Raw genomic sequence first — 111,246 nt, 5'->3', positions numbered from 1 at the left:
GCCCCGTGCACCGCCTGCTCGGGGCTTTTTGCTGTGGGCGTACTATGCCCGCGGGGTATCAGCAATAAAAAAGCCGCTCGTTAGGAGCGGCTAAGATAGGTTGCTAAACGATTAGCGGTGGTACTGTTTCTCGCGTTCAGGCTGCCAGAGAATGGCGTCTACCCGTAAACGAGTTGTCTGCTGGTTGGGCAGTGGCCAATCGATAGTATCGCCTACCTTTAGGCCTAACAGGCTAGCTCCAATGGGCGCCATAATAGAAATGGCGTCTTGGGTGTTACCCAGAGAGTGCGGGTAAACCAGTGTACGTATCATCTGCTGATTACGCGTGAGATCGGTAAACTGAATTTGGCTATTCATACTCACAACGTTATCAGGGATTTCTTCGGGATCGACGACTTCCCCGCGACTAAGCTCATCTTGCAGTAGCTCAGCCACCATTTGATCCTTTTCAGTCGCTGCATCAATCAGGCGCTGCAGACGGTCTGCATCAAGCCGGTTGATTATGAGGGGAGGTCGCTGCCCCATGATGCTCTCCTTGGCAAACGCAGTAGCAAAAGGCTGGCTGCGTTGTTATACAAATGGTGTTGAATGGCATAAAAAAAGCCCTCTCCATAAAGAAAGGACTATTCAGATAGTGTACGCCACTTCTCAGTAAAAGACGACGCACGCTTAGAGCGAGGCACATAGAAAGTGCTATGATGCATGCCGCAACGCGAGCAAAGCTTTTAAGTACGTTCGTGTCTATTGGTGGCATATTATGTTTGAGGTGAAAGGTGAGTGACACGGTACCCACGTCATGGCTAGTTTACTGTCGGCCGGGCTTTGAAAGCGATGCGTTGGCAGAAATGCAGCACCATGCGAAGCAGCAGGAGATTATCTGCGAGCCTACGCAAGGAGAGGGCTGGGTAAGTTTAACGCGCCATGATGGCGAAGCGATTAATGATTTACACCGTCAGGCAGCCTTTCAACGGCTCATATTTGCAAGGCAAAGTTTAGCAGCGCTGCCCGCGTTGACCCTGTCTCGAGATGATCGGCTTACGGCGATTTTAGATCAGGTCACAGCAAGGCGCTGGAGCTTTGAAGAAATTTGGCACGAAACGCCGGATACTAATGATGGCAAAGCGCTAGCCGGATTAATTAAAGCGCTGACAAAACCGCTTCAGAGTATGTTGAAAAAGCGTGGTGCATTACGGGGTAAGGCGGGTGCTCGCCGCTTGCATATTTTTTGGACAGACGGTGATCGTGTGCAGCTAGGCATGAGCTTTCCCGATAACCGCAGTGAGTTAATTAACGGAATTCGTCGCCTGCGTTTTCCATCCAGAGCACCTAGCCGTTCAACGTTGAAGCTCGAAGAAGCCTGGCACGAGTTTAGCCGCCGGGAAGAGTGGGACGAGCGCCTAGCTACGCATATGCAGGCGGCTGATTTAGGCGCAGCGCCAGGTGGCTGGACATGGCAGCTTGTGCAGCGCGGTATGTATGTCTATGCCATCGATAACGGCCCAATGGACAAACAGCTCATGGCCACCGGGCAGATCGATCACCTACGTGAAGATGGCTTTACCTGGGAGCCGCCCCAGCGTTTGGACTGGCTGGTGTGTGACATCGTCGACAAGCCAGTACGGGTCTTGGCCATGGTTGAGCGCTGGCTGACGCGCAAGTGGTGCCGGGAGGCCATTTTTAACCTCAAGCTGCCGATGAAAAAGCGCTGGGATGAAGTAACTCGCTGTTTGGCAACGCTAGAAGAAGCGTTAGCGACAGCGGGCGTAGGAGCCACTATTCGTTGTCGCCACCTCTACCATGATCGGGAAGAGGTGACGGTATACGTTAGGCTGGCTCACTAACCTGGGCAGGTATCCGCCGCTGGGCTAGTAGCCTGGCTCATAAATGCGGATGGTTTCGTCTTCGGTAAGTAGCGGTAAAATACGCTGCATTGCCATGGCGCGCTCTTCACTGGCGTGCCACTCTTTCCAAGCGCGCAAGTCGCGCCATTTGGTAATCATTAAACGGCGGTCTGTGTGGCCAAGCTCAACCAAGGTTTCACCACCAACGAAGCCTCTAACTCCCAGTGACACACGCATTGCTTCGCGCGCTGCTTGTTCATATTCGTCCTCTAAACCGGGCATAATGCGTCGTTCAATGATGATTTTTATCATAGTGTCTGTTTCCTAACCGAGAGAGTCGATGACTGATAATACCCATGACCACAACGCGTTTGACGCTGAACTAGATACCACCGGGCTATATTGCCCTGAGCCTATTATGCTGATGCATAATAAAGTCCGTGATATGACGGCAGGCCAAGTATTGAAGGTCGTGGCAACCGACCCTGCGACTACGCGCGACGTGCCCAAGTTTTGTCAATTTTTAGGGCCATGAGCTAATCGATAAAAATATCGCAGATGATCAGTACATCTACTTTATCCGCTTGGCATGATCTTGTGGAGCCAAGGCAAGGCACTCACCGACTAATGGTGTAGTGCCTTGCTTGTTAGCAATTATATGTTGTCGCTGCTAGGCACTACCATCATGGCTAATGCCTCAAGCGTTGCGGGATCCTCCTCCAAAATGCGATTGGCAATATGGCGTTGGAAGAAATAGACGGTTTGATGTCGGGAATGCGCGTCGTATAGACACTTGTCGCCCAGCAGAATGGGTGTCATGGTGGCTTTTTGCTCGTCTGCCACCATCGCTTCTATGCTGCCATTACTATATAAGCGCCATCCGTAAACAGGCTTCATATGCCAAGGCGCATTAGGATGGTTCATGCAGAGTGCATGTGTGCCCAAAGTATCAGGAAGCTGCTGAATCAGCGTAATTTCGCTAGAAGCCTCATACTCAAAATAGCTGGCAGCGGCGTTTAGCTCATCGTACTTATGGTCAGGGGGAAGCTCGAAAATTTCGTCGGTTTCAGGGTCTCGGTAGCCGACGAAGAAACCACTTTCATGGCTATCTAATTCATGACACGCCGCCAGCGACTCCATCCAAGGAACAAGCCCCCCAACGTTGCCATCTTCCCTAAGCCCCCAGGCAAGAATGGGCAGGCCGTAGTAGGTGTCGGGACTCGCAGCGAGCTGGTAGACCAGCTCTAAGCCATCTAGCTCTGGTGCTAAACGAACTAAACACTTTCGCGCCTGCTGACGCTGACGCACGGTTTCCAGGTCGATGACCTGGGCAGAGCGAGTTGACAGGGGTGCGCCCATGGTGTCCCTCCTTGTACTGCGTGGTCACGACATTGGCAGACAGTGAACACCGCCTGCCGCTACCTTCACCAATAGCACAGCTTGAGCGCGAGGTTAAGCGTAAACGTCATTTTTAATCAGAAGTGCAGTATTTAAACGAGGCTTTTAACTGCTTATGTGCCTCCCATTCCTTCTGAAACTGCTGCCAAGGAGCCTCCGGGTTGCTCATAGAAAGCCATGCACTTTGATACTCGTTAACCGCTTCAGGAGGAGAGACCGGGTGGATATCAATTAACCGGTTAATGCTGGTAAGCCACTGCTGGGAGTGTTGTGCCAATGTGGTTAGCCACGCAGGTTCATCCACCGACAAGCACGTCTCAGAGCCTGTAGCGCGCTTTAGTAGTTGGTTAGCTTCGCTAAGGCGCTGTTCGGCGAGGAGCAGGGCACGCAACACCTCTGCGGTTAGTGGACGCTCCTGCAGCGTTTTGAGATGCCCTTCAAGGGTCGAGGAGTCTTGTTCCCAAGACTGGCTGAATTGCTGAGCAACCATCTGCTCCAAGTACTCGGTAGCGTCTAGCTGTCCGCTTAAGTCGACTTGTGTTAGAGCGGGCAGTGGGCTACTGGCTCTGGAAAAGCTTTTTACCCACTCTTCGGAATCAAAAATGGCATTCCAACTGACGGCGGGTAACTGCTCGGTTTTTAACTCGGTTAGATGTGCGAGGCGTGCTTTGTCATCTTCACTTTAACTATCTGGCACATCACTATTCCAGCAGGCATCCAGCCGCTGCCAAAGGGTGCGCTCATAAAGCCAGTGCTGGCTGGGTGGCGCAACTCGGCCAAGCTGGTTATTACGAGCGGCAATCAGGGAAGTGATTTGGCACTCACGAAGTGCATAGATGTTGAGCATGCCATCACGGGTTTCAGGCAGCTCAATTAAGCGTTGCTGGCGTTCAGGAAAGGCACCAATGTTACGAGGCTCCATCCGCTCAGGTGGAGGGGCGTTGAGCGCATCCGCCAACTGTTGATGGTAGCTAGACCAAGCTTGATCGGCGCTGTGATCACCGCATGCCATAAGAAATAGGCTAGCCGAAGCGGCTAGCCACTTGCCGTAACGTTGCTTGGGAAGCATGGATTACTCCTGTTGGCTGATCGTTTTTAATCGCCAAGCCAGCAATACAGCAGCTGTGCTGAGACCAGCAATCAGCCCAATCCAGTATCCGTGTACGCCCATTGGGTCAGACACACCTCCCAAACCATAGGTTCCTAACCAGTGGCCACCTCCTAAGCCCACAATCCAATAAGAGAGCACGGTGATAACCATGACGATGCGCGTGTCTTTATAACCGCGTAGTGCCCCTGCCAAATTCACCTGCAATGAATCCGATAGCTGAAAAACAACCGCTAACGTGATAATAGTTAATGCTAGTGCCTGGATCTCAGTATTGGATGTGTAGAGTGAAATCACCGGAGCGGCCGTAAACCATAATAGCGTGCTGTTGATAGCCGCGACGATAATGCTAATCGTAATGCCATTCCAAGCGACTTTGCGTGCCATCGCTAAACGTTGCTGGCCCAGCGTATTACCTACTCGAACGGTCAACGCCATGCTTAACGACATGGGCAGCATAAACAGAATGGTGGTGTAACTGAGGGCGATTTGGTGCGCACCTACAGTGACTTCTCCAAAGCTGGCTATAAACAGCGCGATCAGAGTAAATAGAGTGACTTCAACAAAAATCGCGACGCCGATAGGCACACCCACCACCACAAGTTCACGAATGCCCGCCAATTGTGGCGGCGTAAGCTGCTCCCAAAGTGAAAAGCTGCGGTAGGTGTTTCCGCGCCTTGTATAAAGCGCCATCGCGATTGCCATTGTCCACATCGAAATAGCGGTGGCAATACCGCAGCCAAAAGCCCCCAGCGCCGGTAGCTGTTGCAAGCTATTAGGGATGCCAGCACCCAATAGATTGACTAGGCCATCACCACCGTAAATGAGCAAATAGTTAAAGGGGATGTTAACGGCAAGGCCCACAAGGCTGATCCAGAGAGCAGGGCGAGTATGATTCATGCCATCTGAAAAGGCGCGTAACGCTTGAAAAAGCGCGGTCCCAGGCATTCCAAAAGCAACGGCGCTTAGATAAGCCGCCGACTCCTGTGCAACACCAGGAGGAACGTTCATCAGTTCAAAAATAGGTGTAACGGCGACCCATAATAAACCTGCGGCAATGATGCCTAATGCCAACGCCACCCAAAGGGCTTGATGTACGGCCGGGCGTATATCGTTATTGCGCTGGCCGCCCAGTAAGTGCGCCACGATCGGCGTTAGCCCCATCAGCGTGCCGGTCATAAACAGCATCAGCGGCATCCATAAGCTTGAGCCTACTGATACGGCGGCTAAGTCCGTTGCGTTGTGTCTACCTGTCATCATGACATCGACAACGCTCATGCCCGCCCGGGCTAGCTGAGCGCCGCAAATAGGCAAGGCCAGCGCAACAAGTGTGCGAGTTTCTGGCCAATAGATGGATTTGATATCGCTAGTAAAGCCGCCCAAGGTATGGCTCCCCTTTAGCAAAGAGACCTAAGAAAGGCCGATAGAGTAGCAGGAGTCGCTGCGCTTTGCTGTCTCCTCTTTAGCTGGTTAAGCCGCAGCGGGTATACTGCGCGAAATGCATGGGAAAAGTGGCAATATGGTGATTGAAGAGCAAGAGCGTTGGACCCTGGGCGATATTATGGCGCTGTTTGATGGCGTCTTTGCGGCGCATTGCCAGACGCGTTTGATAAAAGGAGGCGATGAGCCGCTGTATCGTCCGGCAACCGAACAAACACCCTATCATCAGGTCATTTTTGCGCGTGGTTACTTTGCCAGCGCGCTACATGAAATCAGCCATTGGTGTATTGCGGGTAAAGAAAGGCGACTGTTAGAAGATTATGGCTATTGGTACTTGCCCGATGGCCGTAACGCCCAAGAGCAGCAGGCATTCGAAAATGCTGAAATTGCTCCTCAGGCGCTGGAACAGCTATTCACAAAGGCCTGCGGGCGTACCTTTCACGTTAGTGTGGATAACCTAGGGGGCGAAGTAGAGGTAGATCGAGATGCCTTTGCGCAGAGAGTCGCTGCCCGGGCGCAGCGCTATTTAGCAGAAGGGTTGCCGCAACGCGCCAATGCGTTCTACTTAGCCTTGACGCGCTACTATCAGCAGGGCGATACGTTGGAACAGGCAATAGCCGCAGGCAGAGCGCTGCTAGCAGCCACTGAAGTTAGCGCTTAATCTTTTTCATTAAGCTGTTGGTGCAACGTGAGCATCACCTCAACTTCGTGCTCCGGACGCATTGGCTCTAAGCCCAGGTCGTTAAACATCTCGCTACGCAGGCGGTGCCATTCACTAGAGCTGAGCTGATCGTAAAGTACCTCTGCGGGTGCCAGCTCTACAAAGGGGTCCAGGCCGTAGGTATCAAACAAACGCGCCAGCGCGGCCTCATCTTCGCCGTTATCGCTGGTGTATAGCGTGGCAGAGAAGTGGTCGTTCTCTAATTCACGAATCACATCTAGAGGGCTGACGCCTAAGCTCTCTAACTCCTCAATGCTATAAGCACCCATCACATTGCTATCTTCGGTGATCCAGCTGTCGTCCGGCTGGATCAGCGTTTGTTTGATTCGCCCGTCGGGTAACGACCACGCAATAGAGAGCGGCAAGCCATTATCTTCGCCTATTTCAATGGCAATAAATCCAGGATAGTCAGCCACGCAGTTGCTCCTTTTAAGCGTCCGCTTCAATTCGGAAAAAACGCTGGGCGGTGCGAGTGGTCGCCGCGCCAAGCTCGGTATCACTCACGTCATGCCAGCGGGCTATTTCTTTAACAATCCAGGGCAGTAGCGCTGGTTCGTGGCGGCGTCCCTTCAATTTAGCAGGCAAATTGCGGGGCAGTAGGTAAGGGCAGTCGGTTTCCACCATCAGGCGGTCTAGCGGTATATCGCGCACCATGTCGCGCAGGTGATGGCCTCTGCGCTCATCGCATATCCAGCCCGTCAAACCAATGTGCAGATCTAAATCAAGATAGCCATGCAGCGTCTCTTGGTCCGCCGTAAAGCAGTGTATAACCGCCTGGCTAATATCATTTCGCCAACTGCGCAGTATGTCTTGCATCCGCTTGCCAGCATCCCGCTCATGCAAAAACAGCGGCAGGCCGCTTTCTGCTGACAGAGCCAACTGCGCCTCGAACGCATGCTCCTGCTGCTCTGGGGTTGAAAAGTTGCGATTAAAATCTACCCCGCCCCCGCCAACCGCCACGACCTCCGGCATACGGTAAAGCTGCCGCTTTTCTGGGGCGACCGTGTCATTCCCCCCACGGGCATCATGGGGATGAACGCCCGCCGTTGCGTAGACCCCCGTGTACTGCTGCGCCATCTGCACGGCCTGCTTTGCATGGGCGACATCGGTTCCGGTCACGATAAGCGTCGTGACATTGGCCGCTTTGGCCCGCGCCAGCACGTCACCCAGGTCGCGCTGAAAACTTTCATGGGTCAAATTCGCGCCAATATCCACCAAAGGCGTCGAAGAGCGAAATTGCAGTGCTTCGGGTACAAACGTATCGGCCTCAGTGCTTGCCAAACTGTATTCCTCCGCCATGTGTCATTAACGCTATTGTAACGCTGGCGGCCCACAACCACTAATGCTCCTACCGTTCACACACAGTACGAATGGCACGAATTGCAAAAAAACTGGCTTGTTAGGTAAACAGAAGCCGAGTGTTTACTTTTACTATGCAGGTGGTTCATCGCATAAATGCACAGTAAATACTGGCTTAATAACAACAATAGACAGGTATATATCATGCAGCTATCACGTCGCTTCGCAATGACAGCACTATCCGCAGCGGTGCTTACAGCGGTCTACGCGCCTCAAGTAACGGCCAATGAAGGCATCTCTGATAATGAGATTCGGATTGGCTATTTGGCTGATATGTCAGGCGTTTAACGTGACCCCATCGGCCCGCTTGGCGAAGATGCCATTCATATGGCGATAGAAGATGTTGGCGGTAGCGTGCAGGGTGCCAATATCGTTGTCTTTAGTGCCGATGACCGAAATAGTCCCGATGTCGGCTCTAGCGTCGTACGTGAATGGATCGATGAGCGCAACGTCGACATGGTCACAGGCTTGGTGGCGTCATCGGTCACATTAGCGGCAGTAAGTTTGTTGCAAGAGGCCGATAAGCTGGGCCTAGTGAATGGCGCGGTTTCATCCGGTGTTACCAATGAGCACTGCTCGCCTAATCATATCCACTGGGTTTACGACACCTGGGCAATGTCCAATGGTACCGCCAAAGCGATTACGCAAGAGGGCTATAAAAACTGGTACCTACTCAGCGCTGACTACTCTTTTGGGCATGCGCTAGAAGCGGACGTTGAACGTGTAGTGACTGAAAATGGCGGAACCATTGTAGGCCGCGCTCGCCATCCATTCCCCAATAACGATTTCTCATCGTTCATGTTACAAGCGCAAGCCTCTGGCGCGGATGTCATTGCCTTAAACAATGCCGGTGGCGACACCATTAACGCCGTACAAACAGCGGGTGAGTTTGGTATTACGCAGGCCGGTCAGGTGCTGGCAGGTATGGTGCTGTTTAGTACCGATATCCGCAGTATTGGTCTTGAGAATGCGCAAGGGCTTCAGTTTACCAAGGCGCGGTATACGACCTTAACGAAGAGACGCGGGCCTGGGCAGAACGGTTTCGTGAGCGCACAGGCAGCATGCCGACCATGGTTCACGCCGGGATTTATTCCAGCACGCGCCACTATCTAGAGGCCATTGCAGCGGTGGGTACCGACGATACACAGACGGTGCGACAGCAGATGGCCGATACGCCGATTAACGATATTTTTGCCAAAAATGGCTATATCCGTGAAGACGGCCGTATGGTGCATGATATGTATCTCGTCGAAGTGAAAACGCCAGAAGAGTCGGCCGATGCAGACGACCTTTTCCGCGTCGTGCGCACTATCCCAGCAGAGGAAGCGTTCCGGCCGCTGTCTGAAAGTGTCTGCCCACTGGTAACGGGTTAATTCATCGCTGAAGCCTTTTAGACCATAACAACAAGGACTTAGCATGACGCTTACCAACTCAATCCACCGTAATACCATTGGCGCTGCGCTTAACCGCAGCGCTCGCAAATACCCCCAGCAGCTTGCGCTTCGCTTTGCTGACCGTTCATGGAGCTATCAAGCCCTCAACGTGGCCGCTAACCAAGTGGCTAACGCTCTTTTAGAGGCGGGGCTTGTCCCAGGAGACCGACTAGCGGTATATGGAAAAAACTCAGATGCCTATGTGATTGCCTGGCTGGCAGCGGTTAAGGCTGGGCTTGTGCATGTCCCGGTCAACTTTGCCCTGAGCAGTGAAGAGCTTGGCTACATTTTGCAGCAGTCAGGCGCCAAGGGAGTGCTGAGTGATGCCTCACTTGCGGACAAAGTGCGCGAGGCCACTCAGGCAATCACGCTGACGGTGAATGGCACCTTGCATGCTGTGGAGCCTGGCGGCTTCGACGTATTAGCCTGCGTCGGGTCGTCCCACTCAAGTAATGAGCCCGACGTGGCGCTAGAGGGGAGTAGCCTTGCCCAGCTGCTCTACACCTCGGGTACGACCGCCGCGCCCAAGGCCGCGATGATGAGCCATCAGGCGTTAATGGCAGAGTATATGGCGTGCATGGTAGAGCTGGATATTAAAGGCAGTGAGGCGATGTTGGCCGCGTTGCCGCTTTACCACTCGGCACAAATGCACGTGTTTTTGATGCCCGCGTTACTGCTTGGTGCCCCGGTTATTCTCCTGGAAGCGCCAATGCCAGACAGCTGCTTAGCCGCCATTGCTCAGCACCAGATTACCTCATTTTTTGCACCGCCGACGGTATGGATTAGCCTCTTACGCCATCCGCAGTTCGGCCAGCACGACCTCTCTACCCTGAAAAAAGCCTATTACGGTGCCTCTATTATGCCGGTACCGGTACTGGAAGAGATGCAGCAGCGCTTTCCTGGCGTGGGCTTATACAACTGCTACGGCCAGAGCGAAATAGCCCCATTAGCGACTGTTTTACGACCTGAAGAGCATGCGGAGCGCCCGGCATCGGCGGGCCGCCCGATCCTTACGGTAGAAACGCGCATCGTCGATTTAGAAGGGAACGACGTTGCCCCTGGTGAACATGGTGAAATTGTGCATCGCTCGCCGCAGCTAATGGTGGGTTACTGGGATAAGCCCGCGATGACCGCTGAAGCGTTTCAAGGCGGCTGGTTTCACTCAGGAGATGTCGGCTATATCGACGAGGCGGGTTACCTATATATCGTAGATCGTATTAAAGACGCATTAATACCGGCGGTGTGTTGGTGGCTAGCCGAGAGGTGGAAGAGGCACTCTTTAAGCACGCGGCGATTGCTGAGGTCGCCGTGATAGGCCTTCCGGATGAGAAGTGGATTGAAGCGATTACGGCAGTGGTGGTGCTGAAAGAGGGGCAGGAGGCGAGCGAGCAGGAGCTGATTCATCACACCAAAAGCATTGTGGCGCCCTATAAAGTGCCTAAACGGATTGTCTTTACTGACGCGCTCCGAAAAGCACGGCAGGGAAAATTTTAAAGCGCCACCTGCGCCAAGAGTTTAAGGAGTCATGATGGACGAGCAGACACACGCGCTTTTTCACACCATGATTACCCGCTGCTTAGCACAGGAAGTGGCGCCGTTTTACCCGCAGTGGGAAGACGCAGGAGAAATACCGCGCTCTTTATGGAAGGCGCTGGGCGCCGCTGGACTGTTAGGCATTGATCTAGAGGAAGCGTATGGCGGTTCGGGGGCCGATATTCGGTGACTCAACTGGCACTGGAGGAGATGTCTCGCCAAGGTTTTGGTGGCCTTGCCAGTGCCTACAACATTCACGCCAATATCGTCATGCCCTATGTGCAGAACCTGGGGTCGCCTGCACAGAAAGAGACATGGCTGCCGCGTATGGCTCAAGGTGAGTGCTTAGGAGCGATTGCCATGAGCGAACCCCACGCAGGCAGTGATTTAGCGGCGATGAAAACCCGAGCCACGCGTATAGACGATGGTTGGCTGCTCAACGGTAGCAAACTGTTCATCACCAATGGTCAGGTAGCCGACCTGGTTATCGTGTGCGCGAAAACAGACCCCTACGCTGGCGCAAAAGGGGTCTCACTGTTTTTGGTGGACACCGCGTTGCCCGGATTTTCTCGTGGTAAGCCGATCAAAAAAATTGGCCAGCACGCTAGTGATACGGCGGAGCTGGCCTTTGATCAACTGAAACTGCCTGCTAATGCGCTATTAGGTGAAGAGGGCGAAGGGTTTAGCTACCTCATGCAAGAGCTGCCCCGGGAGCGTTTGGGCGTGGGTGCCCAAGCTTTGGGGGCGATAGAAGGTGCGCTAGCGCTAACGCTTGAGTACGTCACCCAGCGGGAAGCCTTTGGCCAGCGAATCGCCGACTTTCAAAATACCCGCTTTACGCTGGCGCAGATTAAAGCCCAGCTTGAAATGGCAAGAGCCTATTTTGAACAGTGCGTCGAACGGTACCGACAAGGCACCATGAGTAGCACCGATGCGGCTATTCTCAAGTTACAGCTGAGCGAACTGCAGTGCCATGCGATTGATCGCTGCTTGCAGCTGTTTGGTGGCTACGGCTACACCCAGGAGTACCCCATTTCACGCTTTTATCTGGATGCACGGGTTCAAACGATTTACGCCGGCAGCTCCGAGATCATGAAAGAGGTGATCGCGCGTTCGCTGCTGGGCAAGGCCCCGTGATGCAAGGGGCTGAGTATTGTTAACAAGGAGCATGTATGCAGCTGGATAGCGTAGTCATTGTGGGCGGTGCGCGCGCCGCCATCGGCGCTTTTGGTGGGGCGCTGTCATCCTTTGCCCCGCATGAGCTTGGTACCCTTACGGCCATAGAAGCGCTGCGCCGAGCAGGGGTGGAAGGCAATGACATTGATCACTCTGTGTACGGTCATATTATTACCACCGGCCCGAAAGAGCCTATTTGGCCCGCCATATTGCGCTCAATGCAGGCGTCCCAAAAGAAGCCGGTGCCTTTAATGTCAATCGCCTATGCGGCTCCGGTGTGCAAGCGGTGGTGTCAGCTGCGCAGCAAATTGCCTTAGGCGACAGCCGACTTGCTTTAGCAGGCGGTGCCGAAACCATGTCCCGTGGTGCCTATGTGTTAGCCCCCCAGGCGCGTAATGGCATCCGTATGGGGGATTGCTCCATTCAAGATTTAACCCTCGGCGTGCTTAGCGACCCGTTCGGCAGTGGCCATATGGGGATTACCGCTGAAAATATTGCTCAGCAGTACGGGCTGAGTCGTGAGCAGTTGGATCAGTTCGCGCTTGATAGCCATCAAAAAGCAGCGCGGGCTATATCAGAAGGGCATTTTGATACTCAAATCGTTCCAGTTGAGGTGACGAAAGGGAAGCAAACGCTGACCTTTGCCCGTGATGAGCATGTCCGTGAGGGCGTTGAACTTGGTGATTTAGCGCGTCTAAAACCTGCGTTCAAACGCGATGGCGTGGTCACGGCTGGCAACGCCTCGGGTATTAATGATGGCGCGGCAACGCTGGTCTTGGCTCATGCTGAAGAGGCTCAGGCGCGGGGGCTGACGGTACGTGCTCGGCTGCGGGTGGCCACCACGGCGGGGGTCGAACCATCGCTAATGGGTTTGGGGCCTATTCCAGCAGTCAAGCGCTGCCTTCAGCAGGCAGGGCTTACGATCAACGATATCGATGTGATTGAATCCAATGAAGCGTTTGCGGCCCAAGCGATGGCGGTGGCATCGACGCTTGGTTTTCCATTGGAAAAGTTAAATCCCAATGGCGGGGCGGTTGCCCTTGGCCATCCCGTGGGGGCGACAGGCGCTATCTTAATCTTGAAAGCGCTGCATGAGCTGGAGCGCATTCAGGGGCGCTATGGGCTCATTACGCTCTGCATTGGCGGTGGGCAAGGTATCGCGCTATTGATCGAGCGCTAAGCCGCCCCGGGTATCTAACAACAATCAAAGGTATGTTTTATGTCGACGATAACGCCAAAACTGCTTCCTCCTACGTCTTCTGCCACCAACCCTCCCATGCTGATCAAGGATCTGCTGGAGTCCGGTGTGCGCATGGCGGGCAACAACCAAATTGTGTATCGCGATCAAAGCCGCCACGACTACCGCCGATTTCAAGAGCGGGTCCATCAATTGGCCCACCTTCTGACCTCACAAGGCGTTCAGGCTGGAGACGTGGTGGCCGTACTGGATTGGGACAGCCACCGTTATTTGGAGTGCTTTTTCGCCATCCCCATGATCGGTGCGGTACTGCATACGGTGAACGTACGTTTAGCACCCGAACAGATTCTTTACACCATGGAGCACGCAGAAGATGTCTTTGTGCTGGTGCATGAAGACTTTGTACCCCTGCTGGAGCCGCTGGCGCACCAACTACCCAACATTCGCGGCTACTTACTCTGCCAGGAGGCACCAAAAGAGGTGGCTACGTCGCTACCCCTGGTGGGGGAATTTGAAGCGCTGCTGGCTGAGCAACCAAGCCATTACGACTTCCCCTCTTTTGATGAAAATGGCGTGGCCACGCTGTTCTACACCACCGGCACAACGGGTAATCCTAAAGGGGTGTTTTTCACACACCGCCAGCTTGTGTTGCACACGTTAGGCGAGGCCAGCTCGTTTCAAGCCCCCGGTTTTGAGCTGCTGAACCGAGATAAAGTGTATATGCCCATTACGCCGATGTTTCACGTTCACGCCTGGGGGGTCCCTTACACGGCCACGCTGTTAGGGGCGACCCAGGTGTATCCGGGCAAATACGAGCCTGAGATGCTGGTGAAGCTGCTGGTCAGCGAAAAGGTCGACTTTTCTCACTGCGTGCCGACGCTGCTTAATATGGTGGTCAGTGCCGATGCGATTGCATCGAAGAAGGTGGATTTAACCGGCTGGAAAGTCTTGGTAGGCGGCAGCGCCTTAACTCAGGCACTGGCAAGTCGTGCCTGGGCGTTGGGGATCGATACCCGCAGTGCCTATGGTATGTCGGAAACGTGCCCGCTGCTCACGGCCGATATTTTACCCAAAGAGGTCGCCGAGGCTGACTTTGAAAGCCAGTTGCCGTGGCGCTGTAAAGCAGGGCTTCCGGTGCCGTTTGTAAGGCTGCAGGTGGTCGATGTTGACGGCCAGCCGCTCCCCCATGATGGCAAAAGCGTCGGGGAAGTGCGTGTCCAAGCCCCGTGGCTAACCCAGGCTTACTATAAAGAAGAAAAGCGTAGCGAGGAGCTGTGGCAAGATGGCTGGTTGCATACCGGAGATGTGGGTTCTCTGGATGAGCACGGTTTCCTAGCGATTAGCGACCGTATTAAAGATGTCATTAAAACCGGCGGCGAGTGGCTGTCCTCATTGGAGCTGGAAAGTTATATCAGCCAGTGTCCGGGTGTTGCCGAAGTGGCGGTGATAGGCGTGGCAGATGATAAGTGGGGAGAGCGCCCGGCCGCGCTGGTGGTGCCCAGTGATCTCAAACAGCCGCCTACCGTAGAGGCTATTCAGGGCTTTATGGAACAGTTTGTGGCGCAAGGCAAACTCAACCGTTGGGGTGTTCCCTCTCTGATTCGTATCGTCGATGAAATCCCTAAAACCAGCGTCGGCAAGCTAGATAAAAAGCGCATTCGTACCGAGATATAAGCGCGAACCTCTCACCTTGTCGCCTGTGCTTTACGGTAGGCGGCAGGGGAGTTACCTGTCCACTGCTTAAAGGCGCGGCTAAAGCAGGCTAAGTCCTCAAAGCCAAGCGTTTCTGCAATGGAAGATAGCGTACGCTGGCTTCGGGTCAGCGCTTGAATAGCGTAGTCACGCCGGTACTCATCCTTAACGGCTTGAAAGCGCGTACCCTCTAGTTGTAAATGCCTCGAGAGCGTCCGTACGGAGACATGCAGCGCCTCGGCAACCTCTGAACAGTACACGCCTCCGGCAAGTGACGACTGTGGTGCTCTCTCACCCGGTGGGTGGCTAAGCGGTATTCAAACGAGACATAAAACCAATCCGCCGGTGCGCGTTGTAAAAAAGCCTCCAAATGCTGCTTTGTTTGCCGAATAGGCTGTTCTAAGAGCGACTTGTCGAAGTAAACAGCCGTTTGTGGCTGGTCGAACTTCACTTTTCCCGGATAAAAATAGAGGTAGTCGGCGCTGTGGGCGGGCTGCGGGTAGCTGCACTCCATTAAAACGGGCGGTATCTTGCGAGCAATCATCCAGGAAGCGATGCCGTGGAAAAGTTTTATCATCAGCTCATGGACTAAAATGCGGCTGCCTTGCAGCGGCGCATGCTCTTCCAGCGCCAGACGAGCTAAGTCGTCTTCAATCGTAAAGCTGTAGCCAAAATCATCCAGAAGTATGCGAAAAAACTGGGTATAGCGATGCAGGGCGACCTGCAGGGTAGGCGCTTCCAGCATACTTAAGCACAGCAGCTTGAGGGTTCCACAGCGTAAAGGGCGTGAGAAAAAACGCGGTGTTTCATCGTCTAGCTCAACGGCCAGCAGGCGGTAGAGCTCAGCAAATTGCTCAACGGTGACGCGCCCATTAGGAGCACTGAGTAAAAAGGGTGAAATGCCTGCTTGTTCTAAATAGCGGGTGGGTGGTTGCCCCGCAGCGGTTAGGCCACGAAATAACTCATTAACAAAATGCATGGAGACAGTCACTGTCACGGTGATTTCACCTTACCAGCGTTTTTCAACACCGCTTTATTGTTGTTAATTAGCCTATGACGTTAGCACGTTGTTTGGCTTGGCTCTACAAGGGTGCATCGTAATTCGGATGCATGCGTTACACTGTGCGCCTCACGACGAAGGAGGACACTGCGTGACCCTGTTACGACTCGAACAGCTGCAACTCGCTTACGGCACCCAAGTACTGCTTAACCGCGCCGACCTAACGGTTGAAAGAGGCGAGCGGCTGGCGCTGGTCGGGCGCAACGGCACCGGTAAATCCACGCTACTAAAGCTGGTGGCGGGCGATATTCAGGCCGACGACGGCTCCATCTGGCGTGCCCCGGGCTTGAAAATCGGCGTGCTGGCCCAGGAACTGCCTGAATCATCGGGCATGACGATTTTTGATATGGTCGCTCAAGGCCTACCGGAAGCGGGCGAGCTGCTCTCTGAATATCAGCATCTCATCAATGACCCCGACCCGGATATGAACCGCATGGCGACGCTGCAAACGCGTCTTGAAGCCATTGACGGCTGGTCGTTCCATCAGCGTATCGACGTAGTGTTAACCCGGTTGGGTCTGCCGCCAGAAGCCGAGATGAGCGCGCTTTCCGGTGGCTGGCGTCGTCGTGTGGCGCTGGCGCGCGCATTAGTCTCCGAGCCCGATTTACTGCTGCTCGATGAGCCGACTAACCACCTGGACCTGGACACCATTGCGTGGCTGGAAGAGCAACTGCTGGCTTTTAACGGCGCGGTACTGCTGATCACCCACGACCGGGCGTTCCTGTCAAAGCTTGCCACCAATATCCTGGAGCTGGATCGCGGTAAGCTGGGCCGTTATCCAGGTGCTTACGCCGAGTACCAAGAGCGCAAGCAGCACGAGCTGGGAAGTGGAGTCGCGTGAAAATGCGCTCTTTGATAAAAAATTGGCGCAAGAAGAAGTCTGGATTCGCCAGGGCGTGAAGGCTCGGCGTACTCGTAATGAAGGCCGGGTGCGTGAGCTTGAACAAATGCGCGTGGAGCGAAGCCAGCGCCGCGAACGCCAGGGCACCGCCAATCTCACCGTGGACAGCGGCGAGCGTACCGGTAAGCGGGTTGTCGAGCTGAAGGGCGTTACGCAGCGCTTCGGGGATGATGTCATCCTAGGCAATGTGAACCTAGAAGTGATGCGCGGTGATCGTATTGGCTTCCTTGGCCGTAACGGTGCGGGTAAAACCACGCTACTGAAGATTTTACTCGGCGAGCTGGCACCTACCGAAGGCAGCGTGCAGTTAGGCACTAACCTGAAAGTGGCCTATTTCGACCAGTTACGTGCCGGGCTTGAGCTGGAAAAAACGGTTTACGATAACGTCGCCCAAGGTAGCGACCGAGTCAGCGTGGGTGGTAAAGACCGCCACGTCATGAGCTATCTGCAGGACTTCTTGTTCACCCCAGATCGCGTGCGTCAGCCGGTGAAAGCGCTATCCGGGGGCGAGTCCAACCGCCTGCTGTTAGCCAAGCTGTTTACTCAGCCCGCTAACGTGCTGGTGCTTGATGAGCCCACCAACGACCTAGATATGGAAACGTTGGAGCTGCTTGAAGAGCTGCTGTTAGATTTTGATGGCACTCTGCTGCTGGTTTCCCACGACCGAACGTTCATGGATAACGTGGTCACCAGCATGCTGGCATTCGAAGGCGAAGGGCGCGTGCGTGAATACGTGGGCGGCTATACCGACTGGATTCGCCAGGGCGGTAAGTTGCCCCCTGCACCGTGGGAAGGCGCGGCGCGTCAGCAAACCGAGCCCACCAGCGAGGCCGTTAAGAAAGCCACTCCAGCCCCAGCGGCGGAACCGGCTAAAAAAGCCGTTAAGCTCTCTTACAAACTACAGCGTGAGCTAGATGCGCTGCCCGCTGAGATTGAACGCTTAGAGGGTGACGTAGAGACGCTTGAGCAGGAGATTGGCGACCCGGCGTTTTATCAGCAGGAGGCCACCGCTGTGACGGCTAAACTGCAAGCGCTAGAGAATGTTCAGCAGGCACTGGAAGGGGCGATGGAGCGTTGGATGGAGCTTGAAGCAATGGCCAATGGCGAATAGCTAGCGCTGTTATATGCTAAAGGCCCCGGATGGGGCCTTTACCGTTAAAAAAGCTATTCGTCGCTTTTTTCACCTTTTTTGCCCACACGAACGGCTAAAACGTCGCACTGAGCGCCGTGTAATACGCCAGTAGAGGTGGAGCCAAGCAGCAAAGCAAAGCCGTGACGGCCATGGGAGCCAACCACGATGAGGTCAACGTCGTGCTCTTCGGCAAAGCGATGAATCTCAGTGTCCGGCATACCTACCACCACATGCTGGTCAGCGGCCTCGACGTGAGGTGCGGCGATCTCCGCTAAGCGCTTCTTGGCATGCTCATCTAGCTGGTCCTGGATGCTGGTAAGATCCATAGGAATATCGCCGCCGTAAGCGAATCCCAGTGGCTCAAGAGTATGCATAATAGAGATTTTGGCGCCGTTGTTGCGCTCAGCAATCGCCACCGCACGCTCGAGAATTTTGTGAGAATCTTTGGTTAAGTCAACGGCAACCAGAATATGGCGATAGCTCATGGCGTATCTCCTTGATGGTGTTTAACAAAGAAAGGCTTTGTTAGATACCCTTTACTTTAGGCTGGGTGCTTTATCTTAACAACGACCTGGATCATGGTTTTTGTAAAACGCTAATTCAGTTTGGCGAAATAGGGTGGATAGTGCAATGGAATGGTTAATCATCGTCTCGATTCTGATGTTTGTGATCGCGCCGGTCATGTGGTTAAAGCCAAGCCCGCGACAAAAGCGTCAAATGGCGCTGCGCGTCAGCGCAGCCCAGCATGGAGTAGCCGTTAAAGTGGCCAAACCACCTCTACATCATTTTAGAGGCACGATGCCCGCGTATCGCTGGCACTACCCGCAACAGGCGCCTGGGCCTGATTTTGTACTGGTACGTGATTCCAACGCTAGTGACGCTTTGGAGCCTTTTCACGCGGGTTGGCGCTGGCGCATTGCGCCACTACGGCCACTATCTGAAACGGCTCGTGTGCACCTGCAAACACTGCTGGAGCGTCTACCACAAGATGCGTTGGTATTGGAGTCTAATGCGCATGCGCTGACTCTATGGTGGTGGGAGTCACAAACTGCCGAACGCTTTATAACGTATCTGGCTGATATCGAGCCGCTAAAAGCCGCGCTCAGTGGATTATCCGACCGCCCACCTGCAAAGCCGCTAGAGGCAGGTGGCGCGGTAGAAGATAGGGTAGAAGGTAATTAGTTTTTAGGGCCTTCCAGGTCCCTAGCTTGCATCGCTAAGCCATTTGATTCAATGAGCGCTAGCCACTGCTCAAGCTGTGTCAGGTCGCTATCGCTAAGGCCTGCTAGCATCTCCTGGCGCGCTGCGAGAACGACGTCATCAATCTTCTCAAGTAACGGCATAGCCGCTGGGGTAAGGTAGATGCGCTTGCTGCGACGGTCGTTGTCGCAAGCGCGCCGCTCTACTAAGCCCTGTTCTTCAAGCTGGCCCAAGGTGCGCACTAAGGATGGCGCTTCGACGCCAATGGCTCGCGCTAAATCACCCTGAGGGTTGCCTTCGCCCAACTTCCACAGATGATACAGCGTTACCCAGCGGGTTTGGGTTAAGCCCAACGGTGCCAATCTGCGGTCTAGAATTGAGCGCCACAGGTGGGGCAAGCGAGCAATACGAAAACCAATTGTTGTTGAAGCCATAGTTAACTAACTACCGAAAAATGTAAGTGGGCGAATTGTCATAAGCTGCGTCGCTGAATGCAAGGTGTTCTGCTACTCCGGCTCTGATGAATCGCTTTGGATGCCGCCCTTACCAGGAATAAAACGGCGTAAATTAAGAGCACTCAGCCCGCTAGGCTGAATGGTGCTATCAGCCATCGTCGCCTGATCAGGGTCCTCTGAAACAGTAAACCGAATCAGCCCCAGCCGCTGGCCACTGTCCGTCATAATATCAATGCGCCACTCCCCTGAAGGGTCTTGCGGGAAATTCTGTTTGTGGCTCCATGCTCGGTAACCCTGTTCGCGTCCGCCGTTAATCGCCAGCTCTACGGTGTCCATCTCTGCACCGTTATGATGCCAGGTATGGTAGATAGTTTCGCTTAATCCGCGAGGCGCACGAATAGCGGTATACACATACAGCCCATTACTGCGGATAGCATCAGGCGTCAATGCCATGGTGCCTTGAGGTGTGCGCTGCTGTGTATCAAACGCTGGGGATAGCGCTGTGCTGGTCATCCAGAGGCTAGCGGGCGGTACCCACACGCGACCAAGCCATGCCCCATAAGCCAGCACCACGGTTAGTGCAAAAAAGCCTAGCCAGCGCGCGAGGGAGCGCTTTTTCAATAAATGCCAAAAGCTAGGTAGAGCCACTAAAACAGTTAATACCAATGCTAACAGTAGGCTCTGTCCCGTGGTGAGGTGCACCATGATGGGCAGAATGACCAGTAGTACCAAGAACACACACTGGGCATGAAACATAAAATAGAGACTACGCCAGCGCCCAGCGAGCTTGTAGTAGAGCGGATCGATAATCGACCACACGGCCATGCCAATCACCAACAGCGCGAACAGCGCTTGGCCGCTGTTCCACACGGTGGTCACCAGAATAAACGGCAAGGTAAAAAACAGCGTCTCCTGGTGAATCATTTGAGCGATAAAAGCGGTAATGCCTTTCGGTAGCGTCGGATGACTGCGATGGGCCAGCCAGCGGCCAATCAAACTTTCAGATAGTAGCAGTAGCCAAGCAAACAGCAGCCCCAGCGCCAGAGCAGCCCCCAGCCACTGTTGGCGATCAACGAGGAAAAAGCTGCCTAATCCGGCCGCAAACGCCATGGGCGGCCAGAGCCAACTCCAGGGCTTTAGGCGCTCTACGATCCTTTCGACGCGCTCTTGCAGTGCTTCCATGCGGGCGGGAGTTAAGAGTGTCCCCATAGCGTTAAAAACTCGTCAATGAAACGTATATGATCGTTGGGATAGCGGGTAAAGTCGATGTGATACGCCATTATGCGCTAAAAAAGCGTAAGAAATGTGTGCATTTGGAAAGGTGTCTATCAAGCAAGCGGATTAGCCAAAAGTCAGGGCTTGACGTACTGGTGTAACTCAACCAAGCTAAGGCAATCAAACGACCGTATGAAATGCGTGGCGGGCTCGTCAACGGCGTGCCAGCCCGAACTTGTGGAGAGAGCGCGCATGATCTATCAAGGCAATGCCATCACGGTGGAGCGTCGTGACACCCTGGGTGGCAATGACATCGCAATGCTCACTTTCGATTTGAAAGATGAGTCCGTCAACAAGCTATCCAGCGCCGTTATGGCAGAGCTGGGCGATGCGGTAAAAGCGATTCAGGCCGAAAGCGGTTTGAAAGGGCTGATGATCCGCAGTGGCAAAGATGCCTTTATCGTCGGTGCTGATATCACCGAATTCCACAGCCTGTTCGACAAGGGCGAAGAGTATCTGGTGGAGATGAACCTCAAGGTTCATGATATCTTCAATGCGATTGAAGACCTGCCTTTCCCTACCGTGACGGCGATCAATGGCTTGGCGCTCGGCGGCGGTTGCGAAGTGCTGCTGACCACCGATTTCCGCGTGATGAGCGAGAAGGCCAAGATTGGCCTGCCGGAAACCAAGCTGGGCATTCTGCCGGGTTGGGGTGGCTGCGTGCGCCTGCCGCGCCTGATTGGTGCCGATAACGCCGTTGAGTGGATTGCGGGTGGCACTGAAAACCGCGCAGATGCAGCACTTAAAGTGGGTGCTGTGGATGCGGCTGTTGCCCATGAGCTGTTGGAAGAGGCGGCGCTGGATATTCTTGACCGCGCCAATGCAGGCGAGCTGGATTACCAGGCCCGTCGGGAAGAGAAAAAGTCACCGCTTAAGCTCAATGCCATTGAGCAGATGATGGCGTTTGAGACCGCCAAAGGGTTTGTGGCTGGCAAAGCGGGTCCTCACTACCCAGCGCCGGTTGAAGCCATCAAAGTGATTCAAAAAGGCGCAGGCAGACCCGCGCCCGTGCGCAGGCCATCGAGGCAAAATCCTTCGCCAAGCTGGCGCTGAGCAGCGTTGCCTTCAACTTGGTGGGCCTGTTCATTAACGACCAAGTCGTTAAAAAGAAAGGCAGCAAATACGAGAAGCAGGCGCAGCCGGTGAAGCAAACCGCCGTACTGGGCGCTGGTATTATGGGCGGCGGTATTGCCTACCAGAGCGCCAGCAAAGGCACGCCCATACTGATGAAAGACATTAAGGATGACGCCATCGAGCTTGGCCTGAAAGAGGCGCGCAAGCTGTTCTCTAAACAGGTAGAGCGTAAAAAGCTCACCACCGAGCAGATGGCCGAGAAACTCTCCAACATCCGTCCAACGCTCTCTTACGGCGATTTCGGTAATGTAGATTTGGTCGTCGAGGCCGTGGTAGAGAACCCCAACGTCAAAGACGCCGTGTTGACTGAAGTAGAAGGCATGGTAGGGGAGAACACGATTCTGACCTCCAACACCTCGACCATTTCGATCAACCGTCTGGCTAAGAACTTAAAACGCCCTGAAAACTTCTGCGGTATGCACTTCTTTAACCCGGTGCACCGTATGCCGCTGGTGGAAGTCATTCGTGGCGAGAAGACCTCCGAGGCGGCCGTGGCAGCCACGGTGGCTTACGCCCGCGCCATGGGTAAAACGCCGATTGTTGTTAACGATTGCCCAGGGTTTCTGGTTAACCGCGTACTGTTCCCTTACTTCGGTGGCTTTAGCTTCCTGGTCGAGCAGGGCGCCGACTTCCAGCGCGTTGATAAAGTCATGGAGAAGTTTGGCTGGCCCATGGGCCCGGCGTACCTGTTGGATGTGGTCGGCATGGATACCGCCGTGCACGCCAACGAGGTGATGGCTGAAGGTTTCCCGGATCGTATGGCTCGTGAAGGCAAAACGGCGATTCAAGTGATGAACGACAACAAGCGCCTGGGCCAGAAGAACGATAAAGGCTTTTACGCCTACGAAGAAGATAAGAAGGGTAAGCCGAAGAAAGTCAGCGACGAGCAGGCTTACGCGTTAGTGAAAGAAGTGGTGAAAGAGCAGAAAGAGTTTTCGGATGAAGACATCATTGCTCGCATGATGGTCCCGCTGTGCCTGGAAACCGTGCGCTGCCTGGAGGATGGCATTGTCGATACGCCAGCAGAAGCCGATATGGCGCTGATTTACGGTATTGGTTTCCCTCCCTTCCGTGGCGGTGCGCTGCGCTACATCGACGCGCTGGGCGTATCTGAGTTTGTTGCGCTGGCCGACCGTTTAGCCGCAGAGCTGGGGCCGCTTTACGCACCCACCGAGAAGCTGCGTGCCATGGCACAGAATAACGAGCAGTTCTACGCTGGCACCACTGCAAACGCTCAGGCCTAAGTCACCACCCACAGGAGAAATAAGATGAGTTTGAATCCGAGAGATATCGTGGTGGTTGACGGTGTTCGTACCGCCATGGCAAAAGCGAAAAATGGCGCCTTCCGCAATGTGCGTGCCGAAAACCTTTCCGCTGCCGTGATGCAGGCGCTGTTTACTCGTAACCCCAACCTAGACCCGTCGGAAGTGGACGATGTGATCTGGGGATGCGTTAACCAGACGCTGGAACAGTCCATGAACATCGCCCGCAACGCGGCGATCATGACCGGCATTCCGCGCTCTGTGCCTGCACAAACGGTCAACCGCCTGTGCGGCTCTTCAATGACCGCGCTGCATATTGCCGCTGCGAACATCAAGGCCGGTATGGGCGACTTCTACGTGATTGGCGGTGTGGAGCACATGGAGCACGTCCCCATGGCGCATGGGGTCGATGTAAACCCTGCAGCGAGCAAGTACGCAGCCAAAGCCGCCATGATGATGGGCCTGACGGCCGAGCTGCTGGGTAAAATGCACGGCATCTCCCGTGAAGATCAGGATAAGTTTGGCGTGCGCTCGCATCAGCGCGCACAAGCGGCCATGGAGAAAGGCTACTTCGATAACGAGATTATCGGTGTAGAAGGCCATGACCAGCGCGGCTTCAAAGTGATGTTCAAAAACGACGAAGTCATCCGCGCCGACGCCAGCCTTGAATCCATGGCGAACTTAAAGCCAGTGTTTGACCCTCGGAACGGTACCGTTACCGCAGGCACTTCCTCGGCGCTGTCGGTGGGTGCATCTGCCATGGCGGTCATGAGCTACGAGCGCGCCCAGGCGCTGGGGCTAGAGCCGATTGCCAAAGTGCTCTCGACCGGTGTAGCGGGTTGTGATGCCTCCATTATGGGTTATGGGCCGGTGCCTGCGTCTAAAAAAGCACTAAAAGCGGCAGGCTTGTCCGCTGCAGATATTCAAACCGTTGAGCTGAACGAGGCGTTTGCCGCTCAAGGCCTGCCGGTGCTGAAGGATCTTGGCTTCCTGGATGCCATGGACGAAAAAGTGAACCTGAACGGCGGCGCGATTGCCCTTGGCCACCCGCTGGGCTGCTCCGGTTCGCGTATCTGCACCACGCTTTTAAACGTGATGCAGCAGCGCGATACCACGCTGGGCTTAGCCACCATGTGTATTGGTATGGGGCAGGGCGTTGCAACGGTGTTTGAGCGTCTAAAGTAATACGCTCGACCTGCTTTGCAAAAGCAACAAAAACGGCACCTTCGCGGTGCCGTTTTTCGTTTTAAAGTGCTTTAAAACAGACCTTTAAAATAGCCCGTTATCCAGCCCGGCGGCCATGGTCATGCCCAGCTCTTCGGCTTGGCGGGTGAAAGCCTCCTGCCACTCGCCGCGAAAAATAAGCGGGTCCTGTACCCAGCGCCAACGTAGCCCGGTGATGATGCTTTCCACCGCCCGTTGGGTGCCCGTGCCGTCATGGCCCGCGCGAATATAGAGCGCGCAGGGCAGGCCCTGCTTCTCTTCTAGTACGCTGTAGTAGCTGCGGTCAAAAAAGTCTTTCAGCGCGCCGCTCATGTACCCAAGGTTTTCGGTGGTGCCCAGCACAATGCCATCGCAGGCGAGAATATCCGCTGGGCCCGCCTCGAAAGGCGTTTTGACAATGCACTCCACAGCCTCGATGTCCTGGTGTTCAGCGCCATGCTGAACGGCACGGCACAATGCTTGGGTATTGACGGAGGGAGAGTGAGCGACGATTAATAAGCGTTTCATGAGGATGTCTTCAGGCAATTGGCGGTGTGTTCAAGAGGTGCCACACTGTCAGCACTTAATGACACAGCCTAGAGGCCTTAGGGCAAACCAATCAAACGCTTTCAAACCGCGTATGGGATAGGGTGTTCCGTGTTGAACGATCAAAAAGGGAATCGCGTCATGCGTCAGCAGGCCAAAACGATAGGGATCGCCAGTCTTTGTTCATTAACTCTGTTGTTGGCAGGGTGTGCGGGTCAATCAAGTGCCCCTGCCCGTAACGACAGCCGTTCAGCTCCTACCGCGAGCAGTGAAGAGATAGCTCCTGCTGCGCCCGCATCGAACTATCAACCCGTCAGAACGGCGCAGGCGGAAGATTGGACCCCCCCGCTGCAGGCGAGCCCGGAAGAGGACGCCGCTTACTATGTGAGCCGGTTATCCGACCGCCGTTTTGTCAGCCAGTATGGCGGGCCCGATAACCCAAGACCCTGGTATATCGCAGCCGAGCGTCTGGGCGAAATAGGTATGCCTGCCGTTCCGCTGCTGTTTGCCCGCCTCAATACCGAGGACCAGTACGAACTCATGCTGGTGCTCTACGCATTGCAGTTAGCCACACAAGACCCGCTCGTGACCTTCCAAACCGGCGGCGAAGCCGTTCAACTGCCGACGGTACTGGACCCAAGCGCCAATGGGGAAAATCGGCGCATTGCTCAGCAGTGGTGGGAGCGCCATGCGGCACAGTTGGAGTTGCGCTAACACATTCGCTACATTGACCCTTGCCACTTATTTCGTTGATTAGGAGAGTTCTATGGCATTTGCACTATCTAGCATGCAAGTCACCAGCGCGGCTTTTGGCAACCACCAAGCGATTCCTGCCAAGCATACAGGTGAAGGCGAAGATGTTTCCCCTGCGCTCGCTTGGCAAGGCGTACCGGAAGGCACCAAAGGGTTTGCGGTGATCTGCCACGACCCTGATGCCCCGCTGGTGAAAGAGGGCAGCTATGGGTTTGTGCACTGGGTGCTTTACAACCTGCCCGGGGATATCACCTCGCTGGATGAAAACACCACGCTAGGCACGCTGGGTATGGCTGATTTTGGCAAACCTGGCTACGGCGGCCCAATGCCCCCAGAAGGCCACGGCAGCCACCTTTACTATTTCTGGGTGCTGGCGCTGGATGAACAAACAACGCTGCCGGAAGGACTTACGTTGCCTGAACTATTGAGCGCCGTTGAGCCTCACTTGTTAGGCATGAACCGTCTCGTCGGCACCTACGAGCGCGCCTGATTTACCTCCCCAGGCTGGAGCATTCTGCTCAAGCCGTGTAGGCTCCATCGCTTTCTACGCCCTGCGTATTTGTCTGCTGCGATGGAGCCTTTATGAGTGACCTGCCTAATTGTCCTGCCTGTGCCTCTGAGTTTACCTACGATGATGGCATTCAATACGTCTGCCCAGAGTGCGGTAATGAGTGGTCGAAGAGCGGTGAGTCTGGTGATGCAGAGGCGGAGTCAGGCATTCGCGATGCCAACGGCAATATGCTCGCTGATGGCGATACAGTGACGGTGATCAAAGACCTAAAAGTTAAAGGTAGCTCATTGGTCGTGAAGGTAGGCACCAAAGTGAAGAACATCCGCTTGGTAGATGGTGATCATGATATCGACTGCAAAGTCGACGGCATTGGTCCTATGAAGTTGAAATCGATATTCGTCAAAAAAGCTTAATCCAAACGCCTGCGATTCGTTCGCGGGCGTTTTTTTGCCTAGCAGCTAGCGTCATAGCTTTCCTAAATGATAATGATTGGCTTTTTTGATGTTATCAGCTGCGAACGTGCTAGGAAATTGAGCTATTTGATAAGGATTTTGCAGAAGGGCTTCACATCAAATTTATACAGGACTAAAATGGTACCCAATTAACGGGTAAGCCAACGGCTCGCCCTAACGTGATGGAAAACGGGAGTGACTATGCTCAAGCTTTCTCGGCTGACAGATTATGCCGCTGTGGTGATGGCGCAAATTGCCCGTCACCACCAGGCGTCGCATACAACGGCTGATTTAGCGGAAGCGGTTCAATTGCCACATCCCACGGTGAGCAAAACGCTTAAAATGTTGGTGAAAGCGGGGCTTTTGGAATCTCAGCGTGGTGTCCAAGGCGGTTACCGTTTGGCTCGGCCAGCCTCCCAGATTACCGCCGCCGACATTATCAGTGCGATTGAAGGACCAGTAGCCATGACCGAGTGCAGCCAAGCGGAGGGCGAGTGTGAACTTGCCGCCACCTGTGGGGTGGCCGATAACTGGCAGCGTGTCTCGCTGGCCATTCGCACGCTGCTTGAAAGCGTGACGCTTGCTCACTTGGCGGACACCGCGCCCATCAAGCTACCCGTACAGTTACCGATTCAAAGTATCAGCCTATCGGCGGCATCGGCTTAAACCGTTAGGCAATTTAACCCTATTCACGGCGAGCTAACCTCGCCACCCAACTGCCCGGAGGGTATCACCATGGCAAGCGAAGAAATGGAACAGTTGGTTCGTCGCGAGTACAAAGATGGCTTTGTAACCGATATTGAAAGCGACACACTGCCACCTGGCCTGGATGAAAACACTATCGCCTTCATCTCCAAGAAGAAAGGCGAGCCGGAGTGGATGCTGGAGTGGCGCCTGGACGCTTACCGTCAGTGGTTAAAGATGGAAGAGCCGTCCTGGGCACACCTGAACTATCCGCCCATCGATTACCAAGAGATCTCCTATTTCAGTGCGCCCAAACGTCCTGAAGATCGCCCTCAGAGCTTGGATGAAGTCGACCCTAAACTGCTGGAAACCTACGAAAAACTGGGTATTCCTTTGCATGAGCGCGCAGCTCTGGCGGGTGTAGCCGTCGATGCGGTTTTCGACTCCGTCTCTGTCGCGACGACCTTCAAGAAAGAGCTGGCCGAAGCAGGCGTGATTTTTTGCTCCATTTCCGAAGCGATTCGCGACTACCCGGATCTGATCAAGCAGTACCTCGGCACCGTCGTGCCCGTAGCGGATAACTACTTCGCTGCCCTGAACTCTGCCGTGTTCACCGATGGTTCGTTCGTCTTCGTACCGGAAGGCGTAAAGTGCCCGATGGAGCTCTCGACTTACTTCCGCATCAACGCGGCTAACACCGGTCAGTTTGAGCGTACGCTGATCATCTGTGAAGATCGCGCCCAGGTCTCCTACCTGGAAGGCTGCACCGCGCCGATGCGCGACGAGAATCAGCTGCACGCGGCGGTTGTCGAGCTGGTGGCGCTGGATGACGCCTACATCAAATACTCCACCGTTCAGAACTGGTACCCCGGTGATGAAGAGGGTAAAGGCGGTATTTACAACTTCGTGACCAAGCGTGGCGACTGCCGCGGTGAGCGTTCACGCATCAGCTGGACGCAGGTAGAAACCGGCTCTGCGATTACTTGGAAATACCCCTCTTGCGTGCTGCGCGGTAAAGACAGCATCGGTGAATTCTATTCTGTTGCAGTAACGAACGGTCGCCAGCAGGCAGATACCGGTACCAAAATGATTCACATTGGTGAAGGCACGCGCTCCTATATCGTTGCCAAAGGTATTCAGCAGGTAAGAGCGATCAGTCCTACCGTGGCCTAGTCAAAATTGGGCCGCGTGCCAAGGGCGCGCGTAACTTTACCCAGTGCGATTCGCTGCTGATTGGCGACAAGTGCGGGGCGCACACCTTCCCGTACCAAGAGATCGGTAACAGCACGGCGACCATTGAGCACGAAGCAACGACTTCCAAGATCGGTGAAGATCAGCTCTTCTACTGCCAGAGCCGCGGTATCTCAGAAGAAGATGCGGTCAGCATGATTGTAAACGGCTTCTGTAAAGATGTTTTCCAAGAACTGCCGATGGAGTTCGCGGTGGAAGCGGAAGCACTGCTCAATGTCACTCTGGAAGGCGCGGTGGGCTAACCGCTCCGGCACCCAACTTATTTTTAGGGCGTCGCGCTCGCGACCCGCAAGTATTTAAAAGGCGATCACTATGTTGCAAGTTAACGATTTACACGTCACCGTCGAAGGCAAAGAGATTCTGAAAGGCCTGACGCTCACCATTAATGCCGGTGAAGTGCACGCCATCATGGGCCCCAACGGCGCGGGTAAATCCACGTTGTCAGCGGTTATTGCTGGTAAAGATGGCTACGAAGTGACCCAAGGCAGCATCACGTTTGAAGGCAAGGACGTGCTGGAAATGGAAATCGAAGAGCGCGCCCAAGCGGGCCTGCTGCTAGGTTTCCAGTACCCGGTGGAAATCCCAGGGGTAAAAAACATTTACCTGCTGAAGTCTGCGCTTAACGCTCAGCGCGCTGCGCGTGGTGAAGGCGAAATGCCTGCGCCGGAATTCATGAAGCTGGTCAAAGAGAAGCTCGGCTTTATGAAAATGGATGCCAGCTTCCTGCAGCGTGCAGTGAACGAAGGCTTCTCCGGCGGCGAGAAAAAGCGTAACGAAATCCTGCAGATGTTGGTACTACAGCCGAAGCTGGCCATGCTGGATGAAATCGACTCTGGCCTCGATATCGACGCCATGAAAGTCGTCGCGGACGGTGTGAACAGCCTGCGTGCCGAAGAGCGCGCCATTCTGTTGGTCACCCACTACCAGCGCCTGCTGGACTACATCGTGCCGGACAAAGTCCACGTTCTGGTCGATGGCCGTATTGTCAAAACCGGCGATGCCGAGCTTGCCAAAGAGCTTGAGGCCAATGGTTACGAAGGCATTGAGGAGTCTGTGGCATGAGCGATACGCAAACGTTTTTGGACACGCTAGCCACGCGTAGCCAACAGCGCGCTGGTGAGCCTACCTGGATTGCTGCCCGCCGCCAGGCGGGGGCCGCTCGTTTTGATGCGATGGGCTTCCCCACCCGCCGCGACGAAGAGTGGAAGTACACCGACGTGCGCGCCATCGCCAAGGGCAATTTTGCCCTGGCAGATAACGCGGAGTTCTCCCAAGCCCAGGCGGCTGCCATCACGCTGCCGCTGGACGCTTACCGGCTGACGTTCGTGGATGGCGTTTTTTCTGCGGCGCTGTCTGATTTGGATGCCCTGCCGGATAGCGTGCAGGTGATGCCGCTCTCTAAAGCACTGGCCGAGAACCATGAAGCCGTGGGCGGCCCGCTGGGGCGTTTAACCGGGGTCGATTTCTCCACGTTCGCCGCGTTAAATACCGCCTTTATGGAAGAGGGCGCAGTGGTGCGCATCGCGCCGGGCACCGTCGTCGAAAAGCCCATTTTGCTGCAGTTCCTGTCTCGTGCGGGAACGCCGGTGATGAGCCATCCGCGCATTTTGGTCGAAGCCGCTGGGCGTAGCGAAGCTACCCTCATTGAGCACTACGTGGGTGAGGCGGATGCCGCCAACTTTACCAACGTCGTGGCAGAGCTAATGCTGGACCGTGGGGCAATTTTGAACCACTACAAGCTCCAGGAAGCACCCATTGGTGACCTGCACGTAGCGAGCATTCACGTCGAGCAGAACCGCGACAGCCGCTACACCTCGTACAACCTGAATTTGGGTGGCGCGCTGGTGCGCAACGACCTGATCAGTGACTTGAACGGTCAGGGTGCTGAGACGAACTTCTACGGCCTGTTCTTTGGCCAGGGTCGCCAGCACGTGGATAACCACACTAAGGTGAACCACAACGCGCCGCTGACGTTCTCGAACGAGAATTACAAAGGTATTCTGGATGACCGCGCTCACGGTGTCTTTAACGGCAAAGTGTACGTGAAGCGCGATAGTCAGAAGATTGAAGGCTTCCAGAGCAACCAGAACCTGCTGCTGTCGGATCGCGCGCAGATCGACGCAAAACCCGAGCTTGAAATCTACGCCGACGACGTGAAGTGCTCCCACGGCACTACCACAGGGCAGCTGGATGCAGACGCGATCTATGCGCTGCGTACCCGGGGTATCGACGAAGCTACTGCTCGTGGCCTGTTAACCCTCGCCTTCGCCGGTGAAGTGCTTGAGAAAGTGGCGCTGGATGCCATTGCCGAGCGCGTTGAGCTGGCGGTAGCCGGTAAGCTGCCTGAGCGTTTCAATCTCGCCGGACTGGTTGAAGCGGCGGCTGCGCTCAACGATTAATCAAGGAGTCATCAATGCCCCATAGCGTGATTGAGAAGCCTACCGAGCGCAGCGTTGCGGCCTATGACGTTGAAGCGCTGCGCCGCGACTTCCCGATTTTGAATCGTGAGGTTCACGGCAAGCCGCTGGTGTATTTGGATAATGCCGCCACCAGCCAAACACCGCAGCAGGTGATTGAGGTATTTAGCGATTACTACTCGCGCTACAACGCCAACATTCACCGCGGCTTGCATACGCTCGCCGATGAAGCGACGGCAGCTTTTGAGGCTACGCGTCATCGTGTTAAAGCGTTTCTCAATGCCGAAGATGCCCGCCAAATCATCTTCACGCGGGGCACCACTGAAGCGATCAATTTAGTGGCCCAAAGCTGGGGCCGCAGCCAGCTGAACGCCGGGGACGAAGTGCTGATCTCGATGTTGGAGCACCACTCCAATATCGTGCCCTGGCAACTGCTGGCGGCGGAGCGCGGCTTCACCATCAAGGTCATCCCAGTGGATGCGCACGGGGCGCTCGATATGCAGGCGTATCGAGAGCTCTTGAGTGAGCGCACGAAACTGGTGGCGGTGAATCACGTCTCTAACGCGCTGGGTACGATTAACCCCGTGAAAGAGATGGCAGCGCTGGCGCATCAACATGGGGCGCTCATCTTGGTGGATGGCGCCCAAGCGACGGCGCATCAGCAGGTGGACGTTCAATCCATCGATGCGGATTTCTATGCGTTTTCAGGCCATAAAGTGTACGGCCCAACGGGTGTTGGCGTGCTATATGGCAAGCAGGCGTTGTTAGAGGCCATGCCGCCTTGGCAGGGTGGCGGTGAAATGATCAAAACCGTTTCCTTTGATGCAGGTACCCCCTTTGCGGATATGACGCATAAATTGGAAGCGGGTACCCCCGCCATTGCCGAAGTGATTGCGCTTGGCCGTGCGCTTGAGTGGATGGAAGGCGTTGGCGTTGAGGCGATTGGCGCGTGGGAAGCCGTGCTGCTTAACCGTGCGACTCAGGCGTTGAGTGGCATTGAGGGCCTGCGGATATTAGGCACTGCGCCGCATAAAGCGGGCGTGCTCTCCTTCGTTGTTGAAGGCGCTCACTCGCAGGATATTGGTCTGCTGATTGACCAGCTGGGTGTAGCAATTCGTACCGGGCACCACTGCGCCCAGCCGCTGCTGCATCACTTTGGCGTTGAGGCGACCTGTCGTGCATCGTTTGCTGCGTACAATACCCTCGATGAAGTAGACACGTTTGTGGCAGCGCTCAACCGTGTGATTGGAATGGTACGCTAAGGACATCTATGGATATCGAGCAAATTGCGAGTCTTGAGCGCGGTCAAAAACTCCCGCTCCAGCGGGATGTAGAGGCTATCGCGATTCCGTTCGGCAAAACGGACACGCTGGCGGAAGACAGTATTGTCAGCGTAATGCAAGCCAAAGGTAGCTCGGTGAGTGTTGGTTTTGAAGGCCGCTTGTATCTCATTGAAGGGCGTAACCTTGATGCGCTGGGGCTTGAGTCGCTGCCACGTCCGACACTGTCAGAAAGTGCTACCGATGAAGAGATTGAGCAGTTTGTCTGGGATCAGCTGCGCACCTGCTTTGACCCGGAAATTCCGGTGAATATTGTCGATCTAGGGCTGGTGTACGGCTGTCGGATCGAGCGCTTGATTAGTGGCGAGCGGATGGTCACTATCCGTATGACGCTGACCGCGCCAGGCTGTGGTATGGGCGATGTGATTGCGGCCGATGCGCGCAATAAAATTTTGGGGGCACCGCAAATCAATAAGGTGCATACCGAAATTGTCTTTAGCCCACCCTGGAGTCGTGACATGATGAGCGACGAAGCCAAGCTTGAGCTCGGCATGTTCTAACTCCTGCTGGGGAGCTGGATGCACAGCCTGTTTTTACGTTGGATAAAGCGTTTTCTAATGTCGCTAGGAGCCTTGCTGCTGCTGGCGACATTGCTGTTTATAGCCGGTAATTTATGGGTACTTGCAAGTACCGCACGCTATATCGACGGTCATTTAGAGCAGTGCCAACCCACAGACGTGGCGATTGTCTTTGGCACCTCCCACTGGACTCGTAGTGGGCTACGTAACCCGCATTTTCATGCCCGCATGCGAACGTATGCACGCCTTATCGCTGACCAGCGTGTTCAGCACCTGCTCATCTCTGGCGATAATCGCACCCAAGCCTATAATGAGCCGCGTGCCATGTGGCGCGATCTGTATCGCCGAGGGGTGCCTGCGGAGCAACTGACAATGGATTTCGCTGGCTTCAGCACCTATGACACGATGGTGCGGGCGCGGGATGTGTTTCAGCTTAAAGAGGCGCTGCTGGTTACCCAAAGCTGGCATTTGCATCGGGCGATTTTTATTGGTCGGGGGCTGGGGATGAACGTGACAGGTTGTATTGCGGAAGAGCAGCCTGCGGCAGATGAGTGGCGGTTAAAAATGCGGGAATGGGTAGCGCGAATTGCTACTCTGGGAGATCTCTACTTATGGCAGAGGGGGGCCTACTTTTTCGGCCCCGCAGAGCCTATCGAGCTTCATCGCCAGGAGGGTGGCGATAAAAGTAGAGAAGAGAGTAGGGAAAACACGCCTGAGGCGACCGTCAATATCAACGCCGCTCTCTTTTTTCAGCAGTCGCTGCAGGCTGATACAGTCCCTGAGCATTAAAGCCGAGTTAACGCCGCAAAGTTAGCGGCGAGTATTACGTTTTTGCAGGTTGTATAGCTCGCGAATCAGCTTACGGCATCCCCGCATGCACTCATCCACTACCGGCTCGATAGGGTCGGGTAGGGGGTGGGTAAACAAGGTTGAGAGGGCCTGCATCAGTACACGCTCTTGTTCCAACAGCTCATTGATCAAGACTTGGCTATCGTTGCCAACGAAGCTCTTTAAACGGCTCCAGAGCCATAAAAAGTCATCACGCTCAACGTCAGCATCCCGAGGCAGCATTTTTAAGTGCGCGCGGGCAAGTTCCTGCAGCTTACGCATCTGCTTGAGTCGCTCAGTATAGTGCGGCTTCAGTGCATCGCGCAGCGAGGGGCGCAGGCGTTCGATATTGTCCTGGAAATAATCAATGCTATCGGCCAGCGCTTCCAGCACGCTGTCCATCGCCACTTGGCGATTGTCGAGAAACATGAGCGTCTACCTCCTTCGGTGACGCAGATTGTGGGGGTGACAGCGTTGATTTGCCACCCCTAATGCGGATTATTTTTGTATTTACCCGTTAGCCTTTAGGCTTGGGCGGCGCTTTACGCGCAGGCACGGCGTTCTTTTCAATATGCTCAATGATCATGCCAGCGATATCTTTACCGGTAGCGCTCTCGATGCCCTGCAAACCTGGTGAAGAGTTGACCTCCATAATCACCGGGCCGTGGTTAGAGCGCAGCAAGTCCACCCCTGCTACCCGTAGTCCCATGGATTTGGCGGCGCGAATCGCGGTTGAGCGCTCTTCCGGGGTGATGCGGATCACACTGGCAGCGCCGCCACGGTGAAGATTGGAGCGGAACTCGCCGTCGGCGGCCTGACGTTTCATGGAGGCCACGACCTTATCGCCAATCACGACACTGCCGATATCTGCACCGCGCGCTTCTTTGATGTACTACTGAACCATGATGTTGGCCTTCATGCCCATAAAGGCTTGAATCACAGACTCTGCGGCTTGGTTGGTTTCAGCCAATACCACACCAATACCCTAGGTGCCTTCTAGCAGTTTAATCACCAGTGGTGCGCCTTTCACCATGGTGATCAGGTCGGGAATATCGTCCGGCGAGTGGGCAAAGCCGGTAATCGGCAGGCCTAATCCCTTGCGCGACAGCAGCTGCAGCGAGCGCAGCTTATCCCGAGAGCGGGTAATCGCGACCGAATCGTTAATCACGTAGGTGCCCATCATTTCAAACTGGCGCAGTACCGCACAGCCGTAGAAAGTCACCGAGGCGCCAATACGCGGAATCACCGCATCAAACGGCTCAATCTCTGCGCCTTTATAGTGAATAGAAGGGTGGTGCGAGGCGATGCTCATGTAGCAGCGCAGGGTATCGACCACGCGGGCGGTATGGCCGCGCTGTTCGGCGGCTTCCACCAGTCGGCGCGTAGAGTAAAGGTTACGGTTACGGGAAAGCAGGGCAATATGCATGCAGGGCTCCGGGCCAAAAAGGGTCGTTGTTTAGATGTGTTTAAGGCTCGCCGTGCAAAAATGCAGCGCCGGGGGCTACCAGTAGGCGGCGCATAGCGCGCCTGCCAAGCAGCATCGCGTGGCGCATATTGCTACGGTCAGTCAGGGTTAATTCAACCGGAAAGTTCAGTTCACCCAGTTGCATTGGGGTGCGAATGACATAACGCCACTCGCTGTGCCCATTTGAGCTGGTGACGCGACGACGGTCGTGCAAATGCAGGCGGTAGCGGTGAGCAGGTGTCTCTGGCCCACCACTATGGGTAATAAAGCTTACCCATAACTGTCCATCAGCATCTTCATGGGTTTCAATTTCTTCGGCGTGCAGCGCCGACGTGCGTGCGCCTGTATCGGCTTTGCAGCAAAGGTGAAGCCCTAGTTCAGGTAACGTCACCATTTCACGGCGGCCGATGACCGCTTTGGCCTGATAGGGTAATTCCTTCACAGCGCACTCCTGACGATATAAGAGAAACAAGACATAGTGATGACGCTTCCTGCTAGCCTTTTTGGGAAGACTGCATGGCCGACAAGCGCGATTGGATCGCTGAGCCGACAGGGGCGTCGCGCAAGGTCAGCATAACGGGCAAACGCAATCGAGGAATCAGGGCAATATCCTTTACAACGGCCGCAAAGTGGCTGCGCTCATCTTCTGCTAAACGCTGTAAGAATAGCGGTAAGCGCTTGGCATCTTCCAGTAATGGCCAACCGCGACCGGCGATGGCGGCCACTAGATCGGGCCCGCAGGCGGCACTATCGCTCAATAGGCTGGTATACCAGTCTCCCGCATAAGCAGGTGTTGAGCTGCCCACGCTACGTACGCAGGCGCAGAGCGTTTCTAGGTCGCCGCTGCTGGCGGCCTGCTCGCCCTGGTTACGTAATGCTTCTACCAGAGCTTGAGGAAGCGCTTGGTGCTCAAGGCAGTAGCAGAGCGAGTGAAGAACGCTGGTCGGCAGGTCAGCAATGCGCAGTGCCAGCGCGTCGGCTGTCGGTGTGTCCAAACGCACGACGTAATCCGCAATGCCTTGTAAGCCTAATGCTTGCCAGTCAATTGCCTGCTGGCCGCTTAAATAGGCTTCTACAGGCTCTAGGTGCTGGCTGGCAGGTAGGGCGCTGGCATAGGTGGCCCGGGCATTGAGCATAGCCTGAAAGGTGATATCAGGCGTAAAGGCCAGGGGATTATCCTTCATTAAATGGTCTACGTCTGCTGATTCTGCAGCGTCGAGCACATTCGGGTCAGAAGCAGCGGCATTGCGACCCAGGGTTTCCAGCAGGCGGTTAATAAAGCCATCGCGCTGAGCGGGCGACAACATACCCTGTTCATCTAGCGGCAGCGCTAGAAACCAGATAGCAGGCTCCTCCATCGCTCCTAGGCGAAAGACAATGGCCAAGCGCGCCTGACCCTGCCAAGGCTCTGGCCAAGCTTGCTCAGCATTTTCAAACGCGCGCAGGGTTTCCCTGGAGCAGGTAGTCACTCTGCGCCCCATATGGTAAAGCGACACCTCAGCGCCACTGCGTGTAAAAAATTCATCAAGGGTGTTAATTGGCTGCATGACATCCTTCCGCATTTCAAGCCTGCACTCTACCTTGCTGCCTTGCCACTGTCGGCCGCAAACGCTGATTAATCCGTGCTTTATTGTCTAAGTGGTTAAAAATTGAGCAACTTTGCGTAAGCCGCGTGAGACTAGCGGTGGCGACACCTTTCCATAGTTTATCCACAGCCTCTTGCAGGTTTTCTGTGAATCGGTGAATAACTCCATTGAGCACGCCTTTGAGTGGCAACTTACCCACAGAGTTGGGATAATGAACGCTAAATATGACCAACCCATAAGGTGTTTATGAGCGTCCATCAACAGCTTCAAACCGCGCTTCTTGAGCTTGAAGCCGCCATGAAGGCCGCTAATCTGTGGCGCACGCCCACCCCAGATGCGGCCGCTTTTGCCAGTCAGCAGCCTTTTTGTATTGATACCATGTCGCTGCCCCAGTGGGTGCGCTATGTCTTTGTTGCCCGCTTAAATGCGCTCATTGATGCCGGGGCTGCCATGCCCGCCAAGTGTGAAGTCGCTCCAGCAGTGGCGGCGTATTTAATGCAGGAGAAGGAAAGAGCAAGCGATCAGCTATTGGTAGTGAAAGCGGAGGAGCGTGTCGACAAGCTGGTCACAGAGAGTTAACCACGCGAGTAAGCCAGACCAAATAGCAATGCCCAGAGCGCAAAGCTATGGGCATTTTCTACGTGTTAGCGAAGGTGGGAGCTAGAAGCTAGAAGCGGTAGCTCAAGCCTGCCATGACCACCATGGGATCAATCTCGACGGTGCCCGCACCTGCGCCATTAATAGAGGCGTCGGTGTCGATGTCTAAGTACCAGGCAGCAGCGTTGAGTGCCCAGTGGTCATCAATGAGCAGATCAACACCCACTTGAGCGGCCGCGCCCCATGAGTCGTCTAGCTCAAGCTCGCCAATGGCGAGGCTCTCATCGGAGAAGCGCGTGTAGTTAATACCCGCACCCACGTAGGGCTGTACTTGAGAGTCGCTACCACCCAGTGGGTAATACTGTAGCGTTAGAGTGGGCGGCAGGTGCTTTGTTGATGCTAGGTTGTCACCGTTGAGTTCAATGTCATGCTCGAAAGGGAGCGCAGCCAGCAGCTCCACGCCCATCTTGTCGTGGAAACGGTAGCCCAGGGTGAAAGCGAAGTCGGTTTTATCCTGAACATCGACCGCGAAGGCACCACCTGCGAGCGAGCCGTTGTCGCTTTTCGGCGCGACGTTGGCAACGCCAACGCGGGTAAAGAAATCGCCAGCGCCATAGGCAACGGCTTGGCTGCTAACTGCTAAGGTGGCAGCGGCAAGCCCAGTGGCGAGTAGGGTAGGCAGTGATAAATGGCGCATAGCGTCGCTCCTGACCGATAACATGATGGGTGAGTGGTTTAAAGTTGTCGTAAACCAGACAGCAAGTGTATCGAGCCAACGAGGGAGCGTTATTGACCTAGGGCAAACAGCTGTGAACTGATAAGTTCAGCGCCTAGCAAGGTAAATATCTGAAGGGGGAGGGGGCTAAAAAAGAGGAGGCTTAACGGGTTAGCTTCAACCCGTTAAGCCTTAGGCTAATTAAGCGACGTTACGCTCGTTTAGCGTTCAATATGCTGATACTCGCCAGCATCGGCGGTCATGCTGCCTACTGCCAGGATGGCAATGAAAGAAGCGATAAAGCCCGGGATGATCTCGTAAACGCCAGGGCGACCCATGAAGGAGCCGTTCCAGCCCAGCGCAATCCAGATCATAACCGTGGCAGCACCCACCACCATACCGGCGATAGCACCTGCGCCGTTTGTACGCGACCACATCAGCGACAGGATAATCAGCGGGCCAAAGGCGGCACCAAAACCTGCCCAAGCGTTACTCACCAGCCCCAGCACTTGCGAGTTCGGGTCAGAGGCAATCACGGCTGCGATCAGACCCACTAGCACAACACTGACACGACCTACGGCTACACACTCTTTGTCTGTAGCTTCTTTACGCAGGAACAGGCGATAGAAGTCCGCGGTCAGTGATGAAGATGACACCAGCAGCTGGCTAGAAATAGTACTCATAACGGCAGCAAGCAGGGCCGCGTAGAGGAAGCCGGTGATCAGCGGATGGAACAGCAACTCAGCCAGGATGATAAAGATCGTTTCCGGGTCTTGGACTTCCATCCCATTGCGAACCGCATAGGCGCGACCAAAGATGCCGAGAGAGACCGCACCGATCAGGGAAATAGCCATCCAGCTCATGCCGATGTTGCGGGCAATCGGAACATCTTTCAGCGTACGGATAGCCATAAAGCGCACGATAATATGCGGCTGACCAAAATAGCCCAGGCCCCAGGTAACGGCAGAGAGCCAACCAATGAACGTCAACCCTTCAGTCCACGACAGCAGCGTGGGATCAACTTCATTGAGGGTCTGTGAGGCTTGAGTAAAGCCACCACCGCCTTCACCAAACAGTACTACTGCAGGCATGATGACCAAAGCCAGCATCATGATGCAGCCTTGCACAAAGTCCGTCATGCTCACGGCCAAAAAGCCGCCAACCACGGTGTAGGCCAGCACCACCCCCAGCGTGATTACCACACCCACCGCGTAGTCGCTCATACCGCCGATGTTGATAACGCCAGCAAAGGCGCTCTCAAACAGCTTACCGCCTGCGACCAAGCCAGAAGCAGTGTAAACGGCGAAGAAAATCACGATGACGATAGCGGAGACCGTTCTCAGCGACAGCGCCCGAGTGGGGAAACGGTTGGCTAGGAAGGCTGGAATGGTAATCGCGTTACCATAGTGAACTGTCTGTTCACGAAGGCGCGGCGCGACCAGAATCCAGTTAAAGAGTGCGCCCACAAATAGGCCAATCCCGATCCAGGCCGAACCCAAGCCAGAGACGAACATCGCCCCTGGTAAACCCAGTAGCAGCCAGCCGCTCATATCCGACGCGCCAGCCGACAGGGCGGCTACTTTAGGGCTGAGGGTACGGCCACCCAACATGTAATCCTCAGACGTAGATGTCGATTTGCGCATAGCATAAACGCCGATGGCAATCATGAGCGCAAAGTAGGCAAAAAGGCTGACCCAAACGCCAATATCCATAAAATATCTCCAATTCATCAGGACGGAGCTAGCTCCGACAGGTGCCTGCGCCGACCAAGTAACGTTGGCCGCCGCGCAGTCTTGTTGTTGTTAACCCCTTTTCGTACTCAAGTCGCTGACCCTAGCGAGTAACCGCTAGGGATGTCATTAGAGAGGTTATGGCTACGTTTATGTGCAATGTTCCCTATGCCCAGCACACGGCCTGGAGGGGCCACGAATGTGAAGGCAATCGCTCTATTATTGTCAACCATGAGACGGTTCCTTTTCAGGAGTTCAGGTTAGTAGTATTGATGAGCCGTTCACTCATCGCCTAGCGCCAGAAGCGACGCGTTGCCACCCAGGGCGGCGGTGTTATTAGTAATCGTTTTTTCGGTCACAAAGCGCTGCAAATAGTGCGGCCCGCCTGCTTTAGGGCCAGTACCTGACAGCCCTTGGCCACCAAACGGCTGAACACCAACAACAGCGCCGATGATATTACGGTTGATGTACACATTGCCTACCCGAATTTTCTGCGCTATTTCAGCGGCAAAGGATTCGTTACGGCTATGCACCCCAAAGGTCAGTCCATAACCCCGGCCGTTAATGTCATTGATGACCTTATCAAGCTCGCGTGCTTTGAAGCGCACAATGTGAAGCACCGGGCCAAACTGCTCGCGCGTCAGGGCATCAATACTGTCAATGGTAAAGGCGACCGGCGGTACAAAGGTGCCGTGCTGGGTGTGCTCGGCAGACATCGGTGTTTCGGCTACTAAGCGGTTCTCGCCTTTGAGCTTCTCGATGTGCTCCATCAAGCCTTTACGGGCGTCTTCATCAATGACCGGGCCGACATCGGTACCCAGGTCACGAGGGTCGCCAATGCGCAGTTCGCTCATTGCCCCCTTGAGGATTTCGATAACGCGGTCAGCAACGTCTTCCTGAAGGTAAAGCACCCGCAGGGCCGAGCAGCGCTGGCCAGCACTCTGGAAGGCAGACTGAATCACATCCACTACGACCTGCTCAGGCGGGGCAGTGGAATCAACAATCATTGCGTTCATACCGCCGGTTTCAGCGATCAGCGTGGGTAGCGGCGCGTTATCACGAGCGGCGAGAGCACGGTTGATAATCTGTGCTGTGTCGGTACCGCCGGTAAACACTACGCCGGTAATGCGCGGGTCAGAGGTCAGCACACTGCCTACGGTAGGGCCGTCACCCGGCAGCAGCTGCACCACATCACGGGGCATGCCCGCTTCGTATAGCAGCTCGATAACGCGGTTAGCGACAATCGAGGTTTGCTCGGCGGGTTTCGCCAGAACAGTGTTGCCTGCGACCGCAGCGGCAACGATTTGCCCGCAGAAGATGGCTACCGGGAAGTTCCAAGGGCTAATGGCGGCAAAAACACCTTTACCACCCATCATCAAGCGGTTGGATTCACCGGTGGGGCCAGGCAGCTCGATGGGCTCGCCAAACGACTCTTCAGCGCGCATGGCGTAGTAACGGCAGAAATCAACCGCTTCTTTGATTTCATCGACGCCGTCAGTGAGCAGCTTGCCGCCTTCACGGGAGCAGAGCGCCATCAGCTCGGCCATGTGTTCTTCCATCAGGTCGCCCAGCCGACGCACAATCGCTGCGCGCTCGGCTACGGGAGTCGCGTCCCAGCGCGGGAAGGCTTCCCAGGCAGCGTCGAGGGCTTTCGCTGCCTGCTCTTTGCTGGTCCACTGCACGCTGCCGACGGTTTGGCGGCGGTCGAAAGGCGAAGTGACGCTATGGGTATTGGCGCTATCGTCGGCCACATCAAACGCTAGCAGCGGCTTGGTGGGGTACTGCTTATCCATGAACGTCGCCATTTTCTCCATCAGCGGGTAGTAGTGGCTACGGATGTTTAAGTTGACCCCACGGGAGTTGCGGCGCTTCGGGCCGTAGATGTCTTTTGGCAGCGGGATGCGCTTGTTGTAGAAGGTTTTTTGCTGGCGCAGTGTTTCGATAGGGTGCTGGCACAGCGACTCCACCGGCACGTCCGGGTCGACAATCTGGTGAACGAACGACGAGTTGGCACCGTTTTCCAACAGGCGGCGCACTAGGTAGGGCAGCAGGTCTTTATGGGCACCGACCGGCGCGTAAATGCGGCAGTAGGTGCCTTTAGGCGCACGCTCAAGGGCCGCATCATAAAGTGCTTCGCCCATGCCATGCAGGCGCTGGAATTCAAACGGCCGGCTGTCGTGGTTCGCCAGCTCCAGAATGGTGGTCACGGTGTGGGCGTTGTGCGTCGCAAACTGAGGGAAGATGCGGCCACGGGTGTCGTCAGACAGTAGGAACTGCGCGCAGGCCAAGTAGGCCACATCGGTACACGCCTTGCGGGTATAGACCGGGTAGCCATCGATACCAAGCTGCTGAGACTCTTTGATTTCGCTATCCCAATAAGCACCTTTTACTAGGCGTAGCGGAATTTCATCGCCCTGCTCATCCGCCAAGCGGTTGATGTAGTGCAGCACTGGCAGCGCACGCTTTGAGTATGCCTGAACCACTAGGCCAAAGTGGCCCCAGCCTTTGACGGCGTCGCTCTGGTAAATCGCGCGGAAGACTTCCAGAGAAAGCTCCAGACGGTCGACTTCTTCAGCGTCAATGGTCACAGCCACATCCAGCTCGCGCGCTTTGGTGACCAGTTGAATGACGGTATCTACCAGCTCGGCCAGTACCTGTTCGCGGCGGTCAAACTCATAGCGGGGGTGCAGGGCAGAGAGTTTGATGGAGACCGATGGTGCCGGGGTTTTGTCGCCCAGAGATTTGCACGCTTTGCCCACTTGCTCAATGGCACGGGCGTAGTCGTCAAAGTAGCGTTTGACATCGTCGCGGGTGCGTGCGGCTTCACCCAGCATGTCGTAAGAGTAGGTGTAGCCTTTATTGAATAGCGGCTTAGAGCGTTTCAGGGCTTCGTTAATATCGCGGCCAAGCACGAACTGTTTGCCCATGATTTTCATCGCTTCCATCATCGCCCGGCGAATCACCGGCTCGCCCACTTTATTAACCATGCGGTTAATAAAGTGGGCGGGCTGGCCCTCTTTCGGGTGGTCCAGCTTCAGCACGCGGCCGGTCATTAACAGGCCCCAGGTCGAGGCGTTAACCATCCACGACTCGCTCTTGCCTACATGGGAATGCCAAACCGCTGGGCCTAGCTTGTCTTCGATCAGCGCATCTGCGGTGGCTTTATCTGGAATACGCAGCATCGCTTCCGCCAGGCACATCAGCATCAGGCCTTCATGGGTATCCAGGCTGTACTGTTGAAGCAGCTCGTCGATAGTATCAACGGCGGTATCCATGTTGCGTACGTCGCGCACCAGCGCTGCCGTGTTGGCCTCAATGCGCGAAAAATCGTCTTGGTCGGCGTTCAGCAGTTTAATCAGCTCGCTGACGTAGGCATCTTCATCGACGATATAGTGTTCGCTGACACGCTGCATTAGCGTATCAAGGTCGGTTTGCCAGGTGGCAGGGTCACGCATTTTTTTAGCAGTGAGGATTGAGGCACCCGTAAGACAGGTCTGAAACGAACAGCTTGAACGAATAGCTGTGTCAGCTAGCGTTTAAAAAGTGATGGCAGGGCAGATGCCCAGACTGACGTTCGAATGTAGAGCTAGCCGTCGTTAGGTGTATGTCGTTTTCGTGGCAAAACGTGTCAATTTCACGGCAAGCTGTGCCTATTTACGACTTTAGTAGAGTTGGGTGCGGCTCGCTAGCGGCAAACAACGCGACTTTTTTACTACACCCACCAACGTAATATCAGCGAGACGAGAGCACGCCTGCCCCTGCGGGGGTGGCTGAGGATGATAACGCCGTTGAATGAGCCGTGGAACGATTGTTGGTATCTAAGGAGGGGCTGGCAAAGCCTTGGCGTAGCTGGCGCGGCGAGGCTCCGTAGCTGCGGCGAAACGCGTGGGAAAGTGCGCTCTGGTTGGCAAACCCTGTTTGTATGGCGATATCGGTAAGTGGCAAACGACTTTGCATGACCAACTGGCGCGCCGCGTGAAGCCGCTGCCGTCGTACATACTGCCAGGGGGAGAGGCCGGTTTGGACGCGAAAACGCTCAGAAAAATGTGCTTCGCTAAGGCAGGCGAGCTTGGCCAGGTCGGCCACCCGCAGTTCATCGGCTAAGTGACGGCAGATAAACCGGTCAATCTGGTTAAGGTCAATGCGTCGCTGGGCAGCGCTCCCTGAGGCACCTAGGCGGGCTTTTAGCGAGCCTAACAGCGTGGCCGCTAGGCGGTCTTGCTGAAACGAGGTGGCAGAGTTGTCTAATCCTCGGGCCAGTTCGCTGTCGACAAAGGTAAGATAGAGGCGCAGCGGGCTGTCTAAGGCAAAAAAGCGCGGCGCATCAAATAGCGCCACCAATTCACGGTGCTCACCCGTCAAAGCGGGAGCATCTTCTGGTAAATCTAGAATCAACTGACGATTATGGCCGTTGCCAGAATAGTAGTGCTCGTGGTTAGCAGGCACGATGCAGCCGGAAAAAGCGTTTACACGGCCACCCAACCCCTCGATTTCAAATTCAGAAGAGCCACATAGCGTGATCACTATCTGATGGAAGTCATGGGAGTGATGCTTCGTCGCCGTTTCCAGGGGTATTTGACGAATGGTACTCGGCATACGGTTCTCCTCGTCGCTGCTGCTCTATTAGTAGCGCTGACGAAGCGCTGTATGTGCCGCTACATGATCACGTAATGCTTTTAGCTCCGCGTAACCCTCTTGGTTGAGGAGCGGCTTGCCCTGAGCAATCTGCCAGCGTCGCCCGTGTGTATCCATTAGGTGTGAGGCACGGCGGCGAACGTTGTCTAAATACTCATCATGGCGGATAGGGTAGCCAATCAGAGCATTCCACTCGGTCTCGCTGACCTTGCTCTCCAGCGCCTTATCAAACAGCGCGATCAGATCCTTGGGCTCGGTGCGGTAGCGAGGCGTTCCTGCGTTCATCAGCACCAGCAACACAGCCCCCATTACCAGTAAACAAACGCCAAACACCAGTAAGTAAAGTGCCATGCATAGCTCCTGGCCACATCAGGATAGACGCCAGCTTATGCGCCCAGTTGAGAATAGCCACCTAGTATACGCCTGCGCCTGCTGAGACGAAAATTTTAACCTTTTGCGAACTTTTTCTCTGCAGGGTGTCTGAGTGTGTACAGACAACATCGCGATAGCAGTCGCTAATAGTGTTGTTCTGGCTATTGTTTTCGATCCCTTGCTTCCGCTGCTTGTTTCAAGCAGCGGTTTTTTTTGTCTGCGAGTTAACCGGTAGCGAAAACGCCATGGCTAGTGGCGGCGAATAGTCAGTAGTGCCATCAGAATATCCCGCCGGGTGACGATGCCGATTAACCGTTGCTGCTCAACGACCGGATAAATCTTAGGCTTGGCGCCCAGCATTTCTTGCGCCAAGTCAGTAATGCTTTTATTCGGAGAAGTAGTGAGCACGTCTTGGCGCATCAACTCTCTGACCAGTGGTGCTTCGTCATCGTGGTAGATGCTGTCCAGCACGCGGCCTAAAACATCCTGCTCAGAGATAAAGCCGATTAAGCGGTCAGCCGTATCCACCACCGGGGCGCCCGGCAAACGGTGCAGGGCAAGCCCTTGGGCAAGGGTAGTGATAGACGTTTCTCCAGAGACGCGGTAGCAGTCGCGGGACATAATATCGCGTACGGTATCCGGGATTTTTTTATTCATTGGAGCACTCCTTAACGTGATCGACAGGCCACTGCCGATTCTCTTACTGTAGGTGATTTAACTCACCCTGTGCTGCCCCCATACTGTCTCTATTCAACGCTTTGCCAATTTTTCAAGTCCGCTTCAAATGCTGTGAGGAGTCGTTATGGATGCTCGTGAATATCTGAACCGTAAAGGCGTTGGCCTAGATCGAGACCCTGACAGGCCCAATACGCTGGAAGAGAAAGCCTGGGAGCGTGCCCGTGGCGCAGGCAGTCATCGGCCCAAGTCGGGAACACCCTACGACTGGGAAGATTGGGAGCGCTACCACGACGACTTGGCAGAGGGCGCAGACACCCTAGAGCAAAAAATAGATAAAGAGGCGCACCGTAAAGCGCTTGCCCATGAAAAGGAGCAGGCCGAGAAAGCACAAGCGGCCGTTGGGCACTTTACCCCCTCAGCGAAGCCTATAGCCCCTGAAGAAAAAGCTTCACCAGAACCACCCGCCACACCCGCGAAAGAACCTGCCAACTTACAGCTAGCTTATCGCGCCCTGGCCGTGCTGCTACCGCCCTTAGCCGTTGGTTTAACCGAAGGCGGGGCCCAGCGTGTGTTAATCAGTGTCGTGCTGACGCTAATAGGTTGGTTGCCCGGTGTTGTCTATGCACTTGTTTGGCTGAATAAACGGTAAAAACCGCCTTACGCTTTTGGCCCATTGGCAGGGGATTCTAAAGGCGTATAATCCCCGTCAACTTTCTTCTTGTTTGAGGTTTACTGATGGGCTATTTGGTTGGCGTAACGGCGCTCTGGGCGTTTTCGTTCTCTTTAATTGGTGTGTATTTGGCGGGTCAGGTTGATAGCTACTTTGCCGTGCTGGTCCGCGTGACCCTAGCAATGCTGGTGTTCCTACCTTTTCTGCGCCCAAGCCTGCTGCGCGGTAAGCAGCGCTTGGCATTGATGGCGCTGGGCGCGATTCAGTTAGGCATCATGTACACCTTCTTTTATCACTCCTTCTTGCTACTCTCCGTGCCTGAGGTGCTGCTGTTTACCATCTTTACGCCGGTGTATATCGCGTTGTTGGATGACCTGATGTTCAAACGCTTTACGCCGATCTATTTGGTAACAGCTATTTTGGCAGTACTAGGCGCCGGGGTGATTCGTTACGACGGCATCGACAGCGGCTTCTGGCTCGGCTTTTTGGTCGTGCAGGGCGCTAACCTATGTTTCGCCATCGGCCAAGTCGGTTACCGCCGCCTAGCGGCAGACCTACCGCCCACTCTTGCTTGGCATAACGTGTTTGGCTGGTTCTTTATCGGGGCTATGCTGGTAGCGCTGCCTGCCTTCTTGCTGTTTGGTAATAGCGCCGCGCTGCCATCCACCACTCTGCAGTGGGGCGTATTGGCGTGGTTGGGGCTGGTGGCATCGGGCGTTGGCTATTTTGCCTGGAACCAAGGTGCAACCAAGGTAGATGCGGGCACCCTGGCGATTATGAACAATGCGCTGGTGCCGGCTGGTTTGGTCGTTAACCTGGTGATTTGGAACCGCGATGCTGATGTGGGCAAGCTGCTTTTGGGGGCGGCGATCATGGGCGCTTCGCTGTGGCTAAACCCACTGGTGGCTGCAGCGCCGCAAGGTGGCGGCTGCCTAAGCTAAACCGCTGATTTTTCCCGGTGCGCAAGGCGTACCTCTGGCGCACCGGGTGATTTGCTCGATACTGCCTTCCTCTCCATAATGTGGGCTGATGCTAGCGAGAGTCGCCCATGTCTAATACCACATCGTCAGGTTCCAACCCCGGTAGCCTTAGTCATCCAGTGAAGCCGTTCAAGACGATTGGCTTGATTGGCCGCTTAGGCAGCGACAAAGTTGTCGACTCCCTTCAACGCTTGGTCCGTTACTTAACGGAACATGACTATAAGGTACTCATCGAAGCCCGCACCGCCACGGCGCTGCCCCAACACGGCTTACCTGAAGCTAGCCGCCGCATGTTGGGTGAACTGTGCGATTTAGTGATTGTGGTGGGCGGCGATGGCAGCTTGTTAGGCGCTGCACGCACCCTGTGCCGCAGTGGTACGCTCATTTTAGGCGTTAACCGTGGGCGGCTTGGCTTCCTCACGGATATTTCTCCCGATGAGGTAGAGACCCGGGTAGGCGAAGTGCTGGCGGGGGAGTTTGGGGGTGAAGAGCGCTTCTTGCTGGATGCCGTGCTCTACCGCAATGGGGTCGCCGTAGGAAATGGCGACGCGCTTAACGAAGTTGTGGTGCACCCCGGTAAAGCGGTCCGCATGATTGAGTTTGAACTGTTTATCGATGGGCAGTTTGTCTACAGCCAGCGCAGCGATGGGTTGATTGTCGCCACTCCAACCGGCTCTACCGCCTATGCGCTTTCCGGTGGTGGGCCGATTATGCACCCGAAGTTGGATGTGGTGACGCTGGTGCCGATGTTCCCGCACACGCTCTCCAGTCGGCCCATTGTGATTGATGCGGCCAGCGAAATACGCATTCATATTGGCGAAACCAATCAGACCTACCCCCATATTAGCTGCGACGGGCAAACCCGCGCGGTGGCCAAGCCTGACGATGTCTTGGTTATCACCCGTAAGCCGGAGCGCGTTCAATTAGTGCATCCCATTGGGCACAACTTCTATGACGTGCTGCGCAGTAAACTCGGCTGGAGCCACCGGCTAGGGGATTAATATGGAGGGTTACGACTTAATTGGTGATATCCACGGCTGCGGTGCCACGCTAGCGGCACTGCTGGAAAAGCTTGGCTACCACCAGCGCGGCGGTGTTTATCGCCACCCGCGGCGCAAAGTGATTTTTTTAGGCGACCTGATTGATCGCGGGCCGCGTATTCGCTTGGCAGTGACCATTGCACGGCGCATGGTAGAGGCGGGCGAAGCGCATATTGTGATGGGCAATCACGAGTATAACGCGTTGGCCTATACCCATCCCGCGCCCTCTGGCAGCCACAAGCGCTGGCTGCGCGAACATACCCCGCGCCACAACCGCATTATTCAAGACACTCTTGATCAGTATCGCCACCATACCAACGAGTGGGAAGACACGCTGGCCTGGTTCAAAACCATTCCGCTGTTTCTAGAGCTAGACGGTATTCGCGTGGTACACGCGTGTTGGGATGATGCGCTGATCAGCGAGCTCAAGCAGCGCTTACCGACTGCCAGAATGGATGATCAGTTTCTGGTAGAGTCCAACGACCCAGGCTCCCAGGCGTATCGAATCCTTGATCGTCTTACCCGTGGCCCCCATATCCGGTTACCAAAAGGTGTCGCGATTCACTCGGGGGACGGTTTTACCCGACAAAGCTTTCGCGCCCACTTTTGGGCAGCTAACCCGCAGCAGTGGGGAGATGTGGTATTTCAGCCAGATAACCTGCCCGGCGATTTGGAAGCGCGACCACTCACCGACAGTGAGCGAGAGCGGCTAAGTTATTACGGCCCAGAGCAGCCGCCGCTATTTATTGGCCACTACTGGTGCGAAGGAATTCCCGCTCTGCCTGCCGCAAATATCGCTTGCCTGGATTATAGCGCCGTAAAGTTTGGCCGTTTGGTTGCCTATCGTTGGAGCGGTGAAACCCAGTTGAACGCTGATCATTTCGTATGGATTCAAGTACCTAAAGAGGAGCGTGCGCTGCCCAAACCCTGGGAAATAGATTTTGATTAAGCGTGCTGTGGATGATTTACACATGGTTACATAATTTTTGCAAAACTGCTGAACTAACCTAGCTGCCGGTTATCAGAGTAAGTGTTCCCTTGAATGATCCCTTGCTTTTATCCGGCGGCCCCCTCCGCCGGATTTTTTTTGTTTATCCGTTGGTAAAACGGCGCTTAAGCGCGACAACTACTTGGTTATAAGGGAGATGCCATGCATCCAGTCATGCTCTTACCCACGGGCGCAGACACACAGACACTGCGCAAAGCGTTGTGGCACTACCGTATTGGCCATCGGATCACCGACGAAGCGGACGGCCAACTGCTCTGGGTGGCCGACCCCCGCCAGCACGACGAACTGCGCGCCCTGGTAGGCCGTTGGGAGCGTGGCGAACCGCTGATCGTGGATAATGCTCACCCACCACGTTCCCGCAGCGCCCACAGTATTATCGCTATTCTGCGCCAGGTGCCAGTCACGGCGTTGATGATAGGAGCGAGCCTGCTGGTATTTGCCCTAAGCGGCATTTTTGGCGACCTACTGATTGTGGCGCTCACCATTGTGCCGGTGGGTATCTCCGGCGGCCAGTTGGTGTATGGGTCGCTAGCAGACACCGTGATTGGTGGGCAGCTGGCGTTTGCTATCTCCCGCATTTCTGCACTTTGGCTGGATGCACCTGATTTTCAACCTGATGTGTGTGTGGTACTTCGGGCGGCAAATTGAGCTGCGCCAAGGCAGTAAAAGATGCTCCTCCTGCTTTTAGTGGCGGGCATTGGGGCTAACGTCGCCCAATACGTGACCGGAACGGTACTGTTCGGTGGTATGTCCGGCGTGGTGTATGCACTGCTGGCCCATGTGTGGCTGATGTCTCGCCGCGCCCCGCAAAGCGGTTTCTTTGTGCCGCAAATGTTGGTGGTGTTTATGCTCGGCTGGATGGTGTTCACCATGACCGATATTGCCGGTACCGTCGGCTTTGGCAACGTGGCCAATGAAGCTCACTTGGGCGGGCTGCTCGTGGGGCTCGCCACGGGCTGGTATTATTCCTCCAAACGTAGCAAAGCCTAACGCCGCCAATTTGAAAGCAGCAAATACTTGAGGTGCTAACCGTGAGCGATATGACCTTCGATAAAATGATCAACCAGATGACGCCTGCGATTTATGAAAGCCTTAAGCAAGGGGTGTCGCTACGCAAATGGCCTGACGGCCGCCGCTTAACGCCGGAGCAAACCGAGCTGTGTTTGGAAGCTGTCATGCGTTATGAAGTTGAAAACAATGTACCGGAAGAGAATCGCGTAGGTTATTTGGAGCGGCGTACCTGTGGGGCGGGTGCTACCGGCGCAGGCGTTAGCCCAGAAATGGCGGGCCTTGGCCGGGATGCCACGCGTGACTGATTTGTTAATTCCCGAGGGCTCTCCCGTTAAAGGGTGTCTGCAAAAAATGGCGGCGGCGCTGCCTAGCCGTCAAGACGAGCAAGTGGTTTACCATCTGCGCGCTGGTGAGCATCGGGTGGCGTTGAATGAGCGTATTGGCTCCCCCATGCGCCTTGCATGGAGCGGTGCTATTGCCTGTACCCACTGCGGTCGGGCAACTAAAAAAAGCTTTGCACAAGGCTACTGCTCCCCTTGCTTTAAGCGCTTGGCGCAGTGCGATACCTGCATCATGAAACCGGAAACCTGCCACTACCATCAGGGCACCTGCCGCGAGCCGGAGTGGGGTGAGGCGCACTGCTTTCAGCCCCACATCGTCTATCTGGCTAACTCTTCCGGCTTGAAGGTAGCATACTCGCAAAACACAAATGCCCACCCGTTGGTTGGATCAAGGCGCTATTCAGGCGTTACCGATTCTCGAAGTGAACACTCGCCAGCAGTCCGGGTTCGTCGAGATGCTCTTCAAAGAGCAGGTGGCCGACCGCACTAACTGGCGTGCCATGTTAAAAGGTGAGGTAGAACCACTCGATCTGCGCGCTGAGCGTGACCGGTTGTTGAACACATTGGCAGATGGTTTAGGCCAGCTACGCAGTGTTCACGGCGAAGACGCCATTCGCACGTTGGATGAGGCTCCTTTGCAGTTCGACTATCCCGTGGCTGTGTTTCCCCGCAAAGTAGTCTCTCATAATTTTGATAAGCAGCCGCTGGTTGAAGGCATCCTTCAGGGCGTGAAAGGGCAGTACCTCATGTTCGACACGGGTGTGATAAATCTACGTAAATTCACAGGTTATGAAATTTCGGTGGAGTAAAACTTGGCGTTTCGCCTAGCCAGAGTGGCATCGGTTGACTAAGGTTATGAGGGTCACAATAGACTCTGCCCTCGTCACGCAAGGAAGCCTCGATGCCATGGCTAAAACTGCTGCACATCGCCGCGCTGGTCATTTGGTGCGGCGCACTTCTCTATTTGCCTGCGCTTTTATTGCAAGCGCTGCAGCTACGTAAAGACGCTGGCTTCGCCCAGGGCACACCGCCCATGCCGCGGTTTTTTTATAATTCCATTGCCACACCTGCGGCACTCGCTGCGATTGCCTCTGGCACACTGCTATTTCTCCTGCATGGCCTGTTAGGCGGCTGGTTGATACTGAAACTGGGGGCAGTGGTGCTGATGGTTGCCGCTCACGGCTGCTTTGGCTGGCTCATCCTGCGCCTTGAGAAGGGGATTTTTAAAGGGGTGAAGACGGCCAGCTTGTGTGCGCTGCTGTTGGCGCTGGTAGGCATCTTTGGGGTGCTAGGGTTTGTGCTCTCTAAACCGCTGGAGTGGAGCTAGCTCAATGGCCAATGTCCAATTACGGGCTGCCATTGAGCCGCTCGGGTTACTATTCTACTTCAACGCCCACCGCGTGCTCGTACACCAGTTGGCCACCGAGCCACCCGGCCAGCGCAATCAAACCGGCCGTTACCAGCGAGATGGCCAACCCCCACGGCAGCACCGCACTGGGCTCAGTGAAACGCAGCAGCCAATTCAGCGACGCCAGAGAGAGCATGACTACGGCCACAATCGCGTGACTCCAGCCGGTAATCAAACGGCGGATGCGCGCTACCGACACCAAGTCAATGATGCCTGCCACCGAAGCAATCCAACCGCCAAACGCGCCAACACCCGCCAGCCAAAGCCCGCCGCGCAGCCAGAATGCATCCTGGGTATACCAGTAGGCAATATCGCAAGCGACCAGTGCCATCAGGGCCGCCACCGGGAAGTGAATCATCACCGGGTGAAGCGGATGCCCCGCCAGCGATGCGCGGCTTTTGATCGAGCGTTGGGGAGTAGGTGTCATCGTCACTTCCTGTGGTTAGACAAAGCGAAACAGTCGGATAGATCAACTGCACTTCAGGGAAAACGCTAATGAGGGAACGCAATAGCGCTACGTCCGCCATCATGTCGTGTTTAGCATCGCGACGAGCCCGTCAAGCCGCCTGCTGGCTAGGGCTTAGCCTGCTACTCAGTGTCGCGGGCTGTACTGGCGACAGATCTATCTTAGCCCTTGCGGGGCCCGCCGCGCGAGACGTTCGGTTAATTTGGTGGGTAATGCTGGGCTTTGCCACCATCGTGCTGGTCGGTGTCACCGTGGTTTGGCTGTACGCCTTCAAACCGCGCAACGTAGAGCGCACGCCTGCCCAAGAGCGACGCATTGCCCGCCGCTGGATTATTGGTGGAGGCCTTGTGTTGCCGATCACCAGTGTGACTGCACTGCTGATGTTTGGGGTGCCTGCCGGGCAGCGCATGCTGCCGCTCCCGCTAGGCGAGCCGCCTGAAGTGATTGAAGTGATCGGCCACCAATGGTGGTGGGAGGTGCGCTACCCAGGCGCCGAAGGCGGCGAAGTCGTCACCGCTAACCAGCTCGTCATGCCCGCAGGGGAGCCGGTGGATTTCCATGTGAGCGGCGCAGATGTCATTCACGCGTTTTGGGTGCCGCGCCTAGGCGGCAAAATCGACATGCTGCCAGGAAGGGTGAATAAAATCCGCTTGGAAGCTGATGAGCCCGCCGTGTTTGGTGCCCAGTGTGCCGAGCTGTGCGGGGTGGGCCATGCCCATATGCATTTGTATGTCGAAGCCGTGCCGCGTGAAGCATTCGATGCATGGCTGGCAGCTCGCCAAGACGCAGAACTAAACGAGTTAGCGACCCAAGATTCAGCCCACGATAGCGCAAGAGAGGCCTTTACGACCCACTGCGCGAGCTGCCATCAAGTGGCTGGCGTCAGCCAGGGCGATGTAGGGCCGAACCTCTCGGATGTCGGTAGCCGCAGGATGCTGGGTGCCGGTGTGATGGCCCTGGAAGAGGGCGCGGTGAGCCAGTGGCTGCAGCAGCACCAAACGCTGAAGCCGGGCAATAAAATGCCTGCCCACGACGATATTGATACGGACACCTTGGATGCCCTGGGTGCTTGGCTGGAGACCTTGACCCCATGAAGAGCGTGAATCAAGAGGCGGTAGAGCAGGACCCGCAGCAACTACACGAAGACCTACATGACATTTGGGGCAACCCGAAAGGGCTAAAGGCCCTCACCATCGTGAACCATACGACGCTAGGTCTGCGTTTTATGATCACTGGGATGGTGTTTTTCCTGATTGGCGGCATTCTTGCCATGCTGGTGCGTACCCAGCTAGCGATGCCCGACCAGGACTTTATGTCGCCGGAGATCTAGAACCAAGTCACCACCATGCACGGCACGGTGATGATGTTTCTGTTCGCCATTCCCATGCTGGAGGGGCTGGCGATTTACCTGATCCCTAAAATGATTGGTGCCCGTGACTTGGTGTGCCCGCGGCTAACCTCATTGGGCTATTTCTGCTACCTGTTTGGCGGGATCATCCTCACCTCCAGCCTAATTATTGAGATGGCGCCTTCAAGCGGCTGGTTTATGTACACGCCGCTGAGCAGTAAAGAGTTTGCCCCCGATTTGGGCTCCGATTTTTGGCTGCTGGGCATCACCTTTGTGGAGATATCAGCGCTCTCGGCGGGGGTGGAGCTGGTGGTGTCTATCTTACGCACCCGCACCCAGGGCATGGCGTGCATAAGATGCCGCTGTTTGCGTGGTATATCCTCGCCATGGCGCTAATGATCGTGGTGGGCTTCCCGCCGCTGATACTCGGCAGCGTGCTGCTGGAGCTTGAGCGAGCAGTCGGCATGCCGTTTTTCCAAATTGTGGGCGGCGGCGACCCGGTGCTCTGGCAGCACCTGTTCTGGCTGTTTGGCCACCCAGAGGTGTACATCATCTTCCTGCCTGCCGCCGGTATTGTCTCTACCCTGATCCCGGTATTTGCCGGGCGGCCCATTGTGGGGTACGGCTGGGTAGTGGCAGCGATCACCATTATGGGCTTTATCAGCTTTGGGCCGTGGGCTCACCACATGTTCCATTGCCATTCCGCAGCTGGCCCAGGCGTTTTTCTCGGCAGCCAGTATGTTAGTGGCCGTGCCCACGGCGATTCAGGTGTTTGTCTGGCTCGCCACGCTCTGGCTTGGCAAACCCAAAATGAAGCTGCCCATGCTGTGGGTGATGGGCTTTTTGATCATCTTTGTGTGCGGCGGGTTAACCGGCGTCATGCTGGCGCTGGTGCCGTTTAATTGGCAGGTGCACGACACCCACTTTGTGGTGGCGCACATGCACTATGTGCTGGTGGGCGGCATGTTCTTCCCGCTGATCGCGGGGCTTTACTACTGGTTGCCGCTCTTCTCCGGGCGAATGCCCTCCGAGAACCTGGGGCGCTGGGGCTTCTGGCTGACCTTCCTGGGCTTTAATGGCACCTTCTTAATCATGCACTGGACCGGGCTGCTTGGCATGCCCCGGCGGATTTACACCTATGAAGCGGGCTCAGGTTGGGAGATTTTTAACCTGCTCTCGTCGATCAGTAGCTTTGTGCTCTCGGCAGGGATTGCCATGGTGCTGCTGGATATCGCGCTGCACTTTCGGTTTGGCAAGCCCGCCAAGCATAACCCCTGGAATGCCGATACGCTGGAGTGGGCCAACACCATGCCGCCCAGCGCCTATAACTTTGTGAGCCTCCCCAGTGTGGAAACCCGCCACCCGCTGTGGGATGACCCGAACTTACCGCATACCATGGCCGAGGGTAAGCACTCGCTGGCGGTGGCCTCACACGGCAGGCGTGAAATGTGGGGCACCGACCCGATTACGGGCAAGGTGCGCGAGATTATTCACCTGCCCGGTAACTCCTGGTGGCCGCTGTTTGCCGCTGCCGCGCTGGCGGTGGTGTGCCTGAGCCTGCTGACCAAGGTGTACGCGTTGGCAGGCGTATTCGTCATTATTGCCGGTATCTTTCTGCTGCGCTGGTCGTGGGAGAACGGCGCGCATCCTAAAGCGGCACCGGACGCAGGCGTAAAACCGGGCGTTCCACCGCTCCATTCGCGTACGATGGACGGCCCCGGCCTTTGGGCGATGGGTGTTTTTCTGATCGCCAACGGATCGTTTTATCTCTCTTACCTGTTTGGCTGGTTCTACCTCTGGACCGTTTCACCCGAATGGCAGATGCCAGAGACGCCGCCGCTATCACTCATGCTTATGTTGGCGGCGGGCGTGGCGGTGCTGGCCGGATGTGTGGTGATGGAGCGGCTGGTACGAGGGTTGCGCCAGCAGCGTGACGCCGGGTTAGGCGCAGGCTTCTATTTAGCCGCTGCGTTAGGTGCACTGCAAGTGGGGCTAACGGGCTGGGCGCTGTGGCAAGCCGAACTTGCCCCCACGCAAACCTCCCACGATGCGGTGATGCTGGTCGGCCTTGTCTACGCCCTGTTCCACGGCGGTTTAGCGGTCGTCTTGGCCGTGCTTCAAGGCCTGCGTGTGGGCTATGGCTATGTGGGCGCTCATGCTCCCTTCGAGCCGGGCGTAGTAGCCCTGCTATGGCGCTATAACGTGGTCACCTTTGGACTATTAATTGCAGCGCTAGCGGTGCTGCCCCGCGTGTTAGGAGGGTAGGGCGATGGAACGACTTCACTTTACTCATCCTATCCATTTAGTAGTGGGGCTAACGCTCTGGAGCGTTTGGTTTGTGGCCGTGTATAGCGGCCTGTCAGTGGCCTGTGCGGTGGCTCCACCGCCGCCGGAGGCAAGATCACTCACGCTACTCAACGCAGCCCTGGGCGGTTTTACCCTTCTCTGTGCTGCTGGGCTTGTGCTGTTGGCGTGGGGGTGCTGCCGCACAGCCAAGCAGCACCAGGGGCGTCAGCGCTTTCATGCCGTGGTATCCGGTTGGCTCTACTTGTTTTCTGCTTTCGGCGTGGCGTTTGCGGGGCTACCCATCATTGGCGTGCCGCCTTGTCTGTAACCGTGAACACAGACTCGCCTGCTAATGACGACGCACCGCTCTATACGCTTCATGGCATGTGGTGCACTAGCTGTGCGCTGGCGGTAGAGGGCGCGCTAGCTCGCGTACCGGGCGTCGCGCAGGCCAGCGTTCATTCCCTACCGCAACGGTATGGGTAAACGGCTCTCCCTCAGCAACCCAGTTGGCGGTGCTAGCCCCCGTGGTGAAGCGGCTGGGCTATCGGCTGAGCGAGCTAGAACCAGTACAAGATGCCCAGCAGCGCTTAGCCCAAGAGAGCCGCTACCTCACGCTGCGCCTGATTGTAGGTGCGGTGTTGGGTATGTGGACTATGCTGGCGTCGCTGCTGATCTACGTGGGCGCGCTGCCCAATGCCACCATAGAGCTGGTCGTCGCGTGGGTGGCCGGTGCCTTTTCACTACCCGTCGTGCTCTATTCCGGCCTGCCGTTTTACCGAGCGGGGTGGCGCACGCTATTGGCCCGACGCCCCGGCATGGATGTATTGGTAAGCCTGGGTGTGCTTGGCGCCATGGCGGTCTCGGTAGGGCTACTGCTGCGCGGCTCTTCAGAGGTCTATTTCGATACTGCGGTGATGCTTATTGTGCTGCTTCTGGTGGGCCGGCTGGTCGAAACCCTGTGCAGGCAGCGGGGGCTCAAAGCCTTTGATGCACTAAGGCTGCCGGAGGCTGATGTGGTGGTTTGCCAAGGCGGGCAGCGCTACACGCAGCCCGTTGGGGAAGTCTCCATAGGAGCCGTGATTGAAGTGCCCCCCGGTGAGCAGGTGCCTCTGGATGGCCTGCTTGACTCGCCCGGCTGGCTGGACACCGCCACGCTCACTGGGGAAAGCGTGCCCCGTTACCTGCATGCTGGGCAGCGGGTCTATGCGGGCTGCCGCTATGCGGCGGGGCTAAACGCAGCGCCTTTGAAGGTGACTGTGACGGCCACCGTCGGCCAGCGGCGGGTGGATAAACTGTGCGAGCAAATGCGCCGCTCCCAGGCAAAAAAGGGCGAATTGCACAAGCTGGCCGACCGCTTTGCCTCATGGCTAAGCCCCGTAGCGCTGCTGCTGGCTGTGCTGACACTCCCACTCGGGCTGCTATTGGGCCTTGGTCTAGAAGACGCTGCTGTGCGTGCGCTGTCTGTTTTGGTGGTAGCTTGCCCCTGCGCGGTGGGGCTGGCGGTGCCGCTGGCAAGCCTTGCCGGTAGCAGCCAAGCGTTACAGCAGGGCATTGCGCTTCGTGACCCTGCCGCTTTTGAAACTCTGGCGAACGTACGCGGCATTGCTTTCGATAAAACCGGTACGCTCACCCGGGGGCAGCATCAGGTAGTCCATGCCGCGCTGCGCCAAGGCGAAGATCTCACGATGTTTCAGACGATGCTGCACAGCGCCGTCAGCCAAAGCGAACACCCGCTAGCCAGCGGTTTGCTGGACTGGGCGAACAAGGCTGAAACAGCAACGCCGCCCAACGTACTTCATAACGTACTTCATCTTGAGGAGCATCCCGGCAAAGGCCAGCAAGCAACGTTTCAAAACGGAGAGAGGTGGTGGTTAGGTAGCGCCGCATGGATAGAGCAGCAGCTTGGCGCGCCCTTGTCAGATAACGCCCAACACCCTGACTACGCCTTTTCTTCACAGGTGGTAGTGGCCAACAGCCGCGGTTGGCTCGCCACGCTCTACTGTGCCGACCAGCCGGTAAGCGATGCGAAAGCGAGCCTTGCCGAACTACAGCGCTCAGGGTACATCGTGGCGCTGATCAGCGGCGACCGCCAGGGGCCGGTGGGCTGGCTTGGCCTGCAGGTGGGGCTAGCAAAAAACGCGTGCTACGCCCAGCGTTCGCCGGAAGCCAAAGCGGCGCTGCTCAAAGCGCTGCCTTCGCCTACGCTCTATGTGGGCGACGGGGTGAACGATACCTTAAGCCTTGCCGAAGCCGGGGTAGGCGTCGCCCCCATGCAAGCCAGCGAAGCCGCCCGCGACGGAGCCGCCGCACAGCTGCTTTGGCCTGGGGTGAGCGGTATCGTAAGGCTATTGGCACTGGCTAAGCGCACCCGCCGAGTCATGGTACAAAACCTAGTGTTTTCGGCACTCTATAACACGCTGGCGCTTGGGCTGGTGATCATGATGGCGGTACCGCCCTTGGCCGCCGTACTGGCGATGGCAGCAAGCTCGCTCAGCGTGACGTTAAATACAGCGCGCCTTGCGTGGGCAGAGCCTGACGAGGCTAGCGATAGCCCAGTACCTGCCCTAAGCGCTCAGCGTTCGATGCCACCCACTGAGGGTCAATCGCGCCCCACTGCTTAATGGTGTAGTGGCCAATGTTGTGGCGCTCGCCGTCGCCTTTTTCAAATACGCACTCAATATCCAATTCCCCCAAGGACGTAATGGTGTCTTGGGCGGTGCGCCTCGGCATGCCGGTGGCTTCCATCAGCGCGGGTACGCTGGCCACGCCTTGCTCAATCAAGTGGGCCACGTAAAGGCGGCGGTAAAAGCTGGATTTTGTTTTGCTGAGCGACATGGAGAGGGCGTCTTCTTAGTGATGGGTATTCCTGCAGTCTATCAAATAAATCCCATTGTGCCCGGGGCAGGCGAAAATCACGGGTATTCAGCCCCTGCTCGGTGCGTGGCTGCATGTTCCACTGGCGGCTAGCACGCTGAAACCGCTGGGCGATCAAGTCAGCGAATACCCCCTCGCCGCGAAAGCGCTTACCAAAAGCCGCATCGTAGGTTTTACCGCCACGGCACTGGCGCATCAAGCTCATTACCTTAGCGGCGCGCTCGGGGTAGTGGGCTTCTAGCCACGCTTCAAACAGCGGCGCGACCTCGTGGGGTAGCCTTAGCAGCATCCAGGTCGCGGTGCGCGCCCCAGCACGGCTGGCGGCTTCCAGAATGCGTTCAATTTCGTGGTCGGTCAGCCGGGAATAATCGGTGATACCAGCGTGCCCACCGGTATTCCCGCCGTATTCAGCTCGCGAATCACTTTCAGGCGTGCCTGCGGCGATGCCGCACGGGGTTCCAGCGTGCGCTTTAGGTTAGCGTCTAGGCTGGTCAAGCTCACGAACACCCGCACCAAGCGATGCTCCGCCATTTCTGCTAGTAGATCGATATCCCTCAAAATCAGCGTGCTTTTCGTCACTAGCGTCACCGGGTGGCGGCAAGCCAACAGCAATTCCAGCAAGCGGCGAGTGGTTTGGTAGGTGGCCTCTAGCGGCTGGTAACAGTCGGTATTGCCGGAGAGGTTAATGGGGCGGCAAACATAGTGGGGGTGGCAAAGCTCCTCTTTTAAATGCTCCACCAGCCCGTGGCGGGCGATCAATTTGGTTTCAAAATCCAGCCCCGGTGATAAATCCCAATAGGCGTGGGAGGGGCGCGCATAGCAGTAGACACAGCCATGCTCACAGCCGCGATAGGGATTAAGCGAACGATCAAAAGGTAAATCTGGCGATTTGTTCCAAGAGAGTGCGCTTTTACTGGCTTCCTCGCGCACTTCTGTTGCCAGCGAAATAGAGGCTTCTTCCTGCCACCAGCCGTCATCCTCCGCCACGCTGCGGGTAGGGGCGAAGCGGTTATGCGGGTCGTAGGTTGCACCGCGCCCTTTATGCACGGTAGCGCGGGAAGGGTCAAACGCCGCCATCTGCCACCTCGTAAGATATGTCGCTATATATGTTTAAACATACAGTATATGGCGTATGAAAGAAGGTGCAAGTACCAAGCGATTGGCTTCACTCAAGCAGGAATAAAAGACACTGCTAGCCCATACTGATGAGTGCGTGATGGTTTGCCTGGAAAGAGGGAATTTGCCTTATGAGCCTGCAAGCGCATTTTGTACTGATGGCACGGTATAACCAGTGGATGAATGCAAAGGTATATGACGCAGCCAGCAGGTTGAGCGCAGCTGAACTGGCCGAAGAGCGAGGGGCTTTTTTTGGCTCTATTCTAGGTACGCTGAACCATTTAGTCGTTGCCGATACGCTTTGGCTAAAGCGGTTTGCGACCCACCATTCCTCCTCAACCACTTTGGCCGTTATGGAGCCGCTGCCTATTCCAGGCCGGCTTGATCAGCCGATGTTTGATGATTTGGAAGGTTTAACAGCACATCGTAAATGGCTAGATGACGTCATTATCAACTGGATCGTCGCGCTAACAGATGATGAGTTAAACGCCGCTCTGAGTTACCACAACACGAAAGGCGTGGCATCAAGTAAACGCTTCTCACAGCTTATCTACCACTTCTTCAACCACCAAACCCACCATCGCGGACAAGTGAGCACCTTGCTCTTCCAGGTAGGTATCGATGTTGGCGACACAGACCTGCTGGCCCTAATACCAGACGAGCCTGAAAAACGATAAGATACTTAGCCCTGTCTAATAGAGCCTTATTGCTGATAGAGCTGTACCAAAGGCAGCCATGAATACTCTGGTAAGTGTTATAGGCTGCTGATTTTATTTGATATTTTTGCTATCTATATATTAGTGTGTCGGTCGGCTCACAAGAAGCGCCGCTCTAAGGAAGGAATTTCAAGCCCCATATCATCGGAGTACTCGTAGGTTATTCCATTTTCCTGCTCTAATATGCTGGATGCATAAGATCTGAGCCACAATTTTATACTTTTAGCTGAAAGTACATAGCCTTTTGAGCTTTCACTTCCTTTCAGCCGGTCTGGTAGTGCCCAGCCTGTTTTTTCCAAATTAGCTACCGTCACGATGAGATGCGCGAGTAATGGTTGTTCCGGGGCTACTTCTTCATGGAAATGGGGCCAGAACTCTTGATCACCTTCGGAGGCTTTCCATCCCTTATAGTCGTTAACCTCTGAGAGGTTTTTATAAGGATGTGAATGAAAGGTTCCAACTAGCTCTATATTGGGCCAGTAGTGTTCAAAAAACTCTTTTTTGCTACGTAATGAGTCAAAGTTGGGGGCTACCCACTCGTTATGGCGAACTGCGGAAGTTTCAACGGTGGCCATTGTGGCGATGACTTTGGCAGGTAATGTACCCTTGGCCGGAATAGAGTAGCCCCATAACAGCCCAAAAGTTTCCAGTTGGTCAAACCCTTTTGAGCGCAGAGTGCTTCTATGGCTAAATTTGTATGCTTCAATAGCGGTAGTGAACATCTGCGGAACGATGTTATCTTCGATATATGCAATTTTCTTCATATTGTTAATTATTCCTATGTGAGTTATGTAAGTAGCGTAACAAATAGTTTAATTTTCATTAAATAGCACCTTGCCAATAACGAACGGATGTTTCACCCACCACGCCATGCTGCGTACCAATCTCAATCACCGCTTGTTGGAGCGCGCGGGCCAAAGTTGGTTGGTGGCATAACGCTAACGACCGAATCATGCGCGTAATACGCAGATGGTTATGGCCCCCAGCTTTCAACCAGATATGGGTTTGTATCGATAGCGTTGGCTGAGCGGTGATGACGTTGCCATCCCGTGTTAGCCCCAAAAAATTTAACATTACATCCAGTGAGCGTTGCTGGTGGTGGCGTAAGCGCTCGTCATTCGCAAAAGCTGCTTGCACCGCAGGCGTTAAGAGCGGCGCAAAGCTATTAAAACGGCTCGCTTCTGGAATAGGAAACAGCCACTGAATATAGTCGTGGGTATGCTCTAGCCAAAAAGGCGAGAGCGCCCAGATATCTTCAAGTAAACGCCCTTTATGATCAGGGGATTCACCGCGATAAAACGCGAGTAAGCGGGTATCGTTATCCATTATGTCTCCCCATTAACATTTCAGCGTGGCCATGCAGCGCCAATCCGAGCGCAGGCAGTTTTCGTACAAAGCCTCAGTGTGTCTCGCAGGCAAGCGGCGTGTCCTGGTAGTGCGCTAGTACCTGCTCAGCACTCTTTTTTAATGCCTCACGCCACGTGGCAGGGGCGGTGACTTTCACATTGGCGCCCATGCCCATCAGCCACCAGAGGGTTTGCTGGTCATCCGGTACTTGGGCGGTTAACCGGTACCAGTTACTGTCGGGGAGGGCTTCAATGGTTTGCGTCTCAGAAAGCGGTGTTTCCTGCAGCAACCACGCCACAGGTTTTGCGATTTCGGCTTCCAGTGTCACATCGCTTGGCCCTTGCCGATAACCAAACGCGCCGCTCTGAATATAGTGGTCAATATCAAAATCAGATTGTGACTGCCAGGGGTGTTGGCTGAGCGAGGCTTGTTTAATGCGATGCAGGGCAAACTGACGCAAATCCTCAAACCCGTTTACATGGGCCAGTAAATAAGTCGCGCTATGGCGGCTGACGATGCCTTGCGGATGAAACGTGAACGGGCTTTCCGTTTCGCTGGAGCGCGACAAATAGACAAAATCAACTGCCTTTTGCTCAAGCAAGGCTTCAGAAATAGTTTGCCAAGTGGACTCATCTATTTCAGCCGGAATCAGCGCTTTACCATTAGGAATGGCACGTACTTTTTTTGCCCATTGGCTAAGCCCGTTGGCGTTCATTTCATCCAATAACCGCCGAGCATCGGTAAAGTGGGGCGATAATTGTCCGACCACCACCGGGGGTAAGAGCCCTTTTAAATACTCTTCCGCTAGCACCAGCGTTAAGGCGCTGGGTACATCCAGTGCCGGTAGCTGGCACTGAAAATCACGATCAAAATACCAGCGGTAAGGCTTCTGGCTATCGTCGCAGCCAATCGGAAACTGAGTGGAGAGCTTCTGGCTAAGGTCACGCTGTAGGGAGCGAGTGTCGATCTTAAAACCGCGCTCGGCAAGCTTCTCCTTTAGCACAGGGGTCGCGATACGCCCAGGAAAGCGGGGAATCAGCTGCAGCATGGTTAAATAACGAAAGAGCGTATCGCGTGCTTCGGACATAGTAACGCCAACCTTGGCCACTGTGATAAAGATTAAGAGTTTACCGCGCCTCACAAAACTTAGCGACTCTCTCGGGTAACCCATTGGTCTCTTTGGCGATTAGGTGAGCGCGATGACGCCAGAGCATGGCAACTCGCACATCGGGTTGCGCATTGGGCAAGTGCCACCAAAGCTCGGCAGGGTGAGTATCTGCCGTGACTTCGAGAGACGTGCCAGGGTGCCCCTCCAACCAGCGATCCACCTCCATTGCATTGCGGCCCACGCACACCGGAAACAGCGGTGCATCAACCGGTAGCGCAACACCTAACGCCAGCAGCAGCGTGTTCACTTCATGGTCGCACGCCAGGTGCCAACGATGCCGACTAGCTACAAAGGGGGCGGTAAGATGCCCCGCCACACAATGCCAAATCAGATGCGCCTGCAAATAGTGGCGCGCTTCTTCCGTCAGCGTGGCGCTATAGCGAGGGCAAAAATAGAGAAACTTGCCATCGGTGCTGGCGCTACCGAAATATTGATCAGTAATAGGAGACAACATTAAGAACTGGCTAAAAAAGCTCATAACAGGAAGCGTTTCGGCCCATGTGTCGCGATCCGCCTGCCACTTCGCAAGCTCCTGTCGAGCGCAATCATCAGTAATTAAACAATTGGGCATCATCACCATCATCTTTACCCTCCGCGATGTTAGAGGTGCACGTTATAGTGATGATGCGACAACTAATGTCGCGTTATTTTTGAATATGCATACTTAGGCGTTATGTGGAGAGGAGGGCGATAAGAGAAAGTAGTAGCCTGAATCACTAGCCCGCCATGCATCATAATGATAACCTCACTATCATTAACTCCCTCCGCTGTTTAGCATGAAGCATATGTTGCGACATAAGATGTCGGAGCATGGGGGTATCAATAGAATTTGGTATAAAGCCAAATGCGTGGCCATGGTGGCTGCGTAATAGAAGAGTGGCTAAAGCCGCTACGATAAATATGGATCAAAAGGGATCATTGTAATGAAAATGCTGAAGTTAGGATTTGCGGTGGTTAGTATGGCCGTGTTATCAGGTTGTGCCACTCTCACTAACGACCCAACAGTACCTGTCGCTCTATCGTTTAGTGATGGCTCTGATGGGCAATGCAAGTTACAGAATAAGCGTGGTTCGTGGCAAGCTACTATCCCTGGTACTTATCCTATCCGGCGCTCAGATGATGACCTGAAATACGATTGTGAAACATTCGACGGTCGCGAAGCGTTTGGTTCAATCCCTAGCACTGTGGGAGCTAAGATCGTAGCGAGTGCGGTATTTATCGACTTTGGCATTACGGATGCTATTACCGATAAACACCGGGACTACCCCTCTAACTTTGTAATCCCAATCAATCGTGCCGAATCTCAGCAGTAAGGCATAAAGATAAGCACCAAAATAGGTGCTTATCTTCTTTCCAGGGGATATGTCTAATGTTGCACCGCTTAGCTACCTTTCGCACAGTGACAGCAAGTTTCATCTTTCTTGCATTAGCAGGATGCGGCTCGGTAGGAGTGCAGCCTGTCGCAATGGGGGTTGCTAAACCCGCTAATTGTGCGTTGGATCAGTACGTCAGTGAAAATGACATCGAGCAACCTTATGAAGTGGCTTGCATGATTTCATCAAAAACGGGCACAACGCTTGGGCATGATAAAAGTGCTTCAGCAGCGATCAACAACGCTCGTGCGGATGCCTGCGCCTGTGGCGCTGATGCGATTGTTGTGGAGTCTGCAGAAGAAGAGGGCATTACCCTTTTCACCTGGGGTCAAGGCAAAGCTCAGCTAAAAGCAGTACGATACTTAGATTAAACCACGCGCTACCAGCCCAGCATTGCTGGACTGCTTCGTAAATCTGATAAGAGATGGTAATGCAAAAAGTTTATCAAATAGTAGCGTTTGCATTTTGCGTGCTTTTACCGCTAGCGGCTACTGCACAAAGCAGCACCGATGATGAATATAGCGCCCGTTATAACAAATGCATGGATGCCTCCGGTGGCGTCACGGTGAACATGCTGAACTGTATTGCCGATGAAATAGCCGCCCAGGATACACGATTAAACACGGCGTATAGCGATGCCCGTAGCGAGCTTTCCGAAGAGCGCCGCGAAGCTTTACTCGCCGCCCAGCGCTTATGGATCTCCTACCGAGACGCCAACTGCAACTTCTACGCCACGGCGGGCGGTACGCTGGCGCAAGTAGTGAGTAATGAATGCTTTTTACGGGAAACCGCCCAGCGTGCTACTGAGCTGGAAAATATGGTGGGGTGGTAGGTGGTCTACGCGTAGATACCCAATGGGGCACTTTAATAAGCCACGGTGATGGGTACTCTATCTTAGCCAGGACGGAGCTTGGTAAGCGTTAGATATGAAGGCCAAGCGTATAGCCAGTTAATCAGAGTGGGCCAAAAGAACGCGCTTGAAGCTTGAGTAAGGAGACAAATGCAGTGATCTTGAAGGAAAAAGATGCTTTAGCGTCCAGTGATAAGCGCAGCCAGTACGGGTACCAGCAAGAAAAGGATGTGGCGTTTTACCTGCGCCGCGAGTTTGGGGATCACGACCAAGTGCTAGTCTTCAACGATTTGCGCTTAACGCATAACGGAGAAAACGCGCAGATCGATCATCTGGTGGTTTACCCGTTTGGTTTTATCGTCATTGAATCCAAAAGTATTAGCGGCAAAGTCAATGTGAACGCTGAGGGGGAGTGGTCTCGCAGCTATCGCGGCGAATGGCGAGGTATGCCGTCTCCCATACGGCAAGCCGAGCTGCAGCAGGCCTTACTGAAAGACCTGTTACGCGCAAATGTTGAGAAGTTCGTTCGCAAAATTCTCGGCATTCAAGGCCAAGTAGGTGGGCGAGAGTGGCATGTGCTTTGTGCCGTCTCCAGCTCGGCCATTTTAGACCGCAAGAAAATGCCAGCAAAAATATCTGAACTCACGGTGAAGTCTGAGTTTGTTGTAGAGCACGTTAAGAAACTGATGGGTTCGCTAGGTTCGTTATCGGTATTAAAAGGGCGTGCCCGTTTCAACGAACAAGAGCTTTCAGCGCTAGGCAACTTTTTAATTCAGCAGGATGCCGAGGCTAGGAAAACTTACCAGCCCTCACAGCCCGCTCAAGAGCATGCAGTACCTACCATTCGAGAGCCCGGCGTGGTGGAAGCCCCTCGCACAGCGCGCTTAACCTGCAGGCATTGCGGCGAAGCACATCTGCTGGAAGACCGCTACGGCAAATATGGCTATTTCGTCCGCTGCGGAAGTTGCCATAAAAACACGCCGATGAAACCCACTTGCGCTGAGTGCCAATCGCGCTCCGTCGTGGTGAATAAGAGCGGCCCGACCTATACCGCCACCTGCAAAAGCTGTAGTCACAAATTCATGCTCTTCCAGGCGGAGGTTAGTGCGAAAGCATAATCACTTTGCGGCTCTGTTCCTCTAGCGGGCAATAGCAGCGTGGCGTGTTTTTGTTGTGGTAGACGAACGCGCAACACTTACGCTGGTGAACCACTTTGATGCTAAAGCGACACCTGGCGAGTGGCGATAAGCCACCAGTTCTACGCCATAGGCCGCTGCATAATCTAAACACGCTATATTGCGCCCAAGGCGCATAGGGAAACCCGTCATCGCATAATGACCAAAAAAGACAGGGTTGGCGTTGGTTGAGTAGCCATTTTCACGCGCCAAGGTTGGTTCCAACTCCATGGGGTGAGTGAGCCCTACATCATTAGGCCACCAGCGCACACGTTTACGTGTGGTACGGAATCCGGTCGCTGATGCGTAGGGGCGCAGGGCATGCTCGCAGCCAGCTACTACACGGTCTATTGCAAAATAGGTAGGCGAGTAAGTGTCTTGATAGGCCGCCATGGCATGGTCATCCAAGCAGTGAATACCGGCTGCCTTGAGATGCTGAATTGACGTTTCATGCCACCATGCGTGCACCACGCGGCACTGCCCCACTTCGAGGTAGAGTGGCTGTGTTCGCAGCCACTTAAAATGATCCAACAACAACGCTAAGCCGTCTTCCTCAGCGGCAAATTCATCGACCAGCCGTTGGCGATCGTGATGTTGTCGCGTTGCTTGAATAAAGGCGCGAGGGTTGTCTTGGTGCTGGTAGGTATCGCGTACCCAGTTCAGCTCATGGTTTCCCACTACCATTAGTGCCTGCCCCGCATCGACCATTTGACGTACCAAGCGAAGCACCGCACATGGGGCCTGCCCCTTATCAATAAGATCGCCGACAAACACCGCCAAGTGCCCCGGCTGGCTCCAACCCTGGCTCTCTTCGCGATACCCTAAGCGCATTAGCAGCTTCACTAACGTGTCGAACTGCCCGTGAACATCCCCGATGATATCGTAATGCGTTATGCTACCCATGCGCGGTCTCCTACTGTGGTGAGCAATCAGCTTCCCACAGCAGTGCGACATTAGGTGTCGCTCAGGTGGCTAGGCTTGCTTTTGGCAGCATAACTCTTGGATGGAGATAGCTCTCTAAGCACTTTCCACTGGCCGGTGGCGTGACGTTTATAGAATATCAGCATTTAATGCACTGATCTCTCAGTAAACCACTGAAGGAAAGCGTATGTTCCAAACCCTGGCGTTGGAGAATTTTACCGCCTTTAAGGAAACCTCTTTCGAGTGGTCGCCGGGCGTGAACGTGCTTATCGGTGCCAATGGCACCGATAAAACGCATATCATGAAATTAATGTATGCCTTGCAGATGCAGGGTCACGATGCGGCTGAACTGAAAAAGAAGCTGGCGGCGGTTTTTCGCCCTAGCCGCGATAAAGTATCACGCTTGGTTAACCGCAAAAAAGGCAGCAATACGGCGCGCATTAGCTTGTCCAACAGTGCGGCCCAGTCGTTATCGCGTACCTTTGATACCACTAGGCATCACACGTTTGAACTCCAGGGTGAGTGGTGCTGCCGAGCGTTCCCCCGTATTCATTCCCGTTAAAGAGGTGCTCTCTTTCGCTCCCGGCTTTATCTCGCTCTATGATAAATATGAGCTCGCGTTCGAGGAAGTCTATTACGATATTATCAAACAAGCTTACTTGCCTGCCCGCAAGGGAATGCCACTCAATGATGAAAAGCCACTATTAGAGCTCATCCGCAAGACGGTAGGTGGAAAGGTGACATTAGAGGGGGATGAATTTCACCTTAGCGCAGGAAGTAAGAAGTTGGAAATGTCGCTGGTGGCAGAAGGGCACCGCAAATTGGCTCTGATTTGGCAGTTGATCCATAATGGCTCGCTATTTGCCAACAACACACTATTTTGGGATGAGCCAGAAGCGAACCTTAACCCTGCGCTCATGCCAGAGGTGGCTAAAATTCTGCTTATGCTTGCAGAGCGTGGTGTGCAAGTATTTGTAGCAACCCACGATTATGCCTTTCTGCGGGAATTGGATTTTGCACGTCAGGAGACGCCTACACGCTACTTCTCCCTTGAGCTAACGCAGGAGGATGGCGTTATTGCACATAGTTTCAGCCGCTACCGGGACATTCGGCCTAATAAAATTGCGGACGAGTTTCAGCGTCGTTACGACTTGGAAGTTCGTCACTCGCTGGGGGACTTTTCGTGAAACCCTGGGAGGCAAAGCCGGAGTGGTGCGAGTCGGATTTATACTTTGATTTTTCTCAAGCTCGTCAAGTAATTAAGCTAGACGACCAAGTGGCAGCCGCTGTTTTAACGCATGTATTAAAGGGTGGCGTTGATTTTGTTGTGGAGTGGGACACGCAATTATGGCTACTGGAAATTAAAGACCCAGAGAGCGGTGCTATTCCTGAACAGCATCGAGAAAAGCAGAGGCAACGCTTTCTTGCGGATATCGTCAGCCAATCGCTTATCGAGCGGCACTTATTCCCAAAACTGCGTGACAGCCTTATCTTTTTGGGGCTGGAGTATGGCGTTGTCAATAAGCCGCTGCGCTATATTACCTTAATAGGTTTGAGTGACTTAGAGCCTGCTCAGTTAGCAGGTTTACGAGACAGGCTCTGGCGAACAGAATGGGTGTCTGGGCCGCGTTATAGCGGTTGGCGCAAATCCTTTGATGTGCAGGCGTTCAACGTTGATCAATGGAATCGCCTGATGACCAAGTGCCCTATACTGCGTATCAGCCAGCAGTAGGCGGCTTTTCTTGGCGTTCATTACCCTACACAAACCCCATTGGCTGGCGCTGCCCTTGCTGTTCGCGCTCTTCCAGCGTTAGCGCATCTAGCAGCGTGTTCAAGCGGATGGGCAGCCCACGCAAGTCCAGTTGGTCTAGCGCTGTACGCACGTTGCCGGGGGTTAGGCGGCGCTGGGCTAGGTGGTTGGCGGGAATGGTGGCTAAACGGCGGTGGTCGCGTTCGGGTAGAACGGCTTTCAGCAGTTCGCGCAGCGGCTCGGGGGCTAGCGGTAAAAACTCGACCTTGAGATCAAAGCGGCGCATTACTGCGCGGTCTAGGCTTTCCACGCGGTTGGTGGTGGCAAGCAAAATGCCGTCGAAGTTCTCAATTTGCACCATTGGAGGCTTCGCCCCCTGAGCTGCTGGTGGTCTTTACCGATGGCTATATTGCCACTCCGCCCCAGCCGCCCGGTTACCCAGTGCTGTGGTGCTTGGCAGAGGACGGGCAGGCTCCGGCGAGCTGGGGGCAATCGTTAGCTTTAGGTGTTGCCGACACCATAACGTAGTGATGACTACCACTCGCCACTGTCCATCAGCGACCCTTGCTCAACGGCTGGGTTGTAGATGTAGCACCATGCGTCACCGTACTGGGTAGGTAGTGTCGTGCGGTTATAGAGGCCTTGGCTTGGCGCGTGGTGAAAGTAGCCCTCCAACTGGTCGAGCCGCGCTAGCTGTTCAGCGTTAATGGCATACACCTCCACCGCAACGCCTGTGGATGGCGTGAGCTTAGCGCCTGGGTAGGGGCCAAGGTCGTAAAGTGTGATTCCCGTTAAACGGTCTTGGCCCAGCATGTCAGCGCCGTTTAACCAATGATGATTGCGATGGCCGTGCTTTAACGTGCCGTATACTGCTACTCGCGGGCAGCGCTGGATGGCTTGGTGAAGATGCTGCATGACGTTCACCTCGTACAATATGATAAGAGATATTGCAGAAGCGCCCTGGCAGCTTGCCAAGGCGCTGTGCTTACTTACCTTTTAACCTAGCGTTTCTTACGCACCGGTTTTTTTTCACCCGTTGTTGGCTCTGCGTGTTGGGTTTGATGCGCCGTGCTGGGAAAGTGGGCGCGCACCAGCTCAAGCAGCCCCTGCGTAGAAGCGTCGAAGTCGGCGGCGTTGGCGTCGATGCGCTCGCTGATTTCACCCGCAATGCGCTTGCCTAGTTGTACGCCCCACTGGTCGAACGAGTTGATGTTCCAAATCACGCCCTGCACGAACACCTTGTGTTCGTAGAGCGCAACTCAGCGCGCCCAGGTTTTTCGGCGTTAGCTCGTCGAGCAGCAGAGTGCTGGAGGGGCGGTTGCCGGGGCAGCTGTAGGGGTCGAGCTGGCTAAGCTCTTTGCTGTCGCCTTGGCTGCCTTCCATGAAGGCGTTGGCTTGGGCCAGCATGTTGGTCAGCAGCGCGAAGTGGTGGTCTTCCACGCCCGGTTCCGGCTTTAGCGAAGCGATAAAGTCGATGGGCACATAGCGCGTGCCCTGGTGCAGCAGCTGGAAGAAGGCGTGCTGGCCGTTGGAGCCGGTTTGGCCCCATACAATCGGGCCGGTTTTGTAGTTCACCGGGTGGCCGAACCTATCTACCGACTTACCGTTAGAATCAATATCCAACTGCTGCAGGAAAGAGGGCAGCTGGTTCAGCGCTTGGTCGTAGGGCACGATGGCCTGGGTTTCCGCGCCGATAAAGTTGATGTACCAGATGCCATTCAGCGCCATCAGTACCGGCATGTTCTGAGCGAAAGGCGCTTCGATAAAGTGGCGGTCCATCTCATGGGCGCCTTCCAGCAGCTCAATAAAGCCCTCAAAGCCAATCGAGAGTGCAATGGGCAAACCGATGGAAGACCACATGGAGTAGCGGCCGCCCACCCAGGCCCAAAACTCGAACACGTTCTCTTCGCGAATACCGAACTCCATCGCCGCTTTTCGGTTGGTGGAGGCGGCAATAAAGTGCGCGCCCACATCCGCGTCTTCGCCAGCGTTCTCCAGGAACCAGCGCCGCGCAGTCTTGGCGTTGAGCAGGGTTTCCTGGGTGGAGAAGGTTTTGGTAGAGACGATAAACAGCGTGGTGGCGGGGTCTAGCCGCGACAGCACTTTCTGAATATGGGTGCCGTCCACGTTAGAAACAAAGTGGAAGTGCAGCTCCGGGTGGCGATACTTCAACAGCGCCCGCACCGCCATGTTGGGGCCGAGGTCCGAGCCACCAATACCGATATTGACCACGTCTTTAATGCGCTGGCCGTTATAGCCTTTCCACTCGCCGCTACGCACCGCTTCCGAGAACAGCTTGATCTGCTCGCGGGTGCGGGTGATTTCTGGCATCACGTCTTCGCCGTCCACATACACCGGCTCATCGCCCAAATGGCGTAGGGCGGTGTGGAGTACCGGACGGTTCTCGGTCACGTTGATAATGTCGCCAGAGAACATCTGGGCGCGGCGCTGTACCAGGGCGGAGTGGTCGGCTAGCTCAATCAGTTTGGCCAGCACTTCATCCGATACCTGATGCTTGGAGTAATCTAGAAAGAGGCCGCCGACGCGCAGGCTCATTTTTTCAAAGCGCTGCGGATCATTCGTAAAGTAGTCACGAATTCGGTCATTGGCGGTTTTATCGCGTCCGGCGCTCTTGGGCCTGCTAATTAACGCTGCGAGTGAGTTGAAACATAACGGGCGGTCCTGTTGTTTTTGCATCTGTTTTATATCGTTATCGCTAAAGGGGCGTGTGCAACCCCTGGCGTCGCTGTTATTTATGTAAAAATAATAACTATTTCGCGCTTGAGAACAACAGTTAGCGATAAATGGTAAGAAAAATGGTTAATAAAACAGCGGGGTGGTGGACGTCTTGAACGGCTGACTAAACAGCAAAAGGGCGAGGTTGCCTCGCCCTTAGTGTGCCGCCTTTAGCTGGCAACGGCGACTTGGGCAGCATCACGCTTGATAAACGCGTAGCCCAGGCCGGTAATCAAAGAGCCTACCACAATGGCTCCCAGGTAAAGCAGAGCCGGGGTAATGGCGTTAGGAATCAGCAGCACGAAGATACCGCCATGGGGAGCCATCAGTTTGGCACCCACCAGCATAGAAAGCGCACCTGTAACCGCGCCACCGGCGATACAGGCGGGAATCACGCGCAGCGGGTCTTTCTCCGCGAAGGGAATCGCGCCTTCCCTGATAAAGCACAGGCCCAGCACGAACGAGGCTTTACCCGCTTCGCGCTCGGGGGCAGAGAACTTATTACGCGCCACGAAGCTGGCAATACCCATACCAATTGCGGGCACCATGCCGGCGGCCATGATCGCGGCCATTGGGCCGTAGGTTTCAGAGGCCAGCAGGCCGACGCCAAAGGTGTAGGCCGCTTTGTTGACCGGGCCGCCTAGGTCAAAGCACATCATGGCTCCGAGCAGAATGCCCAGCAGCACAGCATTGGTCGAGCCCATGGACTCCAAGAAGCTGGTGAGCGCGCTCAGCACGGCAGCCACCGGCTCGCCAATCACGTAGATCATCGTCAGGCCGGTGACCAAGCTGGCAATCAGCGGGATGATCAGAATCGGTTTGAGCGACTCAACGCTGGAGGGCAGTTTTACATGGCGCGTGACGGCGAGGGCCACGTAGCCCGCCAGGAAACCGGCCAGAATACCGCCGATAAACCCGGAACCAATCTCGGCGGCGAGCATGCCGCCAATCATGCCGGGGGCAATACCAGGGCGGTCGGCGATGGAGTAGGCGATGTAGCCCGCCAGAACGGGAATCATCAGCGCGAAGGCCGTGCCGCCACCAATCTGCATCAGCGCAGCGGCCAGGGTGCCTTCTTCCTGGAACGCTTCGATACCGAACACGAACGAGAGGGCTATTAACAAGCCACCCGCCACCACCATGGGCAGCATAAAGGAAACACCGGTCAGCAGGTGTTTATAGACGCCTTTCTCTTTCATGCCTTTTTTGGCGGTGGCGCTGCTGCTGGCGGCGCTGGTGCCGTCCTCAACGGCGGCATCGGTGAAAGCGGCTTCAAGGGTCGGGCGCGGCTTTTTCAGCGCGTTACTGGTAGACGTGCGAAAATACGCCTACCTGCAAAGCGTGAAGGATCCGCTTCGATATCGCAGGCCAATACGACCACGTCAGCGTCGGCGATTTCCGCTTCCGTGAGTTTGTTTTGCGCGCCCACTGAGCCTTGGGTTTCCACGCGAATCTGGTGGCCCATGGCCTTACCCGCTTCGGCCAGCGCTTCGGCGGCCATAAAGGTGTGGGCAACACCGGTGGGGCAGGCGGTGACGGCAACGATTTTTTTGCCATTCCCGCTGCTGGCCGGGGCGGCAGCAGTGGCTGCCGGAGCACTGTAAATCGGCGCTTCCCGCTTAGCTTGGCTTAAAAAGGCGCTGGGGTCGGGCAGGGCGCTGGCAATTGGAGCCTGGAATAGCCGCTTGCCTTCGAACCGCTCTGGGGCGGGCACGTGGTCGGCAGCCACGACGATCAAATCGGCGTTAGCAATCTGCTCGGCGCTGGCGGCTTGCAGTGGCGCAATCTCGCCGTGCATCTCTACATGAACGTTCCAGCCCAGCCGCGTGGCGGCTTGCTCTAGGCGCTTGGCGGCCAGGAAAGTGGTCGCCATGCCGCTTGGGCAGGCGGTAATCAGGATTAGGTTCATCGCGTGGCTCCCTCGGTGTGGGTGTCGTCAAGACGCCGTACCCGGGTCTGTTGTTGGAGTGAGTCAAAATCATCGGCGTGGGAAGTGCCCACACCAACATGGCGTACCGCTTCGGCAGAAAGCGCCGTGGCGAAACGAAGCGTATCTTCGGGCGAGTGCTGGCTTAGCAGCCCGTGGAGCATACCGGCCACAAAGGTGTCGCCCGCGCAAACGGTATTGGTGGCGGTGACGGTCGGCGGCGTGGATTGCCAAATGCCGTGCTGGCTCACCCATAAAACGCCTTCGGCACCCGCTGAAATAAGCGCGTGTTCGATGCCGCTGGCGTGCAGCCGCTCGGCGGCGGCTTGGCGCTGTTGGTCAGAATCAAGTGCGCTGCCAGCCCAGTCGGCCAGCTCGGTTTCGTTGGGCTTTACGGCGGCAGGCTGCGCGGCAATCGCCGTGCGCAGCCCCGGTCCGCTGGTATCCACCCACAGCGGCACCCCGAAACCTTTCAGGAAGGCAAGCAGCTCGCCAAACGCGGGTTGGTCGATGCCGGGAGGCAGGCTGCCTGCGACCACCACGGCCTCAGGCGGCGCGCTACCTTCAAACAGGCTGCTTAGCGTGATGCGTAAAGCCTCCAGGTGGGCGGCTTCGATGGGCATGCCGGGGCCGTTGATATCGGTCACGCGGCCGCTCTGCTCGGCCAGTTTGGCGTTGATGCGCGTGTTGCCTGGCACCCGCACGAAGGCATCTTCGACGCCGTAACGGGGGAAGGCGAGGCTGAAAGGGGCGTCGTTCTCTTCGCCCAAGAAGCCGCTGACAATCACCTCGTGGCCTAGGCTTGCCAACACCCGCGCGACGTTCACCCCTTTACCTGCGGCTTCCAGCTGCGCGCCGGTGGGGCGGTTGACGTGCCCCAAGCGTCAGCGCATCCAGGTTGAAGGCGAGATCCAGCGCTGGGTTGAGCGTAATACAGACAACTCGTGCCATTAGCTGGCCTCCAGGGCGTCGCGTACTTCGTCGCTGGTGGCTTTACTCAGCGCTAACTGGGCGCTGGCCTGGGCTTGGGCAAGATCAAACTCGCGCAGGCGGGCTTTGACCAGCGGGATTTGGCGTGCGCTCACCGATAGTTCATCAACACCCAAGCCCTCCAGAACCGGCACGGCCATGGCGTCGGAAGCCAGCTCGCCGCAAACACCGACCCATTTGCCGTGAGCGTGGGCGGCTTCGACGGTCATTTGGATCAACCGCAGTACCGCTGGGTGCAGGCCATCGGCTTGAGCGGATAGCTCTGGGTGGCCGCGATCAATCGGGAGGGTGTACTGGGTTAAATCGTTGGTGCCGACCGAGAAGAAGTCCACTTCGGCATCCAGCGTCGGTGCTAGCAAGGCGCTCGATGGTACCTCGATCATCACGCCAAGCTGTACATCGGTGGCGCGCTGCTGCGAGGAGATCTCGTTGAGCAGGCGGTCGTAAATGGCTTTGGCGGTGCGGAATTCAGCGACGTCTTTGGACCATCGGCAGCATGATGCGTAACGGTTTGCCGACGGCGGCCATCAGCAGCGCGCGAATCTGAGTTTCCAGCACTTCTGGTTGGGTCAGCGCTAAGCGAATGCCGCGCAGGCCGAGGAAGGGGTTGTCTTCCTGGGGCACTGGCCAGTAGGGCAGCGGCTTGTCGCCGCCGACGTCCAGGGTGCGGGCGACGAGCGGGCGGCCATTAAGCGCATCGGTGGCTTCACGGTATTCGGCGATTTGCGTAGCCAGATCGGGAGCGCTGGAGTAAGCCATGAACAAGAACTCGGTGCGCAGCAGGCCGACCCCTTCCGCGCCGCGCTCTACGGCATCGGCGGCGTGGGCGGTGTTGCCCAGGTTGGCGGCAACCTCAACCCGGTGGCCGTCGCGGGTTTGCGCCTGCTCGAAGCGCAGCTCCCAGGCGTCCGCTTCACGCTGCTGCTGGTCGAGCAGCTGCTGCTCGGCGCGGCGCAGGCGCTCCTCGGAAGGCTGCGAGGTCACGCGGCCGCGCTCGCCATCCAGAATCATCATGCCGCCGTTGTGTAGCGCCATGATCGCTTCACCGGCACCGACTACCGCAGGAATGCCCAGCGCACGAGCCAGAATCGCGCTGTGTGCGGTCGCGCCGCCGCGAACGGTCAGCAGGCCGCGCACGCGGGAGGTATCCAAACGGGCCACATCAGAAGGGCCGATATCGTCCATCACCAGAATATAGGGGTGATCGGGCGGCTCGGGCAGGGTAACGTCGCAAAGCACGCCGAGCACGCGGCGGCCGACATCGCGCAGGTCGGCGGGGCGTTCGGCCAGCAGGCGGTCTGCCAGCATCTCTTGGGCGTGGGCGGCGGTGTCGATGGCTTCCCACCAGCCTGCTTCCGCCGAGCGGCCTTCGCGAATGGCGTCAATCGCCGCCTGGTGCAATTCGGGGTCGTCGAGCATCTCTTCGTGCATAGAGAGAATGTCGGCCACTTCGCCGCCAGGGGCGTTGTGTACCAGCGCCTGCAGCTGGGCAGCGCCCTCTTTCAGAGCGGCCTCTAAGCGTGCGATCTCTTGGGTGGGGTCGCTGGCATGCTCCGGGTAATCAAACTGCATCGGGCGAATGACGAACACCGGGGCAATCGCTAACCCTGGGGAGGCTGCCACGCCGGTGTGCGGCTTGTCGGCGGCCAGCGGCTCCACAGCAGGCTTGCTGGCGTTGGCAGCGGGCGTGGCATCGCGGCCCCCGTCGAACGGAGTGACTTTTTCACCCAAGCCCTCTTCGACAGCGGCGGCAATGGCATCTAGCGCGGCGCTTGCCTGTTCGCCCTCGGCAGAGAAGATCAGCCATTGGCCACGTCGCGCACCCAGGCCAATCACTTTGGTTAAGCTGGCAGCAGATACCGTGGTGGCGCTGCCTTCTTCCAGGCGCACGTTGATGGGCATGGGCTGGGCGCGGGCGATCTGTACCAGCTGTTTAGCCGGGCGAGCGTGCAGGCCGTGGGGGTTCAATACGCGCACGCGGCGGGTTTGGGTGCTGGCGGTTTCACCGGCCCGCGCTGCCAGCAGCTGGGCGCTATTTTTGCCCACAAAGCTGTCGCTTTCGCCGTTCTCTAGTACCGCCATCAGCTGCTCGCGCAGCGGCCGGTGGGCATCGCCGCTGGCGGCCAGGCAGAACAGCGCATGAACCGGATGACCGCCGTGCTCGATGGTGCTATCGGCGGGCGTCGCCACGCCTAGTGCGGGCTGGTTCACTCCTTGAGCGTGGCTTGAAAGCCATAAGCCTTTGCCCAACCACTGGGGCTGGGCGCTCGCCACGGCACTAATAAAGCCGTTATCCACGCAGCCGCTTTGGCGCAGTCGCGCTGCCGCCGCTAGGGCTAGTTCCTGCGGGTCGCGGGCGGGGAAATTGATGCACAGCGTATCGGCATCCAGGCGCGGTGCTAATGACGGCTTCGAGAGCAGGCGCGCAACATCGGCGGCGGAGCTGGCGCGGGCCAGCTCGGTTGCTACGCCGTCGCGGTCGAGTACGTGGGTAAGCTGGCGCAGAATATCCAGGTGCTCGTCGTTTTGTGCCGCAATGGTGACCAGCACATGTACGGTGTTGCCGTCGTGCCACTGCACCCCTTTAGGGAACTGCAGTACCCGCACGCCGGTACGCTTGACGTGATGGCGGCTTTCCGGAGTGCCGTGGGGAATGGCAATTGCGTTGCCTAGGTACGTTGAGGACTGCGCTTCGCGGGCGTGGAGGCCATCGCGGTACTCGGCCGCAACCAAGCCAGCCTCTGCCAGGGCGTTGGCGGCGCTGTCGAGCGCAGCTTGCCAGTTGTCCGCGTGGCGGTCGAGCAAGATGTCATCGGGGCCGAGTGTCAACATAGGGGTCTCCTGTAAACGCGGTCAGGCAACGGCAACGTCTGCGATTGGCGGCGAAAGTGCGCGCATAAAACGTTAGTCGTAGATCGTTGTGGTTGGCTGGATGAATCGTGTCACCTGTGTATAGTTGGCTATGCTGAATCGATTCACTTTTGGACACAAGGGTTGTCTTTTTAGACTTTGGTCTGAAGAGGGTAAAACGGCTGCTAAACTGCCGTCTTCATTTAGGGAGAAACCAGCATGACACTTGCCGATATTGCCCGGCTCGCCGGGGTTTCGCGCACCACGGCAAGCTATGTAATCAACGGCCAGGCCGAGCAGCGGCGCATTAGCCCGGCCACTATTGATAAAGGGATGGCCGTCGTGCGTCAGCACCGCTATCACATTGCCCCTCAGGCCGCCGCGCTGCGCCGTGGCGCTAGCCGGTTGATCGGTTTGATCGTGCCAGATTTAGAAAATATCAGTATGCCCGCCTCGCCAAGCGCCTAGAGCGCGGTGCTCGCGAGCGCGGCTACCAGTTGTTGGTGGCAAGTTCGGATGACTGCGCGGACAGTGAGCGCACGTTGGCCTTAGCGCTGCGCGCCCAGCGCTGTGAAGTGCTGATTACCGCCAGCTGCCTGCCGGAAAACGATACTTTCTACGTCGACTTGGCAAACGAAGGGTGGAGCGTCGTGGGCATGGACCGCGGCCTGACGCCCGAGCGTTTTGCCAGTGTGGTGAGCAATGATCAAGAAGCAGCCTACGCGCTGACGCGTTCGGTGATGGATGGTTCAACGCGACGCATTGCCTGGCTGGATGCGATGCCCGAACTCTCGGTTAGCCGTGAGCGCCGTGCGGGATTTCTTGCCGCACTGGAAGGGAAGGGGGTTGAAGCCGTTACCTTTAGCGGTGGGCGCTACGAGCGGGATGTGGGCGTTGAACTGGCGCAACAGCTCTTTGCTGCAGGCGAAGTAGATGCGCTGGTCACGGCTTCCTACGCGCTCATGGAAGGTGTGTTTGATGAGCTGCTTGCCCAGGGCGGGCTGCCGGAGACGCTGCGGTTAGCCACTTTTGGTGACCACCGGCTGTTAGATTTTCTGCCTCAGCCGGTTAATTCGGCGTTGCAGGATTATGACCGCATCGCCGAGCTGACGCTTCAGTGCGCGCTGGGCGCGATGAATGGAAGCTACCAATGCGGGCAGCAGGTGGTAGCGCGCCACCTGCGTACCCGCTGAGCGCAGGGTGCGCGCGGTTTATACCGTGCGGGCCTGTGCCCAGGCATTCGCGTCTGGAATCGACATATCATAGCGTTCGCTAAGATAGGGCGAGGAGAGCAGAAAGTCGGCGCTAGCCGCATTACACGCCACCGGCACGTTCCACAGCGCGGCAAGGCGCAGCAGTGCTTTCACGTCCGGGTCGTGAGGCTGCGGTGCAAAGGGGTCCCAGAAGAAGATCAGCACATCGAGCTGCTGCTCCGCGATGCGCGCTCCAATCTGCTGGTCGCCGCCTAGCGGCCCGCTCATTAAGCCTTCCACTTCTAGCCCCAGGGCGGTTTTCAGCCGCCCTGCGGTGGTGCCAGTACCAATCAGCGTGTGCTGGCTTAACGTATCCTGCCAGCGCGTCGCCCACTCCAGCATCTCGGTTTTTTTGCCATCGTGGGCAATCAGCGCAATACGCTTGCGCGGTTGCAGCGTCCGCACGGCTTGGCGGGGTGGGCGGGCATCGTTCATGGCATTGCTCTCCTGGTCATTCGCTTATTATTGATAGTGCGGCGAGGCGGTTATTTACTCGGCGTCAACGGCCAGTACTTTCATGGTGTTGGTGCCGCCGTGGGCGTTCATATGGTCGCCGCGAGTAAGAATGACATGCTCACCTGGGCGTGCCAATCCATGGGCCTTCAGCAGTTTGATGGCTTCATGGTTCACCTCGGTGGCCTCCATGTGCGTAGTATCGAATGGAATCGAGACTACGCCAACGGTAGAGCGCCATGCGCCGTTGGGCGATGGGGCTGTGGGCCAAGCCGACAATCGGCAAGCCAGAGCGGATGCGCGAGGCAATCAGCGGCGTGTAGCCGGTGGAGGTCATGCAGGCAATGGCGCGTACACCGGTTAGGTGGTTGGCAGCGTACATAGCGGAAAGTGCGATGGTTTCATCGATCCGCTCGAAGCCTTCATGAATACGGTGGCCGGAGGCTTGGGCGATGCGCTCGCGCTCGGCACCTAGGCAGACGCGGTCCATGGCTTCGATGGTTTCCACCGGGTAGTCGCCTGCCGCCGTTTCCGCCGAGAGCATGACCGCATCGGTGGCGTCGAGCACGGCGTTAGCCACGTCGAAGACTTCCGCACGGGTAGGGAGCGGCGATTCGATCATCGACTCCATCATCTGCGTGGCCGTAATCACCGCGCGATTCAGAGAGCGAGCATGCTTGATAATGCGCTTTTGGGTGCCAATTAGCGCTTCATCGCCAATCTCTACGCCCAGGTCGCCACGGGCGACCATCACCGCTTCTGACGCTTCAATGATGGCGTCCAGAGTTTCGTCGTTGGCGACGGCCTCGGCGCGCTCCAGTTTGGCGACCAAGCCAATCTCTTTGCCTTCCTCACCCAGCAGCGCGCGGGCTTCTTGCATATCGGCGGCGTGGCGCGGGAAGGAGACGGCTAAATAGTCCACGCCAATCTCAATGGCTGTTTTAAGGTCCTGCTTATCTTTGTCGGTGAGGGCCGGTGCCGACAGGCCGCCGCCCTGTTTGTTAATGCCCTTGTTGTTAGACAGCTTGCCACCCACGTGAACTTGGGTGTGCACTTCCTGCCCAACAATAGAGGTGACATCCAGCACTACGCGGCCGTCATCCAGCAGCAGGCGGTCGCCGGGTGAAACGTCATCTACCAGCGCTTTGTAGTCGCAGCCAACCCGTTCGGTGGTGCCGCTATTGGCATCCATGGCCATATCGAGCACAAAAGCTTGGCCGATGTCTAAGTGGATAGCGCCTTCTTTGAAGCGGGAAATACGAATTTTAGGGCCTTGCAAGTCGCCGAGTGCCGCTACGCTGCGACCTAAGCGCTGAGCGATCTCGCGCACCTCGGTGAGGCGGCGGCGATGATCATCAGCAGAGCCGTGGGAGAAATTCAGCCGTACCACGTCAACGCCCGCTGTTAGCATGGCTTTCCAACACCCCGGGGCGGTCACTGGCTGGGCCAAGCGTGGCGACGATTTTGGTACGACGAAGGGGAGTTGGGGACGTTGCGCGTGTCATAGTGGTACTCCTAATGAGCAGCGTGGGCTGAACATAGTCTATAAAAAAGGGCTGATGAATCGTTGATTAAGTATTGGACTACGATAGCCTTTATATAGTAATTTTACTACATATTGGATAGTTATTAGCCTTTAGGGGCGGTTATGGCAGGTTTTAATCGGCCTATAAGTGACTAAATACGTATTTTTAGTAATTTTTTTACTGGATACGCCATCTACGACCACTGCTTGATTGAGGTGCCACCATGACAATAAGAGTTGCCATTAACGGATTTGGACGGATTGGCCGTAACGTACTGCGTGCGCTGTACGAAAATGGCTACCGTGATCGCGTTCAGGTAGTTGCGATTAACGATCTGGGCGACCCTTCCCTAAACTCCCACCTGCTGCGCCACGATACCGTTCACGGCCATTTCCCATTTGCGGTCGAGCACGATGCAGAGAGCATCAGCGTGGATGGGGATCGTATTGCGATCTCTTCTGAGCGCGACCCGGCCAACCTGCCCTGGGCCTCTATGAATATTAACCTCGTCATGGAGTGTACCGGCCTGCTTACCAAGCGCGAGGCAGCGGCCAAGCATATCGCTGCAGGCGCAAAGCGCGTGCTGATTTCTGCGCCTAGCCCGGATGCGGATGCCACTATCGTTTACGGCGTGAATGACGACTTTCTTACCGCCGAGCACACCGTGGTATCCAATGCTTCCTGCACCACCAACTGCTTGGCTCCGGTCGCTAAAGCGCTGAACGATGCAGTAGGCATTGAGAATGGCCTGATGACCACCGTTCACGCCTACACCAACGACCAGAACCTGTCGGACGTTTACCACACCGACCCCTACCGTGCGCGTAGTGCCACTCACTCCATGATTCCGACCAAAACCGGCGCGGCTGCGGCGGTAGGCCTGGTATTGCCGGAGCTGGCGGGTAAGTTCGATGGCCTGGCCGTGCGCGGGCCGGTGATCAACGTTTCCCTGGTGGATCTAACCTTTACTGCGGGTCGTGATACCACCAAAGAAGAGATCAACGCGATCGTTGAGAAAGCCGCCGCTAACTCGCCGGTGCTGGCCGTCAACGCCCAGCCGCTGGTGTCTATCGACTTCAATCACGATGCGCACTCATCCACCTTTGACGCTAACCACACCCGTGTAAACGGTCGTCTGGTGAAAATCATGGCGTGGTATGACAACGAGTGGGGCTTCTCCAACCGCATGTTGGATACCGCCATCGCGATGCAGAAAACCGCCAAATAACGCCTGTTTGATCTTTAAGGGCAGGTATCGCCCAGCAGCAGCTCGGTTTTGAGCAGCTGCTGGGTTTTTGGTATCCGCCCCAAAATCATTTTGGCGGCGACTCGCCCTTTGCCTGCGCTGTCCTGGCGTACGGTGGTTAAGCGTGGTGCCCGGTACTGCCCTTCGGCAATGCCGTCAAAGCCGGTAATTCGTAACTCCCCTGGGACGTGAATGCCTCGCTGTTCTGCTAGCGTTAGCGCAGTGAGTGCAATTCGGTCTGACATGCATAGCAGCAGATCTGGACGCTGCTCAGCGGGCAGGTCGATGATCTCGGTAATCACCGGCGAGCACACGTCAAACACGTTCTCTTCAATATTCCACAGCGGAACCTGTTCGGTATCAAAGCCATGTTCGGTGAGCGCGGCATGAAAACCAGCCAGGCGCGCACGGCTTATCGTGCTGCTGTCGGGCAGCATCGTGTGCTCTTTGGTCACCCGGCCATTGCAGTGCTCTTTGGTTAAACGCAGGTTGATAATGGCAGGACGAAGAGGGCGCTGCTTAAGCGCATGGGTTGCCATCGCGTAGCTGGCGTCGCGGTCATCGATATGTACCGTGGGGCAGCCGTCAATATCAAAATCCACCGACACCAGTGGGCGCTGCGAAGGCAGCTCACTCAACAGCTTATTGTTGGGCATCAGCCCGTAAACGATAAATCCATCGGCGATATTAGCCGAGCCGGGCGGCTGGGAAGCGTGGCCTCGGCCCGGCAGCAGTAGCATGGTGTGGCCGTGGGCATCCAGCACTTCGGCCACGCCGGAAAGAAACTCGCTAGCAACGGCATCGTTCAAACTGTAGGTCAGGCTTTCGGCCAGAATCACCGCTACGATACTTGAACGTCCGGTGCGCAGGCTGCGCGCTTTGGCGTCTGGCCCGTTGTAACCTAGGCGCTTGGCTTCTTTGAGGATGCGGTCTCGTAGTAGGGGGGAGAGCTGGTCGGGTCGGTTAAAGGCGTTGGAAATCGTCGCGGTTGAGACGCCGAGTTCGAGCGCAAGGGCCTTTAGGGTCATTCGGCGAGGGGCGGTCACGGTGCTTCCTAAACAGGTGAAGCACGTTAGCGGAGAGGGTGCGTGCCTGACACATTTACAGCGCAGGCTAATTATTTGATTGTCGCGCACAGAATAACGGCCTTGATGGTGTGACGACTACCCTCTTTGGGAAGACGTTTCACCTAGCCAAGGCCGTGATGAGGCTTTCTAGCAGTATTTAAGCTGCTGTGCGTGTAGCAGAGAGCATTAACGCGGCGCCGCTTTCGTCGAATAAATGAACATGTTTGGTATCCGGCACCAGCGATACCTGCTGGCCCTCTTTCCACTGGCTGGGCGCTTCGCTGCGATGGATCAGCAAGGTAGAGCCCTCTTTCGGCTCCAGATACACGTAGACCTCGTTACCCAGGTACTCAACGTTGACGATATCAAAGCAGTTATCGCCCTGAGGCGCTTCCAGGCGAAGGTGCTCGGGACGCACGCCAAGTGTGAGCGAGGTGCCTTTCGAGTAAGCGTCGCCCGCTTGGGGCAAGGATACTTCCCCCCCCCCCGCCGCTTTCACTCGGCAGCCGTCGGCGGTGCCGCTCCGTAGCTCGGCGGGCATAAAGTTCATGGTGGGCGAGCCAATAAAGCCGGCGACGAACTTGGTGGCCGGACGCTGGTACAGCTCGTGAGGGCTGCCCACTTGCTCGATATGACCGCGGTTTAGCACCACGATTTTATCCGCCAGGGTCATGGCTTCGACCTGATCGTGGGTGACGTAAATCATGGTAGAGCCGAGACGGTTGTGCAGGCGGGCGATCTCGTTACGCATCTGCACCCGCAGCGAGGCATCCAGGTTGGAGAGCGGCTCGTCAAACAGCAGAATGCGCGGCTCCCGCGCCATGCATCGCCACCCGCTGGCGCTGGCCGCCAGAGAGGGCTTTGGGCTTACGGTGTAAAAGCTCTTCCAACTGCAGGATTTTTGCCGTGCTCATCACCCGCTCGTGAACGGTCTCTTTGGCGGTGTTGGCCAGCTTAAGACCAAACGCCATATTGTCGTAAACGGTCATGTGCGGGTAGAGCGCGTAGGACTGAAACACCATGCCTACGCCGCGTTCACGAGGCGGTAAGTCGTTGACCACGGTGCCGCCAATATTCAGGTCGCCATCGGTGATTGATTCAAGACCGGCGATTAAGCGCAGCAGCGTGGATTTACCGCAGCCGGAGGGGCCAACAAATACGACAAACTCACCGTCGCCAATGGAAAGATCAACGTCTTTGATGATGTGATCGCGGCCAAATACCTTATTGACCTTTTCAAGCGTAACACTTGCCATGGTAACTCCTTGCCGACCTCGATCGGAGCGGGTCGGCTATCGTTATTAACTGTTATGGGCGGCGTTTAGGCAACCTGCATAAAGGCGGCTTGGTACGCGGGCAGCGTGAGCGTGCTGCCGTCTCGCGTGGCGGTAAAGTGGGCGACCGGCAAGTCGCTGGCGACCTCCACAGGCAGGGTGGTTTGCTGCTCTTGCCCGGTCAGGTTGAACACGCACAGCAGGGTCTCGTCGCCTTTTTGACGGGTAAAGCCAAGTAGCTCCTCGCCAACGTCTACCAGTGCCAAGTCGCCATCGAACATTGCCGGTTGGCTGCGGCGGAACGCTAGCAGGGCGCGTACGGTGTTGAGCGTGGCGTTGGGGTCATCCTGCTGGCGGCTCACCGCCAAATCCAAGTGACGAGCTTCCATGGGCAGCCACGGTTCCACCGGAGAGAAGCCGCCCTGTTCGCCGTCGGTCCACGGCATGGGCGTGCGGCAGCCGTCGCGGCCTTTAAACTCAGGCCACAGCACTTTGCCGTAGGGGTCTTGAATGCGCTCGAAGGGCACGTCCGCTTCCGGCAGGCCCAGCTCTTCGCCTTGGTACAGGCACACGCTGCCGCGCAGTGAGAACAGCATGGCCAGCATCACTTTCGGGTAGGCGTTGGGGTCTTCGTCAGCCCCCCAGCGAGTCGCGCTACGCACCACATCGTGGTTGGAGGTTGCCCAGCAGGGCCAAGCGTCGCCTGCTAAGCGCTGGAAGCGTTCAATCACTTCGCGCAGGTAGCTGGCGGAGTGGGGCATGTTGAGCAGGTCGAAGGTGTACGCCATGTGCAGCTTATCGCCACCGGCGGTGTACTCGGCCATGCGCTCTAGCGGGTTATCGTCGCCAATTTCACCTACGGTGGTGGTGCCGGGGTACTCATCCATCAGCGCACGGAGGTCTTTGAGGAAGTCCAGGTTTTCCGGGCGGCTGAGGTCGTAGACATGGCGCTGCCAGGTATAGGGGTTTGCTTCCGGGGCGCCCAGGGTTTTGGCTTCGCCTTTCGGTACCGGCGGGTTGTCCCGCAGCTCGGCATCGTGGAAGTAGAAGTTGACCGTATCCAAGCGGAAACCGTCGACACCCAAATCCAGCCAGAAACGCATGTTGTCGAGCTGTGCCTGACGCGCTTCCGGGTTGTGGAAGTTGACGTCCGGCTGGCTGGTCAGGAAGTTGTGCAGATAGTACTGCTGGCGCCGGGAGTCGAAGGTCCACGCCGAGCCGCCAAAAATCGACAGCCAGTTGTTGGGCGGCGTGCCGTCGGGTTTCGGGTCGGCCCACACAAACCAGTCGGCTTTAGGATTGGTGCGATCCTGGCGGCTCTCCTGGAACCAGGGGTGCTGATCGGAGGTATGGCTGATCACTTGGTCGATCATCACTTTCAAGCCCAGCGAGTGAGCTTTTTCCAGCAGCGCCTTGAAGTCGTCCAGGGTGCCGAACATCGGGTCTACGTCGCGGTAGTCACTCACGTCATAGCCAAAGTCGAGCATCGGCGAGGTGAAAAAGGGCGATAGCCAGATGCCGTCCACGTTGAGGGAAGCCACGTAATCCAGCTTTTCGGTGATGCCGTTCAGATCGCCTACGCCGTCGCCACGGCTATCTAAAAAGCTGCGCGGGTAAATTTGATAGATTACACCGCCGCGCCACCACATCATGTTGTCTTGCATTACTTAGTTCCTTAAAAACGGTTGCTGAGGTTTATCAGCGAATTCATAGAGGCGTTATTGCGCAGGGGCTTAGCCCTTCACGGCACCCGCCGTTAGGCCGGAAACAATGCGGCGCTGGAAAATAATGACCAAAATCACCAGCGGCACGGTTACCACAACGGAGGCGGCCATAATCGGCCCCCAGGGCAGTGCGTAAGCGCTACCGCCGGACAGTAGCGCGATAGCTACCGGCACCGTGCGCTGGTCATCGGTGAGGGTAAATGTCAGGGCGAACAGGAATTCGTTCCAGGCGGCGATAAACGCCAGCAGCCCGGTGGTGGCCATGGCCGGCCACATCAGCGGCAGAAATACCTTGGTGATGGTCACCCAGGGCGTTGCCCCATCCATGATCGCCGCCTCTTCCAGCTCCATGGGCAGCTGCTTCATAAAGGTGGTGAGCACCCACACCGTAAAGGGCAGGGTGAAGATGGTGTAGCTGAGAATCAGGCCCGCCGGGTTGTTGTAAAGGTTCAGCGCGCGAATTACCTCGAACAGCCCAGAGAGCACGGCCACTTGAGGGAACATCGAAACGCCCAGAATGACCAGCAGCACCGTCGAACGGCCCCGAAAGCGTACCCGCCCAAGCGCATAAGAGGCGGGGAGATACCCAGCAGCAGGGCGATAAACACTACGCTAAAGGCGACGATGATGGAGTTGAAAATCGCTCGCACAAAGCTCGATTGGCTAAAGATTTTCGCGTAGTTGTCCAGGTTCCAGGGAGAGGGCCATATCTCCACGCGGAACAGGTCGCTAGAGGGTTTTACCGAGGTGATCACCGCGTAGTAAAACGGGAACACTGCATACACCATAATGACGGCAATCAGTGCCCAAAAACCCAACGCGTTTAGCAATTTTGGCGAACTGGCGGCTGTTCATCAGTCACCTCCCACTTGAATCTGTTTGCGGCCAAGGTAGAGATAAGCCACGGTGGCCAGCGCGATGATCAGGAACAGCAGCGTAGAGGCCGCACTGCCATAGCCGACGTCCTGGAATTCCACCAGCTTCTGGCGCGCATACGCCGACATCGACATCGTGCTGGTGGAGTTGGAGGTCAATACGTAGATCACGTCGAATACGCGCAGCGCATCCAGCAGCCGGAAGATTACCGCCACCATTAGCGCTGGAGTAATCAGCGGTAGCGTGACCTTGAAGAACACGCGCACGGGGTGAATGCCATCCACCTCAGCAGCTTCATAGCAATCTTTAGGCAGCATCTGCAGCGCGGCTAACACCAGCAGCGCGACGAAAGGAATGGTCTTCCAAACGTCAACCATAATGACCGCCCACATGGAGTAGGTGGCGCTGGCTGTCCAGGCGATGGGATTATCAATAATGCCAACCACCATCAGCAGGTGGTTGATGATGCCGAACTGATCATTCAGCATCCACGCCCACATCTGGGCTGAGACAATGGTGGGGATGGCCCAAGGGATGAGGACCGCCGCACGAACAATCACGCGGCCTTAAATTCTGCGTTCAGAATCAGCGCCACGATGACGCCAAACACTACTTCCAGCGAAACGGAAACGACCGAGAAGTAGACCGTGTTCCACACGGACTGCCACCATACCGGGTCGGCTAGCACGCCAAACCAGCGGCCGTTGTCGTAAACCAGATAGTTTTCAAAGCCAATCAGGTTTGCGGCGCCTAAATCGGACAGCGACGCATCGGTAAAGCTGAGAAAGAAGGTGCGAAGTAACGGCCAGCCCGCCACCAGCGTGAGGGCAATCAGCATGGGGGCTAAGAACAGCCACGCCGCCTTGACGCGTTGCCGGCGGACATTGGTGCCCCGTTGCCGCCGCGCTGGCGTGGCGGAACGCGCCCCGAGGGGCGCGTTTTGGTGAGAGTGGTGAGAAGAGCTCGACATAGGTGTCTCCGCGTTTACCAGTTGCGACGCTTCAGGCGCAGCAATTCGCCTTCAAGGTCAGCGACGGCTTGAGCGCCATCTTTGGTGCCGGACAGCACGTCAGGGGAGGTGCTAAAGAAGGCGTTGCTGACCCGGCGATAGGCACCGCCGGTAGGTGCAGACGGACGCGCGACGGCATTGGTGAATGTGTCGTAGAGCGTGCCGAAGAAGGGCACCGCTTCCAGTACTTCCTGGTCCTGGTAGAGCGCATCGATGGTGGGGTTGTAGGATGCCTGAATGGCGCGACGTTTCTGCTCTTCTTCACCGGTCAGGTAAGCCACCAAATCCGCCGCAATGTCAGGATGCTCGCTGTAGCGCGACACGGCCAGGTTCCAGCCGCCCAGGCCCGCAGCGCTTTGGCCCTCTTCACCGCCAGCAGGCAGCTGCACGACGCCTACTTTGCCGCGCACGTCGCTGTCATCGCTTTGGGCCAGCGCCCATTCGTAAGGCCAGTTGCGCATGAAGACGGCATTGCCGCCCTGGAAAACACCCCGTGCTTCCTCTTCGGTATAGTTCAGCACGCCTTCCGGGGAGATGTCACCGATCCAAGAGGCAGCCAGATCCAACGCTTGGGCAGCGCGCTCGTTGTTGATGGTCACTTCGCCGTCATTATCGACCACGGTACCGCCGCCAAAGCTGGCGACCCATTCCAAGGCGTTGACGGTCAGCCCTTCATAGGCGCGCCCTTGGAATACGAAGCCCTGCATGCGGCTGTTGCCCGCTTCACGCTCAGCGTTTTGAATATCGCGCGCAATCTCAGTCAGGTCTTGCCACGTGGTGGGCACCTCGTGGCCATGCTTTTCCAACAGGTCTTCCCGGTAGTAAAGCACCCCCGCATCGGTAAACCACGGCATGGCGACCAGACGATCATCGATGGGGTTGTTGACCACGATCGTCTCGAAATGGCCCGCGGCTGCGTCGTCACCCAATACCTCGCGAAGATCGAACAGGTGGTTGGCCAGCAGGCCGGGCCACACCACGTCGATTTGCATGACGTCGATATCGCTGGAGTTGGCGGAGAGAATTTGTTGATAGAGAGACAGGCGCTCAGTGGACGAGTTGGGCGTTGAAACCACATCGACGCTGTGGCCGGTTTTCTCTTCCCAAGCGCGCACGCCTTCTTGGCAAAGGGTCAACTCTGCACCAACCGCACCACAGGAAATCGTCAGTTCGACCGCCTGGGCAGACCCGGTGGTACTGGCAAGACTGGCCAAAGCGATAGCTGAAGTGAGTAGTGTCTTTTTCATTACGGCGTTCCTCGGCGTTTATTGTTGTGGGTGATGGGGGATCAGAGCGCTTGTAGCGCCTACTTAAACGATTAAGTACGCTGCCAGTTAGCCGTCTGTCGTCGTGAAGTTCAATAGAGACTTTTGTCTAATCTATTTCAATTCGGTTTCTCTAAGATAAATAGTGCTTTAGACATTGGTCGATAATTAGTAAAAGCTTGTTGGTTTACTAGCTCTTAATCGATTAAGTTTTAGTGGCTGTCGCTCTTCGGCTCCAAATAGAACTTGCTTTGCAACATTATTCAAGGGAAGGCAATGCCTGGAGCCATCGTCACGATCAGAACAAAAATAGGATTTAAAACAATGCACAAAATGACATTCAAGACACCATTAGCCATCGCCGTTGCCACTGCCAGCCTCGGACTTTGCGGTGTTGCCAACGCCGACACGACGATGGAAGAGCGCTTTGCCGAGCTAGAAGCGCGCATTGCGGCCGCCGAGCAGCGGGCTGAGGCTGCCGAGCGCCGCGCCGAGCTAGCCGAGCAAGGTCGTGGAACCGCGCCTGCATCCAGCGCCCCGGCTGCGGCGACTACCAATGCCGATATCGAAGAGCGCCTGGCGCGCGTTGAGCGCCAAGCCAGCGGCGAAGAAGGTTTCTCGTTTAACGTTTATGCTCGTTCTGGCCTGTTGATCGATGAAGATGGCAAAAGCGCACCGGGCGGCCCGTACCTAACGCCCGCCGGTGGTAATGGCGGCGCAGTGGGGCGTTTGGGTAACGAGCCGGAAACCTACTCTGAAGCCATCCTGAACTACCGCATGCAGTTCGATAACGGTGCAAAAGCCCGCTACACCACCATGCTGGCCCATGGCACCAATTCCGGCAACGACTGGGTGGGCGATGACACCAACCTGAACGTCCGTCAGGTGTACGCAGAATTCAGCGACCTGCCGAGCTTCACCGGTGCCTTCGAGAACGCCTCGATTTGGGCCGGTAAACGGTTCGATCGTAATAACTTCAACATTCACTGGCTCGACAGCGATGTGGTCTTCCTCGCCGGTACCGGTGGCGGTGTGTACGACGTGCAGCTGGCGGAGAACTGGAAAACCAACTTCTCGCTCTATGGTCGCAGCTTCAGCGACTACCCGGTCATCAACCGTGAAAACCCCGGTTTGGATGGCGAAAACAGCGATACCGACAACCTGGTCCTGACCTCCAATAACTATTTCGGTAACTGGCAGGTGATGGTCAACGGCATGTCCGCTTCCGATAACGACGAGCGCGATATTGGCGTGGGTCAAACCGCTGCCGATACCGGTTGGCACACCATGGTGGCCTACCACGGTGATAGCTTCTTCGGCATAGGCGACGGTAACTTCAAGGCCGCCGTACTGCACGGCCAAGGCCTGGGGGCCGAGGTGAAAGGCTTGGGTAGCAACGGCGACTTGACCGATGATGCTAGCGCAACGCGTCTGGCACTCTACGGTACGACCTACCTCGCTCCGCAGTGGCGTATTGCGCCGGCCATTCTGGCAGAAACCAGCGACGACCGTTTTGCTAGTGGCGACAGCTACGACTGGGCCACTCTGAACGTTCGCTTGGCGAATGAGATTAACCAGAACTTCGAAATGCAGTACGAATCCAGCTACCAGTGGATGGACTTCGAGCCGCAGGGCTACAGCGGTCGCAATGCGGTGGACGGCGACTACATGAAGTTCACCATCGCCCCGACCTTCAAGCCGGAAGTTGGCGGGTTCTGGAAGCGTCCTGAAATTCGTCTGTTCACCACTTACAGCGACTGGGATGAGAGCCTGAACAGCTACGGTGCCAGCTCTCTGGGCAGCGACGGTTTCACAGGTGGTGAGTTTACCTTCGGTGTCCAGACCGAAGTATGGTTCTAAGGGCGAACCGCTCACTAGCAAGGCTGTTATTGATACGTTTGTTTCACCAATGCTGATTGCCCGCGATTCGTCGCGGGCTTTTTATTAGCCTAGGTTTACTAGGCTAGGTTTTGGGTAGTCAAGGAGAGGGCCATGCCGCTGCTTCAAGAAAGGCTAAAAGCACCGCCGCTGCCACTGAGCGTCGTGGCAAGGCCGCGCCTCAATGACTTCTTCGCGTTGCACGAACGGGTGCGCCTGTTGGTCGTGCAGGCTCCTTCGGGGTATGGCAAAACCACGCTGCTGGCTGAACGCCTACCCGCCCTGGAACAAGAGGCGGCCTGGCTGCGTTTGGATCAGCGCGATAACCAGCCCGAGCGCTTTTTGAGCTACTGGCAAGCGGCCATCCAGTCGCTGCTAGGCGAGCATACGCCGCTGTCGCCTTTGGCCGAAGGGGCAGAGTGCGATGAGCAAGAGTGTGTTGAGCAGTTGGAGCGCTGGCTGGCCGAGCTGCCTGAACAGCGCGCAGCCTGCCGATTGGTGGTGGATGAGTTTGAACACCTTACCCACCCCGATATTTTAGCCGGGCTCGCCCACTGGCTGCGTCATCAGCCGCCCTGGCTGACCCTGACCCTGGCCAGTCGCTCCTGCCCTGCGCTGGGCCTTGCCAGCCTGCGGCTGCGCGGTGAACTCGAAGAGATCGACCTTAGCGCCTTGGCCTTCGATAGCGAAGAGGCGCAAACCCTCTGCGCTGAGCAGCTCAGCTTTCCCCCTACGCGGGTGAGCCTGGAGCGAGCGCTACGCAGAAGCGGCGGTTGGGTGATGGCACTGAATTGGCTGGTGGGGCGCACCACTACCCGCGCCGGGTTCGATGCGCTGGTTGAGCGCTTAAACGGCGGGCATCCTGATTTTGTGGCTTGGTTTGATGAGCTGCTGGCCGAGGCACTGCCCCCTGAAGAGCGTGAACTCATGCTGCAGCTTGGGGTGCTGGAGCGCTTTACCCCTGAATTGATGGCGCGCCTACTGGAGGGCGAGCGGCTTACCCAGCGGTTGGAAGCCTTTGAACAGGCGGGGCTATTTATCGAGCGGCCCGACCCCCACGCCCAGTGGTACCGCTTTCAACGGCTGTTCGGGGAGTACCTGCGCCACCGTCGCCACGAGCTTAGCCTTGCCACCCAGCGCACCCTGCACCAGCGGGCCAGCCAAGCCTGGTTGGCACTCAACGACCCGATCATGGCACTGCGCCAAGCCATTTTGGCGGAATCGCCCGAGGAGGTGGCTAGTCTACTGGTCGCGCAAGGGCCAGCGCTGTTGGCCAGCGGGGCCTACGCGCTGCTGGCTCAAGGGCTTGGGCTGCTGGGGGAGCCGCACATCTCGACACGCCCAGAGCTGGCGCTACTCTACGGCTGGGTCTCCCATGCGCAGTTTCAGTTTGATATCACCGCACGGGTGATTAGCTGGATCGAAGCGCAGCTTGAGGTGCCCGAGTGGCAGGTGTTGAGCGCGGAGTTTGCCACCCTGCGTGCCCAGTTAGCGATCAATCAAGGCAACGCCGAGCGTGCCGCTCCGCTCGCCGAACAGGCGCTGGCCGTGCCCGCCCGCTATTTAGCCTCCACCCCGCTGACCGCGACAGCCATTTTGAGCGAGGCGCGCTTTGTGCTGGGCTATCTGGATGAGTCGCTGCAGCGGGTGCGCGAGGTGGAGCGCTTGGCGCGCCAGCGAGAGGATCACCAGCTGCTGCTGTGGTCGTTCTGCCATCAGTCGGAAACGCTGGTGGCCCAGGGGCGCTTGCAGGCTGCCTACGATATTCAAGAACGCGCCTTTGCCCACCTGGAGCGAGCAGAGCTTGAGCACCTGCCCGTGGCGGAATTTCTCTACCGGATTCGCAGCCAGGTGCTCTGGGAGTGGCACCGCCTGGATGAAGCCGAGCAGGCCGCGCTGAAAGGCATTGCCGTGCTGGATAACCAGGGCGAGCGTTGGACGCTGCAGTGCCACATTCAACTGGCCAAAATTGCCCAGAGCCGTGGCGATCAGGCCCAGTGCGCCGACCATATCCGGCGGTTGCGTAAAATCCTCGCCGAAGGCGATTACCATATCGACTGGGTGGCCAATGCCCACGCCACGCTGCTGGCCTGGTGGCACTCCACGCAAGACCTCGACACGGTGGAGCGCTGGCGCCAAGAAGCGCCCGCTCCCGTTACCGAAGGGGCCACCAACCACTTTGCCCAATGCAACGTGCGCAACCACGCCCGAGCGCTCACGCTGTTGGGCCAGTGCGAGGAGGCCCGCACGCTTCTGGAAGCGCTCGAAGTGCATACTCAAAGACTAGGGCTGGTTACCGATGCCAACCGCAATCAGCTCTGCCTCGCGGCCGCTGCGTGGTCGGCTGGCCAGGAGACGCAAGCCCGCCACCACATGCATCAAGCGCTCAGCTTGGCTTCCCGTACCGCGCTGGTAGGCAGTTTTCTGCGCTTGGGGAAACCGCTTGGGGAACTGCTCAACGGCTTACTCGCCAGCGGCACGCTAGCGGCTTTAGAGCAGGCGAGGGCAGAACGGCTGTTGGCGCTGGCGGGCCAACAGAAGGATTTCGGCTGCGCCCGACGCTTAATGCTAGATGAAACGGTCATCGCGGATATTGTCGCGAGGCCCGACGTGCCAGAGCTGATCCGCACCTCGCCGCTGACCCGCCGCGAATGGCAAATCCTGGGGCTGATTCACGCCGGGCTCTCCAACGAACAGATTGCCGAGCAGCTCTCGGTAGCACCGACCACCATCAAAACCCATATCCGCAGCCTCTACCAAAAGCAGAATATCCGCCGCCGGGACGAGGCCATTGCCCTGGCCGGACAGCGCTGGGCGCATATCCAGGGGGAGTAAGGCGCCGTGTGACCACTCCTCCCCGGGCCTACGCCTGGTATGCCCAGTGGGGGAGGATTCTATCGAGCGGCGTAGCCTGCATCATGCCGACTATGGGGCATCTCTCTATTCATCGAGATGCCGACGGCAATAACAAGGACAAGGATCATGATGCAGACACCTTCTACTTCTCACTACGTTGGCAGCCAGGGGGCAGACTGGTGGCGCGGCGCGGTGATTTACCAAATCTACCCGCGCAGCTTTATGGATAGTAACGGCGACGGCATTGGCGATTTGAAAGGGGTAATCGATAAGCTCGACTACATCGCCTCACTGAACGTCGAGGCGATTTGGCTGTCGCCATTTTTTACCTCGCCGATGAAAGATTTCGGCTACGACATCAGCAACTACCGTGATGTCGACCCGATGTTCGGCACGCTGGAAAGACTTCGACCGCCTGGTCGAAGCGGCCCACGCGCGGGGGCTGAAGGTGACGATCGATCAGGTGATGTCCCACACCTCCGACCAGCACGGGGGTTCAAAGAGAGCCGCCAAAGCCGCGACAACCCCAAGGCCGACTGGTAGGTATGGGCCGACCCCAAACCCGACGGCGCGCCGCCCACCAACTGGCAGTCGGTATTCGGCGGCAGCGCCTGGCAGTGGGATCCCCGCCGCTGCCAGTACTATCTGCATAACTTCCTGGCCAGCCAGCCGGACCTTAACTTCCGCACCCCTGCGGTAGTCGACGCCATGCTGGAAGAGGTGCGCTTCTGGTTGGAGCGCGGCGTGGATGGCTTCCGGCGGGAGGCGGTGAATTTCTGCACCCACGGCGAGTTAAAAGACAACCCGCCGCGCCAGGAAATTATCGAGAGCTTCCTGGGCGTTCGCCCTGATAACCCCTACGGCTATCAGCTCCACCAATACGACAAAACCCAGCCGGAAAATCTGCTGTTTCTGGAGCGGCTGCGGGCGCTGCTGGATGAGTATCCCGGCACCACCAGCGTGGGCGAAGTGGGCGACGATGACGCGCTCGGCGTGATGGCGGAGTACTCCCAGGGCGGCAAGCGGCTGCACATGTGCTACTCGTTCAACCTGCTGACCGATAAAGCCGACCCCGGCTATTTGCACGAAACGCTTACTGAAATGGAAGCGCGCATTGGCGATGGCTGGCCCTGCTGGGCGCTGGGAAACCATGACGTAACGCGGCTAGCAACTCGCTGGCAGGCGGAAGGGCAGCTGGAGAAGCTGCGCCTCTATTTGGTGTTCCTGTTCAGCCAGCGGGGCAGCGTATGCCTCTATCAGGGCGAAGAGCTGGGTCTGCCCGAGGCGGAGCTGACCTTCGAGCAGCTCGTCGATCCGGCGGGCATCACCTTCTGGCCTGCTTATAAAGGTCGCGATGGCTGCCGCACCCCGCACCCCTGGCAGGCGGACGCCCGCCATGCGGGCTTTAGCAGCGCTACTCCCTGGCTGCCGGTGCCCGATTCCCACGCAAGTTTGCCGGTTGACCATCAAGAGCAGGATGCCGATTCGCTGCTCAATGCCTACCGAGCTTTTTTAGCCTTCCGCCGCACGCAGCCTGCGCTGGTTAAAGGCGACGTGCGCTATCACCCGGTACGCGACGAGGTGCTTTGCTTGGAGCGCACCTATCAGCAAACACGCCTGCTGGTGGCCCTGAACTTTAGCGATCAAACCGTGACCCGCCCGGCTCCCGAGGGTGCTGAAGCGCTGGGGGATGCGCCTAAGTGGCTAAACGGCGAGTGGCAGGCAGGTACGCTGACGCTGCCGCCGTTTGGGGTGGCGATTGCCCGCTGCCCGCAAGCACAGGAGGAGGATGCGCCATGGGACGTTTAACCCTCAGCTGCATCGGTAAATCCTTCGATGGTGTCGAAATCTCACGGGATATCGACCTCACCATCGAAGACGGCGAGTTCGTCGTTTTCGTGGGCCCCTCCGGCTGCGGTAAATCCACGCTGCTACGCATGATTGCGGGTCTGGAGGACATTACCACCGGAGATATGCAGCTCGATGGCCAGCGGATCAACGAGATTCCGCCCCAGGAGCGGGACATCGGCATGGTGTTCCAATCCTACGCCCTCTACCCGCACATGAGCGTGGCCGAGAACATGGCGTTTGGCTTGAAGCTGGCACGCACCGACAAAGCAGAAATTCGCCGCCGCGTGGAGCACGCCGCCGAGATGCTGCACCTCACCGAGCTTCTGGAGCGCAAGCCCAAAGACCTCTCCGGCGGCCAGCGCCAGCGGGTCGCCATTGGCCGCACCCTGGTCAAAGAGCCTGCAGTGTTCCTATTCGACGAGCCGCTTTCCAATTTGGATGCCGCACTGCGAGTCGATATGCGGGTACAGATCGCCGCGCTGCACAAGCGCTTAAACGCCACCAATGATCTACGTTACCCACGATCAGGTGGAGGCGATGACCCTGGCGGATCGTATCGTGCTGCTCTCCAAGGGGCGTATTGCCCAGGTAGGCGCGCCGCTGTCGCTGTATCACTTTCCCAATACCCTTGAGGTGGCGGAGTTTATCGGCTCGCCGCGTATCAATACGCTGCCGGGGACGGTGGTCGACCCCGGCGAGCGCCAAACCGTGGTGCGCCTGCACAGCGGTGAAACGCTGGCGGTGGCGGTGGGCGGTCAGCAGCTTCAGGCCGGTGAACACGCCACGCTAGGGCTGCGGGCAGAAGACTTCGTGGCGGCTGAGCAAGCGGATGCAACGCTGAGCGCGACCCTGATGGTGGCCGAAAAGCTGGGCTATGAAACCCTCGCTCACTGGCAGGTGGCGGGTATCGATACCCCTTTGACCCAGCGTCTGGATGGCCTGACACGGCTGGAAGAGGGGCAGGTCTCGCGCTTGGGAATCGCTGGTCAGCGCTGCCACCTGTTTGATGCCAACGGCAATGCCTGCCCGCGCCAAGTCGCGGTGGATGGGGTGAGCCGATAATTTTTTAAATAATTAAACTTTTTTTAAAAAAGAGTGCATCCAAACCGTCTCCTTGTGTGTATCCCCTATACAGCCGCTATTTAAAGCGGTTGATACAAAACCCAAGGAGACTGAAATGACCATCCAACATATAACGCGTGCTACTCTCGCCGCTACCTTGATTGCATCCTTCAGTCACGTCGCGCTGGCTGACATGACGCCCGCCGAAGTCCAAGTACCGGACGGCAATACCGTCGCTCTCGAAACCGTGGGCGTTGGCGCTATTACTTACATGTGTGAAGCCAAAGAAGACGGCACCATGGGCTGGGTATTCAAAGGCCCGCACGCTGCGCTGAACGATAGCGAAGGCACCCAGGTAGGCAGCTACTACGGCCCGCCCGCTACTTGGGAAGCCCTGGATGGTTCTAAAATTACCGGCACCCAGCTAGCCGTGGCGCCAAATGGCGATGGCAACATTCCGTTGCAGCTTGTTGAAGCCAACCCGGCTGAAGGCGAAGGCGCCATGAGCGGTGTTAGCTACATCCAGCGCCTGAACACCCAAGGCGGCGTTGCCCCTGATGTTGCCTGTGACGAGGGCCACGAGGGCGCCACTGCCGTCGTGACGTATCAAGCCGACTACATCTTCTGGACCGCGAACTAAGCGTTCCAATACTGACTCACCTTTATTAAGTTCAGTAAGGCTAGGGACTCGTATCCAGGCTCCCTAGCCGCTATGCTTCTGGCAGTGCGACGACCGATGCCGGCGCGTTCCCAGGGAGCGAAGATGTGTCTGAACGCGATATGTCTGAAACAGGTAAGGCTAACACCATTAGCACCGAGAACGGCCACGGAAGGCCCACTCATGAATTCGATTATGCTGATGCGCTCGCCCGCTGCGCCCGTGGGGAGCACGCAGCGCTACAACAGCTTTATCAGTACGAAGGTGCCAAGCTGCTTGGTGTTGTTTTGCGCATTGTGAAAGACCGAGGCATGGCTGAAGACATTGTCCACGATGCCTGCCTGAACATTTGGCAGCGCGCTGACAGCTTCGACCCTCAAAAAGGTGCTGCCCGTACCTGGATCTTCAGTATTGCCCGCCACTTGGCGCTGAATGCCATCCGTGGCCGTGACCGCGAAGTGAGTGTCGACCTGGATGACCCCCACGAACTCGATGACGACGACACCTTCCAGCAGGCGTCGCGGGTGACGGACGCCTTCGATTGGCAAACCGGCCAACGGATGGACGAGTGCCTGCAGCAGTTGGAAACCGAACGCCGTAACTGCGTGCTGCATGCTTATGTGGATGGTTTGTCCCATGCAGAGATTGCGGCGCACACGGGCGCGCCGCTGGGCACCGTAAAAGCCTGGATTAAGCGCAGCCTACTTCGCTTACGGGAGTGTATGGCATGAGCCCTTCAAACGAACCCGATGACCTTCATGCCCTAGCCGGGGAGTACGTGCTAGGCACACTGCCTATGACCGAGCGCGAAGCTTTTGAGCCGCGTTTAGCCAACGACCCTGAGCTGCAAAAAGCAGTGGCGGATTGGGAAGAGCGTTTCTTTCCCTATACCCCGATGGTGGAGCCGGTCACGCCCTCCGATTATCTCTGGCCGCGCATCGAGCGCAGTCTGAAGGCATCGTCTGCGAGCGCCTCGCGTCCGATACCTCATCGCACGCCGAGCTCCCATGTGCCGCGTCGTCGCTTGGCGCATAGCCTGCCGTTTTGGCGTGGGGTGGCGGGGGTCAGTGTCGCTGCTGTATTGGCAATGAGCGTGATGCTGACGAACGTGGTCACCGGACCCTCAACACCTGAGTACATGGTGGGGCTGTTAGCGCCGCAAACTCAGTCGGCGGGGGGGGTGGTACAGACCGCGAATCGCCAGGAAATTCAGTTGATTCCCTTGGGCACGTTTGAAGTGCCGGAGGGCAAAGCGCTCGAGTTCTGGACCAAGGCCGATGATTGGCAAGCGCCTGTCTCGCTGGGGCTTGTAGAGCCAGGGCAACCGCTGCGCCTGCGTTTGGATCAACTGCCACCGCTTGAGGATAACCAGCTGTTTGAGCTGACGCTGGAAGATGATTCTGGCTCGCCCACCGGGCTGCCCACCGGGCCCATTGAGTTTATTGGCCGCGCGGTAGAAATCTAACATCGCCACCCCTGGTGGCGACGTTCATTGCAAGCTTCTGTTAAAAGAAGCTTAATCCGACCTGGAAGAGGCGCTCCACGTCGCGAATGCGCCGCTTGTCGATCACAAAGAGAATCACGTGGTCGCCGCTCTCCACCCGCACGTCACCATGGGCGATGGCCCACCACTTTTGACGACTGCTTATCGCCGTGGGCGATGGCCTCAATGGCCTCCGCCGCGCCCCGGCGCAGGGAGTGCACATTGACGATATCTCCCCGGCGCACGTGGGTGAGTAGGCTGCCAATGGTGGCCTGCTGGGGGGAAATGGCGATGTCGATATCGCCGCCCTGCACCAAATCCACGTAGGCGGCGTTGTTGATCAGTGTGAGCACCTTCTTCGCCCCCAACCGCTTGGCCAGTAGCGACGACATGATATTCACTTCGTCGTCGTTGGTCAGCGCGCAGAAGATATCGCAATCCTCGATATTCTCCTCTTCCAGCAGCCGCTTGCTGGTGGCGCTGCCGTGGAGGACCACTGTGCGATCCAGCCGCTCGGAGAGCGTGGTGCAGCGCTCCAGGCTTTGCTCGATGATCTTCACCTGATGGCTGTGCTCCAAGTGCTCCGCCAGCCGCTCGCCGATATTGCCGCCCCCGGCAATCACCACGCGGCGGAAGTCCCGCTCCACCTTGCGCAGCTCGCTCATCACCGCGCGGATATCCCGGCGGGCCGCCAAGAAAAACACCTCGTCGTCGGCTTCAATCACCGTGTCGCCCCGTGGAATGATCGGCCGGTTGCGGCGGTAAATCGCCGCCACGCGGGTTTCCACGTTAGGCATGTGCTTGCCCAAAAAGGCCAGATCCTGACCCACCAGCGGGCCGCCATAGAAGGCCTTCACCGCCACCAGCTGCACTAAACCACCGGCAAACTCCAGCACCTGTAGCGCGCCGGGGTGCTCGATCAAGCGGCGCACGTGGTCGGTGGCCACCTGCTCGGGGCTGATCAGCACGTCGATGGGAATCGCTTCATGGGCGAATAGCCCTTTACGGGTGAGGTAAGCGGTGGAGCGCACGCGGGCAATTTTGGTAGGGGTGCGAAACAGCGTATGGGCCACCTGACAGGCGATCATATTGATCTCGTCGGTGTTGGTCACCGCGATCAGCATATCGGCGTCTTCGCAGCCTGCTTGGCGTAGCACAATGGGGTAGGAGCCTGCACCTGTCACCGTGCGGATATCCAGCTTGGTGTGCAGTTCGCGCAGTTTTGCGCCGTCGGTATCGACGACGGTGATGTCGTTCTCCTCGCGGGCGAGGTGTTCGGCCAGCGTTGCGCCCACTTGGCCGGCGCCAAGAATGATAATTTTCATTCGTTTATGTCCTCACGGTCGAACTCAACGCAAAGCCGATAGCCAATCCCCGGCTCGGTTTGCAGCAGGCTAGGGGCCTGTGGGTCATCGCCCAATTTCTGGCGCAGCTTGCTGATGACGATGCGTAAATAGTGGGTGTCTTCTTGATGGCTTGGCCCCCAGATCGTGCGCAGCAAATGGGTTTGCGTCACGATTCGGCCAGTCTGGTTAATAAGCTGGTGCAGTACCGCAAACTCTTTGCGGGTTAAATGAATCGTCGCACCGTGTAATGTCACTTGATGGGCCGCGATATCAACGGTTAACGCGCCATACTGATAACGCGGTTTGGTGATAGCGGGCGGATGCTGGCGCAGCAGAGCTCGGATACGGGCCAGCAGCTCCTGAATGCCAAACGGTTTAGTGACGTAGTCGTTGGCGCCGTTATCCAAGGCGCGCACCTTCTCCACTTCTTGGCCGCGCACCGAGACAATAATGATCGGTATGCTGACCTGCTGGCGCAGCGTGCTGAGTACCTGCTGCCCATCAATATCGGGCAGGCCAAGGTCTAGCAAAATCAGATCGATAGGATCAGCCGTTAACATCTCACGTACGGTATGGATCGCGGCATACCCGGTGCTGGCTTGCGCTGATGCGAAAGCCTTGCGACGCTAAGCTAATGCGTAAAAACTGCCGAATTGCGGGCTCATCGTCAACGATCAGTATGCGTGCGGGCTTAGGCGTCATCGCTCGGCTCCTGGGTGGGGGTCGAGAGTGGCAGCCGCATAATAATTTGAGTTCCTTGCCCGTGGGGCCCTTCAACAGCCGACACCGTTCCGCCATGGGCACCCAACATTCCACGGCAAATAGCGAGCCCCAGCCCTGTGCCGTGCAGGCTGCGGTCACCCTCATTGCCTGTGAAAAACATCTCAAATACCTGTTCACGCATGGCGGGTGGTATTCCGGGCCCTTCATCGGTGACGGTGAGTGTGAGTGTGCTATGGCGAGGATCGGTAGCAGCGGCAATGGTGATCACTCCGTTAGGAGGAGAAAACCGCGCCGCGTTTTCCCAGTACGTTGACCAGTGCTTGCTCAATCAGGGCGGGGTGAACATTCAAGAGCGGCAGCTCGCCATCCCATGCTTGACGCACGTTAATATCGGCCAGTGCGCCGGTTAAACGACGCCGTGCTGACGCTACCAAATCGCGACGCTGATCCAGTCCCGCTCAATCGCCCATTCGCCGTGGCCTAGTCGTGTCATGTCCAGCAAGTTTTGAATGTAACGGTTCAGTCGCTCGCTTTCATTAAGGACGCCGTCAAGCAGTTCAAAGCGATCCTGTTGGCTTAGCTGGGCATCTAACGTGCGCAGGGAGCTGGCGGCACCAATAATCGACGCAAGCGGCGTACGTAGATCGTGAGACACCGAGGCGAGCAGGGCAGAGCGCAGCCGCTCCTGCTCCTCTGCCAACCGAGAGGCATTAAGTGCCAGCATTCGCTCGCGGCTAACGCCTGCAATATGACCCACGACCAGCGCGATTAATAAAAAGAACAGGGGCGTGACCAACTGCTCCCGCTCAGACACTGCCAAAGAAAAGTACGGCTCGGTAAAGCCGACGTTAAACACCACAAAGTTCACCAGCGCACTGATAAAGGCCGCACGGCTGCTGGCCAGAACGGCACAGGCAAGCACGGCTGTTAAAAAAATCAGCGATAAATTGGCCAGCGCGAGCCAGGTATGTAGCCACCAAGCAGCCAGCAGAGCCACACCGCTAGTGCCCAGCACTAAGGCTAACTCGCGCCGGTTGGGAAGACGAAATACGCGCATGTTGTTCACCGTTAGCGCCGCCAAAACATCGGTGTCATGAGGACGACCACGGTTAAAATTTCCAGGCGGCCCATCAACATACCCACACATAGCAGCCATTTGGCGGCATCGGGCAGGCTGGCGAAGTTGCCAGCCGGGCCAATGGTATCGCCAAGGCCTGGGCCTACGTTGGCCACGGCCGTGGCCGCACCGGCGAGCGCGGTCACCAAATCTAAACCGAGCGCCGCTAAACCCAATGCAAGCACGGCAATGGTAATAAAAAAGAAGAACGAAAAAGCCACGACGCTGCGGGAGATATCGCTAGTGACCGGCTGCTGGTTATAGCGGGTGGTAAAGATGCCGTTCGCGTGAATCAGGTAGCGCAGCTGGTTGCGTAGCATCAGCATGGCGATTTGAAAGCGGAATATCTTCATACCGCCGCTGGTAGAGCCGCTACAGCCACCGATAAACGTCAGGTAGAAAAAAGCCGCCACGGGGAGCGAGCCCCACAGGGTGTAGTCGTCTGATGCGTAGCCTGTAGTAGTGACCACTGAAATCACGTTGAAGGTGACGTGGGTGAGTGAGACAAACCAGTTGTCGCCTTGAAATACCCGCCAAGCGCTCAATATCACAATGGCCGCCAGCAGCAGTTTGAGCAGCCCGCGTACCTGTTGGTCTTTCCATAGCGCGCTGCGGGAAGAGCGAATAAAGCGAATATACAGTACGAACGGCAGTGCGCCGCTGAGCATAAAAAAGCTGCCCATCCATAGCAGCCACGGTTGTTCTGTGTACGCGCCAAACGAAGCATCAGAGTTGGCAAAGCCGCCTGTGGAGAGCGAAGACATGCCATGCACGATGGCATCTAGCGGCAGCATGCCACCAAGCCAGTAGCTAACCATCGCCGTAAGGGTAAGGATGACATAAATAGACAGCGTGGCTTTGGCAATACCGCCAGTGCGGGGCATGACCTTATCCGACCAGTCAGAAGATTCGGTATGAAACAGACGCATGCCGCCCACTTTCAAAAACGGCAGAATGGCAATGCCCATCACGATGATGCCGATACCTCCCAACCACTGCATCAAGCCGCGCCATAGCTTTAAGCCGTCTGAGAGGGTCTCTATGCCCACCAGCACGGTAGAGCCCGTGGTGGTGATCGCCGATACGGATTCAAACACGGCGTTGGAGAACGTTAGCTGCGGCGCGCCAAGAATCAGCGGCAGGCTGGCAAAGCAGCTAATGCTGGTCCAACTGCCTGCCGTGAGAATAAACATTTGCCACGGCTTAAGCTCAAGCGATGCACGATAAGTGAGCAGTAGCGTGGTCGCCACACAGGCGAGCACGATCATAATAGACAGGCTAAACGCCTGGGCGTCGGGGTCTCGTTCAATCAGTAGCACCGCCCAAGGCACCGTCATAAACAGCGCTAGAATAAGCCACAGCACCGACAAAATCTTAAACACCGGTGCCCAGTGGCGGTAGAGCTCTTTGCTGCGATAAAACCAGGGGTTGGTAGGGGGCATTGCCCTACTCATCGTTCATTTGCTTTAAGCATGGTCTATAACATCATGCACCTGCATAAAAAGTCCGTAAAAAATAAAACCCGGCGTAGATTTCTCAGGCGCGGGAAATGAGCAAGCCGCTCAAGCGAGGAAACAAGCTAATGAAGCACTCTTTTAACCCTTCACACCCCCTGCAGTTAAACCGCCAATAATCCAGCGTTGGCAGATCAAAAACGCCACGGTAATCGGTAGGCCGGAGAGTACGGCGGCGGCGGCAAAATTGCCCCAGCGCTGGTTGTGGTCGGCTAGGTACTGCTGGGCACCCACAGCGAGCGTCAGTTTGTGTTCGTCCACTAAAAGCACCGAGGCCATGGGGTACTCCATAATGCTCATCACAAACGCCAGGATGAACACCACCATCAAGATTGGGATAGAGAGCGGCAGCAGAATGTAGCGAAACGCTTGCCAAGTGCTGGCGCCATCCACCATGGCAGCCTCCTCAAGCGAGCCATCGATGGATTCGAAGTAGCCTTTGATCGTCCAGATATGTAGCGCTACCGCGCCGAGCGAAGCCACAATCAGCGCGCCGTGGGTATTGATTCCCAGCCAGCCGACAAACTGCCCCAGCCGGTCAAATAGCGCATAAAGCGCCACCAGCGAAAGCACCGCCGGGAACATCTGAAAAATCAGCATACCTTTGAGCAGCGGCTCCTTGCCTTTGAAGCGCATGCGGGCAAACGCATAGGCGCTGGTGGTGGCCAGCATCAGAATCAGCACTGACGACACCACGGCCACCTTGATGGAGTTCCACAGCCACAGCAGCACGGGAAAGGGCGGCTGCACTATGGTGCCGTCTGGCCGCTCCCAGGGGATGCCCAGCGCCAGGGACCAGTGCTCCAGCGAGAAATTCTCTGGAATCAAGCTGCCGGTGGCAAAGTTGCCCTCCCGAAACGAGATCGAGATTACCAGCAGCAGCGGAAAGACAATTAGCGATACAAAGCCGAACAGCGCTAAGTGCGCCCATAGGCGGCGCACGCCAACGGAGCGGGGTTGAACCATGGCCATGTGTAACCTCCTATACCTTCACTTTGGAAAGGCGCAAATTGAGCAGCGACATGCCTGCCACCAGCAGGAAAATCAGCGTGGCAATTGCGGCCGCTAGGCCAAAGTTCTGCCCAGCATCCTGAAAGGCTATGCGGTAGGTGTAGCTCACCAGCAGGTCGGTGGTGCCCGCTGGGGTGCTGGCCCCTAAAATATCCGGGTTGCCGCCGGTGAGCAGCGCAATCAGCACAAAGTTATTGAAGTTAAACGCAAAGGCGGCAATCAGTAGCGGCGTTAACGGCTTGATAATCAGCGGCAGGGTGATCTTGAACAGGTTGGTGAGCGGGCCGCCGCCGTCTACCGCCGAGGCTTCGTATAAATCCTGGGGAATGGCCTGAATCAAGCCCATGCAGAGCAGCAGCATGTAGGGGTAGCCTAACCAGGTATTCACAATCAGCAGCATGCTGCGGGCAAGCCATGGGTCGGTAAACCACTCGGGGCGCACGCCAAACAAGGTGTCCAGAATCATGTTCACTTCACCAAAGTGCTGGTTGAACATGCCTTTAAAAAACAGAATCGAAATAATCGCCGGTACCGCGTAGGGCAGAATCAGCAGCGTGCGGTAAACGGCCTTGCCCTTGAGCTGGTCCCACTGCAGCAGCGAGGCCAGTACAAAGCCAACCGCTAAGGTAAACACCACGGTGAGGGCGGCAAACACGAAGGTCCACACAAAAATTTGCATGAACGGGCCGCGAATATCCGGGTCCGTGAAAATCTGGGTGTAGTTGGAAAAGCCCACGCTCACCGACCAGCCGGGCGTAATTGGCTCGCCGTTATCCGCGACGAAAAAGCCAATGCTGGGGTGGGGGTAAGCAGCCGCTCATCGCGGCGATCATACAGCGCGCCATCCTCGCGGGCTTCATAGCGGTTGACCATGGGCGCAAACGGCCGCAAGCCCGCCATACGCAGTTCGCTGCCGTCTGGAGTGACCAGCCGCAAACCTTGCAGGGCATCCCGTGCTTGAATAATGTCACGCATGCCCAGCGCTTCCTGTGCGGGCGGGGCATCGGCTGCCTGAACGCCAATCTGGCGATTTTCCTGATTGGCAAAATTGAGCGGAGACGACACAAACCGCTGGCCCTGAGGGCTTTCCAAATAGAGCCTTACCAGCTCGCCTTCGGGGTAGAGCGTTAGGTCAAAAGCGTTGCCTTCCGCTTGATAGGTTTGGCTCATGAGCTGGCCACGCACCCGCTCTTCTGAAAGCAGGTTGGTAGAGCTGTAATTACTAAAGCTGATCCCGAAAGTGTAAATCAGCGGGAAAATAACAAAGACCCCGAGGCCTGCCACTGCGGGGAAAATATAGCGGTGGCTCATCAGCGTGCGTTTGGTGAACACCACGCCCAGCGAGCCGCCTAACACTAAAAACAGCAGGGCAAACATCCACTGGCCGTTCAAATGGAAGGCCAAGACTAACCAGAGTAGCGCAATCACCAAAACAGCAATCACGCCACGCATGGCCCAGCGGGTGTAGCGTTCAGTAAGATGGCGAGAGCGATGGCGGGGAAGGCCACGAGACGCGTTGGTGGTATACATGATGGCTTCCTGAAAGCTGCCCAGCCGCTAATGCCGCTGGGCAGGGAGGGGAAAGATAGAGGCTACTGACGCATGCGCCGTGCAGCGGCATCCAACGCTTCTTGGGGGGATTGGCGACCGCTGCCAATGTTCTGCAGCGCGGGCTCCATGGCGGCCCAGAAGGCTCCCATTTCAGGAATATTAGGCATCGGCATGCCTACTTCGGCGTTTTCCAGCGTGGCGGCAATGTTGGGGTTGTCCGCCAGCTCGGTTTGGTAATCAATATGGGCCACCGCGCCTAGCGAACCGTCGCTGTTGAAGGTGCGCATCCCCTCTTCGCTGAGCAGGTAGTTCTCTAAAAACTCAATGGCTAAAAAGTCGTTGGGCGTGGCGGAGTTGATCATGGCGGTCATCACGCCAAACATCGGCTTTGCCCGCTCATCGCCTACTTTAGGCAGCAGCGCCACGCCGTAATCAATGCCGCTGCGCTCCAGGTTAGGCCATGCCCAGGGGCCGCTGATCATGGTGGCTACTTCGCCTTGGTTGAAGCGGGTATCCATCAGGTTGTAGTCGGTGCCGCGGGGCAGTACATCGCTTTCGATCAGCTCAACCAGTAGCTCTGCGCCTTGCAATGCGCCTTCATTGTTGACGCCGATATCGCTGACGTCGTAGCCGCTGTCGGTCTGTTTGAACGGGTAGCCGCCGTTGGCCGCTAGCAGTGTCCAGCCGTAGTAGGGTTCGCTGTAATCGAACAGGATGGCTTTCTTGCCTTCTTGAGCCAGCGTGGCGTCCAGCTCCATCAGTTCGGCAAAGCTCTCGGGCGGCGTTTCCACCAGCGCTTTGTTGTAAATCAGCCCAAGGGATTCCACCGAAATCGGGTAGCCGTAGGTGTCGCCATTCCACAGCGCGGCCTCCCAGGTGAAGTCGTAGAACGCTTCGCGGAAACTGTCGCTGGGAGCGATCGGTTTGAGCAGGCCGCTCTGTGCCCATTCACCCATGCGGTCGTGGGCCCAAATCACGATATCCGGCCCTTGGCCGCTGCCTGCCGCCTGCTGGAAGCGGTCGGTCAGGTTGTCGGGAAACACGACTTCCACTTCGATGCCGGTATCTTCTAGGAACTGGTCGGCGACCGCGCGGATGCCTTCCTGGCCTTTATTGTCGCCCATCCAAATGGTTAAACGGTCATCCTCAAAGGCGAAGGCGGGGAGTGTGGCGGTGGCTGCTAGCGTAGCGGCGAGCAGCGGCGTGAAAAATGGACGAACCATTGCCATGATGTGCATACCTCGTTGTGACGTTGTTGTTGTCGTTCGCGTTCTCACATGACGCGCTTTGTTCACGGTCAGCGTCGCTAATTACGCACAAAGCCACCTCCTCCTTGGGGGGAGGAGGGGTGGCGTATCCGAGGGGCGTAGAGTAAAGGTAGAAGCGTAGGCGGTCAGGGCGCGACATCGTCGTTGTAAAACCCACCGGAAAGGGCAGCAGGCGACAATATTTTGTAGTAAAATTACACGAATTATTGCGTATAATGCCTCACATCAGATAGATTTTAGGTAATCTAACTACATTAGATAGCCTAATTATAAATAGGAGCTGAGATGAGCCAGTCACATGCCCCGCTGGGCGATCCGAATCACGCTATTGATTTAGCGCTTTTTGGGGCGCTTGGCGACCTTGCCATGCGCAAGCTGTTTCCTGCGCTGTATCATCTTGACCGCGAAGGCTTGATGCCCGAACGCACGCGGATCATGGGGCTGGCGCGTCAGGAGCACGACACTGCCGCGTTTCGTCAACTGGTCAGCGGTGCGCTGCAAAAGCGCCTGAAAAAAGACGAGCAGGATAAAGAGAGCCTGGAGCGGTTCCTGAACCGCTTAGAGTATCTCAAGCTCGACTTCGCCACCGCAGAGGGCTATGACGCCATTCGCCAGTGGCGCGAAGGCTCCAAGCAGCCCATGGTGGTGTATCTATCCGTCGCGGCACGCATCTATGGCGACATTTGCCGCAATTTGCAGTCGAGCAACAGTCTAGATGACGATACCCGCGTCGTAGTAGAAAAGCCGATTGGCTATGACCTAGCCTCTTCTGAGGAGATCAACGACGCGATTGGTGCCGTGTTCCCCGAGTCGCGCATCTATCGTATTGACCACTACCTGGGTAAAGAGACGGTTCAAAACCTGATCGCCCTGCGCTTCGCTAACCCGCTGTTCGGCACCCAGTGGAACCAGAACCATATCTCTCACGTAGAGATTACCGTCGCCGAAAAAGTCGGTATTGAAGGCCGCTGGGGCTACTTTGATGATGCAGGTCAGCTGCGGGATATGGTGCAGAACCACCTGCTGCAACTGCTGTGCTTGATCGCCATGGACCCGCCCTCCAACCTGGATGCCGATGCCATCCGCGATGAGAAGGTAAAAGTGCTTAAAGCTCTGAAACCCTTCACCGGTGAAGCGCTGGGGCGCGACGTAGTGCGCGGCCAATACATTGCTGGCACCAGCGATGGCCAAGCAGTGCCGGGCTACCTGGAAGAAGAGGGCGCCAACACTCAAAGCCAGACCGAAACCTTTGTAGCCATGAAAACCGAAGTGGCTAACTGGCGCTGGGCAGGCGTGCCGTTCTACCTGCGTACCGGTAAACGGATGCCGGAAAAACTGTCGCAAATTGTCATTCACTTCCGTCAGCAGCCGCACTACATCTTCGACCCGGACCAGCGTGGCATTGCCTCCAACAAGCTGATTATTCGCCTGCAGCCGGAAGAGGGCATTGCCCTTCAGGTACTCACCAAGGATAGCGGCCTTGATAAAGGCATGCGCCTGCGCCCTGGCCCTCTGCACCTGGATTTCAACAGCGCCTTCCCGAAATCGCGTATTCCCGATGCTTACGAGCGTCTGCTGCTAGAAGTCATGAAAGGCCAGCAGTACTTGTTTGTGCGCCGGGATGAAGTGGAGCACGCGTGGCGCTGGTGCGACCAGTTGATCAGCGGCTGGAAAACACAGAAACCCCGCCGCGCCGTTATCCGGCGGGCTCTTGGGGGCCGGTCGCCTCTATTGCCATGATTACCCAGGATGGCCGCAGCTGGTACGAGGATTATTAACATGAGCGAAGCACGTCAAGCGCTAGCCGAGCAGCTAGCGGAAGCCGTCTATCAGGCGCTAGCCGATGACCTTGCCAACCAATCACGTGCGCTGCTGGTGGTCTCCGGTGGCTCCACGCCCGTGCCGTTTTTCAAGGCGCTGGCGCAAAAGCCGCTGGAGTGGGCGCGGGTCGATATCACCCTGGCCGACGAGCGCTGGGTAGATGAGCAAAGCAGCGACAGCAACGCCAAGCTGGTGCGCGAGAACCTGCTGCAGGGTCCCGCCGCCGCGGCTACGTTTGTGCCGCTAACCTCTGACGCCGGTACGCCGGAAGAGGGCGTGGCAGCGGTAGCAGAAGCCACCGCCGGGCTTGCTTGGCCAGCGAGCGTGGTGATTTTAGGCATGGGCGGCGATGGCCACACGGCTTCGCTGTTCCCCGATAGCCAAGAGCTGGGCCTAGCGCTTTCTACCGATGAGCCGCTAGTGGCCGTGCGTACTCCCAGCCAGCCGCAGCCGCGCATTACCTTCTCGGCGGACCGCCTGCATCAGGCAAAGCGCCACATTCTACATATTACCGGCGACGATAAGCGTGCCGTATTGGCGAATGCCATGAGTGGTGACGATGTTCGTACACTGCCCATCCGCGCCTTCTTATCTTGCCCGCTGGCGATCTACTGGGCGCCCTAACGCTACACTTTCGCCAATAACAATTTGCTTGGAGACTCACTGATGACCATCGATAAACAGCTACCCTCAACGCGCACCGCCGAGCTAGACAGCATCTGCCTGAAAGCCGAAGTGATCCCGGTGATCACCATCGAGCGCCTGGAAGACGCCGTACCGCTGGGTCGCGCCTTGGTTGAGGGTGGCCTCACCGTGCTGGAAATTACCCTGCGCACCGACTGTGCCCTGGAAGCCATCAAGCGCATGAAAGAGGCGCTGCCGGGCGCCAGCATTGGGGTCGGTACCGTACTCACGCCTGCCCAGTACCGCCAAGCCGAGCAAGTCGGCGCTGATTTCGTCGTTACGCCAGGTGCCACCGAGGCGCTTTACCGCTACGGCGTAGAGAGCCCCGTACCGATGCTGCCGGGCGTTTCTACCATTTCTGAGCTGATGACCGGCTGGCAGTACGGCTACCGCCGCTTCAAGTTCTTCCCCGCAGAATCCAGCGGCGGTGCTAAAGCGATCAAAGCATTCGGCGCACCGATCCCCGAAGCGCGCTTCTGCCCCACGGGCGGTATCACGGTCGACAACGCCGAATCCTACCTCTCGTTGGCCGAACGTAATGTGTGTAGGCGGCTCTTGGCTGACGCCGAAAGCGATGGTCGATGCCGAAGATTGGGATGGCATCCGTGAACTGGCCCGCCAAGCCGCAGAGCGTTTCCACCATTAATATTAATAGGTAACACCGTACCGAGCACTCTCGTTACTTGCCTCACTGATGTCGGGTCGTGTGAGCAAGACGTTTGCCCGAGCATGTCGCCATGCTCGGGCTTTTTTGTGGTGCGCCAGGCATGGCGCGC

The 111,246-nt window shown here is 56.6% G+C and carries 84 protein-coding genes and 29 pseudogenes; 58 read left to right on the top strand and 55 right to left on the bottom strand.

What is annotated here, in order from left to right:
* Positions 1-111 precede the first annotated feature (111 nt).
* On the bottom strand, positions 112-525 hold the full coding sequence (rnk, locus tag B4967_RS15000; RefSeq protein ID WP_083026096.1) for a nucleoside diphosphate kinase regulator: 414 nt from the start codon (positions 523-525) through the stop codon (positions 112-114).
* A gap of 248 nt (positions 526-773) precedes the next feature.
* Between rnk and rlmM the strand changes: the two genes are divergently transcribed.
* A complete protein-coding gene (gene rlmM, locus B4967_RS14995; protein ID WP_083026094.1) occupies positions 774-1,841 on the top strand; it encodes a 23S rRNA (cytidine(2498)-2'-O)-methyltransferase RlmM in 1,068 nt (355 codons plus the stop codon).
* Positions 1,842-1,865: 24 nt separating this feature from the next.
* Here the strand turns inward: rlmM and B4967_RS14990 are convergent, their stop codons facing one another.
* Positions 1,866-2,153 carry an antibiotic biosynthesis monooxygenase family protein gene (locus tag B4967_RS14990; RefSeq protein ID WP_044629788.1) on the bottom strand — a complete coding sequence of 96 codons (288 nt, stop codon included), beginning with the start codon at positions 2,151-2,153 and terminating at the stop codon, positions 1,866-1,868.
* A 28-nt stretch (positions 2,154-2,181) separates the two neighbouring features.
* Here B4967_RS14990 and tusA point away from each other — a divergent pair.
* Positions 2,182-2,434: pseudogene (gene tusA, locus B4967_RS14985) on the top strand (sulfurtransferase TusA).
* A gap of 61 nt (positions 2,435-2,495) precedes the next feature.
* Here the strand turns inward: tusA and B4967_RS14980 are convergent.
* The 3 genes and pseudogenes from B4967_RS14980 to B4967_RS14970 form a co-directional block, all read right to left on the bottom strand.
* On the bottom strand, positions 2,496-3,200 hold the full coding sequence (locus B4967_RS14980) for a hypothetical protein (protein WP_083026093.1): 705 nt from the start codon (positions 3,198-3,200) through the stop codon (positions 2,496-2,498).
* 112 nt (positions 3,201-3,312) lie between these two features.
* Positions 3,313-4,251, bottom strand: a pseudogene (locus B4967_RS14975) (DUF3080 family protein).
* 60 nt (positions 4,252-4,311) lie between these two features.
* On the bottom strand, positions 4,312-5,730 hold the full coding sequence (locus B4967_RS14970) for an MATE family efflux transporter (protein ID WP_083026091.1): 1,419 nt from the start codon (positions 5,728-5,730) through the stop codon (positions 4,312-4,314).
* Between the two features lie 136 nt (positions 5,731-5,866).
* Here B4967_RS14970 and B4967_RS14965 point away from each other — a divergent pair, with 136 nt between their 5' ends.
* Positions 5,867-6,448, top strand: a complete 582-nt coding sequence (locus tag B4967_RS14965) for an elongation factor P hydroxylase (RefSeq protein WP_083026089.1) — start codon at positions 5,867-5,869, stop codon at positions 6,446-6,448.
* On the opposite strand, the gene B4967_RS14960 is transcribed toward B4967_RS14965, so the two are convergent.
* Both B4967_RS14960 and B4967_RS14955 read right to left on the bottom strand, forming a co-directional pair.
* The gene (locus B4967_RS14960) at positions 6,445-6,924 is read right to left on the bottom strand and encodes a hypothetical protein (protein WP_083026087.1); all 480 of its coding nucleotides are present in this window, start codon (positions 6,922-6,924) and stop codon (positions 6,445-6,447) included. The genes B4967_RS14965 and B4967_RS14960 overlap by 4 nt on opposite strands.
* Before the next feature lie 13 nt (positions 6,925-6,937).
* Positions 6,938-7,807 (bottom strand): TatD family hydrolase, encoded by an 870-nt coding sequence (locus tag B4967_RS14955; RefSeq protein ID WP_083026085.1) that lies wholly within the window; start codon positions 7,805-7,807, stop codon positions 6,938-6,940.
* 204 nt (positions 7,808-8,011) lie between these two features.
* On the opposite strand from B4967_RS14955, the gene B4967_RS21425 reads away from it, so the two are divergent.
* From B4967_RS21425 to B4967_RS14930, 7 genes and pseudogenes are all read left to right on the top strand, one after another.
* Positions 8,012-8,155 carry a hypothetical protein gene (locus tag B4967_RS21425; RefSeq protein ID WP_422821860.1) on the top strand — a complete coding sequence of 48 codons (144 nt, stop codon included), beginning with the start codon at positions 8,012-8,014 and terminating at the stop codon, positions 8,153-8,155.
* A gap of 39 nt (positions 8,156-8,194) precedes the next feature.
* Positions 8,195-9,240, top strand: a pseudogene (locus B4967_RS14950) (ABC transporter substrate-binding protein).
* A 43-nt stretch (positions 9,241-9,283) separates the two neighbouring features.
* Entirely contained in the window at positions 9,284-10,612 is a 1,329-nt protein-coding gene (locus B4967_RS14945; protein WP_340638788.1) for an AMP-binding protein, read from the top strand.
* Positions 10,609-10,794 carry an AMP-binding enzyme gene (locus B4967_RS21100; protein WP_340638787.1) on the top strand — a complete coding sequence of 62 codons (186 nt, stop codon included), beginning with the start codon at positions 10,609-10,611 and terminating at the stop codon, positions 10,792-10,794. The genes B4967_RS14945 and B4967_RS21100 overlap by 4 nt, the downstream gene beginning before the upstream one ends.
* Positions 10,795-10,828: 34 nt before the next feature.
* Positions 10,829-11,970: pseudogene (locus tag B4967_RS14940) on the top strand (acyl-CoA dehydrogenase family protein).
* A 35-nt stretch (positions 11,971-12,005) separates the two neighbouring features.
* A pseudogene (gene bktB / locus B4967_RS14935) lies at positions 12,006-13,189 on the top strand (beta-ketothiolase BktB).
* Between the two features lie 39 nt (positions 13,190-13,228).
* Positions 13,229-14,881: a fatty acid--CoA ligase gene (locus B4967_RS14930; protein WP_083026083.1), complete on the top strand. Its 1,653-nt coding sequence runs from the start codon at positions 13,229-13,231 to the stop codon at positions 14,879-14,881.
* A gap of 11 nt (positions 14,882-14,892) precedes the next feature.
* Here B4967_RS14930 and B4967_RS19780 read toward each other — a convergent pair whose 3' ends face one another.
* Together B4967_RS19780 and B4967_RS14925 are read right to left on the bottom strand one after the other, a co-directional pair.
* Complete coding sequence (locus B4967_RS19780) at positions 14,893-15,159, bottom strand: helix-turn-helix domain-containing protein (protein WP_243470623.1); 267 nt, start codon at positions 15,157-15,159, stop codon at positions 14,893-14,895.
* On the bottom strand, positions 15,090-15,896 hold the full coding sequence (locus B4967_RS14925) for an AraC family transcriptional regulator (RefSeq protein WP_243470622.1): 807 nt from the start codon (positions 15,894-15,896) through the stop codon (positions 15,090-15,092). The genes B4967_RS19780 and B4967_RS14925 overlap by 70 nt, the downstream gene beginning before the upstream one ends.
* A gap of 154 nt (positions 15,897-16,050) precedes the next feature.
* On the opposite strand from B4967_RS14925, the pseudogene B4967_RS14920 reads away from it, so the two are divergent.
* A pseudogene (locus B4967_RS14920) lies at positions 16,051-17,971 on the top strand (ATP-binding cassette domain-containing protein).
* A gap of 53 nt (positions 17,972-18,024) precedes the next feature.
* Here the strand turns inward: B4967_RS14920 and B4967_RS14915 are convergent.
* On the bottom strand, positions 18,025-18,477 hold the full coding sequence (locus B4967_RS14915; protein ID WP_083026081.1) for a universal stress protein: 453 nt from the start codon (positions 18,475-18,477) through the stop codon (positions 18,025-18,027).
* A gap of 145 nt (positions 18,478-18,622) precedes the next feature.
* On the opposite strand from B4967_RS14915, the gene B4967_RS14910 reads away from it, so the two are divergent.
* Positions 18,623-19,174 carry a preprotein translocase subunit YajC gene (locus B4967_RS14910; protein WP_083026079.1) on the top strand — a complete coding sequence of 184 codons (552 nt, stop codon included), beginning with the start codon at positions 18,623-18,625 and terminating at the stop codon, positions 19,172-19,174.
* Here the strand turns inward: B4967_RS14910 and slyA are convergent.
* Positions 19,171-19,626 (bottom strand): transcriptional regulator SlyA, encoded by a 456-nt coding sequence (gene slyA / locus B4967_RS14905; protein ID WP_083026077.1) that lies wholly within the window; start codon positions 19,624-19,626, stop codon positions 19,171-19,173. The two genes, B4967_RS14910 and slyA, sit on opposite strands and share 4 nt — an antisense overlap.
* A 72-nt stretch (positions 19,627-19,698) precedes the next feature.
* Entirely contained in the window at positions 19,699-20,856 is a 1,158-nt protein-coding gene (locus B4967_RS14900) for a DUF5924 family protein (protein WP_083026076.1), read from the bottom strand.
* 258 nt (positions 20,857-21,114) lie between these two features.
* Here B4967_RS14900 and fadB point away from each other — a divergent pair.
* Together fadB and fadA are read left to right on the top strand one after the other, a co-directional pair.
* Positions 21,115-23,300 (top strand): annotated as a pseudogene (fadB, locus tag B4967_RS14895) (fatty acid oxidation complex subunit alpha FadB).
* 24 nt (positions 23,301-23,324) lie between these two features.
* The gene (gene fadA, locus B4967_RS14890) at positions 23,325-24,503 is read left to right on the top strand and encodes an acetyl-CoA C-acyltransferase FadA (RefSeq protein ID WP_083026074.1); all 1,179 of its coding nucleotides are present in this window, start codon (positions 23,325-23,327) and stop codon (positions 24,501-24,503) included.
* Between the two features lie 84 nt (positions 24,504-24,587).
* On the opposite strand, the gene B4967_RS14885 is transcribed toward fadA, so the two are convergent.
* The gene (locus tag B4967_RS14885; protein ID WP_083026072.1) at positions 24,588-25,049 is read right to left on the bottom strand and encodes a flavodoxin family protein; all 462 of its coding nucleotides are present in this window, start codon (positions 25,047-25,049) and stop codon (positions 24,588-24,590) included.
* Positions 25,050-25,178: 129 nt separating this feature from the next.
* Between B4967_RS14885 and B4967_RS14880 the strand changes: the two genes are divergently transcribed.
* From B4967_RS14880 to B4967_RS14835, 10 genes and pseudogenes are all read left to right on the top strand, one after another.
* The gene (locus B4967_RS14880; protein ID WP_340638786.1) at positions 25,179-25,781 is read left to right on the top strand and encodes a hypothetical protein; all 603 of its coding nucleotides are present in this window, start codon (positions 25,179-25,181) and stop codon (positions 25,779-25,781) included.
* A gap of 52 nt (positions 25,782-25,833) precedes the next feature.
* Positions 25,834-26,310, top strand: coding sequence for a YbhB/YbcL family Raf kinase inhibitor-like protein (locus B4967_RS14875; RefSeq protein WP_083026068.1), 477 nt, complete (start codon positions 25,834-25,836; stop codon positions 26,308-26,310).
* Between the two features lie 92 nt (positions 26,311-26,402).
* Positions 26,403-26,744 (top strand): zinc ribbon domain-containing protein YjdM, encoded by a 342-nt coding sequence (locus tag B4967_RS14870; protein ID WP_083026065.1) that lies wholly within the window; start codon positions 26,403-26,405, stop codon positions 26,742-26,744.
* Between the two features lie 240 nt (positions 26,745-26,984).
* A complete protein-coding gene (locus tag B4967_RS14865; protein ID WP_083026063.1) occupies positions 26,985-27,449 on the top strand; it encodes an SUF system Fe-S cluster assembly regulator in 465 nt (154 codons plus the stop codon).
* A gap of 69 nt (positions 27,450-27,518) precedes the next feature.
* Positions 27,519-28,960 (top strand): annotated as a pseudogene (sufB, locus tag B4967_RS14860) (Fe-S cluster assembly protein SufB).
* A gap of 70 nt (positions 28,961-29,030) precedes the next feature.
* Positions 29,031-29,780, top strand: a complete 750-nt coding sequence (gene sufC / locus B4967_RS14855) for a Fe-S cluster assembly ATPase SufC (protein ID WP_044629764.1) — start codon at positions 29,031-29,033, stop codon at positions 29,778-29,780.
* Positions 29,777-31,117, top strand: a complete 1,341-nt coding sequence (sufD, locus tag B4967_RS14850; protein ID WP_083026061.1) for a Fe-S cluster assembly protein SufD — start codon at positions 29,777-29,779, stop codon at positions 31,115-31,117. Before sufC ends, sufD begins: the two co-directional genes overlap by 4 nt.
* Before the next feature lie 14 nt (positions 31,118-31,131).
* Entirely contained in the window at positions 31,132-32,397 is a 1,266-nt protein-coding gene (locus B4967_RS14845) for an aminotransferase class V-fold PLP-dependent enzyme (RefSeq protein WP_083026059.1), read from the top strand.
* A gap of 8 nt (positions 32,398-32,405) precedes the next feature.
* Entirely contained in the window at positions 32,406-32,975 is a 570-nt protein-coding gene (sufT, locus tag B4967_RS14840) for a putative Fe-S cluster assembly protein SufT (RefSeq protein WP_083026057.1), read from the top strand.
* 18 nt (positions 32,976-32,993) lie between these two features.
* The gene (locus B4967_RS14835; protein WP_083026056.1) at positions 32,994-33,782 is read left to right on the top strand and encodes a SanA/YdcF family protein; all 789 of its coding nucleotides are present in this window, start codon (positions 32,994-32,996) and stop codon (positions 33,780-33,782) included.
* A gap of 21 nt (positions 33,783-33,803) precedes the next feature.
* On the opposite strand, the gene B4967_RS14830 is transcribed toward B4967_RS14835, so the two are convergent.
* The 4 genes and pseudogenes from B4967_RS14830 to B4967_RS14815 all read right to left on the bottom strand — a co-directional run bounded on the left by B4967_RS14830 (position 33,804) and on the right by B4967_RS14815 (position 36,833).
* Positions 33,804-34,250, bottom strand: a complete 447-nt coding sequence (locus B4967_RS14830) for a hypothetical protein (protein ID WP_044629760.1) — start codon at positions 34,248-34,250, stop codon at positions 33,804-33,806.
* Positions 34,251-34,338: 88 nt separating this feature from the next.
* Positions 34,339-35,247, bottom strand: a pseudogene (gene rimK / locus B4967_RS14825) (30S ribosomal protein S6--L-glutamate ligase).
* Between the two features lie 40 nt (positions 35,248-35,287).
* Positions 35,288-35,728, bottom strand: a complete 441-nt coding sequence (locus tag B4967_RS14820; protein ID WP_044629758.1) for an ATP-dependent zinc protease family protein — start codon at positions 35,726-35,728, stop codon at positions 35,288-35,290.
* A 52-nt stretch (positions 35,729-35,780) separates the two neighbouring features.
* Positions 35,781-36,833 carry a DUF3549 family protein gene (locus B4967_RS14815; protein ID WP_083026054.1) on the bottom strand — a complete coding sequence of 351 codons (1,053 nt, stop codon included), beginning with the start codon at positions 36,831-36,833 and terminating at the stop codon, positions 35,781-35,783.
* A 285-nt stretch (positions 36,834-37,118) separates the two neighbouring features.
* Between B4967_RS14815 and B4967_RS14810 the strand changes: the two genes are divergently transcribed.
* A complete protein-coding gene (locus tag B4967_RS14810; RefSeq protein WP_083026052.1) occupies positions 37,119-37,451 on the top strand; it encodes a YqcC family protein in 333 nt (110 codons plus the stop codon).
* Positions 37,452-37,539: 88 nt separating this feature from the next.
* On the opposite strand, the gene B4967_RS14805 is transcribed toward B4967_RS14810, so the two are convergent.
* The 6 genes from B4967_RS14805 to B4967_RS14780 form a co-directional block, all read right to left on the bottom strand.
* Entirely contained in the window at positions 37,540-38,166 is a 627-nt protein-coding gene (locus B4967_RS14805) for an OmpW/AlkL family protein (protein WP_083026050.1), read from the bottom strand.
* A gap of 239 nt (positions 38,167-38,405) precedes the next feature.
* Positions 38,406-39,896, bottom strand: coding sequence for a sodium/proline symporter PutP (gene putP / locus B4967_RS14800; RefSeq protein ID WP_083026048.1), 1,491 nt, complete (start codon positions 39,894-39,896; stop codon positions 38,406-38,408).
* Positions 39,897-40,195: 299 nt separating this feature from the next.
* Positions 40,196-43,387 carry a bifunctional proline dehydrogenase/L-glutamate gamma-semialdehyde dehydrogenase PutA gene (gene putA / locus B4967_RS14795; protein WP_083026046.1) on the bottom strand — a complete coding sequence of 1,064 codons (3,192 nt, stop codon included), beginning with the start codon at positions 43,385-43,387 and terminating at the stop codon, positions 40,196-40,198.
* 259 nt (positions 43,388-43,646) lie between these two features.
* A complete protein-coding gene (locus B4967_RS14790; RefSeq protein WP_083026044.1) occupies positions 43,647-44,510 on the bottom strand; it encodes an AraC family transcriptional regulator in 864 nt (287 codons plus the stop codon).
* A 27-nt stretch (positions 44,511-44,537) separates the two neighbouring features.
* Entirely contained in the window at positions 44,538-44,900 is a 363-nt protein-coding gene (locus tag B4967_RS14785; RefSeq protein WP_083026042.1) for a hypothetical protein, read from the bottom strand.
* 270 nt (positions 44,901-45,170) lie between these two features.
* Positions 45,171-45,578: a CBS domain-containing protein gene (locus tag B4967_RS14780; RefSeq protein ID WP_083026040.1), complete on the bottom strand. Its 408-nt coding sequence runs from the start codon at positions 45,576-45,578 to the stop codon at positions 45,171-45,173.
* Positions 45,579-45,723: 145 nt separating this feature from the next.
* Between B4967_RS14780 and B4967_RS14775 the strand changes: the two genes are divergently transcribed.
* The 8 genes and pseudogenes from B4967_RS14775 to B4967_RS14740 all read left to right on the top strand — a co-directional run bounded on the left by B4967_RS14775 (position 45,724) and on the right by B4967_RS14740 (position 51,977).
* Positions 45,724-46,248 carry a YqaE/Pmp3 family membrane protein gene (locus B4967_RS14775; RefSeq protein ID WP_083026038.1) on the top strand — a complete coding sequence of 175 codons (525 nt, stop codon included), beginning with the start codon at positions 45,724-45,726 and terminating at the stop codon, positions 46,246-46,248.
* A gap of 86 nt (positions 46,249-46,334) precedes the next feature.
* Positions 46,335-47,205: pseudogene (locus tag B4967_RS14770) on the top strand (carboxylate/amino acid/amine transporter).
* A gap of 112 nt (positions 47,206-47,317) precedes the next feature.
* Positions 47,318-48,250, top strand: coding sequence for an NAD(+) kinase (locus B4967_RS14765; RefSeq protein WP_083026036.1), 933 nt, complete (start codon positions 47,318-47,320; stop codon positions 48,248-48,250).
* Between the two features lies 1 nt (position 48,251).
* Positions 48,252-49,238, top strand: a complete 987-nt coding sequence (locus B4967_RS14760) for a metallophosphoesterase (RefSeq protein ID WP_058578319.1) — start codon at positions 48,252-48,254, stop codon at positions 49,236-49,238.
* Between the two features lie 201 nt (positions 49,239-49,439).
* Positions 49,440-50,288, top strand: a pseudogene (locus tag B4967_RS14755) (rhomboid family intramembrane serine protease).
* Positions 50,289-50,329: 41 nt separating this feature from the next.
* Positions 50,330-50,614, top strand: coding sequence for a YeaC family protein (locus B4967_RS14750; RefSeq protein ID WP_083026035.1), 285 nt, complete (start codon positions 50,330-50,332; stop codon positions 50,612-50,614).
* Positions 50,598-51,459 (top strand): annotated as a pseudogene (locus B4967_RS14745) (DUF2797 domain-containing protein). Before B4967_RS14750 ends, B4967_RS14745 begins: the two are co-directional and overlap by 17 nt.
* A 92-nt stretch (positions 51,460-51,551) precedes the next feature.
* Positions 51,552-51,977 (top strand): CopD family protein, encoded by a 426-nt coding sequence (locus tag B4967_RS14740; RefSeq protein ID WP_058578323.1) that lies wholly within the window; start codon positions 51,552-51,554, stop codon positions 51,975-51,977.
* A gap of 49 nt (positions 51,978-52,026) precedes the next feature.
* On the opposite strand, the gene B4967_RS14735 is transcribed toward B4967_RS14740, so the two are convergent.
* Complete coding sequence (locus tag B4967_RS14735; protein WP_058578324.1) at positions 52,027-52,485, bottom strand: DUF2231 domain-containing protein; 459 nt, start codon at positions 52,483-52,485, stop codon at positions 52,027-52,029.
* 68 nt (positions 52,486-52,553) lie between these two features.
* On the opposite strand from B4967_RS14735, the gene coxB reads away from it, so the two are divergent.
* The 5 genes and pseudogenes from coxB to B4967_RS14715 all read left to right on the top strand — a co-directional run bounded on the left by coxB (position 52,554) and on the right by B4967_RS14715 (position 58,782).
* Positions 52,554-53,618: a cytochrome c oxidase subunit II gene (gene coxB / locus B4967_RS14730; protein ID WP_083026033.1), complete on the top strand. Its 1,065-nt coding sequence runs from the start codon at positions 52,554-52,556 to the stop codon at positions 53,616-53,618.
* Positions 53,615-56,137, top strand: a pseudogene (gene ctaD, locus B4967_RS14725) (cytochrome c oxidase subunit I). The gene coxB and the pseudogene ctaD overlap by 4 nt, the downstream one beginning before the upstream one ends.
* A 4-nt stretch (positions 56,138-56,141) precedes the next feature.
* Positions 56,142-56,486 carry a hypothetical protein gene (locus B4967_RS14720; RefSeq protein WP_083026031.1) on the top strand — a complete coding sequence of 115 codons (345 nt, stop codon included), beginning with the start codon at positions 56,142-56,144 and terminating at the stop codon, positions 56,484-56,486.
* A gap of 56 nt (positions 56,487-56,542) precedes the next feature.
* Positions 56,543-56,644 carry a heavy-metal-associated domain-containing protein gene (locus B4967_RS21420; RefSeq protein ID WP_422821861.1) on the top strand — a complete coding sequence of 34 codons (102 nt, stop codon included), beginning with the start codon at positions 56,543-56,545 and terminating at the stop codon, positions 56,642-56,644.
* A gap of 29 nt (positions 56,645-56,673) precedes the next feature.
* Positions 56,674-58,782 (top strand): heavy metal translocating P-type ATPase, encoded by a 2,109-nt coding sequence (locus B4967_RS14715; RefSeq protein WP_243470625.1) that lies wholly within the window; start codon positions 56,674-56,676, stop codon positions 58,780-58,782.
* On the opposite strand, the gene B4967_RS14710 is transcribed toward B4967_RS14715, so the two are convergent.
* Both B4967_RS14710 and B4967_RS14705 read right to left on the bottom strand, forming a co-directional pair.
* Entirely contained in the window at positions 58,703-58,996 is a 294-nt protein-coding gene (locus tag B4967_RS14710) for a winged helix-turn-helix domain-containing protein (protein ID WP_083026029.1), read from the bottom strand. The two genes, B4967_RS14715 and B4967_RS14710, sit on opposite strands and share 80 nt — an antisense overlap.
* A 43-nt stretch (positions 58,997-59,039) precedes the next feature.
* A pseudogene (locus B4967_RS14705) lies at positions 59,040-60,112 on the bottom strand (PA0069 family radical SAM protein); the annotation flags it as partial.
* Positions 60,113-60,282: 170 nt separating this feature from the next.
* Here B4967_RS14705 and B4967_RS14700 point away from each other — a divergent pair.
* Complete coding sequence (locus B4967_RS14700; protein WP_083026027.1) at positions 60,283-60,828, top strand: DinB family protein; 546 nt, start codon at positions 60,283-60,285, stop codon at positions 60,826-60,828.
* Between the two features lie 137 nt (positions 60,829-60,965).
* Here the strand turns inward: B4967_RS14700 and B4967_RS14695 are convergent, their stop codons facing one another.
* From B4967_RS14695 to B4967_RS14680, 4 genes are all read right to left on the bottom strand, one after another.
* Positions 60,966-61,631, bottom strand: a complete 666-nt coding sequence (locus B4967_RS14695; RefSeq protein ID WP_083026025.1) for an MPN domain-containing protein — start codon at positions 61,629-61,631, stop codon at positions 60,966-60,968.
* 58 nt (positions 61,632-61,689) lie between these two features.
* Entirely contained in the window at positions 61,690-62,193 is a 504-nt protein-coding gene (locus B4967_RS14690; RefSeq protein WP_083026023.1) for an opioid growth factor receptor-related protein, read from the bottom strand.
* Positions 62,194-62,266: 73 nt separating this feature from the next.
* Positions 62,267-63,301: a helix-turn-helix transcriptional regulator gene (locus B4967_RS14685; protein WP_083026102.1), complete on the bottom strand. Its 1,035-nt coding sequence runs from the start codon at positions 63,299-63,301 to the stop codon at positions 62,267-62,269.
* Between the two features lie 40 nt (positions 63,302-63,341).
* Positions 63,342-63,860, bottom strand: coding sequence for a DUF2201 family putative metallopeptidase (locus tag B4967_RS14680; protein ID WP_243470619.1), 519 nt, complete (start codon positions 63,858-63,860; stop codon positions 63,342-63,344).
* Positions 63,861-64,305: 445 nt separating this feature from the next.
* On the opposite strand from B4967_RS14680, the gene B4967_RS14675 reads away from it, so the two are divergent.
* The 4 genes from B4967_RS14675 to B4967_RS14660 all read left to right on the top strand — a co-directional run bounded on the left by B4967_RS14675 (position 64,306) and on the right by B4967_RS14660 (position 66,723).
* Complete coding sequence (locus tag B4967_RS14675; protein ID WP_083026021.1) at positions 64,306-64,695, top strand: hypothetical protein; 390 nt, start codon at positions 64,306-64,308, stop codon at positions 64,693-64,695.
* A 56-nt stretch (positions 64,696-64,751) separates the two neighbouring features.
* A complete protein-coding gene (locus tag B4967_RS14670) occupies positions 64,752-65,126 on the top strand; it encodes a hypothetical protein (RefSeq protein WP_139794520.1) in 375 nt (124 codons plus the stop codon).
* Between the two features lie 59 nt (positions 65,127-65,185).
* A complete protein-coding gene (locus B4967_RS14665) occupies positions 65,186-65,587 on the top strand; it encodes a lysozyme inhibitor LprI family protein (protein ID WP_083026019.1) in 402 nt (133 codons plus the stop codon).
* A 173-nt stretch (positions 65,588-65,760) separates the two neighbouring features.
* A complete protein-coding gene (locus B4967_RS14660; protein WP_083026018.1) occupies positions 65,761-66,723 on the top strand; it encodes a nuclease-related domain-containing protein in 963 nt (320 codons plus the stop codon).
* 21 nt (positions 66,724-66,744) lie between these two features.
* Here B4967_RS14660 and B4967_RS14655 read toward each other — a convergent pair whose 3' ends face one another.
* Positions 66,745-67,683: a metallophosphoesterase gene (locus tag B4967_RS14655; protein WP_161491527.1), complete on the bottom strand. Its 939-nt coding sequence runs from the start codon at positions 67,681-67,683 to the stop codon at positions 66,745-66,747.
* 205 nt (positions 67,684-67,888) lie between these two features.
* On the opposite strand from B4967_RS14655, the gene B4967_RS18395 reads away from it, so the two are divergent.
* The 3 genes from B4967_RS18395 to B4967_RS14645 are packed head-to-tail and all read left to right on the top strand — an operon-like array spanning position 67,889 to position 69,433.
* Positions 67,889-68,263, top strand: a complete 375-nt coding sequence (locus B4967_RS18395; RefSeq protein WP_207953644.1) for an AAA family ATPase — start codon at positions 67,889-67,891, stop codon at positions 68,261-68,263.
* On the top strand, positions 68,220-68,888 hold the full coding sequence (locus B4967_RS14650) for an AAA family ATPase (RefSeq protein ID WP_207953643.1): 669 nt from the start codon (positions 68,220-68,222) through the stop codon (positions 68,886-68,888). The genes B4967_RS18395 and B4967_RS14650 overlap by 44 nt, the downstream gene beginning before the upstream one ends.
* Entirely contained in the window at positions 68,885-69,433 is a 549-nt protein-coding gene (locus B4967_RS14645) for a hypothetical protein (RefSeq protein WP_083026014.1), read from the top strand. Before B4967_RS14650 ends, B4967_RS14645 begins: the two co-directional genes overlap by 4 nt.
* A gap of 25 nt (positions 69,434-69,458) precedes the next feature.
* On the opposite strand, the gene B4967_RS14640 is transcribed toward B4967_RS14645, so the two are convergent.
* The 6 genes and pseudogenes from B4967_RS14640 to ptsP all read right to left on the bottom strand — a co-directional run bounded on the left by B4967_RS14640 (position 69,459) and on the right by ptsP (position 77,936).
* Entirely contained in the window at positions 69,459-69,812 is a 354-nt protein-coding gene (locus B4967_RS14640) for an ATP-binding protein (protein WP_083026012.1), read from the bottom strand.
* 173 nt (positions 69,813-69,985) lie between these two features.
* Positions 69,986-70,366, bottom strand: coding sequence for a gamma-glutamylcyclotransferase family protein (locus B4967_RS14635; protein WP_083026010.1), 381 nt, complete (start codon positions 70,364-70,366; stop codon positions 69,986-69,988).
* 86 nt (positions 70,367-70,452) lie between these two features.
* Positions 70,453-72,122 (bottom strand): annotated as a pseudogene (gene pgi / locus B4967_RS14630) (glucose-6-phosphate isomerase).
* Between the two features lie 235 nt (positions 72,123-72,357).
* Positions 72,358-74,096: pseudogene (locus tag B4967_RS14625) on the bottom strand (PTS fructose-like transporter subunit IIB).
* Positions 74,093-75,065, bottom strand: a pseudogene (gene pfkB, locus B4967_RS14620) (1-phosphofructokinase). Before pfkB ends, B4967_RS14625 begins: the two co-directional pseudogenes overlap by 4 nt.
* A pseudogene (ptsP, locus tag B4967_RS14615) lies at positions 75,065-77,936 on the bottom strand (phosphoenolpyruvate--protein phosphotransferase). Before ptsP ends, pfkB begins: the two co-directional pseudogenes overlap by 1 nt.
* Before the next feature lie 237 nt (positions 77,937-78,173).
* On the opposite strand from ptsP, the pseudogene cra reads away from it, so the two are divergent.
* Positions 78,174-79,147, top strand: a pseudogene (cra, locus tag B4967_RS14610) (catabolite repressor/activator).
* A gap of 18 nt (positions 79,148-79,165) precedes the next feature.
* Here the strand turns inward: cra and B4967_RS14605 are convergent.
* Entirely contained in the window at positions 79,166-79,642 is a 477-nt protein-coding gene (locus B4967_RS14605; protein WP_044629387.1) for a methylglyoxal synthase, read from the bottom strand.
* A gap of 54 nt (positions 79,643-79,696) precedes the next feature.
* A pseudogene (gene pyk, locus B4967_RS14600) lies at positions 79,697-81,165 on the bottom strand (pyruvate kinase).
* Between the two features lie 244 nt (positions 81,166-81,409).
* Between pyk and gap the strand changes: the two are divergent.
* Entirely contained in the window at positions 81,410-82,414 is a 1,005-nt protein-coding gene (gene gap / locus B4967_RS14595) for a type I glyceraldehyde-3-phosphate dehydrogenase (RefSeq protein ID WP_083026009.1), read from the top strand.
* A gap of 14 nt (positions 82,415-82,428) precedes the next feature.
* Here gap and B4967_RS14590 read toward each other — a convergent pair whose 3' ends face one another.
* The 6 genes and pseudogenes from B4967_RS14590 to B4967_RS14565 form a co-directional block, all read right to left on the bottom strand.
* Positions 82,429-83,460, bottom strand: coding sequence for a LacI family DNA-binding transcriptional regulator (locus B4967_RS14590; protein WP_083026007.1), 1,032 nt, complete (start codon positions 83,458-83,460; stop codon positions 82,429-82,431).
* A gap of 196 nt (positions 83,461-83,656) precedes the next feature.
* Positions 83,657-84,755 (bottom strand): annotated as a pseudogene (locus B4967_RS14585) (ABC transporter ATP-binding protein).
* A 65-nt stretch (positions 84,756-84,820) separates the two neighbouring features.
* Complete coding sequence (locus B4967_RS14580) at positions 84,821-86,437, bottom strand: alpha-glucosidase family protein (RefSeq protein ID WP_083026005.1); 1,617 nt, start codon at positions 86,435-86,437, stop codon at positions 84,821-84,823.
* Positions 86,438-86,506: 69 nt separating this feature from the next.
* Positions 86,507-87,352: pseudogene (locus B4967_RS14575) on the bottom strand (carbohydrate ABC transporter permease).
* Positions 87,352-88,343, bottom strand: a pseudogene (locus B4967_RS14570) (carbohydrate ABC transporter permease). The pseudogenes B4967_RS14575 and B4967_RS14570 overlap by 1 nt, the downstream one beginning before the upstream one ends.
* Before the next feature lie 14 nt (positions 88,344-88,357).
* Complete coding sequence (locus tag B4967_RS14565; RefSeq protein WP_083026003.1) at positions 88,358-89,629, bottom strand: ABC transporter substrate-binding protein; 1,272 nt, start codon at positions 89,627-89,629, stop codon at positions 88,358-88,360.
* 342 nt (positions 89,630-89,971) lie between these two features.
* Between B4967_RS14565 and B4967_RS14560 the strand changes: the two genes are divergently transcribed.
* The 7 genes and pseudogenes from B4967_RS14560 to B4967_RS14530 all read left to right on the top strand — a co-directional run bounded on the left by B4967_RS14560 (position 89,972) and on the right by B4967_RS14530 (position 99,417).
* On the top strand, positions 89,972-91,507 hold the full coding sequence (locus B4967_RS14560) for a carbohydrate porin (RefSeq protein WP_083026002.1): 1,536 nt from the start codon (positions 89,972-89,974) through the stop codon (positions 91,505-91,507).
* A gap of 132 nt (positions 91,508-91,639) precedes the next feature.
* Positions 91,640-94,360 (top strand): HTH-type transcriptional regulator MalT, encoded by a 2,721-nt coding sequence (gene malT / locus B4967_RS14555; protein ID WP_083026000.1) that lies wholly within the window; start codon positions 91,640-91,642, stop codon positions 94,358-94,360.
* 147 nt (positions 94,361-94,507) lie between these two features.
* Positions 94,508-96,190: pseudogene (locus B4967_RS14550) on the top strand (alpha-amylase family glycosyl hydrolase).
* Positions 96,178-97,294 (top strand): annotated as a pseudogene (gene ugpC / locus B4967_RS14545) (sn-glycerol-3-phosphate ABC transporter ATP-binding protein UgpC). Before B4967_RS14550 ends, ugpC begins: the two co-directional pseudogenes overlap by 13 nt.
* Before the next feature lie 115 nt (positions 97,295-97,409).
* A complete protein-coding gene (locus B4967_RS14540; RefSeq protein WP_083025998.1) occupies positions 97,410-97,934 on the top strand; it encodes a DUF3455 domain-containing protein in 525 nt (174 codons plus the stop codon).
* Positions 97,935-98,059: 125 nt separating this feature from the next.
* Positions 98,060-98,683: a sigma-70 family RNA polymerase sigma factor gene (locus tag B4967_RS14535; protein ID WP_243470617.1), complete on the top strand. Its 624-nt coding sequence runs from the start codon at positions 98,060-98,062 to the stop codon at positions 98,681-98,683.
* Positions 98,680-99,417, top strand: coding sequence for an anti-sigma factor (locus B4967_RS14530; protein ID WP_083025997.1), 738 nt, complete (start codon positions 98,680-98,682; stop codon positions 99,415-99,417). The genes B4967_RS14535 and B4967_RS14530 overlap by 4 nt, the downstream gene beginning before the upstream one ends.
* 40 nt (positions 99,418-99,457) lie before the next feature.
* Here the strand turns inward: B4967_RS14530 and trkA are convergent.
* The 10 genes and pseudogenes from trkA to malE all read right to left on the bottom strand — a co-directional run bounded on the left by trkA (position 99,458) and on the right by malE (position 107,926).
* Positions 99,458-100,760: pseudogene (gene trkA / locus B4967_RS14525) on the bottom strand (Trk system potassium transporter TrkA).
* Positions 100,757-101,483, bottom strand: a pseudogene (locus B4967_RS14520) (response regulator). The pseudogenes trkA and B4967_RS14520 overlap by 4 nt, the downstream one beginning before the upstream one ends.
* Positions 101,473-101,772 carry a sensor histidine kinase gene (locus tag B4967_RS19765; RefSeq protein ID WP_243470616.1) on the bottom strand — a complete coding sequence of 100 codons (300 nt, stop codon included), beginning with the start codon at positions 101,770-101,772 and terminating at the stop codon, positions 101,473-101,475. The pseudogene B4967_RS14520 and the gene B4967_RS19765 overlap by 11 nt, the downstream one beginning before the upstream one ends.
* Positions 101,773-101,776: 4 nt before the next feature.
* Entirely contained in the window at positions 101,777-101,938 is a 162-nt protein-coding gene (locus B4967_RS19760; RefSeq protein ID WP_243470615.1) for a hypothetical protein, read from the bottom strand.
* Positions 101,932-102,561: a sensor histidine kinase gene (locus B4967_RS19755; protein ID WP_243470614.1), complete on the bottom strand. Its 630-nt coding sequence runs from the start codon at positions 102,559-102,561 to the stop codon at positions 101,932-101,934. The genes B4967_RS19760 and B4967_RS19755 overlap by 7 nt, the downstream gene beginning before the upstream one ends.
* A gap of 11 nt (positions 102,562-102,572) precedes the next feature.
* A complete protein-coding gene (locus B4967_RS14510; RefSeq protein ID WP_083025994.1) occupies positions 102,573-104,063 on the bottom strand; it encodes a TrkH family potassium uptake protein in 1,491 nt (496 codons plus the stop codon).
* 153 nt (positions 104,064-104,216) lie between these two features.
* Entirely contained in the window at positions 104,217-105,107 is an 891-nt protein-coding gene (gene malG, locus B4967_RS14505) for a maltose ABC transporter permease MalG (RefSeq protein ID WP_083025993.1), read from the bottom strand.
* A gap of 10 nt (positions 105,108-105,117) precedes the next feature.
* Complete coding sequence (malF, locus tag B4967_RS19750) at positions 105,118-105,888, bottom strand: maltose ABC transporter permease MalF (protein WP_243470613.1); 771 nt, start codon at positions 105,886-105,888, stop codon at positions 105,118-105,120.
* Positions 105,885-106,676, bottom strand: coding sequence for a hypothetical protein (locus tag B4967_RS19745; protein ID WP_243470612.1), 792 nt, complete (start codon positions 106,674-106,676; stop codon positions 105,885-105,887). The genes malF and B4967_RS19745 overlap by 4 nt, the downstream gene beginning before the upstream one ends.
* A gap of 62 nt (positions 106,677-106,738) precedes the next feature.
* Complete coding sequence (gene malE / locus B4967_RS14495; RefSeq protein ID WP_083025991.1) at positions 106,739-107,926, bottom strand: maltose/maltodextrin ABC transporter substrate-binding protein MalE; 1,188 nt, start codon at positions 107,924-107,926, stop codon at positions 106,739-106,741.
* 324 nt (positions 107,927-108,250) lie between these two features.
* Here malE and zwf point away from each other — a divergent pair.
* The 3 genes and pseudogenes from zwf to B4967_RS14480 all read left to right on the top strand — a co-directional run bounded on the left by zwf (position 108,251) and on the right by B4967_RS14480 (position 111,116).
* Positions 108,251-109,743, top strand: a pseudogene (gene zwf / locus B4967_RS14490) (glucose-6-phosphate dehydrogenase).
* Between the two features lies 1 nt (position 109,744).
* Entirely contained in the window at positions 109,745-110,410 is a 666-nt protein-coding gene (pgl, locus tag B4967_RS14485; protein ID WP_083025989.1) for a 6-phosphogluconolactonase, read from the top strand.
* A 42-nt stretch (positions 110,411-110,452) separates the two neighbouring features.
* A pseudogene (locus tag B4967_RS14480) lies at positions 110,453-111,116 on the top strand (bifunctional 4-hydroxy-2-oxoglutarate aldolase/2-dehydro-3-deoxy-phosphogluconate aldolase).
* Positions 111,117-111,246: the final 130 nt, after the last annotated feature.

The organism is Vreelandella lionensis (genome assembly GCF_002087295.1).
In the GTDB taxonomy this organism is placed as follows: domain Bacteria; phylum Pseudomonadota; class Gammaproteobacteria; order Pseudomonadales; family Halomonadaceae; genus Vreelandella; species Vreelandella lionensis.
Note: the sequence above shows the minus strand (reverse complement) of the source record. Positions and strands in the feature narration are given on the sequence as shown.

Bases quoted from the DNA above. Each gene is read 5' to 3' on its own strand.
- B4967_RS21425 (WP_422821860.1), top strand. From the start codon at position 8,012: ATGCAGCTATCACGTCGCTTCGCAATGACAGCACTATCCGCAGCGGTG.
- B4967_RS14930 (WP_083026083.1), top strand. From the start codon at position 13,229: ATGTCGACGATAACGCCAAAACTGCTTCCTCCTACGTCTTCTGCCACC.
- B4967_RS14685 (WP_083026102.1), bottom strand. From the start codon at position 63,301: ATGTCCGAAGCACGCGATACGCTCTTTCGTTATTTAACCATGCTGCAG.
- B4967_RS14760 (WP_058578319.1), top strand. From the start codon at position 48,252: ATGGAGGGTTACGACTTAATTGGTGATATCCACGGCTGCGGTGCCACG.
- B4967_RS14560 (WP_083026002.1), top strand. From the start codon at position 89,972: ATGCACAAAATGACATTCAAGACACCATTAGCCATCGCCGTTGCCACT.
- B4967_RS14810 (WP_083026052.1), top strand. From the start codon at position 37,119: ATGAGCGTCCATCAACAGCTTCAAACCGCGCTTCTTGAGCTTGAAGCC.
- B4967_RS14735 (WP_058578324.1), bottom strand. From the start codon at position 52,485: ATGACACCTACTCCCCAACGCTCGATCAAAAGCCGCGCATCGCTGGCG.
- B4967_RS14845 (WP_083026059.1), top strand. From the start codon at position 31,132: ATGCCCCATAGCGTGATTGAGAAGCCTACCGAGCGCAGCGTTGCGGCC.
- B4967_RS14695 (WP_083026025.1), bottom strand. From the start codon at position 61,631: ATGAAGAAAATTGCATATATCGAAGATAACATCGTTCCGCAGATGTTC.
- B4967_RS14885 (WP_083026072.1), bottom strand. From the start codon at position 25,049: ATGAAACGCTTATTAATCGTCGCTCACTCTCCCTCCGTCAATACCCAA.
- B4967_RS14640 (WP_083026012.1), bottom strand. From the start codon at position 69,812: ATGGTGCAAATTGAGAACTTCGACGGCATTTTGCTTGCCACCACCAAC.
- B4967_RS14675 (WP_083026021.1), top strand. From the start codon at position 64,306: ATGAAAATGCTGAAGTTAGGATTTGCGGTGGTTAGTATGGCCGTGTTA.
- malT (WP_083026000.1), top strand. From the start codon at position 91,640: ATGCCGCTGCTTCAAGAAAGGCTAAAAGCACCGCCGCTGCCACTGAGC.
- B4967_RS14740 (WP_058578323.1), top strand. From the start codon at position 51,552: ATGCCATGGCTAAAACTGCTGCACATCGCCGCGCTGGTCATTTGGTGC.
- B4967_RS14875 (WP_083026068.1), top strand. From the start codon at position 25,834: ATGGCATTTGCACTATCTAGCATGCAAGTCACCAGCGCGGCTTTTGGC.
- B4967_RS14790 (WP_083026044.1), bottom strand. From the start codon at position 44,510: ATGCCGAGTACCATTCGTCAAATACCCCTGGAAACGGCGACGAAGCAT.
- B4967_RS14700 (WP_083026027.1), top strand. From the start codon at position 60,283: ATGAGCCTGCAAGCGCATTTTGTACTGATGGCACGGTATAACCAGTGG.
- malE (WP_083025991.1), bottom strand. From the start codon at position 107,926: ATGGCAATGGTTCGTCCATTTTTCACGCCGCTGCTCGCCGCTACGCTA.
- slyA (WP_083026077.1), bottom strand. From the start codon at position 19,626: ATGGCTTCAACAACAATTGGTTTTCGTATTGCTCGCTTGCCCCACCTG.
- B4967_RS14805 (WP_083026050.1), bottom strand. From the start codon at position 38,166: ATGCGCCATTTATCACTGCCTACCCTACTCGCCACTGGGCTTGCCGCT.
- B4967_RS14990 (WP_044629788.1), bottom strand. From the start codon at position 2,153: ATGATAAAAATCATCATTGAACGACGCATTATGCCCGGTTTAGAGGAC.
- B4967_RS14865 (WP_083026063.1), top strand. From the start codon at position 26,985: ATGCTCAAGCTTTCTCGGCTGACAGATTATGCCGCTGTGGTGATGGCG.
- B4967_RS14530 (WP_083025997.1), top strand. From the start codon at position 98,680: ATGAGCCCTTCAAACGAACCCGATGACCTTCATGCCCTAGCCGGGGAG.
- malG (WP_083025993.1), bottom strand. From the start codon at position 105,107: ATGGCCATGGTTCAACCCCGCTCCGTTGGCGTGCGCCGCCTATGGGCG.
- B4967_RS14785 (WP_083026042.1), bottom strand. From the start codon at position 44,900: ATGGCACTTTACTTACTGGTGTTTGGCGTTTGTTTACTGGTAATGGGG.
- B4967_RS14565 (WP_083026003.1), bottom strand. From the start codon at position 89,629: ATGAAAAAGACACTACTCACTTCAGCTATCGCTTTGGCCAGTCTTGCC.
- B4967_RS14900 (WP_083026076.1), bottom strand. From the start codon at position 20,856: ATGGGGACACTCTTAACTCCCGCCCGCATGGAAGCACTGCAAGAGCGC.
- B4967_RS19745 (WP_243470612.1), bottom strand. From the start codon at position 106,676: ATGTATACCACCAACGCGTCTCGTGGCCTTCCCCGCCATCGCTCTCGC.
- B4967_RS14655 (WP_161491527.1), bottom strand. From the start codon at position 67,683: ATGGGTAGCATAACGCATTACGATATCATCGGGGATGTTCACGGGCAG.
- B4967_RS14690 (WP_083026023.1), bottom strand. From the start codon at position 62,193: ATGGATAACGATACCCGCTTACTCGCGTTTTATCGCGGTGAATCCCCT.
- pgl (WP_083025989.1), top strand. From the start codon at position 109,745: ATGAGCGAAGCACGTCAAGCGCTAGCCGAGCAGCTAGCGGAAGCCGTC.
- B4967_RS14780 (WP_083026040.1), bottom strand. From the start codon at position 45,578: ATGAATAAAAAAATCCCGGATACCGTACGCGATATTATGTCCCGCGAC.
- B4967_RS14635 (WP_083026010.1), bottom strand. From the start codon at position 70,366: ATGCAGCATCTTCACCAAGCCATCCAGCGCTGCCCGCGAGTAGCAGTA.
- rnk (WP_083026096.1), bottom strand. From the start codon at position 525: ATGGGGCAGCGACCTCCCCTCATAATCAACCGGCTTGATGCAGACCGT.
- B4967_RS14665 (WP_083026019.1), top strand. From the start codon at position 65,186: ATGCAAAAAGTTTATCAAATAGTAGCGTTTGCATTTTGCGTGCTTTTA.
- B4967_RS14980 (WP_083026093.1), bottom strand. From the start codon at position 3,200: ATGGGCGCACCCCTGTCAACTCGCTCTGCCCAGGTCATCGACCTGGAA.
- sufC (WP_044629764.1), top strand. From the start codon at position 29,031: ATGTTGCAAGTTAACGATTTACACGTCACCGTCGAAGGCAAAGAGATT.
- B4967_RS21420 (WP_422821861.1), top strand. From the start codon at position 56,543: ATGTGGTGCACTAGCTGTGCGCTGGCGGTAGAGGGCGCGCTAGCTCGC.
- B4967_RS14835 (WP_083026056.1), top strand. From the start codon at position 32,994: ATGCACAGCCTGTTTTTACGTTGGATAAAGCGTTTTCTAATGTCGCTA.
- fadA (WP_083026074.1), top strand. From the start codon at position 23,325: ATGAGTTTGAATCCGAGAGATATCGTGGTGGTTGACGGTGTTCGTACC.
- B4967_RS14710 (WP_083026029.1), bottom strand. From the start codon at position 58,996: ATGTCGCTCAGCAAAACAAAATCCAGCTTTTACCGCCGCCTTTACGTG.
- B4967_RS14720 (WP_083026031.1), top strand. From the start codon at position 56,142: ATGGAACGACTTCACTTTACTCATCCTATCCATTTAGTAGTGGGGCTA.
- B4967_RS14590 (WP_083026007.1), bottom strand. From the start codon at position 83,460: ATGACCCTAAAGGCCCTTGCGCTCGAACTCGGCGTCTCAACCGCGACG.
- B4967_RS18395 (WP_207953644.1), top strand. From the start codon at position 67,889: ATGTTCCAAACCCTGGCGTTGGAGAATTTTACCGCCTTTAAGGAAACC.
- B4967_RS14965 (WP_083026089.1), top strand. From the start codon at position 5,867: ATGGTGATTGAAGAGCAAGAGCGTTGGACCCTGGGCGATATTATGGCG.
- B4967_RS14605 (WP_044629387.1), bottom strand. From the start codon at position 79,642: ATGAACGATGCCCGCCCACCCCGCCAAGCCGTGCGGACGCTGCAACCG.
- B4967_RS14870 (WP_083026065.1), top strand. From the start codon at position 26,403: ATGAGTGACCTGCCTAATTGTCCTGCCTGTGCCTCTGAGTTTACCTAC.
- B4967_RS14915 (WP_083026081.1), bottom strand. From the start codon at position 18,477: ATGAGCTATCGCCATATTCTGGTTGCCGTTGACTTAACCAAAGATTCT.
- B4967_RS14830 (WP_044629760.1), bottom strand. From the start codon at position 34,250: ATGTTTCTCGACAATCGCCAAGTGGCGATGGACAGCGTGCTGGAAGCG.
- B4967_RS14765 (WP_083026036.1), top strand. From the start codon at position 47,318: ATGTCTAATACCACATCGTCAGGTTCCAACCCCGGTAGCCTTAGTCAT.
- B4967_RS14670 (WP_139794520.1), top strand. From the start codon at position 64,752: ATGTTGCACCGCTTAGCTACCTTTCGCACAGTGACAGCAAGTTTCATC.
- putP (WP_083026048.1), bottom strand. From the start codon at position 39,896: ATGGATATTGGCGTTTGGGTCAGCCTTTTTGCCTACTTTGCGCTCATG.
- coxB (WP_083026033.1), top strand. From the start codon at position 52,554: ATGAGGGAACGCAATAGCGCTACGTCCGCCATCATGTCGTGTTTAGCA.
- B4967_RS14680 (WP_243470619.1), bottom strand. From the start codon at position 63,860: ATGAGCTTTTTTAGCCAGTTCTTAATGTTGTCTCCTATTACTGATCAA.
- gap (WP_083026009.1), top strand. From the start codon at position 81,410: ATGACAATAAGAGTTGCCATTAACGGATTTGGACGGATTGGCCGTAAC.
- B4967_RS14510 (WP_083025994.1), bottom strand. From the start codon at position 104,063: ATGCCCCCTACCAACCCCTGGTTTTATCGCAGCAAAGAGCTCTACCGC.
- sufD (WP_083026061.1), top strand. From the start codon at position 29,777: ATGAGCGATACGCAAACGTTTTTGGACACGCTAGCCACGCGTAGCCAA.
- B4967_RS14580 (WP_083026005.1), bottom strand. From the start codon at position 86,437: ATGCAAGACAACATGATGTGGTGGCGCGGCGGTGTAATCTATCAAATT.
- sufT (WP_083026057.1), top strand. From the start codon at position 32,406: ATGGATATCGAGCAAATTGCGAGTCTTGAGCGCGGTCAAAAACTCCCG.
- B4967_RS14945 (WP_340638788.1), top strand. From the start codon at position 9,284: ATGACGCTTACCAACTCAATCCACCGTAATACCATTGGCGCTGCGCTT.
- B4967_RS14775 (WP_083026038.1), top strand. From the start codon at position 45,724: ATGGATGCTCGTGAATATCTGAACCGTAAAGGCGTTGGCCTAGATCGA.
- B4967_RS14955 (WP_083026085.1), bottom strand. From the start codon at position 7,807: ATGGCGGAGGAATACAGTTTGGCAAGCACTGAGGCCGATACGTTTGTA.
- B4967_RS14910 (WP_083026079.1), top strand. From the start codon at position 18,623: ATGGAATGGTTAATCATCGTCTCGATTCTGATGTTTGTGATCGCGCCG.
- B4967_RS14815 (WP_083026054.1), bottom strand. From the start codon at position 36,833: ATGCAGCCAATTAACACCCTTGATGAATTTTTTACACGCAGTGGCGCT.
- B4967_RS14540 (WP_083025998.1), top strand. From the start codon at position 97,410: ATGACCATCCAACATATAACGCGTGCTACTCTCGCCGCTACCTTGATT.
- B4967_RS19755 (WP_243470614.1), bottom strand. From the start codon at position 102,561: ATGCGCGTATTTCGTCTTCCCAACCGGCGCGAGTTAGCCTTAGTGCTG.